The organism is Streptomyces sp. NPDC057702, assembly GCF_042799315.1.
Classification (GTDB): domain Bacteria; phylum Actinomycetota; class Actinomycetes; order Streptomycetales; family Streptomycetaceae; genus Streptomyces.
The window spans coordinates 1-115,343 of sequence record NZ_JBHVJC010000009.1 but is presented as its reverse complement, the minus strand read 5'-3'; the positions used below and the strand labels follow the sequence as shown (position 1 = coordinate 115,343).

General features: G+C 72.7%; 93 protein-coding genes (1 of these 93 running past the window's edge). 40 read left to right on the top strand and 53 right to left on the bottom strand.

What is annotated here, in order from left to right; all coding sequences use genetic code 11:
• On the top strand, positions 1-590 hold the 3' end of the coding sequence (locus ACFVFR_RS08950) for a hypothetical protein (protein WP_383699025.1). Its footprint begins 769 nt before the window's first position; only the last 590 of its 1,359 coding nucleotides appear in the window; its start codon lies beyond the left edge, outside the window; it ends in the stop codon at positions 588-590.
• A 256-nt stretch (positions 591-846) separates the two neighbouring features.
• Here ACFVFR_RS08950 and ACFVFR_RS08945 read toward each other — a convergent pair whose 3' ends face one another.
• A complete protein-coding gene (locus tag ACFVFR_RS08945; RefSeq protein WP_383699024.1) occupies positions 847-1,479 on the bottom strand; it encodes a TetR/AcrR family transcriptional regulator in 633 nt (210 codons plus the stop codon).
• Positions 1,480-1,792: 313 nt separating this feature from the next.
• Between ACFVFR_RS08945 and ACFVFR_RS08940 the strand changes: the two genes are divergently transcribed.
• From ACFVFR_RS08940 to ACFVFR_RS08930, 3 genes are all read left to right on the top strand, one after another.
• On the top strand, positions 1,793-3,190 hold the full coding sequence (locus tag ACFVFR_RS08940) for an MFS transporter (RefSeq protein WP_383699023.1): 1,398 nt from the start codon (positions 1,793-1,795) through the stop codon (positions 3,188-3,190).
• Entirely contained in the window at positions 3,187-4,407 is a 1,221-nt protein-coding gene (locus tag ACFVFR_RS08935) for an FAD-dependent monooxygenase (RefSeq protein WP_383699022.1), read from the top strand. Before ACFVFR_RS08940 ends, ACFVFR_RS08935 begins: the two co-directional genes overlap by 4 nt.
• A 278-nt stretch (positions 4,408-4,685) precedes the next feature.
• Positions 4,686-5,453, top strand: coding sequence for an SDR family oxidoreductase (locus ACFVFR_RS08930; RefSeq protein ID WP_383699021.1), 768 nt, complete (start codon positions 4,686-4,688; stop codon positions 5,451-5,453).
• An 86-nt stretch (positions 5,454-5,539) separates the two neighbouring features.
• Here the strand turns inward: ACFVFR_RS08930 and ACFVFR_RS08925 are convergent, their stop codons facing one another.
• Together ACFVFR_RS08925 and ACFVFR_RS08920 are read right to left on the bottom strand one after the other, a co-directional pair.
• Positions 5,540-6,463 carry a LysR family transcriptional regulator gene (locus ACFVFR_RS08925; RefSeq protein WP_383699020.1) on the bottom strand — a complete coding sequence of 308 codons (924 nt, stop codon included), beginning with the start codon at positions 6,461-6,463 and terminating at the stop codon, positions 5,540-5,542.
• Positions 6,464-6,633: 170 nt separating this feature from the next.
• Positions 6,634-7,188 carry a heme-binding protein gene (locus tag ACFVFR_RS08920; RefSeq protein ID WP_383699019.1) on the bottom strand — a complete coding sequence of 185 codons (555 nt, stop codon included), beginning with the start codon at positions 7,186-7,188 and terminating at the stop codon, positions 6,634-6,636.
• A gap of 279 nt (positions 7,189-7,467) precedes the next feature.
• Between ACFVFR_RS08920 and ACFVFR_RS08915 the strand changes: the two genes are divergently transcribed.
• Positions 7,468-8,700, top strand: a complete 1,233-nt coding sequence (locus ACFVFR_RS08915; RefSeq protein WP_383699018.1) for a sensor histidine kinase — start codon at positions 7,468-7,470, stop codon at positions 8,698-8,700.
• Positions 8,697-9,320, top strand: coding sequence for a response regulator (locus ACFVFR_RS08910; RefSeq protein ID WP_383699017.1), 624 nt, complete (start codon positions 8,697-8,699; stop codon positions 9,318-9,320). Before ACFVFR_RS08915 ends, ACFVFR_RS08910 begins: the two co-directional genes overlap by 4 nt.
• Positions 9,321-9,375: 55 nt before the next feature.
• On the opposite strand, the gene ACFVFR_RS08905 is transcribed toward ACFVFR_RS08910, so the two are convergent.
• Both ACFVFR_RS08905 and ACFVFR_RS08900 read right to left on the bottom strand, forming a co-directional pair.
• Positions 9,376-10,713: an amidohydrolase gene (locus ACFVFR_RS08905; RefSeq protein WP_383699016.1), complete on the bottom strand. Its 1,338-nt coding sequence runs from the start codon at positions 10,711-10,713 to the stop codon at positions 9,376-9,378.
• A gap of 443 nt (positions 10,714-11,156) precedes the next feature.
• Positions 11,157-12,587: an MFS transporter gene (locus tag ACFVFR_RS08900; protein ID WP_383699015.1), complete on the bottom strand. Its 1,431-nt coding sequence runs from the start codon at positions 12,585-12,587 to the stop codon at positions 11,157-11,159.
• Between the two features lie 341 nt (positions 12,588-12,928).
• On the opposite strand from ACFVFR_RS08900, the gene ACFVFR_RS08895 reads away from it, so the two are divergent.
• A complete protein-coding gene (locus tag ACFVFR_RS08895) occupies positions 12,929-13,372 on the top strand; it encodes a MarR family winged helix-turn-helix transcriptional regulator (RefSeq protein ID WP_383699014.1) in 444 nt (147 codons plus the stop codon).
• A gap of 300 nt (positions 13,373-13,672) precedes the next feature.
• Here the strand turns inward: ACFVFR_RS08895 and ACFVFR_RS08890 are convergent, their stop codons facing one another.
• Positions 13,673-14,359, bottom strand: coding sequence for a GntR family transcriptional regulator (locus tag ACFVFR_RS08890; protein WP_383699013.1), 687 nt, complete (start codon positions 14,357-14,359; stop codon positions 13,673-13,675).
• A gap of 656 nt (positions 14,360-15,015) precedes the next feature.
• Here ACFVFR_RS08890 and ACFVFR_RS08885 point away from each other — a divergent pair.
• From ACFVFR_RS08885 to ACFVFR_RS08860, 6 genes are all read left to right on the top strand, one after another.
• Positions 15,016-15,867 (top strand): siderophore-interacting protein, encoded by an 852-nt coding sequence (locus tag ACFVFR_RS08885; protein WP_383699012.1) that lies wholly within the window; start codon positions 15,016-15,018, stop codon positions 15,865-15,867.
• Between the two features lie 125 nt (positions 15,868-15,992).
• Positions 15,993-16,988, top strand: coding sequence for an ABC transporter substrate-binding protein (locus ACFVFR_RS08880; RefSeq protein ID WP_383699011.1), 996 nt, complete (start codon positions 15,993-15,995; stop codon positions 16,986-16,988).
• The gene (locus tag ACFVFR_RS08875; RefSeq protein WP_383699010.1) at positions 16,985-18,016 is read left to right on the top strand and encodes a FecCD family ABC transporter permease; all 1,032 of its coding nucleotides are present in this window, start codon (positions 16,985-16,987) and stop codon (positions 18,014-18,016) included. Before ACFVFR_RS08880 ends, ACFVFR_RS08875 begins: the two co-directional genes overlap by 4 nt.
• 89 nt (positions 18,017-18,105) lie before the next feature.
• Positions 18,106-19,047: a FecCD family ABC transporter permease gene (locus ACFVFR_RS08870; protein WP_383699078.1), complete on the top strand. Its 942-nt coding sequence runs from the start codon at positions 18,106-18,108 to the stop codon at positions 19,045-19,047.
• Positions 19,044-19,829 carry an ABC transporter ATP-binding protein gene (locus ACFVFR_RS08865; RefSeq protein ID WP_383699009.1) on the top strand — a complete coding sequence of 262 codons (786 nt, stop codon included), beginning with the start codon at positions 19,044-19,046 and terminating at the stop codon, positions 19,827-19,829. Before ACFVFR_RS08870 ends, ACFVFR_RS08865 begins: the two co-directional genes overlap by 4 nt.
• Positions 19,830-19,894: 65 nt before the next feature.
• Complete coding sequence (locus ACFVFR_RS08860; protein WP_383699008.1) at positions 19,895-21,304, top strand: MDR family MFS transporter; 1,410 nt, start codon at positions 19,895-19,897, stop codon at positions 21,302-21,304.
• A 39-nt stretch (positions 21,305-21,343) separates the two neighbouring features.
• Here the strand turns inward: ACFVFR_RS08860 and ACFVFR_RS08855 are convergent, their stop codons facing one another.
• Together ACFVFR_RS08855 and ACFVFR_RS08850 are read right to left on the bottom strand one after the other, a co-directional pair.
• The gene (locus ACFVFR_RS08855; protein ID WP_383699007.1) at positions 21,344-23,305 is read right to left on the bottom strand and encodes an SMI1/KNR4 family protein; all 1,962 of its coding nucleotides are present in this window, start codon (positions 23,303-23,305) and stop codon (positions 21,344-21,346) included.
• Between the two features lie 178 nt (positions 23,306-23,483).
• Complete coding sequence (locus tag ACFVFR_RS08850; protein ID WP_383699006.1) at positions 23,484-23,975, bottom strand: DinB family protein; 492 nt, start codon at positions 23,973-23,975, stop codon at positions 23,484-23,486.
• 2,905 nt (positions 23,976-26,880) lie between these two features.
• On the opposite strand from ACFVFR_RS08850, the gene ACFVFR_RS08845 reads away from it, so the two are divergent.
• Entirely contained in the window at positions 26,881-28,017 is a 1,137-nt protein-coding gene (locus ACFVFR_RS08845; protein ID WP_383699005.1) for an acyl-CoA dehydrogenase, read from the top strand.
• Between the two features lie 215 nt (positions 28,018-28,232).
• Here ACFVFR_RS08845 and ACFVFR_RS08840 read toward each other — a convergent pair whose 3' ends face one another.
• From ACFVFR_RS08840 to ACFVFR_RS08760, 17 genes are all read right to left on the bottom strand, one after another.
• Entirely contained in the window at positions 28,233-28,802 is a 570-nt protein-coding gene (locus tag ACFVFR_RS08840; RefSeq protein ID WP_383699004.1) for an NADase-type glycan-binding domain-containing protein, read from the bottom strand.
• Between the two features lie 776 nt (positions 28,803-29,578).
• The gene (locus ACFVFR_RS08835; protein WP_383699003.1) at positions 29,579-30,148 is read right to left on the bottom strand and encodes a phage tail protein; all 570 of its coding nucleotides are present in this window, start codon (positions 30,146-30,148) and stop codon (positions 29,579-29,581) included.
• Positions 30,145-32,106, bottom strand: a complete 1,962-nt coding sequence (locus tag ACFVFR_RS08830; RefSeq protein ID WP_383699002.1) for a putative baseplate assembly protein — start codon at positions 32,104-32,106, stop codon at positions 30,145-30,147. Before ACFVFR_RS08830 ends, ACFVFR_RS08835 begins: the two co-directional genes overlap by 4 nt.
• Positions 32,106-32,528 (bottom strand): GPW/gp25 family protein, encoded by a 423-nt coding sequence (locus tag ACFVFR_RS08825; protein ID WP_383699001.1) that lies wholly within the window; start codon positions 32,526-32,528, stop codon positions 32,106-32,108. Before ACFVFR_RS08825 ends, ACFVFR_RS08830 begins: the two co-directional genes overlap by 1 nt.
• The gene (locus ACFVFR_RS08820; RefSeq protein WP_383699000.1) at positions 32,525-32,845 is read right to left on the bottom strand and encodes a PAAR domain-containing protein; all 321 of its coding nucleotides are present in this window, start codon (positions 32,843-32,845) and stop codon (positions 32,525-32,527) included. Before ACFVFR_RS08820 ends, ACFVFR_RS08825 begins: the two co-directional genes overlap by 4 nt.
• Before the next feature lie 44 nt (positions 32,846-32,889).
• A complete protein-coding gene (locus tag ACFVFR_RS08815) occupies positions 32,890-34,713 on the bottom strand; it encodes a VgrG-related protein (protein WP_383698999.1) in 1,824 nt (607 codons plus the stop codon).
• The gene (locus tag ACFVFR_RS08810; protein WP_383698998.1) at positions 34,710-35,432 is read right to left on the bottom strand and encodes a peptidase M23; all 723 of its coding nucleotides are present in this window, start codon (positions 35,430-35,432) and stop codon (positions 34,710-34,712) included. The genes ACFVFR_RS08815 and ACFVFR_RS08810 overlap by 4 nt, the downstream gene beginning before the upstream one ends.
• Before the next feature lie 120 nt (positions 35,433-35,552).
• The gene (locus tag ACFVFR_RS08805) at positions 35,553-35,978 is read right to left on the bottom strand and encodes a phage tail protein (protein WP_383698997.1); all 426 of its coding nucleotides are present in this window, start codon (positions 35,976-35,978) and stop codon (positions 35,553-35,555) included.
• Between the two features lie 119 nt (positions 35,979-36,097).
• Positions 36,098-36,691: a hypothetical protein gene (locus ACFVFR_RS08800; protein WP_383698996.1), complete on the bottom strand. Its 594-nt coding sequence runs from the start codon at positions 36,689-36,691 to the stop codon at positions 36,098-36,100.
• Between the two features lie 2,938 nt (positions 36,692-39,629).
• A complete protein-coding gene (locus ACFVFR_RS08795; RefSeq protein WP_383698995.1) occupies positions 39,630-39,788 on the bottom strand; it encodes a DUF6760 family protein in 159 nt (52 codons plus the stop codon).
• Positions 39,785-40,285, bottom strand: coding sequence for a hypothetical protein (locus ACFVFR_RS08790; RefSeq protein ID WP_383698994.1), 501 nt, complete (start codon positions 40,283-40,285; stop codon positions 39,785-39,787). The genes ACFVFR_RS08795 and ACFVFR_RS08790 overlap by 4 nt, the downstream gene beginning before the upstream one ends.
• Positions 40,282-40,722 (bottom strand): phage tail protein, encoded by a 441-nt coding sequence (locus ACFVFR_RS08785; protein ID WP_383698993.1) that lies wholly within the window; start codon positions 40,720-40,722, stop codon positions 40,282-40,284. The genes ACFVFR_RS08790 and ACFVFR_RS08785 overlap by 4 nt, the downstream gene beginning before the upstream one ends.
• Positions 40,723-40,745: 23 nt before the next feature.
• Positions 40,746-42,305 (bottom strand): phage tail sheath family protein, encoded by a 1,560-nt coding sequence (locus ACFVFR_RS08780; protein WP_383698992.1) that lies wholly within the window; start codon positions 42,303-42,305, stop codon positions 40,746-40,748.
• Positions 42,306-42,466: 161 nt separating this feature from the next.
• Entirely contained in the window at positions 42,467-44,551 is a 2,085-nt protein-coding gene (locus tag ACFVFR_RS08775; RefSeq protein WP_383698991.1) for an AAA family ATPase, read from the bottom strand.
• Positions 44,548-45,261, bottom strand: a complete 714-nt coding sequence (locus ACFVFR_RS08770) for a DUF4255 domain-containing protein (RefSeq protein WP_383698990.1) — start codon at positions 45,259-45,261, stop codon at positions 44,548-44,550. The genes ACFVFR_RS08775 and ACFVFR_RS08770 overlap by 4 nt, the downstream gene beginning before the upstream one ends.
• Positions 45,258-48,506, bottom strand: a complete 3,249-nt coding sequence (locus ACFVFR_RS08765; protein WP_383698989.1) for a hypothetical protein — start codon at positions 48,504-48,506, stop codon at positions 45,258-45,260. Before ACFVFR_RS08765 ends, ACFVFR_RS08770 begins: the two co-directional genes overlap by 4 nt.
• Before the next feature lie 168 nt (positions 48,507-48,674).
• Complete coding sequence (locus ACFVFR_RS08760) at positions 48,675-49,409, bottom strand: LuxR C-terminal-related transcriptional regulator (RefSeq protein ID WP_383698988.1); 735 nt, start codon at positions 49,407-49,409, stop codon at positions 48,675-48,677.
• A gap of 232 nt (positions 49,410-49,641) precedes the next feature.
• On the opposite strand from ACFVFR_RS08760, the gene ACFVFR_RS08755 reads away from it, so the two are divergent.
• From ACFVFR_RS08755 to ACFVFR_RS08720, 8 genes are all read left to right on the top strand, one after another.
• A complete protein-coding gene (locus tag ACFVFR_RS08755; RefSeq protein WP_383698987.1) occupies positions 49,642-51,051 on the top strand; it encodes a hydrolytic protein in 1,410 nt (469 codons plus the stop codon).
• A 618-nt stretch (positions 51,052-51,669) separates the two neighbouring features.
• On the top strand, positions 51,670-52,002 hold the full coding sequence (locus tag ACFVFR_RS08750) for a hypothetical protein (RefSeq protein ID WP_383698986.1): 333 nt from the start codon (positions 51,670-51,672) through the stop codon (positions 52,000-52,002).
• Positions 51,999-53,003: a radical SAM protein gene (locus ACFVFR_RS08745; RefSeq protein ID WP_383698985.1), complete on the top strand. Its 1,005-nt coding sequence runs from the start codon at positions 51,999-52,001 to the stop codon at positions 53,001-53,003. The genes ACFVFR_RS08750 and ACFVFR_RS08745 overlap by 4 nt, the downstream gene beginning before the upstream one ends.
• Positions 53,004-53,184: 181 nt before the next feature.
• Positions 53,185-54,261, top strand: a complete 1,077-nt coding sequence (locus ACFVFR_RS08740; RefSeq protein WP_383698984.1) for a hypothetical protein — start codon at positions 53,185-53,187, stop codon at positions 54,259-54,261.
• Positions 54,262-54,738: 477 nt separating this feature from the next.
• Positions 54,739-56,208 carry an APC family permease gene (locus tag ACFVFR_RS08735; protein WP_383698983.1) on the top strand — a complete coding sequence of 490 codons (1,470 nt, stop codon included), beginning with the start codon at positions 54,739-54,741 and terminating at the stop codon, positions 56,206-56,208.
• A gap of 126 nt (positions 56,209-56,334) precedes the next feature.
• Positions 56,335-56,811, top strand: coding sequence for a macro domain-containing protein (locus ACFVFR_RS08730; protein ID WP_383698982.1), 477 nt, complete (start codon positions 56,335-56,337; stop codon positions 56,809-56,811).
• 139 nt (positions 56,812-56,950) lie between these two features.
• Positions 56,951-57,454: a GNAT family N-acetyltransferase gene (locus ACFVFR_RS08725; RefSeq protein ID WP_383698981.1), complete on the top strand. Its 504-nt coding sequence runs from the start codon at positions 56,951-56,953 to the stop codon at positions 57,452-57,454.
• A 139-nt stretch (positions 57,455-57,593) separates the two neighbouring features.
• Positions 57,594-58,058, top strand: coding sequence for a hypothetical protein (locus ACFVFR_RS08720; RefSeq protein WP_383698980.1), 465 nt, complete (start codon positions 57,594-57,596; stop codon positions 58,056-58,058).
• A gap of 79 nt (positions 58,059-58,137) precedes the next feature.
• Here ACFVFR_RS08720 and ACFVFR_RS08715 read toward each other — a convergent pair whose 3' ends face one another.
• Positions 58,138-59,298: an iron-containing alcohol dehydrogenase gene (locus ACFVFR_RS08715; protein WP_383698979.1), complete on the bottom strand. Its 1,161-nt coding sequence runs from the start codon at positions 59,296-59,298 to the stop codon at positions 58,138-58,140.
• Between the two features lie 787 nt (positions 59,299-60,085).
• Between ACFVFR_RS08715 and ACFVFR_RS08710 the strand changes: the two genes are divergently transcribed.
• The gene (locus tag ACFVFR_RS08710) at positions 60,086-62,683 is read left to right on the top strand and encodes an SdrD B-like domain-containing protein (protein WP_383698978.1); all 2,598 of its coding nucleotides are present in this window, start codon (positions 60,086-60,088) and stop codon (positions 62,681-62,683) included.
• 282 nt (positions 62,684-62,965) lie between these two features.
• Positions 62,966-63,682, top strand: a complete 717-nt coding sequence (locus ACFVFR_RS08705) for a hypothetical protein (RefSeq protein ID WP_383698977.1) — start codon at positions 62,966-62,968, stop codon at positions 63,680-63,682.
• A gap of 7 nt (positions 63,683-63,689) precedes the next feature.
• On the opposite strand, the gene ACFVFR_RS08700 is transcribed toward ACFVFR_RS08705, so the two are convergent.
• Positions 63,690-65,036, bottom strand: coding sequence for a nitrous oxide reductase family maturation protein NosD (locus ACFVFR_RS08700; RefSeq protein WP_383698976.1), 1,347 nt, complete (start codon positions 65,034-65,036; stop codon positions 63,690-63,692).
• Positions 65,037-65,123: 87 nt separating this feature from the next.
• On the opposite strand from ACFVFR_RS08700, the gene ACFVFR_RS08695 reads away from it, so the two are divergent.
• Complete coding sequence (locus tag ACFVFR_RS08695; protein WP_383698975.1) at positions 65,124-66,281, top strand: Dyp-type peroxidase; 1,158 nt, start codon at positions 65,124-65,126, stop codon at positions 66,279-66,281.
• 179 nt (positions 66,282-66,460) lie between these two features.
• Here ACFVFR_RS08695 and ACFVFR_RS08690 read toward each other — a convergent pair whose 3' ends face one another.
• From ACFVFR_RS08690 to ACFVFR_RS08660, 7 genes are all read right to left on the bottom strand, one after another.
• Positions 66,461-68,143 (bottom strand): ABC transporter family substrate-binding protein, encoded by a 1,683-nt coding sequence (locus ACFVFR_RS08690; protein WP_383698974.1) that lies wholly within the window; start codon positions 68,141-68,143, stop codon positions 66,461-66,463.
• 88 nt (positions 68,144-68,231) lie between these two features.
• Positions 68,232-70,361 carry a dipeptide ABC transporter ATP-binding protein gene (locus ACFVFR_RS08685; RefSeq protein WP_383698973.1) on the bottom strand — a complete coding sequence of 710 codons (2,130 nt, stop codon included), beginning with the start codon at positions 70,359-70,361 and terminating at the stop codon, positions 68,232-68,234.
• Positions 70,358-71,263 carry an ABC transporter permease gene (locus ACFVFR_RS08680; protein ID WP_383698972.1) on the bottom strand — a complete coding sequence of 302 codons (906 nt, stop codon included), beginning with the start codon at positions 71,261-71,263 and terminating at the stop codon, positions 70,358-70,360. The genes ACFVFR_RS08685 and ACFVFR_RS08680 overlap by 4 nt, the downstream gene beginning before the upstream one ends.
• A gap of 1 nt (position 71,264) precedes the next feature.
• Positions 71,265-72,245 (bottom strand): ABC transporter permease, encoded by a 981-nt coding sequence (locus ACFVFR_RS08675; RefSeq protein WP_383698971.1) that lies wholly within the window; start codon positions 72,243-72,245, stop codon positions 71,265-71,267.
• A gap of 387 nt (positions 72,246-72,632) precedes the next feature.
• On the bottom strand, positions 72,633-73,766 hold the full coding sequence (locus ACFVFR_RS08670) for a nucleotide disphospho-sugar-binding domain-containing protein (RefSeq protein ID WP_383698970.1): 1,134 nt from the start codon (positions 73,764-73,766) through the stop codon (positions 72,633-72,635).
• A gap of 50 nt (positions 73,767-73,816) precedes the next feature.
• Positions 73,817-74,524: a methyltransferase domain-containing protein gene (locus ACFVFR_RS08665; protein WP_383698969.1), complete on the bottom strand. Its 708-nt coding sequence runs from the start codon at positions 74,522-74,524 to the stop codon at positions 73,817-73,819.
• 273 nt (positions 74,525-74,797) lie between these two features.
• Entirely contained in the window at positions 74,798-76,477 is a 1,680-nt protein-coding gene (locus ACFVFR_RS08660; protein ID WP_383698968.1) for an MFS transporter, read from the bottom strand.
• A gap of 168 nt (positions 76,478-76,645) precedes the next feature.
• On the opposite strand from ACFVFR_RS08660, the gene ACFVFR_RS08655 reads away from it, so the two are divergent.
• Complete coding sequence (locus ACFVFR_RS08655; RefSeq protein ID WP_383698967.1) at positions 76,646-77,128, top strand: hypothetical protein; 483 nt, start codon at positions 76,646-76,648, stop codon at positions 77,126-77,128.
• Between the two features lie 511 nt (positions 77,129-77,639).
• Here ACFVFR_RS08655 and ACFVFR_RS08650 read toward each other — a convergent pair.
• A complete protein-coding gene (locus ACFVFR_RS08650) occupies positions 77,640-78,698 on the bottom strand; it encodes an ABC transporter permease (protein ID WP_383698966.1) in 1,059 nt (352 codons plus the stop codon).
• Between the two features lie 75 nt (positions 78,699-78,773).
• Between ACFVFR_RS08650 and ACFVFR_RS08645 the strand changes: the two genes are divergently transcribed.
• Positions 78,774-79,421, top strand: coding sequence for a TetR/AcrR family transcriptional regulator (locus ACFVFR_RS08645; protein ID WP_383698965.1), 648 nt, complete (start codon positions 78,774-78,776; stop codon positions 79,419-79,421).
• Positions 79,422-79,552: 131 nt separating this feature from the next.
• Positions 79,553-80,695, top strand: a complete 1,143-nt coding sequence (locus tag ACFVFR_RS08640) for an acyl-CoA dehydrogenase family protein (protein ID WP_383698964.1) — start codon at positions 79,553-79,555, stop codon at positions 80,693-80,695.
• A gap of 141 nt (positions 80,696-80,836) precedes the next feature.
• On the opposite strand, the gene ACFVFR_RS08635 is transcribed toward ACFVFR_RS08640, so the two are convergent.
• The 8 genes from ACFVFR_RS08635 to ACFVFR_RS08600 all read right to left on the bottom strand — a co-directional run bounded on the left by ACFVFR_RS08635 (position 80,837) and on the right by ACFVFR_RS08600 (position 87,936).
• Positions 80,837-81,283: a nuclear transport factor 2 family protein gene (locus ACFVFR_RS08635; RefSeq protein ID WP_383698963.1), complete on the bottom strand. Its 447-nt coding sequence runs from the start codon at positions 81,281-81,283 to the stop codon at positions 80,837-80,839.
• A 129-nt stretch (positions 81,284-81,412) separates the two neighbouring features.
• Positions 81,413-81,880, bottom strand: coding sequence for a nuclear transport factor 2 family protein (locus ACFVFR_RS08630; protein WP_383698962.1), 468 nt, complete (start codon positions 81,878-81,880; stop codon positions 81,413-81,415).
• 256 nt (positions 81,881-82,136) lie between these two features.
• On the bottom strand, positions 82,137-83,021 hold the full coding sequence (locus ACFVFR_RS08625; protein ID WP_383698961.1) for an MBL fold metallo-hydrolase: 885 nt from the start codon (positions 83,019-83,021) through the stop codon (positions 82,137-82,139).
• Positions 83,022-83,131: 110 nt separating this feature from the next.
• Complete coding sequence (locus ACFVFR_RS08620) at positions 83,132-84,124, bottom strand: aromatase/cyclase (protein ID WP_383698960.1); 993 nt, start codon at positions 84,122-84,124, stop codon at positions 83,132-83,134.
• Positions 84,124-84,951 carry a 3-oxoacyl-ACP reductase FabG gene (gene fabG, locus ACFVFR_RS08615; RefSeq protein WP_383698959.1) on the bottom strand — a complete coding sequence of 276 codons (828 nt, stop codon included), beginning with the start codon at positions 84,949-84,951 and terminating at the stop codon, positions 84,124-84,126. The genes ACFVFR_RS08620 and fabG overlap by 1 nt, the downstream gene beginning before the upstream one ends.
• A 30-nt stretch (positions 84,952-84,981) precedes the next feature.
• On the bottom strand, positions 84,982-85,239 hold the full coding sequence (locus ACFVFR_RS08610; protein ID WP_383698958.1) for an acyl carrier protein: 258 nt from the start codon (positions 85,237-85,239) through the stop codon (positions 84,982-84,984).
• A 121-nt stretch (positions 85,240-85,360) separates the two neighbouring features.
• The gene (locus tag ACFVFR_RS08605) at positions 85,361-86,674 is read right to left on the bottom strand and encodes a ketosynthase chain-length factor (protein WP_383698957.1); all 1,314 of its coding nucleotides are present in this window, start codon (positions 86,672-86,674) and stop codon (positions 85,361-85,363) included.
• Positions 86,671-87,936 (bottom strand): beta-ketoacyl-[acyl-carrier-protein] synthase family protein, encoded by a 1,266-nt coding sequence (locus ACFVFR_RS08600; protein WP_383698956.1) that lies wholly within the window; start codon positions 87,934-87,936, stop codon positions 86,671-86,673. Before ACFVFR_RS08600 ends, ACFVFR_RS08605 begins: the two co-directional genes overlap by 4 nt.
• A gap of 255 nt (positions 87,937-88,191) precedes the next feature.
• On the opposite strand from ACFVFR_RS08600, the gene ACFVFR_RS08595 reads away from it, so the two are divergent.
• A complete protein-coding gene (locus tag ACFVFR_RS08595) occupies positions 88,192-89,199 on the top strand; it encodes an acyltransferase domain-containing protein (protein WP_383698955.1) in 1,008 nt (335 codons plus the stop codon).
• Between the two features lie 119 nt (positions 89,200-89,318).
• On the opposite strand, the gene ACFVFR_RS08590 is transcribed toward ACFVFR_RS08595, so the two are convergent.
• Positions 89,319-89,570 carry an acyl carrier protein gene (locus ACFVFR_RS08590; RefSeq protein ID WP_383698954.1) on the bottom strand — a complete coding sequence of 84 codons (252 nt, stop codon included), beginning with the start codon at positions 89,568-89,570 and terminating at the stop codon, positions 89,319-89,321.
• 187 nt (positions 89,571-89,757) lie between these two features.
• Here ACFVFR_RS08590 and ACFVFR_RS08585 point away from each other — a divergent pair, with 187 nt between their 5' ends.
• Together ACFVFR_RS08585 and ACFVFR_RS08580 are read left to right on the top strand one after the other, a co-directional pair.
• Positions 89,758-90,756: a ketoacyl-ACP synthase III gene (locus ACFVFR_RS08585; RefSeq protein ID WP_383698953.1), complete on the top strand. Its 999-nt coding sequence runs from the start codon at positions 89,758-89,760 to the stop codon at positions 90,754-90,756.
• Positions 90,753-91,262 carry a flavin reductase family protein gene (locus ACFVFR_RS08580; protein WP_383698952.1) on the top strand — a complete coding sequence of 170 codons (510 nt, stop codon included), beginning with the start codon at positions 90,753-90,755 and terminating at the stop codon, positions 91,260-91,262. The genes ACFVFR_RS08585 and ACFVFR_RS08580 overlap by 4 nt, the downstream gene beginning before the upstream one ends.
• On the opposite strand, the gene ACFVFR_RS08575 is transcribed toward ACFVFR_RS08580, so the two are convergent.
• On the bottom strand, positions 91,213-92,133 hold the full coding sequence (locus ACFVFR_RS08575) for a BTAD domain-containing putative transcriptional regulator (protein WP_383698951.1): 921 nt from the start codon (positions 92,131-92,133) through the stop codon (positions 91,213-91,215). The genes ACFVFR_RS08580 and ACFVFR_RS08575 overlap by 50 nt on opposite strands.
• A gap of 233 nt (positions 92,134-92,366) precedes the next feature.
• On the opposite strand from ACFVFR_RS08575, the gene ACFVFR_RS08570 reads away from it, so the two are divergent.
• Together ACFVFR_RS08570 and ACFVFR_RS08565 are read left to right on the top strand one after the other, a co-directional pair.
• On the top strand, positions 92,367-92,636 hold the full coding sequence (locus ACFVFR_RS08570; RefSeq protein ID WP_383698950.1) for a hypothetical protein: 270 nt from the start codon (positions 92,367-92,369) through the stop codon (positions 92,634-92,636).
• A 409-nt stretch (positions 92,637-93,045) separates the two neighbouring features.
• Positions 93,046-94,161, top strand: a complete 1,116-nt coding sequence (locus ACFVFR_RS08565; RefSeq protein WP_383698949.1) for a sensor histidine kinase — start codon at positions 93,046-93,048, stop codon at positions 94,159-94,161.
• A 230-nt stretch (positions 94,162-94,391) separates the two neighbouring features.
• On the opposite strand, the gene ACFVFR_RS08560 is transcribed toward ACFVFR_RS08565, so the two are convergent.
• Entirely contained in the window at positions 94,392-95,000 is a 609-nt protein-coding gene (locus ACFVFR_RS08560) for a DNA-binding response regulator (RefSeq protein ID WP_383698948.1), read from the bottom strand.
• A 974-nt stretch (positions 95,001-95,974) separates the two neighbouring features.
• Between ACFVFR_RS08560 and ACFVFR_RS08555 the strand changes: the two genes are divergently transcribed.
• The 7 genes from ACFVFR_RS08555 (at position 95,975) to ACFVFR_RS08525 (ending at position 106,035) form a co-directional block, all read left to right on the top strand.
• Positions 95,975-96,751 (top strand): hypothetical protein, encoded by a 777-nt coding sequence (locus ACFVFR_RS08555; protein WP_383698947.1) that lies wholly within the window; start codon positions 95,975-95,977, stop codon positions 96,749-96,751.
• 325 nt (positions 96,752-97,076) lie between these two features.
• Complete coding sequence (locus tag ACFVFR_RS08550; protein ID WP_383698946.1) at positions 97,077-97,973, top strand: transporter; 897 nt, start codon at positions 97,077-97,079, stop codon at positions 97,971-97,973.
• Positions 97,974-98,573: 600 nt separating this feature from the next.
• Complete coding sequence (locus ACFVFR_RS08545) at positions 98,574-98,978, top strand: CU044_2847 family protein (RefSeq protein ID WP_383698945.1); 405 nt, start codon at positions 98,574-98,576, stop codon at positions 98,976-98,978.
• A gap of 306 nt (positions 98,979-99,284) precedes the next feature.
• On the top strand, positions 99,285-101,174 hold the full coding sequence (locus ACFVFR_RS08540) for a hypothetical protein (RefSeq protein WP_383698944.1): 1,890 nt from the start codon (positions 99,285-99,287) through the stop codon (positions 101,172-101,174).
• A gap of 49 nt (positions 101,175-101,223) precedes the next feature.
• Positions 101,224-102,261 (top strand): AAA family ATPase, encoded by a 1,038-nt coding sequence (locus ACFVFR_RS08535; protein WP_383698943.1) that lies wholly within the window; start codon positions 101,224-101,226, stop codon positions 102,259-102,261.
• On the top strand, positions 102,258-105,569 hold the full coding sequence (locus ACFVFR_RS08530) for an SAV_2336 N-terminal domain-related protein (RefSeq protein WP_383698942.1): 3,312 nt from the start codon (positions 102,258-102,260) through the stop codon (positions 105,567-105,569). Before ACFVFR_RS08535 ends, ACFVFR_RS08530 begins: the two co-directional genes overlap by 4 nt.
• A gap of 181 nt (positions 105,570-105,750) precedes the next feature.
• Positions 105,751-106,035, top strand: a complete 285-nt coding sequence (locus ACFVFR_RS08525) for an SDR family oxidoreductase (protein ID WP_383699077.1) — start codon at positions 105,751-105,753, stop codon at positions 106,033-106,035.
• A 548-nt stretch (positions 106,036-106,583) separates the two neighbouring features.
• Here ACFVFR_RS08525 and ACFVFR_RS08520 read toward each other — a convergent pair.
• The 7 genes from ACFVFR_RS08520 to ACFVFR_RS08490 all read right to left on the bottom strand — a co-directional run bounded on the left by ACFVFR_RS08520 (position 106,584) and on the right by ACFVFR_RS08490 (position 114,799).
• On the bottom strand, positions 106,584-107,447 hold the full coding sequence (locus ACFVFR_RS08520; RefSeq protein WP_383698941.1) for a hypothetical protein: 864 nt from the start codon (positions 107,445-107,447) through the stop codon (positions 106,584-106,586).
• Between the two features lie 52 nt (positions 107,448-107,499).
• The gene (locus ACFVFR_RS08515; RefSeq protein WP_383698940.1) at positions 107,500-108,627 is read right to left on the bottom strand and encodes a DnaB-like helicase N-terminal domain-containing protein; all 1,128 of its coding nucleotides are present in this window, start codon (positions 108,625-108,627) and stop codon (positions 107,500-107,502) included.
• Positions 108,627-109,712 (bottom strand): DNA cytosine methyltransferase, encoded by a 1,086-nt coding sequence (locus ACFVFR_RS08510; RefSeq protein ID WP_383698939.1) that lies wholly within the window; start codon positions 109,710-109,712, stop codon positions 108,627-108,629. Before ACFVFR_RS08510 ends, ACFVFR_RS08515 begins: the two co-directional genes overlap by 1 nt.
• A 674-nt stretch (positions 109,713-110,386) precedes the next feature.
• Positions 110,387-112,183 carry a type IV secretory system conjugative DNA transfer family protein gene (locus tag ACFVFR_RS08505; protein ID WP_383698938.1) on the bottom strand — a complete coding sequence of 599 codons (1,797 nt, stop codon included), beginning with the start codon at positions 112,181-112,183 and terminating at the stop codon, positions 110,387-110,389.
• 196 nt (positions 112,184-112,379) lie between these two features.
• Positions 112,380-113,186 (bottom strand): DUF317 domain-containing protein, encoded by an 807-nt coding sequence (locus ACFVFR_RS08500; protein ID WP_383698937.1) that lies wholly within the window; start codon positions 113,184-113,186, stop codon positions 112,380-112,382.
• Complete coding sequence (locus ACFVFR_RS08495) at positions 113,183-113,569, bottom strand: hypothetical protein (protein WP_383698936.1); 387 nt, start codon at positions 113,567-113,569, stop codon at positions 113,183-113,185. The genes ACFVFR_RS08500 and ACFVFR_RS08495 overlap by 4 nt, the downstream gene beginning before the upstream one ends.
• A 471-nt stretch (positions 113,570-114,040) precedes the next feature.
• Positions 114,041-114,799 carry a hypothetical protein gene (locus ACFVFR_RS08490; protein WP_383698935.1) on the bottom strand — a complete coding sequence of 253 codons (759 nt, stop codon included), beginning with the start codon at positions 114,797-114,799 and terminating at the stop codon, positions 114,041-114,043.
• Positions 114,800-115,343: the final 544 nt, after the last annotated feature.

Genomic DNA, 115,343 nt, shown 5'->3' with positions numbered 1-115,343 from the left:
CCCTGCCCGCCGTCCTCGACCAGCCGCCGCTGACGGCACCCCGCTACCTGCTGACCTGGCGCCCCGACCCGGCCGCGAGCACGCCCCGTACGTACGTCGCCGCGACGCGGGACTACTACGCCGCGCCCCGTACCCGGGTCGAGGACCTGTCGCCCGCCACCCCCACGCCGGGTGGACTCGTCGCCCGCACCGTGCCCGGCCCGGCCGCCGACGGGTCCCGCACCGCCGCCATCGAGGTCACTTACGAGGGCGTGAGCGCCCGCGTGGACCTCGGCCAGGCGCTGCGCGGCCACCGCTTCGCCCACCATCCGGACCCCGCCACCGAGGCCGGCCCCGAGGGCCCGTCCCGCCCGCCCCGCACCGCCGACCTGTGGGCGACACTGCGCGCGCCAGGGCTGGTGTGGACGGAGGCGGGCGAGGTCACCCTGGACGCCACCGGCCAGGACGACCTCGTCACCCTGGCCCTGCTCGGCCGGCTCTACCCGGAGAACGTCACCCTCCGCGCCGACCGTCCCGCCACCCGGCCGGCCACCCACGGCGGCGGCCCGAGCCGTCTGGTGACCCTCGTCGATCCGCCACGGGCCGACTGAGGAGACGCGCGCGGACGTGTGCCGCGACGCGGGGTTCGCGGGTCGGGGGGCTCGCGAACCGAGGGCCCCGAGCCAGCGGATTCCCGCCTGCCCGGGGCCCTCTCGTCGTGCTGCGCCGAGAGGGCGGGCGGCCGGCGGCGGCCGGTGGCGCGTGCGTCGGTCGCTGGCGTGGCGGCGGGCCGGTGGTGGCCGGCGTGGCGGGCGCGGTGGCGTGGGGGAGGGCGCGTTGGCGGCGCGCCGGGGGGCCGCCCCGGGGCTACCGGGGGCGGTAGGCCCGCAGGAAGGTGCGGACACCCTCGATGACGAGCGGTCGTACGCGGGTGTCCTCGGCAGCGTTCGCGGAGCCGAGCCGGTCCAGGGCGACACCGAAGGTCAGCGCGATGAACTGGTCGGCCGCCAGCCGGGGATCGGGGACGACGAGCGACCCGGCCGCGCCCAGGTCCGCCAGCCGCTCGGCCAGCGCCTCGTCGGGAGTGTCGGCCATGGAGCTGTAACGCCGGCCCGGCAGGTGGTCGGACTCCACCTGGACCAGTCGTTGCAGCGTCGCGTACTCCGCCGAGCCGAGCATGTCGGTCGCGATCCGCATCGCGAACGTGACCAGGGCGTCCTCGAGTTCGGTGGCCTCGGTGAGGTCGGTGAGGGTCTCGTCCAGGGTGTGCCGGATCGTGGCGACCAGCGACTGGCCGACGCTGTCGACCACGGCGCGCAACAGTGTCCGCTTGTCGCCGAAGTAGTCGTAGATCGTCCGCTTGGACACCTCGGCTCGGGCGGCGACCGCGTCGACGCTGGTCCGGTCGAAGCCGTCGGTGAGGAACAGTTCCCGGGCCGCCGAGAGGATCGCGGTCCGCTTTCGCGTGGACCCCTCGCGCAGCGTCTTCGTGGTCGGCATGCGGTCATCCTAACCTTTCTACACTGCACGGTGTAGTGTAGTTCGGGTCGTACGGCACACCTCACCTCCGCGCGTTCGCTCCGCTCACCGTCGGGGCGTACGCCCCCTGGGCACCCCCGCTCCGGGCGCGCTCCACCGCCCGGCCCCGAACCCCTCCACCCGGCACACCCCACAGCACGCCCCCGCGTGACCGGCCGTCGTCCGCGCGCTGACGGCCGTATCCGCGCCGGGCCCGGCCGTATCCGCGCCGGGCCCGGCCGACCCGGCGACCGTGCCTCGGCCGCCCCGTCCGGCATATGACGAAAGGACGACCATGACCACAACCCTGGCTCCCCCGGCGCGCGTCGGAAGAGCCGCTGTCGGGGCGCTCGGCGCGTTGGCAGTCGCCATCGGCGCCCTGGAGTCGGTGGTGACACCGACGCTCCCCCTCCTCCAGCGCGAACTGGACATGAGCCCCGCCGAAGGGGCCTTACTCAGCGTCGTGTTACTGGTCACCGGTGCGCTCGTGACCCCCCTCGCCGGCCGGTTCGGTGACCGTTACGGCGGGAAGCGGGTCCTGGTCCGGCTGATGGCGGTGGTCTGCGTCGGGGGCCTGGTGTCCGCCCTGGCGCCCAACCTGCCCGTGTTGTTACTCGGCCAGGTGCTCCAGGGGGCCATGGTGGGCGCGCTGCCCCTGTCGTTCGTCCTGGTGCGCGACCACCTCCCCGCCACGGCGTCGAAGATGGCCATCGGCGTGGTCAGCGGACTGTTCGTGGGTGGCGGGACGGCGGGGACGCTGTCGGCCGGCCCGGTGGCCGAAGGGCTGTCGCGGCACTGGATGTTCGCCCTGCCCACGATCGCGGTCACCCTCGCCACCGTGCTGGTGGGCAGGCTGCTGCCGCCCGATCCGCCGGACCGGTCGAATGTTGGCGCGGTGGATTGGCCCGGCCTGCTGTTGCTCAGCGGGGCGCTGGGCACACTCATGGTCATCCTCGCGAGGGCGCCCCAACTCCTCGCGCGGCCACTCCTGTTGGCTGTCCTCGTGCTGGCCCTGGTCGCCCTGGCGACCGGCTGGACGCTCGTGGAGCGCCGGGCGGCCTCGCCGCTGGTGGACCTGCGCCTGCTGGCCCGGCCCACGGTGTGGAAGTCGTGCGCGCTGACGTTCGTCGTGTGTGTCGGCACCTCGGTGGGCGTCTACCTCGTCCCCCAACTCCTCGCGACACCCGACGACGCGTACGGCTTCGGGGCCAGCGCCACCGAGATCGGCCTCCTGCTGCTGCCCGGCGTCGTGGCCGGGGCCCTGGCCGGGCCCATCAGCGGGATCGGGGCCCGGCGGCTGGGCTCGCGCGCCGTGGTCACCACCGGGATCGTTTTGCTGGCCGGCGCCCTGTTCACCCTGGCCGCCGCACACACCCAGATCTGGCACGTCGTCCTCGCCAAGGCGGCGATCGCGCTGGCCAACGGCCTGTGCGTGACGGCGGTGGTGACCGGCACCGCCACCTCCGTCGACCACGGTGACACCGGCATCGCCACCGGCCTGGTCCTGGTGACCCGCGTGGTCGGCTTCGCCGTGGGGGTTCAGGTCAGCGGCGCCATCCTCACCGCCCAGACGCCCGCCGGGGCGGACATCCCCGCCGAAGCGGGCTTCGTCACCGGCTTCGTCCTCGCCGGCGCCATCACGGCGCTCGCCCTGCTGGTCGCCCGCACCATGAACAAGGGAGTCGGGGAATGACCCGTACCGCTGCGTCCCAGCCCCTCTCCACCGCGTCCCGGCGCCGCGTCCTGATCTCCGGGGCCAGCGTCGCCGGGCCCACCCTCGCGTTCTGGCTGCACCGTTACGGATTCCGGGTCACGGTCGTCGAGAAGGCGTCAGCCGTGCGCGGCGGCGGCTACCCCGTCGACATCCGTGGCACCGCACACGAGGTCGTCCGGCGCATGGGACTCCTCCCGCGCCTGCGCGCGGCGCACATCGACCAGCGCCGGCTGACCTTCCTCGACGCGAACGGTGGCCAGGTGGCCTCGGTCCACCCACACACCCTGACCGGCGGCGTCGCCGGGCAGGACCTTGAGGTGCGGCGCGGAGACCTGGCCCGGGCGTTGTACGACGCCGTCCGTGACGACGTGGAGTTCCTCTTCCACGACTCCATCGACACCCTCGACCCGTCCGACCACGGCGTCGACGTCGCCTTTCGCGGCGGCGACCGGCGCACGTTCGACCTGGTCCTGGGCGCCGACGGCCTGCACTCCCACACCCGCGCGCGGGTCTTCGGCCCCGAGGAGCGGTTCCACCGCTACCTCGGCTACCGCTTCGCCGGGTTCACCCTGCCCAACACCTTCGGACTCGCCCACGAGACGGTGCTGTGGAACGACCCGGGCCGGGCCGCCGCGCTGTACGCCGTGGGGGAGGGGGACGCCGTACACGCCCTCCTGACCTTCGCCCACCCGCGACCGCCGCTCGGCGCGCTCCGGGACGCCGGGGCCCAACGGGACCTGGTCACCGAGGTCTTCGCCGACGCGGGCTGGCGCGTTCCGGACCTGCTGGCCGCCCTGCGCGAGGCGGACGACCTGTTCCTCGACGGGGCCAGCCAGATCCGCGTGCCCCACTGGTCCAGCGGCCGGGTCGCGCTGGTGGGCGACGCCGCGTACGCGCCCTCGTTCCTGACCGGGCAGGGATCGAGCCTCGCGCTCGTCGGCGCGTACATGCTCGCCGCCGCGCTGGCCGACCGGGGCCACGCCGCCGGTTTCGCCGCCTACGAACGAGACACCCGACCGTTCGTGACCCTCAACCAGGACCAGGTCGGCGAGGGCGACGCCACGCTCTTCCCGACCACCGCCGAGGCCCTGGAACGCCGCGACGCCATGCTGCGCACCCTCGGCGCCACGCCCCCCACCCGAGGGCGGCCGGCCCACTCGGCCCTCACCCTGCCCGACCACACCCCCACCGGGTGAGCCGCCCCGCCTCCCGTTGACACCGCGAGCCCCCGACACCGGAAGCCACCGGTGGCCGGGGCGCGGGCCACCAACGCGTCGCGGACCCGTCGCCGGGCCCATAGGAATCCCCTATGGGTGCCGCTGTTCTTTCGTCTTTGCCGGCCCTTTCGGTGCCGACGTACCGTCACAACAGTTCGACGGAGAGAGCATCGGGAATTCCTTTCGGCAGGGCGTACGCCGCATGCGGAATTGCCTTTCGTCGAACACACCATGACGTGAGGGAAAGGACCGGTGGCATGACCACGACTGACACGGGATCACCGACGGGAGAACTCGCGGGAACGCGGGCGTTGGTGACGGGAGGCTCGCGCGGCATCGGGGCGGCCGTCGTACGACAGTTGCTGGACGCGGGCGCCCAGGTGCTGACCACCGCCAGGTCGGCGACGGACACGGTGCCCATGGGAGCCACCTTCGTGGCGGCCGACGTGCGGACGCGGGCGGGGACCCGGGCGCTGGCGGACGCGGCGCTGGACACGTTCGGCGGGGTGGACATCCTGGTCCACAACGCGGGCGGGGCGCGGCCGCACCAGAGCGCCCTGACCATCCCCGACGAGGAGTGGCAGGACGCGCTGGACCTCAACTTCCTGGCCTCGGTACGGCTGGACGCGCTGCTGGTGCCGGGGATGCGGGAGCGGCGCGCGGGGAGCGTCGTGCACATATCCTCGGCGGCCGTACCCCTGGCGCCGGCGCCGTTCCTGCACTACACGACGGCCAAGGCGGCGCTGGAGAACTACAGCCGGGGGCTGGCCGCGGAGCTGGCCCCGGCCGGAGTCCGGGTCAACACCGTCACCCCGGGGCGGGTGGACACCCCCGGTGGCGTCCACACGCGCCAGCAGTGGGCACGGCTGGACGCCGGGCAGGGCACGGACGTCGCACGGGTGCCGCTGGGGCGTGAGGGCCAGCCCGACGACATCGCCCACGCGGTGCTCTTCCTCGTCTCCGCCCGGGCGGGCTGGCTGACCGGGAGCAATCTCACCGTGGACGGCGGGGAATTCCCCCGCTGACGGCGGTACGCACCGGAAATCCGCGACGGGGCGCCCGTCGTTCCTTTTCCGGGAAACGCGGTATTTCCCGGCCCGCCCCCACGGAATCAGGGTGTCGGCGCGAATTCCCCGTCCTCGGGGCGTCGCGTCGACATCGCGGAGCCGGACCAGGACTCCTGGCGGAGAAAGCCGAGCAGGGCCGATTCCGCCGGGCCCGGGTGGGAGCGGAGCACGGCGAGGACGGGGTGGGAGACGGCCGGGACCACGGGGCGTGCCAGGTGCTCGTGGCCGTGCGGTACGGCGGAGGCGGGGACGAGCGTCACGCCCAGGCCGTGGGCGGCCCAGCGGGCGGCCGTCGCGGTCTGGGAGACGCGGGCGACCGTGGTGGCGGTCAGCTCGTGCTCGCGGAGCACGTCGGCCAGGACGGCGTCGAGCGCGCTGTCCCGGTCGAACCGCACCCACGCCTCGCCGGCCAGGTCGCGCAGCGCCACCCGGTCCGTGGCGAGCAGAGGGTGACCGGTGCCCAGCACCACGACGAACTCCTCCTCGCCCAGGCGGTGGGCGTCGGCGGGGCTCTCCTCACAGGCCGCCATCAGGGCCAGGTCCAGCACGCCCCGCCGGCCCAGCCGCTCCAGCTCGGCCGAGCTGGGCTCCTCGAAGACGGTGACCTCAAGGCGCGGGTAGCGGCGGCGCAGCGCGCCGAGCGCGCGGGGCAGCTGGCGGGTGCCGAAGCCCATCTGGACCGAGACCACCAGCTCGCCGACCAGCTCGTCGGCGTCGGCGCGTGCGGTGGCGCGCGCCCGCCGCGACGCCTCCACCGCGGCGCGCGCCTCCCGGAGGAACGCGCGGCCGACCACGGTGGGCACCAGCCCGGTCGGGGTGCGGGCGAACAGCTCCACCCCCAGCTCCCGCTCCAGGCCACGGATCTGCTGGGACACCGAGGGCTGGGCGACGCGCAGCCGCTCGGCCGCCGCCGTCACCGAACCCTCCTCGGCCACGGCCAGGGCGTACTCGAACTGGCGAAGGCTCATCGGCTCCCGGCCCTCCTCGCGGGCGGGCCGCGACCCACCCTGTTGGCATCGATGTCAGCGTAAGGGAGGAGGCGGGGACGAACGCGGTGTGGCTGGGGGGCCGACGCGCGTCGTCGGCCCCCCGGCCACACCCGGTGCCGGGCCGGCGGCTGGCCGGCCCGGCGCGCTGGCTAGCGGCCCAGGGCGGCCACACCGGCCTGGGCGAACCTCTCGTCCAGGTCACCGCTGGGGGCGCCGGCCACACCGATGCCCGCGATCGGGGCGCCCTTGACGGCGACGGGGGCACCGCCGGCCAGGAACAGCGTGTGCGGGATGTCCTTCAGGTTCGGCGCGTCCTTGAGCCGGCCGGCCAGCTCGGAGGTGGGCGCGTTCCAGGAGACCGAGGTGTACGCCTTCTGCACGGCGGAGTCGTAGGACTGCGGGCCCGCGCCGTCCCCGCGCAGGGTCACCACGGTGTTGCCGTTGCGGTCCACGACGGCCACCGACACCCGCTGGTCGCTCTTCTTCGCCGCGTCCAGGGCGGCCTTGGCCGCCTTGGTGGCGGACTCGATGGTCAGGTGCGTGGACTGGGTGGTGTGGCCCTTCGCGGTGGCGGCCGGAGCCGCGGCCGGCGCGGCCTTCGGGGACGCGGCGTTGGCGGACAGCGCGCCGAAGGTGCCGGCGGCCAGGGTGGCGGCCACGGCGGTGCCGGTCAGGACGCGGGCACTGCGGGAAAACTTCTTCATCTCGGGCATCTCCTGCCGCTCGGTGGCTTGCTGTGCTTCCAGCCTGCGGCCGAGGACCGCCCCCGTGGCTCGGTGGATCGGCTGCGCCCCCGGCGCCGTACGGCGGAGTCCCGGGTCATCCGATCGGTTGACCCGCCGGTCGGCGCTTCGGCGGACAATGGGGGGATCCGCGCAGGTCCGGGCAGTGTCGAGGCATCCCGTGCGGCAGCACGGGCACGGATCGACAGCCGCGTCCACCCCCGGTGCGACGTGTGCGCGGGGGAGAGGGGAGCGTACGGGGTGGACCTCCGGGAACCGCGCGGAGCGCGGGCCACGGGCACGGCCGGCGGCGGCCCCGCCGAGCCCACCACCGCCAGCGAGCGGGACTCGCGCTGGCTCGCGGCGGTGATGCACGCGGCCTTCTTCCTGCTCCTGGCCGCCTCCCTCACCCGCTACCTCATCCGCCACCCGGGCTCACCGCACACAGGCTGGATCGTGGGGCTCAGCGTGGCGCTCGGCCTGCTCTACGTCCTGGGGCCCGCGATGGGCTCGCGGCCCACCGCGCGCAGGCTGGCCTGGCTCGGCGCCGAGGTCGCCGTCTGGGTCGTGCTCGTCGTCCTCGCGCCCAGCTTCGGATGGTGCGCGGTGCCGTTGTTCTACACCGGCCTGCGCACGCTGCCGCCCCGGGCCGCGCTCGGCCTGGCCGCGCTGCTGACCGCGTTCATGGTGGCCGCCCAGCAGCGCCTGGTCTCCGGCGTCGACCCCAACCTGCTGATCGCCCCGCCCGCCGTGGCCGCCCTGGCCATCGCGATCTTCGTCCACATGGACCGGCAGGCCGCCCGGCAGCGGGCCCTGATCCAGGACCTGGTCCGCACCCGCCGCGAACTGGCCGCCACCGAGCGGCGCGAGGGCATGCTCGCCGAGCGGCAGCGGCTGGCCATGGACATCCACGACACCCTCGCCCAGGGCCTGTCCAGCCAGCGCATGCTGTTCCAGGCGGCCGAACGGATCTGGGAGACCGAACCCGACACCGCCCGGGACCACCTGCGGGCGGCAGCCGCCATCGCGGAGCACAACCTCGCCGAGGCCCGCCGCTTCGTGCACGACCTGGCCCCCGCCGACCTCAGCGAGGGTGGCTCGCTGCCGGCGGCGCTGCGCCTGCTGGCCGAGCGTGAGTCCACCCCGGAACTGGCCGTACGCTGTCGGATCGAGGGGACCGAGAGCGAGCTTCCCGCGCGGGTGGAGTCGGCGCTACTGCGGATCGCGCAGGGCGCCCTGGCCAACGTCCGTGAGCACGCCGGCGCCCGCGCGGCCCAGTTGACCCTCACCCACCTCGGTGACCTGGTCGTTCTCGACATCGCCGACGACGGCCGGGGCTTCGACCCGGAGGCCGTGCCCGGCGCGGGCCTACGCGGTCACGGGCTGCCCGCGATCCGCGCCCGGGTCCGGCAGCTGGGTGGCACCCTGACCGTCGAGTCGGCGCCCGGCGAGGGCACCGTCCTGTCCGCCGCGATCCCCCTGGAGTGCCCATGACAGCCCCGGTCCGCCTGCTGGTCTGCGACGACCACCTCGTCGTCCGGGCGGGGCTGCTCGCCCTGCTCGGCAGCGCCCCCGACATCGAGGTCGTCGGCGAGGCGGGCAGTGGCGAGGAGGCGGTCGCGCTGGCCGCGAAGCTCACCCCGGACGTCGTCCTCATGGACCTCCAGTTGGGCCCCGGCATCGACGGCGTCGAGGCCACCCGGCGGATCTCCGCGACCGGCGGGCGGGTGCTCGTCCTCACGACGTACGACACCGACGCCGACATCACCCGCGCCATCGAGGCCGGCGCCACCGGCTACCTGCTCAAGGCGGAACGTCCCGAGGAACTCTTCGCCGCCATCCACGCGGCGGCGCAGGGCCGCACCGCGCTCTCCCCGCCGATCGCCAGCCGCGTCATGGCCCGTATGCGGGCGCCCGGCCCCACGCTGACCACCCGCGAGCTGGACATCCTGCGCCAGTTGGCGCGCGGGCTCGGCAACCGGGAGATCGCCCGCGCGCTGTTCATCTCCGAGGCCACCGTCAAGACCCACCTCGGCCGCATCTACGACAAGCTGGGCGTGGAGACCCGGGCGGGAGCGGTGGCCGTGGCCACCGACCAGCGACTGCTGTCCTGACGGGCGTCGCGGCGGGCCCGGCCCGACCCGGGCGGGGGGCCCGCCGCGCGGCGGTTCAGACCAGTTCGCCGTCGCGGGCGACGACCTGGCCGCCGTGGACGACCACGTCCCGCCGCGGCATGTCGACCACGACCTGCGGCACGCACTCGCCGCGCACCAGGTAGAAGTCCGCCGGGTCGCCCGGCTCGAACTCCACCCGGTCCAGGCCCAGTACGTCGGCCCCGCCGTCCGCCCCGGTGGTGTGGCAGCGCGTCAGGTCGGCGTCCAGGCGCACACCGGTGACCCAGCCCAGGATGTGGGCCCGGTGCAGCATGTCGGCGTTGCCGAACGGGCTCCAGGAGTCGCGTACGCCGTCCGACCCCAGGCCCACGCGCACCCGGTGCGCGCGCAGCGTCGCCAGCGGGAGGACCAGTTCGCGGCTCGGGGCCACGGTCGTGAGCGCGATGTCCTGCTCGGCCAGGTCCTCGGCCATGGACTCCAACTCCCCCTGCCCGAGGAACGGCAGGCAGAAGACGTGGCTGACGGTGACCTTGCCACGCAGCGACAGCGCCCTGGTGCGCTCGATGACGGCGCGCAGCACGCGCACGCCCTTCTCGTCCCGGTCGTGCAGGTGGATGTCCACGCCCACGCCGTGCCGGTCGGCGATGCCGAAGACGAGGTCGAGCTGCTCGACCAGGCCGTGGTCGAAGCTGATCGGGTCGATCCCGCCGACCTGGTCGACCAGGCCGCCGCGCGCCGCCTCCTCCAGCAGCTTGGACGTACCGGGGGCGCGCACCACGCCGTGCTGCGGGAAGCCCACGATCTGCACGTCGAGCGCGTGCGCGAGCCGCTCGCGGGCCTCGGCCACGCCTTCGAGCCCCTTGAGACCGTACGCCGGGGCCACGTCGACGTGCGCGCGCATCGCGCGGGTGCCCCGGGTGACGGCGTGGGCCATCAGCGCGTGGGCGCGCTCGCCCACCGAGCGGCGCTGGCGGCGGAACAACTCGGCGTCCTGCTCGCCGTACTCGGCGATGCCCGAGGCCGGCTCGCGCGAGATCCACTCGCCGCCCCACGTCGTCTTGTCCGGGTGGATGTGCGCGTCCACCAGGCCCGCCAGCGCGATGCGCCCGCCGCCGTCGACGACCCGCGCGTCGGCGGGCGCGGGCCGGTCCGTGAAGCGCCCGTCGACCACGGTCAGGTCCACGGGGGTGCTCGCCCCCTGGGGGCGTACGTTCCGGAAGACGACCGCCTTCTCGTGCCGCCCCCGGGGTCGGGTCCCGGCGTCCGTCGTCGGGCCGGCGGCGGGTGTGACCGGGGCGGACGCCTGCGCGGCGGACCCGGAGAGCGCGCTGCCGGCGCTCGCCAGGGCGGCGCCGGCCAGGGCGTGCCGGCGGGACAGGGAGGGGGTGGCCATGGCGTCTCCTTGCGGGTCGAGGGCGCGGCCCGGGGGCCGAGGTGAGCGGGCCGCGCGGACGCGCGTGCGACACCACGCGGAGCGCGGACCCCGCCTCCAGATTTTGTATACCAACCCTTTCCGGCTGGGCAAGGTCACGCCGGTGGGTGGTTCCCTGTGTCAGAGAATGCTCCTATTGGTCTGAGGGAGGGGTCGCTGGTTCGCGGCGGCCTCTGCCGGGGGTGCGGCGGGGGAGGGGGCGTGCGCTCGGCTCGGTATACAACTGCTCGGCGGTCGGCTCATCGGTCGGTCGGCCCACCGCCCGGGCCGGGTGGGCCCGTGGGCGCCGTGCTCGCAGGCGAGGAGGCGGGCGGCCCTGGCCACGGTCGTGGCCAGAGTCGTGGCCAAGGCCAAGGCCAAGGCCAAGGCCAAGGCCGGGGCCGGTGCCAGCGCCGACGTCGGGCTCATCCCGCTCGCGGGCGCTCGGCGGCGGGCAGTCGCTCCGCGGGCGTGGGCCCGACCGGCCGGGCGGGCAGGAACCAGGCGAGGGCGGCGGCGAGGACGCAGAAGCCGGCGGAGATCCACAGCACCGTGGTGTAGCCGCCCACCGTCGGTTGGCCGGTGACGCCGACCCGGGTCGCCAGGACGGTGGCCGCCAGCGCGCTGCCCAGGGAGAAGCCGGTGAAGCGGACCACCTGGTAGAAGCCCATGGCGCTGCCGGTCTCCCGGGCCGGGATGGCCCGCACGATCAGGCCGGGAATCGCGGCGAAGGTGGTGCCCAGCCCCACACCCAGGACGCCTGCCATGACGAAGGCCTGCCACAGGGCGCCATGGAAGACGGCGAAGAACCCGCAGCCCAGCCCGGCCACGAGGCAGCCCAGCGCGAGCACCGTCCGGATTCCTCCGCGCGCCACCAGGGCGGGCAGGGCACGGGAGCTGCCGAGCATGAGAAGGGACAGCGGGACCAGGACGAGACCGGCCGTCACCGCCGACGCGGAGAACCCGAATCCACCCGAGCGCGGGGACTGCGCGAACTCCGTCACCCCCGACAGTGCCATGTACATCGCGACGCCGAGCACCAGGGCGCAGGCGTCGGCCGACAGCACGGACGGGTGGCGCAGTAGGCGCAGTTGCACCAACGGGCTCCCAGCGCGTAGCTGCTGCACGGCCCACACCGCGAAGAGCGCCGCCCCGGCGGCCAGCAGGCCGACGATCGCCGGCGAACCCCAACCCCACCGCGTCCCCTCCGCGATCGCCACCAGCGTGGCGACCAGGGCCAGCGTCAGCAGTACGGCACCGACCCAGTCGAGCCCCTTGCGGGTGCCACGCCCCGCGCTCGACGGTATGACGGCGGCGACACAGACCAACGCGAGGCCGGAGACGGCCGCGCCGAACCAGTACGCGCCCGCCAACCCCCACGCCCCGGCGAGCAACCCGCTGATCGGGTAGCCGGCGCCAAGGCCGGCCCCCGCCGATACCGACAGCAGCGCGATCATCGGCGCGACCCTGGCCTCGGGCAGTTCGTCGCGGGCGGTGGTCATCGCCAACGGCGCCAGTCCGAGCCCGACGCCCTGCATGCCGCGACCGACGAGCAGCACCCCCAGGCCGCCGGCCAGCGCGGCCACGACGCCGCCCGCCGTGACCACGGCCAGGCCACCGACCAGCGTCACCCGCCGGCGCGGGCCGTCGCCGAGCCGGCCCAGGACCGGTGAACTCGCCGCGCCGACCAGCAGCGCCACGGTCAGCGACCACTGCGCCGTACTCAGCGAGGTGTGGAACTCGCGCGCGACGGTGGGGATCAGCGGCGCGCCGAACGAGCTGATGACACTGGAGACCAGGGTGGCCAGCACCAGCACCGGCCCGATCAGCGCGCCACGCCGCCGCCCGGTCAGCACCGCGCCCCCTCGGCCCGCCGCGTACCCGCCAGGTGCCCAACGCCCTGGCCCGCGCCGAGCGGCCAGTCGTCAGGGCCGGTGTCCGCGAGGCCGGGCGCCGCGCCCCGAAGGACCCACCTGGCTCGTCCGGCGCACTCCGCGCGACCGGTCACACCGTCGGTGACGCGGCCGTCGGGCGGGCCGACCTCGCACGCGAGGTCGGCGGTGGCGGTGCCCGGTTGACCGATGACCCGCCGGGTTGGCACGTGCCGTGTGAGCATGGGACCTCCCAGAAAAAGTGCGTGCGATTCGCACGCAATAAGCTACGCCCACTGCGTGCGTTTCGCACGTACTATCGCTGGATGACGCATACGGAGTTGGCACGGGACCTGGAACAGGCGCTGGGGCAGCTGTTGCTGCGGCGTAACCGGAGCGTGCTCTACAACGCGGCTCTCGAGTCGGCGCCGGCGGGTGTCGACCGTCAGACCTACCCGGTGCTCAGCGGGCTGGCCCGGCTCGGACCGCAGTCGGCGGCGCGGCTCGCCGACGAGGTCGGCATCGACCGGTCGGGCGCGAGCCGCTACGCCGACCGGCTCGAAAGCGCGGGTCTGCTGGAGCGCCGGCCCGATCCCCACGACGGCCGGGTCACCCTGCTGGCCCTGACGCCCCGGGGCCGCGACGCGGTCGCGAGGCTCCGCGACGGGCTGACCCGGCATCTCGCGGGCCGGATCGCGGACTGGCCCGACGGGCAGGCGCAGGCGCTGGTCGACGGCATCCGCCTGCTCGTCGACCCGCCCCAGGAGTGATGTCGGCGGCCGTCGGTACCGGCTGACACCCTCCCTGCCCGGGCGGGTCGTGCCGGCCGCGACCAGCCACCCGCCCTGCCGAACGACCCCGCGCCGCGACCCCCGCCCGCCGCGGCGGACCCGGCCCGCGCCCCGTCGGACTCCGCGCTGTCACCAGGCCGCTCCCGGCGGTCCCGGCGGGAGACCGGGCCGCGCGGCGGCGAGCCGCGTCCGGCGGTCATCCGCGCGGGTGCGTTTTGGGCGAACGTGACCCGGGCCGGGCCCGACCAGGTGCGGAGCGAGGGAGTGGCCGGCGACCGCCTAGGTGTCGCCGAAGAGCGAGCGCAGGGCCACCGCCCGACTGTCCCGTACGTGCAGCAGGGTGCTGGCCGCCGCCAACTCCTCGTCGCCCGCGGCGATGTGGCGGAACATCTCGGCGTGCTGCGCGCGCATCTGGGCGGGCTCCTCGCGCATTCCGAAGATCAACTGGAGCTGCCAGCCCAACCGCTCCATGGTGCGCGCCAGCAGGGGATTGCCGCCGAGCGCCACGATCTGTTCGTGGAAGGCCGTGTGCGCGACGACCTCCCGCCGCGCCTCGTCGGCCGCCGCCGCGCGCTCGGCCCGGTCCAGCAGGGCGCGCAGTGCGGCCAGGCCGGCCGGTTCGCTCGTCGTCGCCACGCGACGGGCCGCCAGCCGGGACGCCTGGACGGCCAGCGGCTCCCACACCTCGTACAGGTGGCCCACGTCCGCCCGCTCCAGCGTGCGCACCCGCACCCCGCTGTGCGGCAGCAGTTCGAGCAGCCCCTCGGCGACCAGGGCGCGCAACGCCTCGCGTACGGGCACGCGGGACATGCGCAGCTCCTCGGCGACCTCGCGCTCCACGAGCCGGGAGCCCATCGGGTAGCGACGGTCCACGATGCGCTGCCGGATGGCCTCGCGCGCCCGCGCGCCCAACGACATCCGGCTCTCCGGGGGTTCCGCCGCCACGCCCGTCCCGCTGCCCGCCATCCGCATCGTCCTTTGCGTTCCGTCTCCCCGGCGAGGATACGGCGCCGCCCGGCGTGCGGCCCCGCGCCCGCTTCGGGGTCGGCCGACAGGGGGCGGGCGGCAGAGCGCCGGGGTATGACACACGGTCACGAGTCGCGTCATGTCATGCGAGGTCAAGCGATAGGAGGGGTGGTTGCATTCACTCCGCGTAGCCGATTAGGTTAGCCTTGCCTATCTGATTGGGGGGTGCATGTCGGACTGGAACGCGGGAGCGGTGGCTTCGGCCTCGCCACGGCCGCGTCGGCGCGTGGCCGCGAACGGCCCCGCGCGAGCGGGCGCGGGCACACCGCCGGCCCGCCGCGCACGGCCCGCCTGGCCGCCGTGGCCGGTGGCCGCCACGACCGCCGACCCCTCCCGCGCACGCCTCGGCCGGGCAGGCACCCACGCCGCCCCACGCCGCGCCCTCCGGACCCGCACCACCGACGCGCCGACCGCGCCGTCGGCACCAACTCCCGCAGGAGCCCGCCGATGAACCAGCCCCCGCCGCCCGAGCCGATACCCGCCGACCTCGCCAGGCCCCTCGGTCACACCCCCGTGCGGCGCGCGTCCGCCGCCCTGGCCGCACGGCCCGAGCCGGCACTCCTGACGGGGGCTCGGGCGCTGACGGGCGGTCGGGCATGACGCGCGAGGACGACAGGGCCCGGCACCTGGAGCGGATCGCCGAGGTCAGGACGGGCCGCCAGGCCGAGAAGATCGCCTACCCGATCCGCGTGCGGCAGACCGAGGTCGTGCGCACCACCATGATCGGCACCGGACTGCTCCGGGTGACCCTGGGCGGCGCCGGCACCGAGGGGTTCGAGGCCCACTCGCCCGACGAACACGTCAAGCTGCTCTTCCCGGAGCCGGACGGCACGCTGCGCCTGCCCGAGCAGGAGGGCCTGGTGCTGCGCTGGCCCCGTCCCTCGCCCGTCTCGCGCGAGTACACCGTGCGCCGGTACGACCCCGGCACGGGCGAGATCGACCTCGACATCGCCCCGCACGAGGGCGGTCTCGCCTCGGACTGGGCCAGCGCCGTCCAACCGGGCGCCGTCGTGCACGTGGCGGGCCCGCCCGGCGGGCTGATCGTCCCGCACACCTACGACCGCTACCTCCTCGCGGGCGACATCACGGCGCTGCCCGCCATCGCCCGCTGGCTGGAGGAACTGCCCCGCACCGCACGCGGTTGGGCGTTCGTCGAGGTCGCCGACGCCACCGAGGAGATCGCGCTCTGCGCGCCCGAGGGCGTCGAGGTGCGCTGGCTGCACCGGGGCCAGCGCTCGCCGGGCACCACGGACGACCTCGCGCGGGCCGTGACCTCGGTGCCCGTGCCGGCGGGCGAGCGGCTGTACCTGTGGGCCGCGGGCGAGGCCGGGCAGCTCAAGCCGCTGCGCCGGTGGGCCCGCGACGTGCTGCGGCTGGACAAGGCCGACCACGACATCACGGGCTACTGGAAGCGCGGCGTCGCCGACTTCGACGAGGACGACCACTGACCCGGTGACCAGCCGTGGCGGGCGGGCACGACACCGCCGCCCGAGGGCCCCGCCGCCGGCGTCGCGGACCACCGCGACCCGGGCGGGCCCGCCCCCCTTTCATCCCAAGAGCAAGGAGCATCGCGATGTCCATACGCAGAACCTCGGGCCTGGTGGGCGCCGTGGCCCTGGCCCTGGTCCTGACCGGGTGCGGGTCCTCGGACGAGAAGTCGGACGAGGCCGGCAAGGGCAAGACGCGGGTGTTCACCGCCGACAACGGCAAGATCACCATCCCGGAGAACCCGAAGCGCGTGGTGGCCACCGGCTACGCCGTGCCCGCCCTCATCGAGGCCGACGCGCCGCTGGTCGGCATCTCGTCCTGGAAGCGCGGCGAGCCGATGATGAGCGAGGAGGACCTGGCCGCGTACAAGAAGCTCCCCAAGGTCGCCGGCGAGTTGGCGACCGAGACCAACTACGAGGCGATCGCCGAGGCCGAGCCCGACCTGATCGTCATCGGCGTCCCGGCGCCCGTCCTGGGTGACATCGACGTCAAGCGCCTGGAGTCCATCGCCCCGGTGGTGGCGATCGGCCCGACCGTGCCGAACATGTGGCGCGAGCAGTCCCACCAGCAGGCCGACGCCGCCGGCGCGCTCACCAAGTTCGACGCCACCAAGAAGACGTACGAGGACAAGGCCGCCGCGCTGGCCGCCAAGTACAAGACCGTCCTGCCGCAGCTCAAGGCGGGCCACGTCGGCTCGTACGGCGAGGCCGCCAAGGGCACCTTCCAGCGCGAGTTCAGCGGCTCGTGGGGCACCAACATCGCCGAGGACCTCGGCACCACGTACTACGGCCAGGTCAAGAAGAAGGGCCCCGGCTCGCAGTCGGTCAGCGAGTACCCCTCCATCGAGGAGCTCCCGGCCTCGCTGCGGGACGCCGACGTGATCACCTACTCCGTCAAGCCCGACGGCAGCCTTCCCGAGTCGGTCAAGTACGTCCTGGACTCCAAGCTGTGGAAGAACCTGCCGGCCGTCAAGGCGGGCAAGACCTTCCCGATCCGCTACTCGGAGGCCGCCACCTACGGGCAGGCCGTGCAGACGCTGGACGCGATCGACGCCTCGTTCGCGCCGCTGCTCAAGCGGTGACGCTCGCGGGCCCGGCCTCCGAGGAGCGGACGGGAACCGGGCGGGAGCGGACCGTGTCCCAGGTCGGCCTCCTCGTCGGCGCCCTGGTGCTGCTGGCGGTCGTCGCCGTCGTCAGCATCGGCATCGGCGCCCACTCGGTGCCACCCGCCGAGGTCGTCCGCGCCCTGTTCGACTACCAGGGCACCGACGACCACGTGATCGTGCGGGACGTGCGAGCCCCCCGCGCGCTGCTCGCCATCGCCGTGGGCGCCGCCCTCGCGGTGGCGGGCGCGCTCATCCAGACGACCGTCCGCAACCCGCTGGCCGAACCCGGCATCCTCGGTGTCACCGCCGGCGCCGGATTCGCCATCACCATCGGCTCCGGTCTCGGCCTGGCCGCCGGCCAGGCGGGCCAGTTGGGCTGGGCGGTCATCGGCTCGGTGATCGCCTCCCTGCTGGTGGCCGCGGTCGGCCGGGGCTCGCCGCTGCGCCTGGTGCTCACCGGCGTGGCCCTGACCGCCGTGCTCAACGGCGTCGGACTGGGCCTGCGACTGACCCACCCCGAGGTCTTCGACACCTACCGCTTCTGGTCGGTGGGCTCCCTGGCCGCCCGTGAACAGGCCCCGCTGGCCCTCCCGCTGACCGCGATCGGCCTGTGCCTGCTCGGCGCGCTGCTGCTCAGCTGCTCGCTCAACGCCCTGGCGCTGGGGGAGAACGTCGCCCAGACCCTCGGCGTCGGTGTGGGCCGGGTACGTGGCCTGGCGCTGGTGCTCATCACCGTCCTCAGCGGAGCCGCGACCGCGATCGCCGGGCCGATCCTGTTCGTCGGGCTGATCGTGCCGCACCTGGTCCGCAGGCCCGCCGCCGGCTCGGTGCCCTGGCTGATCCTCTACACCATGGTCCTCGGCCCGATCCTGCTGCTCGTCGCCGACATCGGCTCACGCGTGCTGCTGCCCACCGGCGAGGTGCCGGTGGCCGTCGTGACCGCCTTCCTCGGCGGCCCGATGCTGATCTGGGCCGTCCGCCGCTACGGAGCGGGGTCGCTGTGAACATCTCGGACATACCAGGAACGCCAGCCCGTGAACTGTCCGTACGGGCAGTGCGGGTCGGGCGCCGCACCCTGGCCCTGACCCTGGTGATGACCGCGCTCATGCTGGGCCTCGGCCTGCTCGGGCTGTGCTACGGCGCCTCGTGGTCCACCCCCGGTGAGGTGTTCGCCGCCCTGAGCGGGGCGGAGCGCTCCGTGGTCATCTCGGAGTGGCGGCTGCCACGGGTGCTGGCCGGACTGGTCTTCGGCGGCGCGCTCGGCGTGGCCGGAGCCGTCTTCCAGAACCTGACCCGCAACCCGATGGGCAGCCCCGACGTCATCGGCCTGGACGCCGGCGCCTACACCGGCGCCCTGGTCGCCCTCACCGTGCTCTCCGGCACCTCGGCGCAACTGGCCGTCGGCTCGGTCCTCGGCGGCCTGATCGTCGCGGCCGTGATCTACGCCCTCTCCTTCGACCGGGGCTTTTCCGGACTGCGCCTGGTGGTGATCGGCATCGCCCTCAACGCGATGATGACCGCCGTCAACTCCTGGATCGTGCTCCGCGCCGACCTGGAGGTGGCCATCGCCGCCGTCGGCTGGAGCGCCGGCTCCCTCAACGGTGTCGGCTGGGCCGACCTGAACATCCCCTTCACGGTGATCGCCGTCCTGCTGGCCCTGATGGCCACCCAGGCACACGCCATGCACCAGGCGGCGCTGGGCGACTCCGTCGCGGCCACCACCGGCGTCAACCTGGACCGGCTGCGCCTGCTGATGGTGCTCGTCGGCGTCGGCTGCACCGCCACCGTGACCGCCGTCGCCGGACCGATCGCCTTCATCGCGCTGGCCGCCCCGCAGATCGGCCGCCGCCTCGCCGGCGCCGCCGGAGTGCCGCTGCTGCCCGCCGCGCTGACCGGCGCCGTCCTGCTGCTGGGCGCCGACCTCATCGCCCAGATGCTGCTGGCCCCCGTCGCCCTGCCCGTCGGCGTGGTCAGCACCGCGATCGGCGGCTGCTACCTGATCTGGCTGCTGACCAAGGAGGTGAGGCGCGCGTGAGCGCACGCCTGACCGCGCGGGACATCACCCTGCGCTACGGAGACCGCGTGGTGTCCACCCGGCTGAGTCTCGACGTCCCCGACGGCGCGTTCACCGCCATCGTGGGCCCCAACGGCTGTGGGAAGTCCACCCTGTTGCGCGCGTTCGTACGCCTGCTGCGCCCCGACTCCGGGCGCGTGGAACTCGACGACCGCGAGGTCGGCGACTACCCGGCCAAGGCCCTGGCCAAGCAACTCGGCTTCCTGCCACAGGACCCCCAGGCCCCCGACGACATCAGGGTCAGACAGCTGGTGGGCCGGGGCCGGTTCCCGTACCAGTCGTTCCTGGCCCTGTGGACCAAGGAGGACGAGAGCGCCGTCACCACCGCGATGGCCGCCGCGGGGGTCGCCGACCTGGCGGACCGCCCCGTGCAGGAGCTGTCCGGCGGTCAGCGCCAACGGGTGTGGATGGCCATGGTGCTCGCCCAGGAGACGCCCTACCTGCTGCTCGACGAGCCGACGTCCTTCCTGGACATTACCCACCAGTACCAACTGCTCGACCTGCTGGCCAGGCTGCGCGACCGGGGCCGTACGGTCATCGCCGTCCTGCACGACATCAACCAGGCGTGCCGGTTCGCCGACCACCTGGTCGCGATGAAGGACGGCCGGGTCGCCGCCGAGGGCGACCCCACCGACATCGTGGACGCCGCGCTGATCGAGGACGTCTTCGAACTGCCCAGCGTCATCGTCCCCGACCCGGTGACGGGCACGCCCATGGTCGTCCCCACCCTGCGAGGAGACTGAGTTGAGCGCGACGAGCGTGCCCCCGGGCCGTCCGGCCGTGAACCCCCCGGCCCCCGGGACCTCTGGTGCCTGAGCGGAGCGAGCCGGGCGGGCCGGCGGCCACGCGGGTGGACGGGCCCCTGTTGCGGACGGCGTTCATCCTGGTACTCGGCACCTTCATGGCCACGGTGGACGCCACCATCGTCAGTGTCGGCATCGGCACCCTGACCCGGGAGTTCGACGCCTCCGTCACCGAGATCCAGTGGGTGTCCACCGCCTATCTGCTGGCCGTGGTCGCCGCCGTGCCCGCGTCCGGCTGGCTGGCCGACCGGTTCGGTGGCCGGCGGGTCTGGCTCACGGCCGTGGGTGTGTTCCTGCTGGGCTCGGCGCTGTGCGCGCTAGCCTGGTCGGCACCCAGCCTCATCGCCTTCCGCGTGGTCCAGGGCCTGGGCGGCGGGTTGCTGCCCGCCACCGGCCAGGCCCTGCTGGCCCGCGTCGCGGGCCCCGCCCGCACCGGACGGGTGATCAGCGTCGTCGCCGTCGTCCCGCTGCTCTCGCCCGTCCTCGGCCCGCTGGTCGGCGGCTCGATCCTCGGCGCGGCCTCCTGGCCGTGGCTGTTCCTGGTCAACCTGCCGATCGGCGCGGTCGCGATGGTGCTCGCCCGCCGGTACGTGCCCGAGGTGCCGGCCTCCCCCCAGCGCACGCCCTTCGACCTGCGCGGGGCGGCGCTGCTCTCACCCGGTCTGGCCGTGCTCGTCTTCGGGCTGACGGAGGTCGCCCACGGCCGCACCCTCCCGGCCACCGTCGGCGTCGTGGCCGGCCTGGCCATGCTGGTCGGGTTCACCACCCACGGGCTGCGTACCCGCCGCACCCCGCTGGTCGACCCCCGCCTCTTCACCCGACCGCCCTTCGGCGCCGCCGCCCTCGCCCTGCTCGTGCTGGGTGCCTCGGTGTTCGGCACGATGTTCCTGCTCCCGCTGTACTTCCAGACCGGGCGCGACCTCTCCGCCTGGGAGGCGGGCCTGCTGCTCGCGCCCCAGGGGCTCGGCGCGGCGGCTGGCTCGGTGGTGGTCAACCGCACCATCGACAAGGTCGCGCCCCGCACCCTGGTGGTCACCGGCATCGTGCTCATCGTGCTGGGCACGGCCCCCTTCACCCAACTCGGTCACCAGCCGTCCGACGTCGTGATCGCCTCGGCGCTCGCGCTGCGTGGCGTCGGGATGGCCATGGTCGGGGCGCCCGTGATGAACATCGTCTACAGCCGTATCGAACCCGCCCAGATCCCTCGCGCGGCCGGCGCGCTCAATCTGCTCAACACCGTGGGCGGTTCGGTCGGCACCGCGACGCTCGCCGTGGTCCTCCAGAGCCGGCTGGACGCCCGGGGCGAGGCCGTCTCCTGGGCGTTCGCCGACACCTTCTGGTGGGTGCTCGGCTTCTGTCTGCTGGCCGCCGCCGGCGCCACCAGACTGCCCCGAACCCAGGCCCGCAGGAGCTGAGGCCACGCGCTGGTCCGTCCCTGGGCCCACCTCCTGACATCAGCTCGGATCGTCGCCCACCGGGCGCCGGTCCGCCCGATCGTCGCCCGCCGGGCGGCGGTCCGCCCAGACGACGCGGGCCACCGCGTACGTCTCGCCGTCCCTGGGGGGTCGGGTCCAGGAGCGGGTGGTGAACGTGTGGAGCCGCCCGTGCAGGATCGCGTGGCGGGGCAGGGTGACACCGAACTCCTCGGCCACCGCCGCCAGGAGGGAGCGTTCCGTCCCGACGCCGTCGTCCCGGCCGCTGAGGAGTCGGCGCGGGTCCAGGGCCGGCGGTATCTGGCCGCTGGTGTGGAGGTCGCCCTCGGCGTACGTGAACGCGTACTCCTCGACGCCGTCGCGGGCCACCGACAGGTGGAAGAGCGGATGCTCGTGCCTGGCCCGCAGGTTGGCCCACACCACCACCGCGCGGGTGCCCGCGCTGGCGGCCGGGGCCGGGGAGACGAACCGCCGCCGGTCGAAGCGGGCGGGCTTGCCGTCGAAGGCGAAGCTCCAGCCGGAGCCGGCTCGGCCGACGGCCATCACGGCCCGGTCGTGGTAGGAGGAGGACTCCGTCCGCCCCGCGCGCGCCCACTCGTCCGCCTCCCACTGGGTCAGCGGCTCGACCAGCACGGCATCGCCCCCGTCGGCGAGCCGGGCGGGCAACTCCGCCGGCTCCACCGCCTCCACCAGGACCAGACGGTAGGACGTGGGCCCCCGGTCCGGCTCCGCGAGCCAGGCCAGGCCGTCCGGGTCGAGCCCGGCCGTCGGTGTCGGCGCCGCGCCCGACCGCCCACCCCGGGGCGTGGACAGCAACTCCAGTCCCCGCTCCGGCGTGAACAGCGGACCGAGCACGGGATCGGCCAGCCAACCCAGCGGCGCCAGGTGGTCCGGACCCAGCGGCTGCCACACGGGCAGCGCGTCCCGCAGCGTCCGCCACGCCCCGTCGGTGTCCGCCCACCGGGCCAGCTCCCGCGCCCGCTCGACCGCCTCCCCGAACGGGCCGCCCGGCGCGTACCGGTAGGTCCCACCGCGCACCTGCTCCAGCGTCGCGTACGCCAGGGACACCACGTCCTCGTCGGCGTCTCTCAGATGGAACTGGAAGGTGGAGTCGTCCCCGTCGGAGTACGTCGCGCGCTCGGCGTGCTCGGTGGCCAGCAGCGGCAGCAGGTCCGGCGCGTACCGTGGGTCGGTCAGCAGGTCGTTGAAGTACACCAGATAGGTCTCTCCGCGCAGACGGCGTATCTGGTCGCCCAGCCCGGACGCCCGTGGCCTGCCGTACTCCTTGGCCTCGTCCAGCAGACGCGCGGCCTCCTCCCAGTCGCCGCGCAGCGCCATCGGCCTGGCGCGCTCCAGCTGGGCGTCCAGCTCCCGCGTCGTGTCGTTGGCGAACACCGGCTCACCGCGGTGGGGCGCCGCGCGCAGACTGTGGAACTCCTGGTGCATCGCCCGCAGGAACGCCGGGAAGTGCGCGTACCGTTCGGGCGGCGCGGCCCGCCAACTCGACCACACGTACACGGCCCACTCCCCGTCCTCGTCCACGTCGTCGGGGTCCATCAGGACGTGGGTGGCGTCGGACTCGACGTCCAGTTGCAGCCCACGCCGCCAGAGGTCCGCCTCCCGCCACTCCTCGGGGTCGGAGTCCTCGTCCAGGTACTCCTCGAAGAGGTCCGCGAGTCCCGACGCGTCCTGGTGCCAGTGCGCGTCCGAGGTGCCCGCCAGCAGCCACACGAAGCCGCCCGCGTGCCGCCACCCGTCGCTGACCTTGAGGAACTCCCGGTACGACGGGGGCAGTCGCCGGCCAAGGCGTTCCTCCAGGGCGAGGATCCGCGCCTCGGACGCGGCCGGGAACCCCAGCCAGCGCGCCTGCCGCGCGGCCTCGTCGTCCGCGTCGCGCGCCTCGTCGGCCGACGTCGAATCCGCCCACTCCGCACTCCACTTGAGTAGGAAGGGCAGCCAGTCGAATGTCGTGGTCTCCGTCATACGCCCGATGCTGCCACCCACCACTGACAACGCCCCGTGCCGCCCGCGCCGGAGACGTGACCCCGCCTCCGCCCATCCGGTGCGGGGCCGCTCCGGGCACGGTGGGACTACGCGGACGCCGACCACGTCCCAGGCACGGTCTGCCCGCGCCGGCACGGGTTCGTTCCCGTAGGCCGCCTCACGCGCGGGGATCGGCGCCGACCTGTTCGCGCAGGATGTCGCAGTGGCCGGCGTGGCGGGCGAACTCCTGGATCATCAGCAGGTAGATCCAACGCAGGCTGACGGTGCCACAGGCGGGGTGCCGCCGGATCGCGTCGAGAGCGATGTCCGCGGTGATCGCCCGGGCCCGCTCGCTGGCGCGCTCGAACTCCTCGATCACGTCGGCGACCGATTCGTCGTCGCCGACCGTGAAGCTGTCCTCGCCGACCATCAGGCCGTCGCACTCCGACTCCGGCAGGCCGCCCACGATGTGTTGGAACCACTTCCGCTCGGCGAAGGCGGCGTGTTTGACCAACCCGATCGACGTCGTCCTGGACGGGACCAGGCGGCGGCGGGAGTCGGCTTCCGACAGGCCGCGCACGGTGCTGACCAGTTCGGCCCGAGTGTGGTCGAGCACGTAGTCCAGCATCTGACGCTCGGGGTGAGCGGTGAGGCGGTCGGGGAGGTTCATGGCGTCTCGCTCCTTGGCTGGGTGTGGCTGGGTGTGGGTGTGTGCGGACGCGCTCGACGGGCGGCCGACGCCGCCGATGGGCTGTGTCGCGATGTCGCCGCGTCGGCGCACGGCCGCACGTGGCGGGACGGTGACCTCGAGTACGCGGGGGTGAACCGGTGGGCGTGGGGCCCCGTCCGCTGACGGACGCATGGGCCGAGTCGCTCGGCGCGGTCTCGTGTGCGCCTCGGATGCCGCCCGGGAGGCCCGGTCGGCCGGGATGTCGTCGACGGCCGGGTCGCGCGCCGTCGAGACGACGGGACGGGCAACCCTCGGACGTCGTGTCCGGGCCGCCGCAGAGGCCCCGCCGCGCTCGACCCTACCGCGCCGGGGCGACGGTGGTGAAGGTCCGGCCCGCCCCACACCGCACCGTGCGGCGGGTGGGCCGGCGTACGAGGCCGCGCGGGATGTGCGCGGCGCGGGTGTCGGTCGCTCCGGTGTCGGTAGGGCTCCCCGCGACCGCTGACCCCGCCGCCACGGGGGCCCGGCACCCGGTCCTTTCGAGCCGGCGAGACGTCCGTACGGGAGCGGCCCGGGAAGTCGCGTCGCCTCTCGCGGCTGTCGTCCATTCGCACGGGTCGACGCAGGTCAGGGTGGCGTCGAAATTCCGAATGGCAGCAATCTGCCAAGATTAAACCCAGAAGTTTCGTGGTGATGGCAAAGAAAAAAGCCACGGCCGGGTAAATGAGTCAGGCTTCGAGGTAGGTGGTCATGGCCAGTTTCGTTCGCCGCGATGCCCGTGCCCGTCGGGAACCAGTCATCACAATGGCGCGGAACGGTCAGCGAACAGAGCGGTGATTTGCGCACCAGGGCGTGGTCGTTGACCGATACACACGGGCTGCGTGGGACAGCGGGGGCTGATTCACGCGACGCTCGAAGGTTCGCGGGACGAGGCGGTACGGGGCGCGGTGTTAGCGGAGCGCCGGGCGGATCGGAAAGGCCGGCCAACGAGAACTCTTTGTGAGTTGGGTACAGCGCGTGTAATTCCTTGGCACGATGTTGCGTCGGTCGCGAGAAGTCGGCGGAGGGACGCCTTCGATGTCGGGGGCGCGGCGGGATTCGCTGGTGGTTTGGCGCGCGTCGCCGTCGGGCCCGGCGCGCGCCAACGGGCCGGCCGGTACGCGGGGCCCGATCACCCCTGCCACCTGCGCCGCGGTGCAACGGCTCCCGCTGGTCCCGGTGAGCGACGGAGCAGTCCGACCAGGCGCCGCCTGACCGCGCACGGCCACTCGCGCGCGGCGCCCCGGACCTGCGCCGGGCGCGTCACACACCCGTCCGGGCCCCGTCCCGAGCCGACCCCCGGGACGGTTCCCGGACGGCCGCTCCGTAGTCCTGACCGGATAACAAACACCCCAGCAATACGAAGTAGAGGCATCCAGACGCCTCCTGAACACGCGCCCCTCCAGTCAAGATCTGCACGTCACTGCTGCGGCGACTAAACCCCTGCCGAACGCAAACGGAATGCGGCGCACGAGGGGCGCGTCACGTGTTTTCGGTCAACATGTGCCGTTGGCAGGTGCTGTTGGTCGTCGACGGACCACTGGCGCGGCATTAACGGATAACCTGATCGGGGCGCGGACGCCCTCGCTCAGGGGTGTGTCAGGTGTTAACCGGGCTTTGTTTCGCGGCAACTGATAAGCGGTCAACGACACGCATCGAAATACGGAGGCATACGGGCTGGAGAAGCCCCGACATTCGAAGTACGCAGCTCAACGGCTACGTCAGGTGTGTGAACCTCGGAAGAACAGGGGCGCGGCATGGAATCATCCACCGGAATCCGATCGGACCAGGCGAGGGTCAGTCCTTCGGCTCCGGGCGGAATGGTCCCGACGTACGCCGCCCCCGTGGATGGCCGTGCCCTCGTGTCGGACGCGCGTGCGCACGCCGGGACCACGTCCGCGTTCCCGGCGGGCGTCGCCGACCGTCCCCGGCCCAAGCGGAGGCCGCAACCGGGCACGGCCGCCGGGTCGGTGGCGGTCGGTGTCGCAGGGCGGACGTGGTGGGCGGCCGGTCGCGATGGCCGCCGCGGCGTGCCCCGACACGCGAGGGAAGGCGCCCTGGCGGGCACTCACCGCGACGCGAACGGGCCACCGAAGCCCCGCTCGGCGCCGCACCACCGCTGGCCGGCAGCACCGACACACCCCGTGTGCCGCGCGGCGCGCCATCCGAGGTGAACCACGCGCGAAGGAGCGGACCCACCGGGCACCGGGCGGGGCCCAAGCGCCGCCGGTCACCCCCGGGGTGCTCCACGCCCGTCCGGGCCCTCGCGCCACCGTCACCCACGGGGCACGCCGACGGCCCGGCGGCGGCGCCCTGAGCACCGAGCCGTACCCCAAGCCCACAGCGTGGTGGGTCAGGAGGCCCCCGCTGACCGCCCGAGACACCGAGGCGGCACGGGAGGGGACTCTCCGCCACCGCCACCGCCACCGCCACCACCGCCACCACCGCCAGCCGTGCTGGCGCGGCCGACCGGGACGAGGAGCCGCTCGCCCCGCTGACCACCGCGCCCACACACCCTGACGGGCCGACACGCCCCCCGCCGAGCGGGGGCGAGGCCGTCATCGACGTGCCCGCACCTCCGGTGCCCAACGACGGGCCCCGGCAAGGCCAACCACCCACCCCCCGGCCCTCTCCGCCTGTCCGCCGACGCGCGGGGCGGCCACCCAGATTCGGTGGGGGCATTCGGCGAGGCCGACCGCCCGATGCTCCCCACCACCCCGGCCCGGAGCGCCCGCTCCCGAGGAGCTCCGCCCCGTGCGGCGGCGCCAGGCGCCCGTGCCGAATCCCCGGGGACGACCCGCTGAGCGGTGCCGACCCCACGACCACCGCGGACGAGACGCCCGCGGCCACTACACGAGGAGCGACCATGCAGTTCATGCAAGCTGACCGTGACACCTGCGACACCCTGCTGCCGGGGCTGCGCGCCGCGCTGTCCGAGGTGCCGCTGGCGACACTGGAGGCCGAGGGCAGCCCGGCGATCGAGCTGTTCCGCTCCCACAACGGCTCCAACCTGGTGGTGCCGAAGTCCTTCGGCGGCATCGGCGCCAGCGCCCTCGACACGGTCCGGGTGACCCGCGTGCTGGGCTCGCTCTCCCCCTCGCTGGCCGTGGCGACGACCATGCACCACTTCTCCATCGGCACGCTCGTCGGTGTCGCGGCGTCCCTCGGCGAGGGCACCGAGTTGGAGACCTCGTTGAAGCGGGTCGCGGAGGAGAAGCTGCTGCTCGCGTCCGGCTTCGCCGAGGGCCGCAGTGGCGAGGGCATCCTCAGCCCCACGATGGAGGCCCGGCCCGTCGAGGGCGGCTACCTGCTGCGCGGTTCCAAGAAGCCGTGCAGCATGGCGAAGTCCATGGGGCTGCTCACCGCGAGTGTGGCCATGCGCCGGCCCGACGGCTCCGCCGACATGGGCTTCCTGATGCTCCCCGCCGACAGCCCGGGGATCACCGTTCGCCCGTTCTGGTCGAACTTCGCGCTGGCCGGCGCCGAGAGCCACGAGGTGGTCCTGGAGGACGCGTTCGCCACCGAAGGCCAGATCCTGCACGCGCCGGACGAGATCCTGGAAGGTCTCAACGAACTCCAGGAAATCGGCCTGATCTGGTTCCAGATGATCGTCAGCGCCGGATACACCGGGCTGGCCAGCTCGCTGGTGGAACGGCTGCTGGAGAAGGGCCGGGGCAGCGCCTCCGACCGCGCCTCGATCGCCTCGCGGGTGGAGTCCGCCGCGCTGCTCACCGAGGGCCTGGCCCGACGGGTGATGGACGGTGAGACGGGCAACGACACGCTGGCCGCCGCGCTGGTGAGCCGCTTCGCCGTGCAGGACACCCTTGCCGGAGTCATCCGGGACGTGGTCGAACTGCTGGGTGGCATCGCGTACGTGACCTCTTCGGACACCGCCTACCTGGCGGCGGCCTCGCACGCCCTGGCCTTCCACCCGCCGTCCCGCACGGGCACGGTGGACGCTCTGCTCGACTACTACGCCGGCAAGCCGCTCATCGTGAAGTAACCCCGCGTAAAGCGGAATGCGATGACCACCACCCCTGCTGACTGACACGGACCGGTACGCGCGACCAGGTGGCTGACCCCGCCGGCCGCGCCCACCACCATCGAGCACCCCCCGCTCCCGGAGCGGGGGGTGCTCGCCTCGGTACGCCCGACCGTCCAGTCTCTCCTGACGCACCCGGTCGCGGGCCAGGCCGGGCCAGGCGCGGCGCGGGCGGGTCACCTGCGTTGGAAGAACTCGACCTCCGCCAAGGCCAGATGGCGGCCCCCGGTCAGCCCGGCCGGGGACGCCAGGGTGAGTCGGACGGTCGTCACCTCGCTGATGCGCAGGCCCTGGGGCTGGGGGCCGGGCTTGTCGTCGAGGGTGAGAGTCCGGCGGACGACATGGCCGTCCTCGGTCGTCGCCGCCAGGTCGATACGCAGCGCGCGCCCCTGACGGGCGTACTCCTGAGGGGAGTTCGAGGCGCCGTTGGTGATGATCAGGTCGTAGAGTCGGAACGGCTTGGCGAAGGTGTACGTCACGGTGGCGCCGGGCCCCGGGACGCCCCAGTAGCGGTTGCGGAGTCTGTCGGTGGTGTTGCCCACGGGATGGCCCGGTAGCTGTGCGGTCGCCGAGGTCCGCCGTGGGTTGACCGGCTTGGACTTGCGCAGCTTGTCCCGCGTGTCCTCGACGAGGTGCTGTCCGGCCGGCAGCAGCAGATACCCCCCCACGCCCAGCGCCGCGACCACCCCCAGGATCACCGTCAGCCGTACGAGGCGGCCCGACCGCGCCCGCCCGCGCCGCCGCACCGGCCACACCGTGCGCCACCACGGGAGCCGGGCCCGGGGGGCGGCCGGGGCCAGGGGGGCCGCGCAGCGGCGACAGAACCGGCGGTGGGGCGGGTTGGGTGTGCCGCACGCCGGGCAGGGGTCGCCGCTCTCGTGCTCGTCGGCCGGAACCGGTCGCACGGTGGGACGCGGCGCGACCGCCTTCGCGGGCTTGACCGGTCGCGGGGCGTCGCCCACCGGCGTCGCGGGCCGTACCGCCGGCGGCGACGCCGGCGCGGGCGCCCCCGCCGTCGGAGGCGAGGAGGGGGGCGGGGGTGTCTTTGGCGTGGCGGGCCCGGGTGTGGCCGATGGCGCTGGTGGCGGCCCCGGGTGGGCCCTCGCCGTGACGGGGTGAGCCGGTGGCGGAGGGTGGTTCCCCGACGGAACCGGCGGAGCTGGCGGTGTCACCGGGCTTGCGCCCGCCGTGTCCGAGGATGTCCCGGCCGGGTCCGGCGAGGCGTTCGGCGGACCCGTGCGCGCGGCCCCGGGGTCGCGGTCCGAGGCCGCCCGGTGGGTGGTTGGCGGGCCCTGATGGTCGGCGGGCGCGGTGACGCTCGGCGACGGGGCGTCCGCGTCGCCGGCCGCGCCCGTCGGGGTGGTGTCGGCTGGGGCGTCGCCCGGGTGGGTCGTCGTGGGGTGCGGCGTACGAGCTGGGTCCGTCGTCGGGGTGGTGGTCGACCAGCCCAGGTAGCCGCCGCAGTTGCCGCAGAAGTCGTCGCTCTCCTCGTTGGAGGCCCCGCAGGCCGGGCACGCGCGCCTCATGCCGGTCCTCCCCGGTCCGCGGGCGGCCCGGCCAGCACGCGCACCTGGCACCGGGTGTGCACCGGGCACAGGGCCCGTACGAGTTCCTCGACCCGCTCCGGGTCGACGTCCGTCGCCTGTTCCGGCCACACCCGGACCACGAGGTCGGCGGCCGGCGGGGGCGGCAGCGCCGAGAGCGCCGTCCGTGACCAGACCGCCGTGCCGTCGCCCACCACGTCCGAACCGACGCCCAGGAGCAGGCGCAGGGCCTCGGTCAGCCCGCGCCGGGTGCCCCGAGCGCGGTGCAGCTCCAGGGCCCGCAGGATCGCCTCGCGCCGCAGGTCTGGCGGCCAGCGCGGGTCGTCCACGGCGCCGATCCAGGACGCGAGCCAGCCCAGGAAGTCGGCCGGGGTCACCCGGGGGTCGAAGTAGGCGGACAGGTTGTCGAGCGTGGCGAACACGGGGGCCAGGACGGTGTCCAGGCCGGCGGTGAACCGCTGGGCCAGGTCGTCCTCGGCGTACAGGGCGGGCAGGTGGGCCCCGATGGGGTGCCGGCTGCGCAGGCCGGGCACGGCGGCGCGGGTCACGGCCGCTCCCGTGGTGGCGCGGCGCTCACGACCACCTGGTGCCGGTAGGAGAAGACGAGGGCGCCCGTCCCGATGTCGACGCGCTCGACGGGGGAGCCGCGCCGCCCCGTGATCGGATCGGCGGCGAACATCCGGACCTCCTCCACCAGCGCGTCCCCCACGGCGCGTTGGACGACGCCGAACACCTCGCCGTACTGCACCGCCCGCCCGAACGGCCAGCCGGTGCCGGTCGGGCCGCCGTGCAGCGGGTTGAGGTAGCGGAACAGGGCGTCCCGCGCGGCGTCGCGCACCCGCTCGGGTACCTCGCCGGCCGGCACCGACAGTCGCGCCACCACCGTGACGCCCTGGTAGACGGGGGGTTCGACGACCAGGCGGGTGCCGATCAGACGCCGCTCGTCCAGCGCCCCGGTCACCGTCTCCAACACCTGGTCGCTCGGTACGAGCTGCTCGAAGCGGAGCTGGTCCCCCTCGTCGGCGACCGCGTCGGGCACCACCAGGACCCGGACCGTGCCCGGGGAGTCGGCGGCGGACAGGCACCGCACACGCCGCAGGGACGGCGCCGCCTGGCGGGCGATGATCTCGTGGTCCTCGGCGGTCACCGCGCGCCCCTGCGTCCGCAGCGCCCGTGGGGCGCGCAGCCGGGCGTTGGCGACGCTCTCGCCGGCGACCCCGCCCCGGGCCGCCTCGCGGTTGCCGACCTCGGCGACGTAGGGCACGGAACTGCGCAGGACGTTGATGGCGCCCCGGGCGACGTTGCCCTCCGGGCCGCCGCCGGTGCGGTAGCGGGCCACGCGGATGTGCGCCCCCTTGGGCGGCACGGCACCGCACGCGCGCAGGGTGCCGTCGGCCTCGCGCAACGCGGGGGCGAAGGTGAACCTGCCGGTGGTGGCGTCCACCTGGACGTGCGGGTCCCGGGGCCCGGAGCGGCCGAAGTCGTCGACGACCTCCCAGCGCTGCCAGCCGTCGGCCGATGACACCTCCACCACGGGCGGCGGCCCGTCCAGCAGCACGGGCGGGCGGTCCAGTTGGAAGCTCTGCCCCGCGACGCCTTCCGAGATACCCAGGGGCGCGTCGGTCACCGTCTCGGCGTGCTCCACGGTCATGGTGCCCCCGACGGTGAAGACGGCCGCCTCGCGTACCGTGGGGGAGACCGAGTAGAAGGGCTGGCCCGGCTCCGGCGCCACGACCCGACAGCGCAGCCAGCCGCCTCGCGTACCGCCGACCACCGACGCCGTGTGGCCGGCCGGGACGTACACGATGACCTCACCGGGCCGGTTCAGGCCACCCGTGGTGTCCGCGCCGGTCTCGCACCGCTGCCAGCTCCCGCCGTCCCACGCCTCCCACACCAGCGGCGGCTGGCGCGGGTCCACCCCCACGCCCTCGACGCGGCTGTCCAGGCGTACCGCGAGCACGCACCGGGGTGCGGCGGTCGGCAGGCCGAACAGCAGCGCGTCGCCGGGCTCGGGCGCCGCCTGGAAACAGGGCACGTCCGCGGCCTCGGCCAGCATGGCGGTCCGGTCGGTCCGCTCGCCCGCGCGGTCCACGGTCAGCAGGCGGACCAGCTCGCTGGGCACGATGGGAAGCCGCTCGGTGGTCGCGAAGACCACGGCCTCCTCCGTCTCGCCGGCGGCCGTGGTCACCTCGGTGCCGGCGGCCAGCACCACCGTCTCGGCCTGGGGCGCCGAGAGCCAGAAGTCCACCTCGGCGCTGGCGGCCCCGGGCGGGAACAGCCGGATGTCCAACAGGTCGAGGAAGGCCAGGTAGTTCTTCTCCGGCACCCGGTTGAGCCGGTACAGGAGCTGGTCCACGAGATAGGCGAAGGTCTCGATCAGGGTGACGCCGGGGTCGGAGACGTTGTGGTCGGTCCACTCGGGCGCGCGCTGCCGCACGTACCGCTTGGCCTCGTCGACGAGCTGCTGGAAGCGCCGGTCGTCCAGGTTGGGGGAAGGCAGGGCCATCAGTTCGCGACCGTTTCCTCGGCCCCCTCCTCGGAGGGGATGGTGTAGAAGGGGAAGACCAGGTTGCGCCGGTCGTTGGTGGTACGCACCGTGTAGCGCACGTCGATGTAGAGGGTGCCGGCCTGGACCGCGTCGAAGGCCACGAGCACGTCGGACACGGCGATCCGTGGCTCCCACCGCTCCAGCGCCTCGCGCACCTGTTGGGCGATCCGGCCGGCGGTGGCGCCGTCGCCGGGCGCGAAGACGTAGTCGTGGATGCCACAGCCGAACTCGGGCCGCATCGGCCGCTCGCCCGGCGCCGTGCCGAGCACGAGCCGGATGGCCTCCTCGATCTCCCGCCCCCGCTCGACCATCGCGATGCCCCCGGTGGGGCCGACCCGCAGCGGGAACGCCCAGCCACGGCCGATGAACGCCTGACTCACAGCGCCCCTCCGATCCGCACGTTCACCGCGCCCATCAGGATCTGCGCGCCACACGCGGTCCTGTCGCCCGTCCGCGCGGCGGGCAGTCCGCCGATGAGGACCAGGCCGCTGGTGGCGCCGGCCGGGGAGGGCAGGACGACGTTGGCCGGCCCCAGCGCCGCGTGCGGCAGGGTCGGGCACACGTGCAGGCTGCCGACGACCGCGGCCGGCTGTCCGCCGATCAGGACGCGGGCCACCGTCGCGGCGGCCGAGGGCGGTGGGGTGGTGATCCGACCGCCGTGGTTGGTGGGATCACCGGTGCGGGCTGCGGCGGGCATCTGGGGCTCCTTGGGTGAGAGAGGGGGCGCGGGCGCGGGGTGTCTCAGTTGATCCTGACGAGCTTCGCCTTGAGGACGCCGAGCAGTCCGCCGTCGATGGAGACCTGGGTCCTGGCGGACACACCGACCCGGGCGCCGTCGATGGAGACGCCCGCCGTGCCGTTGATGTCCACCGTGCGACCCCTGACGGTCACCGTCCCCTGTCCGGCGTCCAGCGTGATGCCGCGACGGTCCAGGACGACGGAGGTCGCGACCCGCTTGCGCCCCGCGTACACCGTGACCTCGATCCGGTCACGACGGTCGTCCATGCGGACCTCCAGCCGTTCGTCGCCGGTCACCAGGCGCAGCCCCGAGGGGCCGGGCGCCGAGGCGTCCAACAGCTCCACCCGGTGGCCCGAACGCGAGGCCACGGAGCGGCGGTTGACCTTCCCGCTGGTGCGGTCGACGAGCGGGATGCCGTGCGGCGAGGGCTTGTCCACGCCGTTGTAGAGCCCGCCGAGGACGTACGGGCTGTCCAGCAGCCCCTGTTCGAAGCCCACCAGCACCTCGTCGTTGACCTCGGGGCTGATCACGCCGCCCCCGCCCTTGCCGCCCCACTGGACGGTGCGGACCCAGTCCGAGACGTACGTGCCGTCCAACCAGGGGAACTTCAGGCGCACCGCGCCCCGTTGGGACCCGTTCGGCTCGCGGACGTCGGTGACCACGCCGATGGCCAGGCCCGGGATGCGCGGCCCGCGATCGGGTGCGTTGGCGCCGGTGACCAGGCCGGTCAGGGAACGGTCCGGGCTGGGGCTGACCCACAGGGTGGTCCGGTAGCCGCCGTGCGGCTCCAGGACGTGCTGCACCGCCGTGGCCGTGTAGCGGCCGGAGAACGCCCGGCCCACGTTGCCCAACGCGACGGGCTTGCCCGCCCGCAGCACCGGGTTGCCCACCACCACCGCCTCCAACTCGGCGAACCCCGCGCCGATCCGCTCCGCCGTGGCCCGCGCGAGTGCCGTCGTCTCCGCCTGCGTGCGGTACGGCGTGTCGGTGACGGTCACCTGGGTGGCCCTGCCGAACCGGGCGACGCTCGCCGGCCCCAGGCCGGGTGCCACCGCGTCGCTGACCACCGACGCCTGCTCGGCGACCAACGGCCGCTTGGTGGTGGTGTTCCAGCCGCGCACCTGCACCTTCGAGGCCGCATCGGCCATCGAGAGCCCGGCGCGCAACGCCAGCAGGTTGTCGCCGAACTGGAGGACCAGCGGGCTGGTCGCGGCCGACGTCGACGGCGCGGGCGCGCCGGACGCCTTCAGCGGGCGGGTGAACTGGAGCAGCCCCTTGGCGTCGACGCGTACCTGGGCGCCGCTCTCGCTCGCCAGGTACTGGAGGAAGTCCCAGTCGGAGACGTTGGCCTGGGACAGCTGCTGGTGGGTGATGGCCGGCGCCTGCACGGTGCCGCAGGCCAGACCGGCTCCGGCGGCGACCTTGCGGACGATCGCCGCGGTCGTCATGTTCCGGTAGGCGACCACCTTGCGGCCCCGCTGGAGCCGGTGGGCCTTGGAGTAGGCGCGCAGGACGGTGAAGGCGCCGGTGGCGTCCTGGTCCAGCTCCAGGGCCGTGACCTCGCCGCTGAACAGCGGCTCGCGCGCCTGGTTCCTGGCGGTCACCACCGAGACGCGAAGCGGCGTACCGATGGTGATGTTGGTCGCGGCCAGGAACTCGTGGCCCTCGTCGCGGTAGGTGAGCGTGGCCGTGTCGGGCAGGCCGACGCTCTCGTCGACGACGCAGCTCACCAGGCGCTCGGCCCAGCCCTTCGGCACCTCGGCGGGCGCCTCCACGATGGGGTCGGCCGTGAACGACCGGCCGCCGTGTGCCTCGTTCGAGCTCACGACGCCTCCTCACCGGAGGTGGTCCGCGCGGCGGGCACCACGACCTGGGAGCCGGGGACGAGCGCGATCGGGTCGTCGATGTCGTTGGCCTCCGCGATGATCCGCCACACCGTCGCGTCGCCGTACTCGCGCCAGGCCAGCATCGCCAGACTGTCGCCGGCCACCACCGTGTGTGTGGTGCGCGCGGTGCGCGCGCCCGAGGTGGGGTTCTGCCCCGGCGGGTCGGTGCTCGCCTCCTCGATGGAGAGCGAACAAGTGGCGCGCAGCGGCGTGCCGTCCACGTCGAAGAGCGTGTAGGAGACCGACAGATTCGACAGCACCCCGTCGAAGGAGGTGGTGCGCGCGGTGCCCCACTCGAAGCGCACCCAGGGGCTGGCCGGCTTCTTGCGCGCCAGGCTCCTGGGCGTGGGCACACACGCCTTCATCAACGTCTCCACGGCCCGCTCCACCGACTTGTCATGCTTGGCCGTGGCGTCCAGGAACACGTCCAGGCTCAGCGTGCGCGGCCCGCTGCCGACGAACTCGGGCATGGCCGACTGGCCCGCCATCCGCGAGGGGGAGCGCCGCCACTCCGTGCTCTTGCCCAGTTGCAGGGTGGCGGGGTTGAACTGGAGGTCGAGTCGCGCGATCACGCCGCCGGGCCTGGCCCCGACGGCGGTCGGCGGCTCCTTGAGCGTGAGCTGGGCTCTGGCCCGGCTGGCACGGACCGCTGGGGACATGCTGTGCCTTCCTGTCGCGCGGCGGGTGTGTCCGCCGGTCGGGTGGGGTGGGCTCGTGGGTGGTCGCGGTCGAAGCCGCCTCGCGCGAGGTGCCGGGCGGGCGCGCGGAAGGCGTCGGGCTCAGGTCGGGGACAGGCCCTGGTGGGCGATCTCCAGCGTCTCGACGGCCGGCTGTGAACTGCCCGGGTCGAACGACGGGCCCTGCCACCGCACGGGGACGATGCCGAACACCTGCCAGCTGATGATCTTGCTCAGGTCGGGCCGCAACGCCACGATCTCGCCGTCCTTGGCCTCGACCCGGCGCAGCGTCTCGTCCAACCAGCGGCCGATCTTCGCCGTGTCGGCGGTGACCGGCCGGGTGAGGGTGATGTTGGACCAGCTCACCCGGCCGGGCAGGTTCCAGGTGAAGCCGTTGTTGCCGCCCTCGGTGTAGCGCTCCATCTCGACCTCGGCGCCCATGCCCGAGCAGGTGTGGAAGGCGCCCAGGTCGCTGCCGCCGATGGCCAGGCGGAAGAACACGCTCGTCGCGAAGATGTTGTCGGTCATAGTGCCGTCGGGTCCCGTCGTCCGTTCCGCTTCCGTCCGTTGGTGTCCGCTTCCCTCCCGCGCGCGTAGGCCCCCGGCTACGAGGCGCCGCGCGACCGGGTTCCGATCCGGTCACCCCCTCAGCGCCGCCCGTCGAAGGGCCGGCCCGCCCGTTCCCGGCCTCGCCGCAACTCGGTACGCAGCAGCCGCGAGAGCGGGTCCACCAGGCGTCGGGCCAGGTCGTCCAGGTCGGTTCCGGGAGGTTGGGCCGGCTTCTCCCGCGCGGCGGCGCCCCGTTCCGAGGTCGCCTCCCAGCCGACCGCCGGCGGCCCGACCGGACCGGGACCGCTCGTCGGGCCGTCGGGCGCGGTGTCCGGGGTGACGCCCGGCGCGCCGTCCGGGGCGCGTTGGACGACCGGGGCGGCGCGCGGTGGCGGCCCGGCGACGGGCACCGCCGGCGGCGCCGGGCGTCGGGCGAGCACGCCAGGCCCGCCCGCGGCGCGTGGCGCGGCGCTCGCCGGCGTGGCCGGCGCGCCTCCGGGGCCGACGGGCTCGATACGGGGTGCCGCCACCGGGAGCGGTCTCCACGCCGTAGGGGCGTCGGCCGCCAGCGGCGACGCGGGCCGGATCGCGGGGGTGTGGGGGCGGACGATCCGGTCGGCGTCGGACACGACGTTCGACAAGGAGCGGGGCGGGGCGTTGGGGGTGCCGGTGCCGGGTGGGGCGGCGGGCACGCGCTGGAGGGTGCCCCCTGCCGGAGTGGCGCCCCCTGCCGGAGTGGCGGACGCTCCGTACGGTCCGATGTGCGGGGGCGAACCCGCGCCCGGCTCGCGTGCCGCCCCGGGTGTGGCGGGGCGCGGCCAACGGGGCCGCACCACGGGGCGGGTGGCGCGGGGGGGCGGGCTGGTCGCGGGGGGCGTGGGGCGGATGCCGGGCACCAGCGGGCGGGCGCTCAGCAGCGGGACGCCACGCGGTGCCGGGCGGCCGGCCGCGTCCCGTCCCGCCCGGACACCGCCGTCCACCGACCGCGCCACGACCAGCGGCACGCGGTCGCCACCGCGCGCGTCCGGTGACGGCACGGCACGCACCCGGTCGCCCCGTGGCGCGCCGTCCCCCGTGGGCGCGTCGGCTCCGGCCCCCGACAGCCGGCTGGACGGCGCCGGGGACGCTGGCGCCACGACGCGTTGAACGGGCGTGGGGGAGAAGGTCGCCCTCCGGGCCTCCGAGACGTCGGGCGAGGCCGCGCGCGCACCGCGTGCCCCCGCCGCTCCCAGCGGCGGCGCGGGCCCCGACGCGACGCCCGATGCCCCCGGGCGCGGGGCGCCGACCGACGACGTGGGATGTGGTGGGTGTGTTGGCGAAGGCGACGTACCCGTAAGGGAGGTGGGTGTGCCTTCGCGTGTGGCGCCGCGCGTCGGCGGCAGCCACGCGGCGCTGGCCGGCATGGCGGTCAGCGGCGCGCCCAGTCCGGTGCGCGGGTGGGGGGCCTCGGGTGCGCGCGGGGGCCCGGGGTCGGCTCCTGGGGTGGGGGGAGTGGGTGTCCCGACGCCGGAGGCGCGGGTGTTCCCCGGGCCCGGCCCAGGCGACTCGGCCCGGTCGGACGTCGGGCCGGCGCCGGCCTCCGTGGAGGGTGACCGCATCACCGGCCGCGTGGCCTCCGGGACGGCTGCCGGGTGGGAGGGTGAGACCGGCGGTGCGGCGCCTGTCTGCCGGGGTCGCACCACGGGCGGGGCGCCGGGCGACGGCGAGTGGGTGTGCGTGTGGGGGGCGTCCCTGCCCAGCGGGACCGCCGTGGGGGGCAGACCGGCCAGCGGGGCGCCGATTGGTGCGCGGGCGGCCGACAGCGGAACCTCCCGACCCGGTTCGCCGAGCCCCGGGGCGGTTCCCGAGGGGCTGTCCGGCCCGCCGGGAGGGTCTGGCCGGGTGGCCTGGCGTCGCGGCGCGGCCGGGTCCGGCGGGACGGTGGGCCGTACGGGGTGTAGGCGCCACCTCGTACGCGTCGGTGTCCGGGCGACGATCAGCGGGCGACCCAGCGGGCGCGCGCGCACCGTCGGTCGCGCGGCGTCGGAGGCGCCCCCCGTGGGGTGCGCGCCGCGCGCACCGGCCCGGCCCGGGTCCGGGGCGGTCGGCGCCACGTCGGGGTCGCCGGCCGACCGCGCCCCGGCGCGGCGGGGCCCGGTGGCGCTGGGCCCGGCGGTGGCGGTGGGCCCGGCCGGGGTGGGCCCGATGGCGGCGGGCCTGGCCGAGGTGGGTTCGGCGGCCTCGGTTCCGGGGCGTCCGGTGGCGGCGGTGGGCCTCGCCGTGTGCGCGTCGGGCCCCGCGCCGCGAGCGGCCCGGGGCGCGGAGTCCGCCACCACGGCGATGCGCCGGACCAGCGGCAGGCGCGGGAGAGCGGGTCGGGCGGCGGGCCCGGTGGGCGGGGGCGACGCGGCGTCGAGCGCGGCCCGTTGGACGAGGCCCGGCGTGAACGGGGTGCGCGTGGGCGCGGGCCGCTCGGAGACCAGGCCACGCTCCGGCGACGTACCGACCGGCCCGACCGGCTCGCCACGACCACCGGCCGACTCGCTGCCGGTGGATACCGAACTCCCGCTCCGCGTCACGGGGCTCGAAGGGGCCGGACGCGTGGGCCGGGGTGTGTCGGCGGTGGCCGGGTGTGGGGGTGCGGACCGGGTGGTCTCCGCGTTCGGTGCGGGCGGGGGCGTGCGGGGAGTGTCCGCGAGGTCCGGGTGTGAGGGGACGGACCGGGTGGCCTCGGTCGTCGGTGCCTCGGCCGGGCGCTGGGGTGGTCCGGTGCGCGGCCCGGCCGGTCCGACGGCCGCGGGGGAACCCGTGCCGGCGCCGCCGTCGCGTGCCGTCGCGCGCGACACGACCGGACCGACCCCCCGCGAGCGGGGCACGTCCCGTGCGCGCGGGCCGTCAGCCGACACGACGGGCGTGATCGCGCCTCCCGACGCCCCTTGCGCTGAGCCGGCGCCGGGGCCGGAGCCCGGGCCTGGGCCAGGGTTGGAGCCGGAGCGGCCGCCGGTGCCGGAGTGGGGTGGGGCGGCGTCGGGCGTGCTCGGGTGAGGTAGGCGGTCGGCGGGGGCCGGGCGGCGTGGGGCGGCACGCGCGGTGCCGGGTGCGGTGGCGTTCGGCGCGCTGGTGGTCCGCGTGGTGCGCGGGGTCCGGCCGCCACCCGACTCGGGTCGGCCGCCTGGCGCGCCGCGCCGGCGGACCGTGGGCGGCACCGACGGGCCACGGTCGTCCGCGTCCTCGGTGGGCCCGCCCTGGGCGGCCTCGTGGAGTGGCGGTGTGACCCGCAGCAGCAGCGGGCCGCCTGCGCTGGTGGCGGGCGGTGTCGTGGTCGGGCGGATGACGCCGCGCACGAGGCCTGCCGGTGCCAGGGGGGTGAGGGTGTGGGCGAGGCCCGTGTCGAACAGCGGGTTGCGCCACGCCGCCAGCCGCGAGCGGAAGACGAGGCCGTCGCTGACGGCCAACGGGGCGCGGGCGAGGGTGAGCGGCGGCGGTGCCGTGCGCCGCCACCCGCCGTCCCAGCGGTCGGGTACGCCGAACGCCGGCGCCGGGGGGACCTCGCGCTCCACGGTGGCCGCCCGGCCCGCCCGCGTGGCCCGGCCGAGGCGACCACCTGACCCGGCCGCGCGCCGCCGCCATCTGTCCCGCCATGCCATGCGCTCAACCACCTTCGTTCGCACGGGTGTTGATATGGGCGATCTCGGCCACCCACTGCTGTCGCTCGCCGTGGGGCAGGTCGAGGATCTCCGCGCGCGGCCAGTGGAAGTGGTAGGCGATGTACGCGATCTCCTCCCGCAGCCGGGGGAGGGCGTACGTCACGATTCCCCCAGGCGCCCACCCGAGAGATCGACCTCGAAGCCGCCTTCGCAGTGGGGGCAGGTGACCGCCGCCCGGGTGTGTCCCTCGCTGTTGACGCGCCGGTAGAAGTCCTGGAGGAACGCGATGTCGGTGGCGTACATCCGCTCCACGATCCCGGCGTGGACGTCGGTGATCGAACCGATCCGCGTGATCACCTGGCTGAGCAGCACCACGCTCAGATACGCCGGGTTCTCCTTGACCCGCAGGTCGATCTGTGGCCGGAGCTCGTCGCGGGCCGTGGCCAGCCGCATCGCCCCGTGCCGGTGCAGCGTCCCCGCCTCGTCCACGTAGCCGCGCGGCAGCTCGAACGCGAACTCCGGGTGCGGCCAAGGGCCCTGGCCGGCGGTCGGGTCGGTGGCGGTCGGAGGCTGCGGTGTGGCCTCACCCGGGTGCGTCGCGGGCGCCGTGGCCTGGAGGATCTCCTCCAGGTTGCCCGCCGTGACCGTACGGCGCCTCATTCGACGACGATCTCCTCGAACACGATGGTCACCGTCTCCGTGGCCGCGGAGGACTCGCCCGCCTTCAGCGAGGGGCCCTCCCACTTGGACGCCCAGCCCTGCATGAGCTGGATGCGTCGCACGGTCTCGCCGGTGGAGTCCTTGATCTCGATGGTCAGGTTCTGCCGCGCGGTGTCGACGGCCCCGTTGTTCAGGGTCTCCTTGATCCACGTGGTGAACTCGCTGCTCTTGTCGAGCCCCCGGGTGATGGTGATCTCCCCGGCCTGGCGGGCGCCCGGCTGCTTGCGGATGATCTGTTTGCCCTCGGCGCTGACCTGCCGGACCTCGACGACCTCCTCCTCGACGGACAGCCCGCTGATCTCCTGGATCGATTCGACCAGGTATCCGCCGAGCTGCACGCCGAAGACATGGGTGGAAAGCGCGTCGCCCTCTGCCATGACCGTGTGTCACCTCTTCCTGTTCACTCGTCGACGAGGCTGGTGCTGTCGGAGAACTGGGCCAGCCGGAAGACCACGAACTCGGCCGGCTTGACCGGGGACACGCCGATCTCGCAGACCACGCGCCCCTGGTCGATGGACTCCCGTGGGTTGTTGTCACGGTCGCACTTGACGTAGAAGGCCTCCGCGGCCGTACGCCCGAACAGCGCGCCCCGGCGCCACTCCTCGGTGAGGAAGGCGGTGATGTTACGGCGGATGCTCGACCACAGTCGGTCGTCGTTGGGCTCGAAGACCACCCACTGGGTGCCCAACAGGATCGACTCCTCCAGGTAGTTGAAGAGGCGGCGCACGTTCAGATAGCGCCAGGCCGGGTCGGAGGAGAGGGTGCGGGCGCCCCAGACGCGGATGCCACGCCCGGGGAAGGCGCGCAGGCAGTTCACGCCGATCGGGTTGAGCAGGTCCTGCTCGCCCTTGCTCAGCCGTAACTCCAGGTCCACCACGCCCCGCAGCACCTCGTTGGCCGGGGCCTTGTGCACCCCGCGCTCGACGTCGCTACGGGCCCACAGGCCGGCGACGTGACCGCTGGGTGGGATGGTGGCGTTGTGCCCGGCGGCCGGGTCGAAGACCCGCACCCACGGGTAGTAGAGCGTCGCGTACCGGGAGTCGTACCCCGCCTCGTCGTTGCGCCAGGCGCGCACCCGCTGGGCGGACAGGCCGGGCGGCGCGTCGAGGACGGCCACCCGGTCGCCCATCTGCTCGCAGTGCGCGATGACGGCGAGCTGGACCGTGCGTACTCCCTCGGCGTCGATGTCACCCCGCTGGAAGGCGCTCATCAGGTCCGGCACCGCGACCATGGTGATCTCGTCGACGGACTCCAACCCGGCGAACCCGGTCCGCGCCTGGGAGTCACCCACGTACTCACCCGCGTCCAGCCGCGCCACCCCGCCGCCCGGCGCGGCGGGCGAGGCCACCGCCGGCGCGTCCGGGACCGTCACCGTCTGGGAGGCCGGCCGGCTCTGGCTGGCCCCGGGCCGTTCGGTGACCTCGATCAGCTGCGAGGCGCGGGTCTGGTTGAGGAGGTAGCCCTTGACGTTGCGGCGGGTGGACGCGTCGTACGTCTCGACCACCTGGTCACCCTGGTGGACCAGCACCCGGAAGCGGTCCTCGGGCCGGTTCTCCCCCTCCGGGTCGGCGATCTCGACGGACACGCCGCTCACCCCGGGCCGGGCCGCCACCAGGAACCCGCCGACCTCCACCGACGCCGGCTCCCCGGCCGGCCGCGCGGCCCCGGGCCCGGCCGCCGTCGTCGGCTCCGCGTCGGAACCGCCGACCCGCACGACGTAGGCGGCGCCACCACCGTTGGCGAAGTAGCCGTACACCGCGTGCGGCAGATAGGCGCCACGGGTGAAGCCACCGAAGCGCTGGCTGTACTGCTCCCAGCTGGTGACCAGCGTCGGCGCGTGGAAGGGGCCCTTCTCGGCGAAGCCGACGAACGCGGCGACGGCGGTGCCCACCCCCTCGATCGGGCGAGCTCCGGACTGCACCTCCTCCACGTACACACCCGGGGTGAGGTACGTCGCCATACTCGCTCCTTCGCGCTCGGCGGTCCTGGGTCGCGGACCCAGCCTTGACGCCGACGCCACCGATGACAGGGGACCTGGGTCCCTGCCCGGGGGCAGACACCCTGCCCGCGCGGTCGCCGCCCCCCGTGCGCCGCGTGCAGCCCACGGCCACGCCCGGTGGCTCAGCCGTGCCGGACCTGTGCCAGATACGGGCCGAACTCGCCCTCCAGCACCAGTCGGCCCAGCTTGCGGTACTCCCGGGCGACGGCCGTCATCACCTGACGCATCGTCAGCGCGGTGCCGGCCTCGGCGGACAGGTACGCGGCGGTCACCGCGCAGGCCCGGATCGACCCGCCGGACAGCTCGAAGCGCTCCGCGCAGAAGGTCAGGTCCAGATCGCCCCCGCGCGGCAGCCGCCCACCCAGGCACCGCTCCCACAGGTCCAGGCGCTGTGCCGTGGTGGGCACCGGGAACTCCGCCACGATGTCCAGCCGCCGGGTGAACGCCTCGTCCACGCCCGCGCGCAGGTTGGTCGTCAGCACGGCGATGCCGTCGAAGGACTCCATGCGCTGGAGCAGGTACGCCGACTCGATGTTCGCGTGCCGGTCGTGCGCCCCGCGCACCTCCGAACGCTTGCCGAAGATCGCGTCGGCCTCGTCGAAGAGCAGCACGGCGTTGACCACCGACGCCTCGGTGAAGATCCGCTCCAGGTTCTTCTCGGTCTCCCCGACGTACTTGTCGACCACCGTGGACAGGTCCACCACGTACAGGTCCATGCCCAGATCGGCGGCCACCACCTCGGCGGACATCGTCTTGCCGGTGCCCGACGGGCCCGCGAACAGCGCGATCACACCGTGCCCCCGGCCACCGCCCGGCCGCATGCCCCACTGCCCGAGCACCCGGTCGCGGTGGCGGGCGCGCACCGCCAGCTCGCGCAACGCGTGGTGGGTACGCGCGGGCAACACCAGGTCGTCCCAGCCCACGGCGGGCACCACCCGGCGTGCCAGCCGGGCCAACCCCGCCCCGTTCTGGGCGCGCACGGCCCCGCGTAGATCGTCGGGGCGCACCGGCCGCCCGGCCAGCGCGGCGGTGCGCACGGCCGCGCCGGCGGCCCGGCGGAGCTGCCGCGCGTCCAACCGGTGCGCGGCCACCGAGCGGGCCAGCCCCTCCGCGTCCGCCACCGCGGAGCCCTGGGCCCGCTCCAACGCCTGCCGCCAGCGCGCCGTCCGCTGCTCGGGGGAGGCGGCCGGCACGGTCAGGGTCACCGGCGTGTCCGCCGCCCAGGTCGGGTCCCAGTCCCGCGAACCGTAGGTGAACAGCGGGACGCCCCGGGCGGCGGCACACAGGGTCCGCAGCGCGTGGGCCCGCTCGGCCGGCCGGCCCGGCAGCGCCTCCAGCGGCCCCACCACCAGCCCGGCAGCGGTCAACCGGGCCTCACGGGTCGCGATCGCCGCCAGCGCGGGCACCTCGTCGGGACGCTGGGCCAGCGCCGCCGCGTCCAGCACCAGCGCGCCGCGCCCGGCCGTGCGCAGCGCCGCGCCCGCCAGGCCCTCGGGGGCACCGCCCAGGGCCCGCAAGTGCACGTGCCCGGACCCGGTGCCGGCCGCCGAGGCGGCCTGCCGCACCAGCGCCTCGTCGGCCGCACGGTCGGTGACGTCCTCGCCGAGGACGGGCACCAGAGCGGGGTCCGGCGCGTGGTGCCCGAGCAGATGCGCCGTGACCCGGTCGGGCACGGTCACGAGTCGCGACAGCGGTGGCCGTTCCCGCTCGCCGACCTCCAGCAGGCCACCGGCGAGCAGGGGCGCGCCGGGGGTGAGCCGGAAGCGGCCGGTGGACATCCCGCCGTGCCCGCACAGTTCGAGCGCGAGACCGACGGTAGGCCGGCGGCGCGTGAGGTCGTCGTTGAGGTAGCCGTAGAGCCGCTCGAAGCGGGCGTCCAGGTCCGGCGCCACGGCGACGAGCAGCAGGTCCACGTCCAACGGCGCCAGGTCGAAGTCCCGGGCCAGCCGACCCAGCACCGAGTCGGGCGGCGGGGCGGGCACGGGCGGCTCCGGCAGGCCGAACCGGTCCGCCGGCTCGTCGAGCACCCGGACGACGGCCTCCGGCGCGAGGTACTGGCCCCGGTAGGGGTCGTCCGGATCGGGGTCCGCCGCGCGCCGGTTGGCCACGGCCAGGCGCACCCGTTCCTCCACCAGCCGCAGCCGCCGCCACAGGTAGGACCCGCTGCCCCCGGCGGGCGGGGACGTCGGTTCCACGGTGTACGTCACGGCTGGCGGCCCCCTCGCCGTCGGCGGCGACGCTCGGGAGCGGGCCGCCGCTCCCGTGGCGCGCCGAACCCCTCCGCCGCAGCGTCGTCGACCCCGGTGTAACGCAGCCGGCGAGCGCCCTCCGCTCCCGCTTCCGCCTCGGGCTCCGGCGCGGGGCGTACCACGAGGCCCGCGGTGACCGGCGGCGCGGCGGCCCGCCGGGCGCCGGCCAGCGGCGCCAGCACCCGCACCTCGAGAGAGGGGCGCAGCTCCCCGCCCAGGGCGGACCACACGTCGGAGGCGGCCGGCGTGTCGGAGCCGGTCCCGGCCAGGCCGAGGTCCACGGCGAGCCCCAGCGTGGCCAGCGAACCGGTCAGCAGGCTCGGCGGCAGCGCGTCCGTGGCCACCAGGGTCTCCAACACCTGCGCGAGCAGCCGGTGTTCGTCCTGTGAGCGGCTGGCCCAGGCCGTGACCAGGTAGGTCAGCTCGAACCAGCGCGCGGGCGCGCGGTGCGCGAGGACCAACCCGTCCGCGTCGTACTCCTCGCCGCCACCGCTGCTGCGGCGCGCGCCGTCCTCGCGGATGTCGTAGAGGAACACGCAGACGGTCGGGGCGCTGCGGCGCGCCGCCCAGTCACGGGTGGGAGCGTCGAAGACGACCTCGACGCCCGACGCCGCGAGCCCGGACTCGTCGAGCAGCCGGCGCAGCGCCTCGTCGACCTCGTGGATCACCGGCGGATCACCTCGTCGCGGGGCTGGATGGAGCCGCTGACCACCAGGAAGTCGGTCCTGACCGGGGAGAAGCCGGGGCCGCTGGCGGTGATGGTGCGCGGGCCCGTCTGGTCCTTGTGGAGGATCAGGAGCTGGCCGATGAACGTGCCGTCGGCCTTGGGGACGGTGGGGGCCGCCGCCGCGGTGATGCCCGGCCGCCAGCGGAAGCGCACCGGCACACCCGGGGGGAAGTCCCTGCCGCGTACCGAGGTCACGAAGCCGGGTTTGCCGATGGGCGGTACGGCGACGATGCGCGGCTGGAGGACGCGCAGGGGCCGCCGGGCCCGGTTGTCGTCGGGGTCGGCGTCGGTGCCGCTGGTCGTCAGCACCCCGGTGACCTGGGTGGTGAGCGCCTCGCGCGGGCTGAGGACGACCTGGAGGACGGTGCGCGCGCCGGGCGCCAGGTCGGGCAGGGAACACCGCCAGGTGGCGTCACAGCCGGCGGGCGGCCCGTTGTTCGGCACCCCCCTGGGCAGGCCGAGGCGCAGGCGCAGCCCGGTGGCCAGGGCCTGGCGGCCGTTGCGGACGGTGTAGGTGACGACGACGCGACCGCCGACGTACCCCGGGTGGGGTTGGACCGCGACGCTGACACCGGGGCCGGCCCGGGGCGCGGGCGGCTCGGCCGGTGGCGGCGGTGGTGGTGGCGACGGCTTGGGCGGTGGCGGTGTGGTGGGTGGCTGTGGGGTGGGTGGGTTCGTGGTGGGTGGGCCCGTCGTCGGGGAGGGCGCGGTCGGGGTCGGGGCGGTGGGCGTGGGTGTGGGCGGCGTGGGCGTGGGGGGGAGCGGGGCCTCGCGTACCGGTACGAGGGTGCGGTCGGCGTTGTCGGTCGGGTGGGGGTCGACGACGGCGCCGGTCACCGACCAGTCGACGGGGTGCGTGCCGGGGGTGACCCCGGTCAGGGTGACGGTCACCGGCACGGTGGCGCCGGCCGGCACCCCACCCAGATCACAGGTCAGGCTCGCGGCCTGACAGGCACGGCCGGGTGCGGACAGGCCCGTGACGCGCACCCCGTCAGGCGGTGCGAGGGTCAGCCGGGTGCCGGGCGAGGCGGCCGGCCCGTGGTTCAGGACCTGGACCACGACCGTGCCGGAGCGGCCGACGACGATCTCCGGGGCCGTGTCGGGCGCGCGGACCGCCAGGTCCACCGACTGCCGTACGGTCGGCTCCTTCTGGCGCCCGGGCAGGCCGTCGGTGAGCGGGGTCACCGCGCCCGTGTCCAGGTTGACCACGCGCAGCTTCTCCGGGCTGTTGGGTGGCAGCGCGGCGCGCGAGCTGAACACCAGGTGCGCGCCGTCGGCCGTCCACGCGGCGTCCCGGGGCTGGAAGGGGCCGGTGTCCCGGGTGTCAGGCAGCTCCCGGCCGCAGGCGCCGGGCAGGTCACGCGCGCTCGCGGGCAGCAGCACACGGCAGTCCCCGCCCGAGGCGGCGGCGAGCAGCAGGCCGTTGCGCTCCTCGGGCTGGTCGCCGCCGTGCTTCCGGTTGAAGGCGATCGTCGCCCCGTCCGGGGAGAACGCGGGGCTGTCGTCGATGACCCGGCAGGGCTCGGGACAGGCGGTGGCGCTCAGGTCGCGCTGCCGGTCCAGGCTGTTCACCGGCACCGTCCACACGTGTTTGCCGCCCTCCGCGCCGTAGCCGGCGTGGTCGCGGGTGAAGGCCAGCGTGCCGCCGTCGGGGGACCAGGCGGGCTGGGCGTCTCCCAGGGTCTGCCCGGCGGGCGGGATGATCCGGTCGCGGATCTCGCCGGTCGCCGCGTCCGCGACCAGGACCCGCCCCCGGGCCGCGCCACCCACCTCGCCCGGGGACGTACGGGTGAAGGCCAGGTACCTGCCGTCCGGTGAGAACGTCGGATCGGTGTCCCAGTCGCGGGGCCCGCGCCCCGCCAGCGGCACCAGCCGCTCGCCGGTGCCGTCGGCCTCGGCGATCCAGATCCGCTGGTACCGCTCCTTGACCGGGCCCTCGAACCGGGTGAACGCGATGCGACGGCCGTCGGGTGTGTAGGTCTGCCGTTCGGTCCACGGGTCGTAGCCCTCCCCGGGTTGGAACAGCGGGTCCCGCCCTGGCCTGGTCTCGGTGTCCGCCGTCGGGTCCTCCCAGAGGAGGGTGTGGCCCAGATGGCGTGGGTCGGCGCCGTCCAGGCGGATGTCCTGGAGCGTCGCCCGGTTCCGCCGGTCCGCCGAGGTGCGGTCCACCACGGCGCCCCCGTCCTCCTGGGGGCCGAGCCAGGTGGCCGATCCGACCTCGCGGTCCTCGCTGAGGACCAGCGCGGGCGTCGCGGCGGAATGCTCGGTCACCCGGTAGACGTGGTCCCAGTCACCCTCGCAGTCGCAGGTGTGTGTGGTGCTGAGGAACAGCAGGTCGTTCCCGTCGGGCAACCACGCTGCCCCGTGGGTCGGCCAGTCCTTCTGCTTGCCGGCCAGCAGCGGCCCGCCCCCGCCGCCGTTCCCGTGGGTCCAGCGCAACCGGGGGCCCTGCGGGCCGGTCGCCGTGTAGGCGATGACCTCCCGGTTCGCGGCGTCGTCCACCGGATTCCAGACGGGCTCGCTCGCCGTGCCGTCGGCCGGGTCGGTGACGCGCCGGGCCGGGCCACCCGCCAACGGCCGTACGTGGACCTGCCGCCCCGCGAGCGGGTCCCCGTCACCGGTGTACGCCAGCCGCCGCCCGTCCGGCGACAGGGTCGGCCACTCCTCGTTCGCCGGGGTGTCGGTGAGCCGCGTCAGCGCGCTCCCGTCGACACCCACCCGCCACAGGTCACGCTGGGTCGCGCCGCCGGGCCGTCCGGGCTCGGCCGAGTCGAAGACGACGGCCTGCCCGTCCGGTGTCAGCCGTGGATGCGCGGCGTCCCGCCCGCTGGTCAGCCGGCGCACCGACCCGTCCGGCGAGCGGAGGTAGACCTGGGGCCGCCGCTCGTCCCGCCGGCTGACGAAGACCAAGCGGTCACCCAGGGCGGCGGGGTCGACGTCGAAGTGCGTCGGTCCCGGCCCGAACAGCGCGGGACTCGACGTGCCGGACGCGACCCGACCCAGGCTGCGGTGCCGGGTCCCGGCGTACGCGACCCGGGTCTCCGCCGAGGCGGCGCGCACCACGGTCTCCTCGGCGGCCGGACGGGCCGCCGTCGTCACCCCGAGCAGGGGCGCCAGCAGCGACAGCACCAGGACGATCCGCCCCCGGCGCCACCACCGACCGCCCCCGTCACCCGTGCCCCTCACAGCCCACCTCACAGTCCCCGTGCGGCATCGCGCGGACGCTCACCAGCCTGTGCCCCACCCCGCGCGCCGGGGCAGGGCGCCGGGGACGCGGTCGGGGGAAGAGGTCGGTGTGTGCGAGGGCAGCGCGCGGCGTGCCGGCCGCTCGCCGGGAGGCACGGGCCCGGCCGGTCAGATCAGCCCCCGGCGGAGCGCGTAACCCACCGCGTGAGCCCGGTTGCGCAGCTGGAGGCGCGTGATGACCTCGTGCAGCACGTTCTTGACGGTCCGTTCGGAGTACGCGGTCTTGCGGGCGATCTCCGTGGTGTCCAACCCCTCGGAGACCAGGCGCAGCATCTCCGCCTCGCGGGCGGTCAGGGTCGACAGGGACACGGCCCGGGGGTCGAGCGAGGAGCGCTGGAGGCCGCCCACGTGGGTGAGGAGCTTGGCCAGCAGGTCGCCGGGGAGTACGCCCTCGCCGTTGGCTATCGCCAGGACCAGGCCCAACAGCCTGTCCTGGTCGGCTTCGGCCCGCCGCAGGACCGCCGCGACCCCGGAGTCCAGCGTGCGCTGGAGGGCGTCTCCCGACTCGAAGGTGCCCACGACGATTCCGGTACGGGTGGCGGGGTTGTGTCGCAACCTGTTGAGCAGGGCGGACGCCTCGTCGTCCACCGTGTCCACCACCACCAGGGACACGCGCGCGCTGTCGACGTCGGCGTCGGCGACCAGGTCGACCTCCGGGCGCTGCCGCAACTGCTGCACCGTTCCCCCGTACAGGATCGGATCGGGTGCGTAGACGGCCACGCTGACGCGCTCCGCGCTGGTCGTGGGGGCCGGCCAGCGGGCGGAGGGCGAGAGCGCCCGACCGGGCTCTGGGCGCGGGAGGACGGGTGTGGGGGCGGGGCTGGCGATCCGGGTCGAGGACATGGCGGCAGTACCTCTTCCATGATGCGTACGGTACGGGTGGGGGTCGGGGCCGGGCGGCGCGGAGCCGGAGCCGTGGGGGTGCCCGGTCGGGCCGTTCTCGGGGGCGGTGGTCGGGCGGTGGGACACGGTGGGGGAAGGGGAGCCGGGGAGGGCTCCGGGAGGCACCGCCACTGTCCGGCGACGTGCCCCCGGGTCCCTCGAAGCCGCCGGGACGTCGTCATAGCGTCGCCGTGTGACGTCTCCAACAGCCTCCCCCAGCCCAGGTGTTCCGGGCACCGACATCCCCGAGGTGTCGGTGACGCCCGGCGGCACCGCGTCCACCACGCTGACCGTCCGCAACGACAGCGACATCGTCGAGGCGTACTCCCTGGAGGTCGTGGGGGAGTGTGCGACCTGGGCCACCGTGGAGCCGGCGCGCGTCTCGCTCTACCCGGGCACCTCCGAAACGGTGACGATCCGGCTGAGCCCGCCGCGCTCGCCCGAGGTGCGGGCCGGCGCGTACCCGCTGGCCGTGCGCGTGCTGCCCACCGAACACCCCGAGGCGGTACGGGTTCCCGAGACCACCGTGCGCCTCGCGCCCTTCCGGAGCACCCGCACCGAACTGGTCCCGCGCCGCCGCCGGGGCTGGCTGCGCGGGCGCTACCAGCTGGCCGTGCGCAACGAGGGCAACACCCCGGTACGGCTGGGCTTCACCCCCGGCCAGCCGGGGGAGGAGCTGGGTTTCACCTTCCGGCCGGCGGCACGGAGGCTGTCCCCCGGCGAGTCCGCGCAGGTGGGCTTGCTGGTCCGGACGGGCAAGCCGATCTGGTTCGGCGACCCCACGGTCTGGCCGTTCACGGTGGACGTCACCGAGACCGCCGAGACCGCCGAGGGTGACGACCGGCGCGACCCGGCGGACCCCGTGGACCCGGCCGCCCCGCGCCCGGTCCTGGACGTGGAGTTCGTCCAGATCCCCGTCTTCCCCAAGTGGCTGCTCGCCGTGCTGGCCGCACTGCTGGCCCTGATCCTGGCCTGGTTCGCCCTCGTGCGCCCCACGGTACGTAGCGCGGCCCAGGACGCGGCGAACGAGGTGGTGCGCCCGAGGCCGACTCCCGGCGGCGGCACCCCCGGCCAGGAACAACCGGGGGCCGGTGGCGGCACGGACCAGCCCCCCGGTGCGGACCAGCGCCCCGGAGCGGGCGGCGCCGACACCCGGCCCGGCGCCGGTGGCGCGGACACCCAGCCCGGCCGCGAGAAGGGCACCGACACCGGAGGCGGGAGCGGTGGCGGCGGCCGGGCCAGCGGCGAGCAGCAGTACTCGATCACGCTCGACCCACGGACCCCGGCGGGCGCGACCACGACCGGCACGCGCCAGCTGAAGAAGGGGGAGGTGTTCGAGATCACCGACATCGTCATCGCCAACTTCCAGGGCGACGAAGGGGTGTTGACGATCAACTTCGGTCAGCGCAAGATCACGACGATCGCCCTGGAGACCTTCCGCAACCACGATCTGCACTGGGTCACTCCCATTCGGATCACCGAGAACGCCACCGTGACGGCCCAGGTGACCTGTGAGCGGCCGGGCACGCCGGCGACAGGCAGGCGCGCGCGGGAGTGCCACGAGGTCCTGAACGTGAGCGGAGTCCTCAGTCGCACCAGGTGAGTTGGGCGTCCCCGCCCATGGTCGAGGAGCGCGGGCGGCTTGCAAAGACCGTGACACCCCGGCACGGGGGGAAGTGAGTGTCCGCGGCACGCGTACCACCCTCCCGTCCCACGCCGCGTGTTCCCCCACCGGGGCCGCCCCGCCGCCGGCCGAAATCCGGGACGCGGCCCGCGACGGCGTACCGGAACCGGCTGGACAGACCTGGTTCCGGCGGCGCTCGCGCATGCCAGCGTGATATGCGTGTGCTGTCCCGGGGCCGCTGTGGGGTGCCGCCCCGCGGCCTCCCGGTCCGGGGTCGGCGGGCGGCGGGCCGTGGCAACAACCTGCGGGATCGCCGTGCGGGGCCCGCCGCCTCTTGACGCGCGCGTCACGAGGCCGGGACAGCGCCGGGTGGCCGGGGACGCCAGCGTCCTCCCATCGGCTCACGCCACGCGCCACCGCGCCTCGGGCGCGCCGGCCGCGCGGGGCGGACCGGGGCGGCCCGACCCGGTGCCGGCGCACGATCACTCCGATGGTTGCTTGATCACGGAACGCCCGGCCGCCAAGGATGACCTGGTACCCGTCCCTTCGTGCTCGTCGCCCGCCCGGCGCGAGCCGTACACACGGTGGAGGTCGACCATGGGTGGTCAGAACCGGGGGTCCGAGACGTTGATCGATGCCTGGGGCAACGGCGGCGTGGGGGTGACCGAGGAGTTCGTCCGGCGGCTGTCGGAGGTGCCGGGACTCAAGCCGTCCAGCGTCCTGGTGAAGGGCCAGCCCCGCCCGGACCTGTTCCAGGCCGTCTTCCAGGCGGACGGCGACCCGGAACGGTGCGGCAACGCGCTGCGCACCATCCTCGACCTGATCCAGGGAGCCGGCGCCGTCGGCCTGCCCCGCATCGGCGTCTTCCCGCGCGGCCTGACCGCCATCGACCACCACGTCGTCGAGGTGTCCGTCGGGCGCGTCCTGTGACACCGGGCCTCACCGGCCCCCGCTCCGTCCTCCAGGTGCACCCCACCCGGCGCTGCAACCTCTCCTGCCGGCACTGCTACTCCTCCTCCGGCCCCCGGGTCGACCAGTGGCTGCCCCTGCCACCGCTGCGGGCGGCCGTCGCCGACGCCGCCCGCCTGGGTTACGGGGTGCTCGGCGTCTCCGGCGGCGAGCCGCTGCTCTACCCGCCGCTGGCCGCCCTGCTCGCCACGGCCCGCGAGCACGGCATGGGCACGACGGTGACCACGAACGGCATGCTGCTCACCGAACGCCGGCTGGCCGAGCTGGCCGGCCTGGTTGACGTGCTCGCCATCTCGCTCGACGGGACGCCGGAGAGCCACGCGCGGATACGGCGGGACGCCCGGAGCTTCACCCGGATGGAGAGCAGGCTGCGCGGGCTGCGGAAGTCGGGAATGGCGTTCGGGTTCGTCTTCACGCTGACCCAGTTCAACGTGCACGAACTCGACTGGGTCGCCCGGTTCGCCACGGACGCCGGAGCAAGCCTGCTCCAGGTACATCCGCTGGAGCCCGAAGGGCAGGCGGCCGAGGGCCTGACCGGCGCGGTGCCGGACTCCACGGAGCTGGCCTTCGCCCTGCTGGAAGCGGTCCGGGTGCGTTCCGCCGGCGCCCTGGCCGTACAGGTGGACGTCACCACCCGGGGAGAGCTGCGGCAACGGCCGCAGGTGTTCGTCCCCGCCCGGAGCCACCTCGCGGGGCCGCTCGGTAGCTGGCTGACCCCCCTGGTCATCGAGACCGACGGGACGGTGACGCCCCTGACGTACGGCTTTCCCCGCCGCTACGCGCTGGGCACCGTGCGCGACCACACCCTGGCCGACCTGGCACGCGACTGGGACGCCGAACCGTTTCGGGCGCTGTGCGCCGACGTCCACGAACGCCTGGCGAGCGAGAGCGGACCGCCGTTCGCCAACTGGTACGAGGAGGTCACCCGCGCGGCGCGGGCGCTCACCCCCCTGGCGCGCTGACCCGGCCCGCGCGGTCGCCGCCCCCCGGCACCGCCAGCCGCACGCCACGGCGACCACGCCCACCCAGCCGGGCGGGGCGGGACCCGGCCCGGGCGGGGCGGGCCTCGACGCGAGGGGTGGTCTCGGCGGGGCTAGCCTGGGAGGGGGGTCGCCGACGACGAGCGACCGAGGCGGTGGCGCCATGGCGGAGAACTTCACCTGTGACCTGGTCGACGACGGCGGTGGCCTGGTCGGGAACACCTGTCTGGACCTGGACCCGGCCGGCGTCCCGCAGATCGCCTACATCGCCCAGCGGCCCGTGGGGACCATCATGCTGGCGCGCCGGGAACCCACCGGCTGGACGGTGACGGACACGGGCGCCGTCAGCCCAACCGAGTGGAACCGCGTGCCGTTCGGGGTGGACTCGCTGGGCAACGCCCACATCGCCTACCGTGACCCCGCCACCGGCCACCTGGGGTACAGCGTGCGGTCCGCCGAAGGGTGGAACCGCGAATACGTGCCCACCTCGGGCGGCCTCTTCCCGCAGTCGGTGGCGGACATCTCGATGCGGCTGCACCCCGGGAAACACGACCCGAGCCTGCGGGACACACCGCACATCGCCTTCCGGGACACCTACTCCACCCACGCCCTGTGCTATGCCACCAAGGTGGACGGCACCTGGCGGGGCCATGTGACGGTGGTCGACGACCTGCCGATCCGCACCACCGGGTTGCACAACTCGCTGGCGTTCAGCAGCGGTGAGGGCCTGCGCATCGCCTACTTCGACGAACTGGAGACCAGCGAGGACCTGGGGCGACGACAGCTCAAACTGGCCGAGAGGTTCGATGGCGAGTGGACCCACGGCGTCATCGACGACGCCGGCCGAGCCGGACAGCACGCCTGCCTGGCCGGCCGGGGCGACGGTGACATCTGTGTCGTGTACGGCGACGGCGACAGCGCGGAGCTCAAGGCGTGGCTGCGGCCCTTCGCCTCTCCCGTCGTCCGGGAGGTGGTGGCCACCGGGCTCCCGTCCCACGTCTCCCCGTCCGCCGAGCTGAACTGGCGCTCGGAGCTGTACGTCGCCTACGGCGACGGGCAGTTGAGGCTGGCCAGCCGCGCGCTGCACGGCGACGCGGCCGGCACCTGGCGCACCCGGACGGTCGACGCCGAGGGCGGCGCCTGGCCCTCCCTGGTCTGCGAGAAGGACAACATCCACCTGGCCTACCTGAAGAACGGTCGACTCTGGTACGCGCTCGGCGTCCGCGACGACACACCCTGACCCGCCACCCGAGGCTGCCAATTCGCCGTGTCGCGAGGGATATTGGGTTCGTAGCGGCAGGGCCCCGACGCCCGGTGGCCCGGCGTCGGGTCACCCCGCGGGCCGGGCGGGCCGGCGTGCCGACAGCCACCCCGGAGGCCCCCGGGCGACACAGTCGTCGGCCCGCGTGCCGCGACCCGATCCCGCACAACGGCCCCGCGCCCGCGGCCTCGTGACCGCTCCGGAGGCCGACGCCACTCGCCCCGCCTGACGCCGTCCCCCGTACTCGACGGCGTTCCCTCGCCGTGTTCCCGGCGTCCCACGGCGCCGTCCCGTCGCCCGCACGGCCGGGGGTCCACAGGGGCGCGTGTGCTCGCTCCCCGCGAGCGGCCTCGGATTTCCGCGCCCACCCCCTTGTCAAATGGATAGTTGGCCCGCACGATGAGGCATCTTGTTTGGCCTCAAACGAACTTCTCGAGTCTCTGGGAGGTGATGCGTGTGGACAGTCAGACGGTCGCCGCTTCCGTCGAGCGGACCGCACCACGGGAGCCCCACACCGCGACCACACTCAAGCCCAACGCCCTGGGCGTCCTCAGCATCCTCTTCTTCGTCCTGTCCGCCCAGGCGCCTCTCACCGGCGTCGCGGGCGCGGCCCCCCTCTCGGTCGCGATCGGCAACGGCTCCGGCACGCCGGCCGCCTACGTGCTGGCCGGCGCCGTGATCCTGCTCTTCTCCGTCGGGTTCGTCGCCATGGGGCGGCACGTCGTGGACGCCGGCGCCTTCTCCGTCTACATCGGCGCGGGCCTCGGCCGAACCGTCGCGGGGGGCAGCGCGGCCGTCGCCCTGTTCGCCTACTGCGTCCTCCAGGCGGCCATGTACGGGCTGTACGGCTCCATCGTCGGCGCGTTCGTCACCCAGCACACCGCGCTCGACCTGCCGTGGTGGGCGTACACGCTGGCCACCATGGCGCTCGTACGGGTGCTGGGTGCCGCCGGCATCGAGACGGGGGCCCGCGTCCTGGCGGTGCTGGTCATCGCCGAGTTCGGCGTCCTGCTGGTCTTCGGGCTGGTCACCCTGTTCAAGGGCGGCGGCCCGGAGGGGCTGGGGGTGGCCGACAGCTTCTCCGTCTCGGCGGCCCTCCAGGGCGCGCCCGGGGTCTCCGTCATGTTCGCCTTGGCGTCCATGCTCGGCTTCGAGGCCACCGCGATCTACGGCGAGGAAGCCAGGGAGCCGGCGAAGACGGTACCCCGGGCCACCTACCTCGCGGTGGTCGTCGTCACCGTCTTCTTCGCGCTGGTCTCGTGGATGCTCGTCTCCTCCTACGGCGCGTCGCAGGCGTCCGACGCGGCGGGCGAGGCCCTGGCCGCCGGAGACTCGGACGGGTTCGTCTTCGTGCCCATCGCCGCCCAGTTCGGCGGCTGGGTGAGCGACGTGCTGCCCGTCCTCCTGGCCACCTCGCTGTTCGCGGGCATCCTCACGTTCCACAACTCGGCCAACCGCTACCTGTACTCCCTGGGCCGCGACGGGCAGCTCCCCCGCTCCCTGGCCCGCCTCAACGGCCGGCGCGCCCCGTCGATCGCCGGCCGCGCGCAGACGCTCATCGCCCTGGCGCTGCTCACGCCGTTCGTGGTGGCCGCCACGGACCCGGTGCTCACCCTCTTCTCCTGGTTCAGCGGGCTCGCGGTCCTGGCGATGATGCTCCTGTACCTGTTGACCTCGGTGTCCGTCGTGGTCTTCTTCCGCCGCCGACGCGTGGACCACCGCAGGTGGAACACCCTGATCGCCCCCGTGCTGGGCGCGCTCGGCATCGCGGGCGCCGTCTGGCTCATCCTGGCCAACTTCACCACCCTCATCGGCGGCGAGGTCGGCACGGCCGTGTGGCTCGGCCTCACGGTGCCCCTGGTCATGGCCCTCGGAGCGGCCAACGCGCGCCTGCGGCACCGCCGCCCCACCCCGCCCGCCGGTTGACCCCTCCCGGCCGTCCGCCCCGCACCACCCGGGGGCGGCCGGCCGGCGCCCGCGCCGCGCCGTGGCCCGGGCACCGGCCGGCGGAAAGATGTTGCCCCGCGCCGCCGATCGGGCGATCATGACGCGGTGAAACCGTTGAGGATCGTCCCGGGTGACGCGACCAACCCGCAGGCCAAGGGCCCGAAGATCATCGCCCATATCTGCAACGACCTCGGCGGCTGGGGCCGGGGCTTCGTCCTGGCGATCTCCCGCCACTGGCCCGAACCGGAGCGCGAGTACCGCCGCTGGCACCGCGAGCGGGCGAGCAACGACTTCGCGCTCGGAGCGGTGCGGCTGGTCCGCGTCCGCCCCGACCTCCAGGTCGCGAACATGGTCGCGCAGCACGGCATGAGGAGGGGGAGCGGCGGCCCGCCCATCCGCTACGACGCCGTCGCCTCCTGCCTGCACGCCGTCGCCGAGCACGCCGTCGCCCACGAGGCCTCCGTTCACATGCCCCGTATCGGCTGCGGCCTGGCCGGCGGCACGTGGGACCGCGTCGAGCCGATCATCAACGAGACCCTGAGCGCTCGCGACATCGCCGTCACCGTCTACGACCACGCCTGAGTCCGCCCGCCCAGCGGCTCGCGGGGGCGGCGGCGGGAGCCCCTGATGCCGACAGGTGACCCTCGCCCCCCCGCGCGCACGTGCGGAACCCGGACCCCAGGTGGTGGCTCGTGCCGACCCGTGCGGGAGGGTGGGGCGCATGTCGACGTACGAGACGATGTCGTTCCACCTGGAGACCGATCGGCTGACCCTGCGGCCCTGGGTCGAGTCGGACGCGGCCGAGTTCTGCGCCCTGCTGGCCGAACGCGGCGACGGCACGCCTCCGGTCGAGCGCATCCGCACCGCCATCGCGGGCTTCCTCACCACGACGGCGACCACGGGAATCGCCCTGCTGCCCGTCCGCCGCCGCGCCGAGGGTGACTTCATCGGCTACTGCGGGTTGATCACCGGCCGCACCACCGTGGAGGAACCGGAGATCGCGTACGAGCTGCTCCGCCGCACGCACGGGCACGGCTACGCCACCGAGGCGGCCCGCGCGGTGCTCGCCGCCGCCGCCGAGACCGGACGCGAACGGCTCTGGGCGACCGTCGGCACCTGGAACACGCCCTCACTCCGCGTCCTGGACAAGCTCGGCTTCGAGCGGGATCACGTGTCGATGGAGGCCAACGGCGAAGTGGCCTGGCTGACACGCTCGTTGCCCTGACCACCGACCGCCCGGGCCGCCGCGCCGGAGCGGACCGGCCGGCCTGTCACCCGTCGGGTCTCCCGCCGCGCACCGTGGCCGCCGGCCGGCTGACCCGCCACGACAGCCCGTTGTCAGAGGGGGCGGATACGGTCCGACCATGCGCGTTCCCGAGGTCATTCCCATCAGCCACGAGCCCGACCACCGCACGAGCACCATCGGGCGGTGGCGCGACGGCCAGTTCCTCGCCTCGGTCACCGCGGCCTTCCCCGAGGGGTGGCGTGGCGAGGACTGGCGGGCCGCGAAGCGCTGGTTCGCCGTGCTGCACCGCTTCGACACGGCCGGCCGGCACCTGGACTCGCGTATCGCGTGCACCGGCGGCACGGCGGACGGCGAGCGCGCGGCGATCGCCGAGGCCGAGCGGGTGGTGGCCCACTGGCTGGAGGCCCTGCCCGGCCGGCGGTACGCGGACATCGCCATAGCCCCCTTCGCGCTCCGGCGCGAGGGTGTGCTCTTCGGCCTGGTGGTGGAGGGCGGAGCGGACGGGGACACCGGCGTCCGCGCGGAGCTCTACCCGGACGGCCTGGGCTTCTTCCCGCCCTGGGACGGCTCCTACGACACCTGAGCCGGACCCACCCCGGGCCGACACCCGCGCGGGGCGGATGCCGCACCCCGAGGCGCGCGACGGGTGGGGCGAGGGCGGATCAGGCGTAGATCCGCGCGTACAGGTCCTGGATCTCCTCGGCGGTGGGCACGGCGGGGTTGTTGTGGGGGGAGCCGGAGGCAAGGGCCTGCTCGGCCATGAGAGGAGTCAGGCCAGCCCAGGTCTCCCGGTCGATGCCGTAGCCGTGGGGCGTGGGCACGTCCAGGTCGCGGCAGAGTGCCCGCAGGGCCTCGACGAGCCTGTCGGCGGCCAACGCGTCGCCGTCGGTCTCGCTCGCGGAGCCCAACGCGCGGGCACAGTCGGCGTACCGGCCCGGCGCCGCGTGCACGGAGAAGGCGGTCACCGCGGGAAAGAGCATGGCGTTGGAGAGGCCGTGGGCGACGTGGAAGTGCGCGCCGATCGGACGGCTCATGCCGTGCACCAGTGCCACGCTGGAGTTCGAGAACGCGATGCCCGCCTGGGTGGCGGCGAGCATCATGGCCTCGCGGGCCTCGATGTCGCCCCCGTCCGCGTAGACCCGACGAAGATGGCGGCCGATGGTCGCGATCGCGGTGAGCGCGAGGCCGTCGGAGAAGGGGTTGGCCTTGCGGCTCACGTACGCCTCGACCGCGTGCGTGAGAGCGTCGATGCCGGTGTCGGCGGTCAGCCGGGGCGGCATCGACACGGTCAACTCCACGTCGACGACGGCCGCCAGCGGCAGGAACGCCGGCCCCATACAGAGCATCTTCTCGTCGGTGGCGCTGTCGGTGATGATCGTGAACTGGGTCGCCTCCGACCCGCTGCCCGCCGTGGTGGGTACCGCGATCACCGGCAGGGCCGGCCCGTGGTTGACCCTCGGGGCCTTGTAGTCGCGCATCGCGCCACCGCGCACGCCCAGCAGGGCCAGGGCCTTGGCGGTGTCCATCGGGCTGCCACCACCGAACCCGATCACCGCGTCCGCCCGGTGGCCGTGCAACGCCTCCAGGCCGGGAGCCAGGGAGTCGGTCGTGGGGTCGGGCACCGTGTCGGCGAACACGGCCGGGTGCAGCCCCGCCGCGGTGAGCGTCGCCGCCAGGCGCTCGGCCGCACCCGTCCCGGCCAGGAACCCGTCCGTCACGACAAGCGGGCGCTGGAGCCCCAGCCCGGTGATGACCTCACCCAACTCCTCGGCGGCACCGGGGCCGACACGCATGATCCGTGGCAGGGACAGGCTGGCAGTCATGGAGAACCTCTCGACAGGTCAGGCGGACGGGCTCCGGGCTCTGTGCTGGGTCCGACTGTGCCGCCAAGGGTCGTACGAGGACAACAGGTCGCACCACGAACCCGTCAACGCGCCGGCGGGGGACTCGGCGGCGACGGAGCGCGAGGTGGCGGAGCCGGACCGGTGGCACGGGCGACCGACCTGGCCGGGGCGACCAGGTGTGGCGACTCCTGGCGCGTCGATCCGCATACCAGTTGTCGTGCCCCGCTATTCGGGCAGCGCGCGCATCGGAGCGATCTCGACGACCTACCGCCCCATGGGGCGATCACGCCTCTGACGCGCCATCTTGGCGGTACGGGGTCGACGGGGGGATTCGGCCGGCGCCGCGCCCTCGCACATTCTTCCGAGCGCTATTCTCCGCGTCCTCGGGCGCTTTCGCGGATCCCGATGAATGCGAGGGGATTCGCTGGTGACGGCGAGACTTCAGCCGCTAGGATATCGCGCGCCGCCCGCGATGGCGGCCAGTGGGCCGGGGGTGGGGGCGCCGTGACTGAGCTGCCAGGACACGCGATCCAGGGCGATCCTGCCCGAGGTCGCGCACGTGCGTTTGCTTTTCCCGACCCACGGCCATTACATATCACCCGCAATACCCTCATGCGATCATCACGAAGTGGTCCCCGCGGCGTCGGTGGGCCCTTTTTTCTTCGGTGACGTTCGCGACCACCGTCCGCCCGAGGTCACGAAGTGGACGTGTGGCGAGAAGTGGGTGCCTCGTTTTCACGACAAGAGAAGTGTGGAGTGTGATGCCATGAACCGAGTCGGCAGAGACTCGCGCCGGTTAACCCGGAGACTTACGGAGTCGTCGGCGCGCATCGGGTTGTCTGTTCTTCTACTGGCAGGCGGCGCCGTAGGGGCGACGGTCGGATCGGCCGCCGCCTCCACCACTGACGGCACACTGACGGTTGAGGTGCTGCGCGACTTCTTCGGCACCGGCGTGATCAACGCGACGATGGACGTGCCGCAGCGGGGTATCAAGGTGGAGGTCTCCGACTCCGCCGGGCACAAGGTCACCGGCGTCACGGACGCCACGGGCAAGGTCGTGGTGTCGGGGTCCACGGAGCTGAAGGGCGGCCGGTACCGCGTCGACGTCAGCGTGCCGGCGCCCTACAACGGCTACCTGCGGGCGGCGCCCGCCTCGACGGCGGAGAACCACTTCGACAGCTTCACGTCGTTCGTGGACCTGTCGGAGGGCAAGGACGCCTCGGTGGTGACGGGCGTGTGGGACCCCGCCGACTACGCCCTGCCGGACTCGCGGTACTTCGTGCCGGTCCACAACGGTGCCAACGGGGGCGACCAACGGGCACTGGTGGCGTTCGGGACGAAGGACCGCGGCACGTGCCCCACCAACGTGGCGTGCCCAACCACCCTGGCCACCCAGGACCAGGTGGGCACGACGTTCGGGCTGGCGTACGACACGCGCCAAAGCCGGCTGTTCCAGAGCGCGTTCGCCCGCCGCTACGCCGCGTACGGGCCGCAGGGCGGTGGCGCGATCTACACGGTGCCGGTCAACGGCTCGGGTGCGCCGAAGCTCTTCGCGCAGGTGCCCAACGCCGCGGTGACACGGCACGACAGCGCCAACATGATCAAGGACGCCGGGTTCACCGAGGCACCGGGCAAGGAGAGCGTCGGCGGTCTGGCCCTGTCGGCCGACGGCTCCACGCTGTACGCCGTGAACCTGCGGACCCGCGACCTGGTGAGCTTCGACGCCACGGGGGCCACCGCCACCAAGCCCAAGGCGACGGTCCCGATCCCGGATCCGGGGTGCGCCAGCCGCGACGACTGGCGGCCGTTCGGTCTCCAGACGCACAACAACACGCTGTACGTCGGCGGCGTGTGCAGCGCGGAGAGCACGGGGAAGCGCGCGGACCTGAAGGCCGTCGTCTCCACCTATGACGGCAAGCGGTTCACCAAGGTGCTGAGCCACCCGCTCACCGCCGAGCGCGGCAGCGTCTTCGGTACCGGGGACAGGGCCACCCACTGGAACCCGTGGAACACCAGCCTGGACACGTGGGACGACCGGAAGTCGGGCAACGTCTTCATCGACCCGCAGCCGGAGCTGTCCTCCCTCGCGTTCACCCGCGAGGGCTCGATCATTCTGGGCTTCCGCGACCGGTTCATGGACGTGCTCGGCTGGGGAGGGCTGGACCCGCGACCGGGCAACGACACGCCGGAGAACGGCATGTCCGGCGGCGACATCACCATGGTCTGCGTTACCCCCACCGGTGAGTACCAGTGGGAGGGCACCGGCAGCTGCCCCAACCACGCCACCCCCGCCAACAGCGGCGGCCAACCCGCCGGTGTCGTCGAGTACTTCCCGGGTGACTTCTACGCCACCGCGCACCAGGAGACCGCCCTGGGAGCGGTGGCCTACATCCCGCAGCAACAGTGGGTCGCCAGCACGGAGTTCGACCCGGTCCGCGAGGTCGCGACCTCGGGCACCGGCTACTTCGACATCACGACCGGTCAGGGGCCGGGCAACAGCCCCGACACCAACGGGTTCCAGTTCGTCAGCGGGACCCAGGGTGGCTTCGGCAAGGCCGGCGGCCTCGGTGACATCGCGTACGCGGCGGCGAACGCGCCGATCCAGATCGGCAACGTCGTGTGGTTCGACGGTGACCACAACGGCATCCAGGACGCGGGCCACGTCCTGCTGCCGGAGGCGACGATCGACCTGCTGGACGCGGACGGCAAACAGGTCGCCACGACCAAGACCGACGCGGCCGGCGAGTACTACTTCGGAGGTGTCGGCGCCGAGTACGAGCTCACGCCGGGTGCGAAGTACACGGTGCGCTTCAACGTGTGTACCGCGGACACCAGCCAGGTGCCCGAGCAACCCAGCGCGGACAAGCTGCGGTTCACGCTCCCACGGGCCGGCGCCAACCGTGCGCACGACTCCAATGTGACCCCGCCGAAGACCGGGCCGTTGTGCGACGGGATCGCGCCCGTCACCGCACCGGACAAGCCGGGCGGGGTGGACCACACCATCGACGCCGGTGTGTACATCCCGAAGGACAAGCCGTCCCCGACCCCGACAGCCACCACGACTGCCACACCCACACCCACCGCTACGTCGACTCCCGCGCCGACACCCACCGCGACCGCGACGTCGGCGCCCGCTCCGGCTCCGACCCCGCCGGCGGGTTCCGTGCCACCCGCGCCGCCCGGCAACAACCCGGGTCCGGACGGTGGAGGCAACCAGCCCGCCCCGGACGGTGACGGCGGGGGCTCGCTGGCGAACACCGGCGCGGCCGGAATGGCGGCGCTGATCGGCGCCGTAGGCCTGCTGGTGGGATCGGGCATGGTCATCGCGTTCGTGACCCGCAACCGTCGGGCCCGACAGCACTGAACGCACGTGTCACGGTGATCGGCCCGGCCGCGGTCCGAACGACGCGGACGGGGCCGATCACGCCTCGGCCGGCCCACCCCGGGCCGGCCGAGGCGTCGTCTGTCAGTGGACCGTCGAGCGCCGCCGCGACCCCCGTGGCGGCCGGACGATGTGGTGAGTGAGAGGAAGAACCGCCAAGTGTCAGCGTCGAATCGCGTGCGCGGCGTGCGAACCCGACAGGTCCCACCGGGTCGCCGGGCCGGCCGCCGTCGATGGCCACGGTCGCGCCGGGCCGCCATCGTCATGGCGACCGTCGGAGTGGCCGTCCTGGCCACGGCGGCCACCGTGCTCCTGGTCACCGACGGCGATTCCGACACCGACGGGCCGCGCTCGCTGACATCGGAGGAGGCGAGCCGGCTCGCGATCACGCGCTTTCGCAACTTCCAGGCGCGGGGCCGCGCGGTCACGATCGCCGTGCCGGGTGCCCACGGCGGACTGACCGTCACCGGCTCCGTCGACTACCGGCGCAAGGTCGGCTACGGCGTGGTGCACGGCACCGGGCGCGACACGTCCAGCGACGGGCTGATCCAGTGGACACCCACGTCGGTGCGCGTCCACCCGATGGCGGACGCCCCGACGCACGCGCCCGCCTCACCACCCGCTTCGGGCTGGTCGGACCGGCCGCTGCTGGCGGCGGGCAGCGCGCTGGACACTTCCCTGTCCATCGCGCTCGGCCTCGGCGGAGACCGGCCGGACAACGCCGAACTGCTGCCCCAGAACGGTGCCGCCTGGCACGGGCGGGACCGGGTGGACGGGCGACGGGTGGACGTCATGACCGGACCGGCCGCCCCCGACCGCTCCGGGACGGCGGGCACCGTGCGCTACTGGATCGGCTCCGACGGCACCATGTACCGGGTCCGCGTCAGCGTGGGCTCCCAGCCGGAACCGGTGGTCCTCGACTTCGACACCCACACCTACGTGCCGCTCAGGCCGGCTCCCGCGACAGCCCCGCCCCGGTAGCCGCCGCTCACGGCACCCGCACCCGCGCGTGCGCGGCGAGCAGGGACACCGGCGGCAGCCGCACGTCCGCCGTCCTCGGCAGGGCCGGGACCGGCGGAACGACGGTGGCGCCCGTGGTGGTGGCGTCGGGGAACCCAGGCTGCGGCGCGGGCGTCGCCACCTCGTTGAACGGGATGCCGCCGGGCGCCGTCGGCGCCGCCCAGGTGCCCTCCGGCGACGCGGTCCCGGCCGGCACCGGGCAGGCCGAGGTGGTCGCGAGCCGGGCGGGCACGGTGCTGCGCAGGTCGTTGCCGCGCAGGCAGTTGCCCCGGCGCGGTGTGGTGGTGGGGAACGTCCAGCCGACGTCGATGCCGTTGCCGGTGAACGTGTTGTCCACGATCTGGTTGCCGAGCACGGGGATGTCGGCGGTCGCGGTGAGCACCAGACCGGCGTTGCGGTGGCCCGCGACGCGGTTGCGGACGAACCGGTTGTCGCTGCCGCCGTCGATGCCGATGCCGATGCCCCATCCGCCGTCGGCCTGTTGCGGGGTGGCCGCCTGCTGGTTGGCGGCGATCAGGTTGCCCGCGATGACGGAACCCCGCTGGGGGAGCAGCTTCTCCTGGTGGTTGGAGTTGGTGGTCAGGCCGACCCGGTTGCCGACCAGGCGGTTGCGGACCACGTACATGTTCTCGCTGGCGTTGGTGCCCTCGAAGCCGACGGCGTTGAGCTCGGCGACGTTGTCCCGCACCACGATGTTGCAGGGCTTGCACTGGCCGACGTAGATCCCCGAGTCGGCGCCCCCCGACGCGTAGCTGTGCGCGATGACACCGTTCTGGGCGGAGAAGGCGTAGATGCCGTACAGGCCGTTGCGGGTCGCGGTCACGTGGGAGACCAGGAACGACTTCAGGAACGTGACGGGCTCGTCGCCGGTGTCGTAGCCGCCCTCGGCCCCGGGCAGTCCGGCGGCGGCCTTCGCCGAACCGGTGACCAGGACCCCGTTCTGCGTGTTGTTCCGCACGGTCAGGTTCTCCACGGCCACCCCGGGCGCCGAGACGACGACGCCGTTGGACTGTCGCAACCGCCCGTCGATCACCACCCCGTCCCGCGAGGCACCGCGCAGGGTGAGACGGGCCGTGTCGATCCGCACCGACTCGTGGTAGGTCCCCGGTGCGACCAGCACCAGGTCACCGGGGTGGGCCAGGGACACCGCGGACGTGATCGTCGGGGCGTCGGTGGGCACCCGGATGGTCACCCGCGCACCGGCCGGTCGTCGGCCGTCATCCGACGCGCCGTCGCCGTCACCGCCGCCGCAGCCGGCCACGAGTGTCAGCGCGCCCACTGCCGCCGCCACCACACGAAAAGCTGATCGAGGCATGATCCCAGTCTGGCACGGTGCCCAATTCCACGCCAGAATCACCAAGTTGATCCACGCGGGTCGTGCGGGTGTGGCACTCTGCACGCCATGCGCCGAGCCGACCGTCCCCCCTCACGCCGTACGTTCCTGGACGTCACCGGCGCCATGATGGCCGCCGGCCTGACCGCCGGGTGCACGTCGGACCCCGACCGGTCCGATCGCCCCGCCGCCACGTCGCCGGCCCCGCCGGCGCCGGTGTCCGCGACGGGCCGCCACCAGGCGGGCATCACGCTTCCCCAGCCGGCCCAGCCCCACCTGCTCGCCGTGGTGGCCGACCTCGGCGCCACCGTGGCTCCCGGTCCGCTGCTGGCCGACCTCGGCCAGGCCGTCCGCACCCTCACGGCGGGCACCGACCCGCGACTGCTGGGCCTGGTGCCGGGCGACCTCACCGTGACCGTGGGGGTGGGTCCCCGACTGGTACGCGCGGCCGACGCCGCACTGCCCGGCGCGACCGGGCTCCCGCGCTTCTCCCACGAGCGCATCGCCCCACAGGCCAGCGGTGGCGACCTGCTGCTCCAGATCTGTGCCAGCGACGCGCTGCTGCTGCCGGTCGTCGCCGCCGCGCTCCTGGACCAGGCGGGTGACCGCCTCCGCGAACGCTGGCGCCAGTCCGCGCGACGCGGCGCGAACGTGCCCGTCGGCGACGGTCTCACCGCGCCACGCAACCCGCTCGGCTTCATCGACGGCATCGTCGGTCCGCACACACCCGCCGAACAACGACGCGACCTGTGGCTGGCGGGGCCCGCCGGGGTCGCCGGTGGCACCCTGGCCGTCGTACGACGCATGGAACTCGACCTGCCCCGGTTCGCCGCCCTGACCGTGGCCGAGCAGGAGGCGGTCTTCGGGCGCCGCCGGGCCAGCGGCGCCCCCCTCTCCGGCGGCACGCCCGCCGCGGGCCCCAGGCTCGGTGCCAAGACACCCGACGGGCGCTACCTCGTCCCCGCGAACGCCCACGCGCGCAGGGCCCACGCCACCGTGGTCGGCGTCGGACTCATGCTCCGCCGCTCCTACAGCACCGACCAGCCCGCCCCCGGCCTGCTCTTCATCAGCTTCCAGAACGACCTGCGGACCTTCACCGCCACCCTCACCCACATGGACACCTCCGACGCCCTGCTGCCCTTCACCACCACCACCGCCAGCGCGAGCTTCCTAATCCTCCCCGGCTTCGACCACCAACACCCGCTCGGCTCGCGGCTGTTCGGCTGACCGCGACCAACCCGAGGGCGGAGCGGTGGGGGCGGTGGGGGCACACCCGGCGCCGGTGGCGCCGGGTGCCGCGACACCCGGTGGTGGTGACCGCCGAGGACCCGGCGGACACCACCACCTCGACGCGCGCGAGCGCGCCGGCGCCCCGCTCGTCGGCTGGGACGGTAGGGCCGGGCGGGCTACTTCTCCCAGCCCACGGTCTCCGGCAGCGGGTTGTGGAAGATGGTCGCGCCCACGTTGGCCAGGCCCTTCTTGACGCTGTACGTGGAGGGGCCGCTGAAGAGGGGGAGCTGGGCGTACTCCTGGAGTGCCTTCTGCTCGACCTTGTTCACCTGCGCCGTCTGCTGGTCCAGGTCGGCGATGTCGGCCGCGGCGCGGATCTCCTTGTCCAGCTGTGGCGACCCGGCCCCGGTGAGGTTGGACTCACGGTCCGAGCAGTAGGTGTCGCACAGGTACCGGATTCCGAAGGGGTCCATGGAGCGGTTGCCCGAGAGGATCAGATCGAACTTGCGCTCGTTGAGGACGCTGGCGAAGTCCGCCTGGGCGGCCTTCTCGATCCTCAGGCGCACGCCGATCGGCTTGAGCATCGCGGTCAGCGCGCCGGCGGTCGCCTTGTCCAGCGGACCACTGCCCAGCAGCGTGTACCCGACTTCGAGCTTCTTGCCGTCCTTCTCGCGAACCCCGTCGCCCCCGGGCTTCCAGCCCGCCGCGTCGAGGTCCTTCTTCGCCTGGTCGGGCCCGTACTTCAACACGGCTGAGACGTTGTCCTGGTAGCCCTTCTGGAAGCTGTAGAGCACGGCGGAGCCGGGCAGCGGCTCCTTGTAGTCCAGGCCCTGGAACTGGATCTTGGCGATCTGGGTGCGGTCGATGCTCTCCTGGATCGCCTTGCGCACCACCTTGTCACCCAGGACCGGCGACTTGGTGTTGAAGTGGAGCGAGTACTCGAACGGGCTGCCGCCGCTGCGGATCTCGGTGCCGTCCAGCCCCTTGACCTGCTTCAGGCTCTCGGCGGTGACCGCGGAGACGTAGTCGAGCTGGCCGTTCTTGAAGGCGTTGATGCCCGCGTCCGACTCCAGGTTCACGTACACACGCTTGTCGAGCTTGCCCTTCTTGCCCCACCACTTCGCGTTGCGGACGAAGGTGATGTTGCCCGAGTGGGTGTCCCACTTGCCTACCGTGTACGGGCCCGCGCCCCACTCCGGGTGCGCCTTCTTCACGTACGCGTTGTTGAAGTTGTCGACCGTCGCGGCCTTCGGGTGCAGGAACGTGGAGAAGAGGGTCGTCCAGAAGGGGTAGCTCTTCTTGAAGGTGATGACGGCCTGCTTGTCGTCCTCGCCCCGCGCGACGTCGGTGATCTGGTCGTAGCCGTCGGTCGACGAGGCCGCGAAGTCCTTGTTGGAGCCGTTGTTGGCCTGCCAGGTGGCCTGGATCGTCTTCCAGTCGATCGGCGTTCCGTCGTTGAAGGTGGCCTTCTCGTTGATGGTCAGGACGACCTTCTGCTTGCCACCCTCGACGGAGACCTTGACGTCGCTGTAGTAGTCGGGGTTGTACCGCACCTCACCGGTGGGGGAGTAGGTGATCGCGTTCGCGTTGTACCAGGCCCACACCCGGGAGGCGGTCAGGGTGCCGTTGACGTTGAACGGGTTGCCCTGGTCGTCGAAGGTCCCCACCGTCGTGTACGTCCCGCCGTCCCTGAGCTTCTCGTACGGTGTCGGGTTGTAGTCGGCGGCCCCCGAGGCGACGGACGGGGTGTCCTTCCCGTTCGAGCCCGAGCCGCCGTCACCGGACGAGGACTGGCACGCGGTGGCGGTGACGGAGATGGCTGCGATGAGGGCGACGGGCAGGGCCAGTCTTGCGCGCATGGGAAAGCGTCCTTGTGTTGGGTGACGAGGGTGAACGGGGTGTTGGTTGGTTGTCGTGTGTCGTGTGTCGCGGGGCCCGAGGCCCCGCTCACGCCGCGTGACAGGCGTACGCGTGACCCGGGGCTCCCGTGGCCGGCCCGAGCGAGGGGTGCTCGGTGCGGCAGCGCTCGCGGACGTCCTCGTCGGCGAGGCGGTACAACGGGCAGCGGTCGATGAACACGCAGCCGCGCGGCAGGTTCGTGGCGCTCGGCTGCTCGCCCCGCAGGACGATCCGCTCGCGGGTGCGTTCGCGTTCCGGGTCGGGAATCGGGATCGCCGACAGCAGCGCCCGGGTGTAGGGGTGCTTCGGGTCGGCGAAGAGGGTCTCCGTGTCGCCGGTCTCGACGACGTGCCCCAGGTACATCACCGCGATGCGGTCGCAGATGTAGCGGACCACGGCCAGATCGTGGGCGACCATGAGGTAGGCGAGTCCCAGCTCGCGCTTGAGCCGGCCCAGCAGGTTGATCACCCCGGCCTGTACGGACACGTCCAGGGCGGAGAGCGGTTCGTCGAGGGCGAGCAGCTTCGGGTCCGTGGCCAGGGCGCGGGCGATGCCGACGCGTTGGCGTTGGCCTCCCGAGAGCGCGGCGGGGAAGCGGTCGCTCACCGCGGGGTCGAGGCCGACGAGCGTGAGGAGTTCGTCCACGCGGGAGCGGATCGCGTCGCGATCACGGCCGACGGCCCGCAGGGGTTCGGCGAGCAGGTGGTAGACGGGCAGGCGGGGGTCCAGGGCGCCCAGCGGGTCCTGCATGACGATCTGCACGTCGTGCCGCAGAGTACGCGCCCGGTCGCGGGAGCCGGAGGTGGTGGTGTCGACCGTGACACCGGCGTCCTTGCCGGTCGCCGTCCCGACCTCGTGCCCCGCGATCTCGATCCGGCCGCCCTCGGGCCGCTGGAGCCGCAGGATCTCCATCAGCGTCGTCGTCTTCCCACTGCCCGACTCGCCGACCAGGCCCAGTGTCTCGCCGGCCCGCAGCTCGAAACTGACCTTGTTGACCGCGTGCAGCGTGCCCACCCGGCGCTTGATGAACGCGCCCTTGGTCACGGGGAAGGTCTTGACGAGGTCCTCGACGCGGAGCACCACGTCGCCGCTCGTGGCATGGCTCGCGCCCGCCTCCCGGCCGTCGGGCGCCACCTCCCCGGCGGGGTCGAGCGTGCCGTCGGCGATCTCGGCCGCGCGCAGGCAGGCCACGTCCCCGTGCCCGGTGATCTGGCGTAGCTCCGGTTCCTCGGCGCGGCAGGCGTCGAGCGCGACGGCGCACCGGCTCGCGAAGGGGCAGCCGGCCGGCAGGTCGGACAGCGCGGGTGGCTCCCCGCCGATCGGCACGAGGGGGCGACGGACCCCGCCGTCCACGGTCGGCACCGCGGCCAGGAGCCGAGCGGTGTAGGGCATCGTCGGCCGCCGGAACAGCTCGCGCACGTCCGTCTTCTCCACCAGGCGACCCGCGTACATCACGGCGACATCGTCCGCGTGGCCGGCCACCACCCCGAGGTCGTGGGTGATCAGGACGAGCCCGGCGCCGGTCTCCCGCTGCGCCAGGCGGAGCACGTCGAGGATCTGCGCCTGCACGGTGACGTCGAGCGCGGTGGTGGGTTCGTCGGCCACCAGCACGCTGGGCCGGTTGGCGATCGCCATGGCGATGACCACGCGCTGGCGCATGCCGCCGGAGAACTCGTGGGGGAAGGCCGAGGCGCGGTTGCGCGGGTCGGGGATGCCGACGAGGTCGAGCAGTTCGACGGCCTGTTCCCAGGCGGCCTTCCTGGACAGGTCCTGGTGGACCCGTAGCGCGTCGGTGAGCAGTCTGCCCACGGAGAAGATGGGGGTGAGCGCGGACAGCGGGTCCTGGAAGACCATGCCGATGGACTTGCCCCGCACCCGCGACAGCGCCCGGTCGTCGAGGCCGACCAGGTCCTGGCCGCCGAGCAGGACCTGCCCGCGCAGCTCGGCGCTGGGTGGCAGCAGGCCCATGACGCCCATCGCGGTGGCCGACTTGCCCGAACCGGACTCGCCGACGATGCCCAGGGTGCGGCCCGGCAGCAGGTCGAAGCTGACGCCGCGTACCGCTTCGACGGGTCCGGCCTCGGAGGGGAAGGAGATCCGCAGGTCCCGTACGGAGAGGACCGGGGTGGCGTCGGTGGGGGAGAGCGGGGCGTCTTGTAGGGGGCTGGTGAGGGTCATCGTCGGCCTCCCGCCGCGCCGGTCACTGAGGTGGGGTCGAGGGCGTCGCGCAGGCCGTCGCCGATGAAGGTCATCGAGAGGGTGAGCAGGACGACCAGGCCCGCGGGGAAGGCGAAGAGCCAGGGGGCGCTGGTGACGGTGGTCGCCCCGTCGGCGAGCATCGTGCCCAGGGAGACGTCCGGGGTCTGGACGCCGAACCCGAGGAACGACAGCGCGGTCTCGCTGAGGACGGTCGCGACGACGCCGAGCGTCAGGTTGACGATGAGCAGGGAGCCGAGGTTGGGAATGATGTGGCGCACGATGATGCGCGACGGGCTGACTCCCATGAACTCCGCCGCCGTCACGTAGTCCCGTTCGCGCAGCGAGGTCGAGACGGACCACACGATCCGGGCAGTGGACATCCAGCCGAACACGGTCAGCACGAGGATCAGGACGCGCCAGTCGCCGGCCACCCGGTTGGAGACCAGGGCCAGGATGAGGAACGAGGGGACGATCAGCAGGAAGTGGATGACGGCGAGCGTCAGCCGCTCCACCCGGCCGCCGAAGTAGGCGGCGCTGGAGCCGATGACCGCGGCGACGACGATGGTCAGGACGGACACGCTCACGGCGATCACCAACGAGCGCCGCAGGCCGTGGACCGCACTGGCGTAGATGTCGTTGCCGCCCTGGTTGGTGCCGAACCAGTGCACGTCGCTGGGTGGCTGGGTGAGCGCGGCGAAGTCGGCGTCGGTGTGGGCGTAGGGCGTGAAGAGGTCGCCGAGGAGACTGAACAGCACGAGCAGTACGAAGATCACGACCCCGCCGACCGCGGGGCGGTTGCGGAGGAAGCGGCGCAGGTAGAGCCGGCCGCGGCCGAGCTGCGCGCGTGCGGTCGGGGCGACGGTGTCGGTTGCTGTCGCCATGTCAGTTCACCCGCACTCTCGGGTCGAGGAAGACCGTGGCGATGTCCGCGAGGATCGCGCCGATCGCGGTGAGCACCGCGGCGAACGCGGCGACCGCGACCGTGCCGTGCACGTCGTTCTTGCTGATGGTCTGGATGACGTAGCGGCCCATGCCGTTCCAGCCGAAGATCGTCTCGGTGATGATGGCGCCGGTGAAGATGGCGGGCACGCTGAACGCCACGGAGGCCGCCGTCGGGATCAGCGAGGCCCGCAGGGCGTGCCTGCGGACGGCCTGGGCACGGGTGAGGCCGGTGGCCTGGGCCGTGCGCACGAAGTCGGCGTTGATCGTGTCGAGCAGCAGCGAGCGCTGCGTCAGGTGGTAGCCCACGTAGCCCATCAGCGTCAGCGTCAGCGTCGGCAGGATCAGATGGAGGAGGCGGTCACCGATCGTGGGGAGCAGCCCCTCGACGTTGGGTGAGTTCTCCCCGGCGACGTAGAGGAAGTCGAACCCGGCGTGCTGGTTGAGCCAGATGGCGACGAAGACCACGGCGAGCGCGGCCACCGACGTCGGTATGTTGAACACCGCGATGGACACGGCCTGGGAGACGCGGTCGGCCAGGCCGTACTGGCGCGTGGCGGTGTAGACGGCGAGCGCGACACCGATCACCACCGACAGGACGGTCGCCGCGAGGACCAGTTCGGCGCTGACGAGGGCGCGGTAGCCCACCTCGCCGTTGACGGAGACTCCGGTGGGGGACGTGCCCCAGTCGAAGTCGAGGGTCACCGAGGTGAGCCAGTTCCACCACCGCTGTACCAGCGGCACTCCGGGGTCGAGGTTGTACGGGGCGAGGGCCCGGCCGATCTGCTCCTCGCTGCGGGCGGGCCGCAGCTCCTGGTAGTTCGAGCGCGGGTCCAGGAACCAGCTCGCCAGGAAGTACGTCGCGTTGGTCGCGACGGCGATCATCAGGAGCCAGCCGCCCGCCTTGCGCATCACGTAGCGCATGGTGCGGACCGCCCCCTCACCACACACGTGGGACGCACCGGGACGGTGCCGGAGGAACAGGTCGAGTACATGTGTGGTGGTGCTTTCTGCGGGCGAACGGGTACGGAACGGTGCCTCGAACGGGGCGAGTGCCAGTGTGATCCGTACTAGATGGCCATACCAAGCATTGTTCGGCTTTCGCCATGAGGCCGAAATGTTGCTGTAGCGATCGCGGCGTCGCCGTAGGGGGGAGGGCTCCGACGCGGCGCGCGGAGGCAGCCGACGACACCGCCGTCGTCCCGCCCGAAGCGGGCGGCGCGCGGGCCGGCCGGGCCGGGGCCGGCCGGCGGCGGTCCCGCGTCGACGGGAGGGAACGGGCGTGTGGGGTGGTCGGTCCGGCGCCGCCGCTCAGGCCACCAGCTGTTCGAGGGCGGGTATCAGCGCGGGCGGCGGGGTGAGCGAGGCGATCTCCGCGGCGAGGGCCGCTGCCCGCTGGCGATAGCGCGGCCGGCCGAGGAGGTCCCCGCACGCCTCCTGGACGACCTCGGCCGTGGCACCCGCGCGCGGGGTGTTCACCGCCGCCCCGAAGTCGGCGACGCGCTGACCCAGCTCGAACGTGGCGTCCTCCTCCGGCAGGATCAGCTGGGGCACCGCCGCGTCGAGCGCGGTCAGCGACGTCATCCCGCCCGCGTGGTGCACGATCGCGTCACAGGTGGGAGCCACCACGTCCAACGGCACCCACCCGACGTGCGCACGGGGGAAGTCCGCGCGCAGGGCCGGGGCCATCGCGTCCGGCACCGCGAGGACGAGTTCGACGTCCAGGGCGCTGACCGCCCGGGCCAGGAAGCGCACGTACTCCAGATGGCTCTCGGGGGTCGCCCGGCTCCCCGGGGTGACGCAGATCCGGGGGCGCGGCCCCTTGGTGTACATCCAGCGCCGCACCTCGCGCTGGCCGCCGCCGGGCCGCCACCGCATGAGCGTCGCGGGTGTGGCCCGGCGGGGGCGCAGGCTCGGCGGGTACACCTCGATGGCCAGGTCGGGTACGGGCAGCCCGGCGAGCCCGACCTCCTTCAGCTCGGCCGCCAGCTCGACGGCCGCGCCCTCGTCCACCTCGCTCCACTCGCCCATGTCCACGGCCTGGCGTACGAAGGGGACACCGAGGTGGGCCGCGAGGATCGGAGCCGCGTAGTCGAGCCGGCCTCCCACCACGAGGTCGGGACGCCAGTCGCCGGCCACCTCCCGGAGCCCGTCGAGACCGGAGGCGGCGAGTCTGCCGTACCAGCCGCCGGCGAACAGCCGCTGCGCGCGGGCGCCCTCGGCGGGGAACGTCAGCGGAGCGCCGTCGCGGTCGTGCGCGCCGAAGTGGTCCTCGGTGTAGGGGGAGACGGCGACGCCCGGCAGACCGACGGACGCGACGACCGGTGCCATGCTCCTGGTCGAGGTCATCAGGACCTGGTGACCCGCGTTGCGGGCGGAGGTCGCCAACGGGACGAGACCGAAGATGGAAGCCGGGTTGCCCCGGGCGATGAACAGGATGCGCACGTGTCCTCCTCGTTCGGGCGCCGGCCTCCGACGCCACGGCCTGGCCCCGGTCACCGCGTCTTCGGCAGGATCTCCAGGAGTCGGAAGGTGACGTCGTTGCCCACCAGGTGACGGGTGGCGTGGCCGAGCTCCCTGAGGGAGGTGCCCGCCTGGTCGGCCACCTCGCGCAGGCGGTCCGCGTCGCCGAGGCTGTTGAAGGTGACCAGCGCCTGGCCGCCCGGGTTCAGCCGGGAACGCACCTGACTCAGGTAGCGGCCGAGAGCCAGGTAGCCACGGTCGAAGATGGCCCAGTCGACGTCGCGGGTGAACTCGAACTCCTGGGGCGCCTCCAGGACGCTGCAGTTCCAGAAGACGGTGTCGAACCGCGCGCTCTCGTCGAGCCCGGAGAACACGTCGCCGCGCAGCACCCGCACGCGGTCGCCCACCCCGTGCCGGGCGACGTTGCGCACCGTGGTGGCCACCGCCGACTCGGTGATGTCCGTCGCGGTGACGTGCGCGCACCCGTGCCGGGCGGCCCAGACGGCGGTGACCCCCGCCCCGCAGCCGACCTCCAGGAAGTTGCCGCCTGGCGGGTAGGGGATGGCGCTGGTATACCACTCCGTCCCGGTGCCCTGGCGTGGGGCGTACGCGCCGGGCAGGAGCTCCCACTCCATGCCGAGGAGCTCGAACGTGGACGGTTCTCCGGTGGCGCCTAGCTGGTCGGCGAGCTGCCGGCCGAGCCGGTACCGCTCTGCCGCGGCGGCGAAGTCGTGCACCATGGACACCTCTCACGGGTCGTCGACGAGCGCGGGTCGTCGCTGGTGCGGCCCCGGCGCCCGGGAACGGGCCGGGAGCGGTGCCGGGGGAGGGGGCGCACAGCTGGCACGGGAGCCTGGCATCCGGCCAGGAGGGCGTCAACGCGTCGCGGGGTGACGGGCGCCAACCCCGGTCCACGGCTGCGGGTTCCGCGCTTACGACCCCCAGCCGGCTTCCCGGAGCGGACACGACGACGGGCCCGACCGCCGGGTGGCGGCCGGGCCCGCGTGGGGGTGTCAGTTCGCGGCGGACGCGCCCCGGGTGTCGTCCGGCGCTCTCCCGGCCTCCCCGGGCAGCGCGGTCTCCTCGACCCGCCGCGCGGTCTCCGTCTCCCGTGCGGCCTCCGTCTCCCGTGCGCTCCCGCGCGGCTCCTCGCGCCCCTCCTCGGCGGGGAGGTCCCCGGTGGCGGGCATGTCCCGCAGGAACAGCCCCGCCAGCAGCGCGGCCAACGTCAGACCCACGGCGCTGAGTACGGCGGCGAGCTGGAGCCCCCCGGCGAACGCGTGCCGCGCGGCCTCCCGCAGGGCCGTGCCCAGTTCGCCCGGCAGCCGTTCGACCACGGCCAGGGCGCCACCCACCGTCTCGTGCGCCTCGTCGCGCGCGCTGGTGGTGAGCCCGTCGGGCATGTCCTCCGCGAGCCGGTCCTGGTAGACCACCATGGCCACGGTGCCGAAGAACGCCATCCCCCCGGCCAGGCCCAGCTCGGCGCCGCTCTGCGAGATCCCGGAGGCCAGCCCCGCTCGCTCGGGGGGCGCCGATCCCACGATCGCCTCGGTGGTCAGGGCCAACGTCGGGGTCACGCCCGTGTACAGGACCGTGAAGCTGACCACCGTCCAGGCCAGGCTCTCCCGCGTGACGGTCGAGGCGATCAGCACGGCTCCCACGGCCGCCATGCCCAGGCCCGCGCTGATCACCAGGGCCGGGCGGACCCGGCGTACCAGGCGTGGGGCCAGGAGGGTGGCGCCGATCCCGCACAGCACCGAGGGGACCGTCCACAGCCCGGCGGCCAACGGCGAGAGCCCGAGCACCGCCTGGAGGTACTGGATGACCAGGAGCTGCGAGCCGGCCATCGCGGCGACGGCGAGGGTCTGCGTGGCCAGGCCCGCGCTGAACGCGCGCCGCCGGAACAACCCGAGGTCCACCAACGGCTGCTCTGCCCGGCGCTGTTGGCGCAGGAACACCGCGCCCACCGCGAGCCCGCCGACGATCCAGGCCGTCGCCGGCAGGCTCGGCCCCGAGGCCGCCGTTCGCTTCGCGCCGTAGACCACGGACAACACGGCCGTCAGCGAGAGCAGGGCGCCGACCACGTCGAAGCGCCCGGTGCTCTCCTCCCGCTGCTCGGGCAGCAGCAGCGGACCGGTGACCAGCAGGAGCACCATCACGGGCACGCCGATCAGGAACACCGACCCCCACCAGAAGTGCTGGAGCAGGGCCCCGCCCACCAGCGGGCCGATGGCCTCGCCCGCGGTGAAGCAGGTCATCCAGAACGCGAAGGTGAAGGTGCGCTGAGTCGGGTCACGGAACATGCCGGCCAGCAGCGCCAGAGTCGAGGGCATCACCGTGGACCCGGCGACACCCAGCAACACGCGGGCCAGGATGAGCAGTTCGGCGCTGGGGGCGAACGCCGCCACCGCCGAGGCGACGGCGAAGGCCGCCGCGCCCAGGAGCAGCAGCCTGCGCCGGCCGATGCGGTCGCCCAACGTGCCCATGGTCATGAGGAACCCCGCGACGAGGAACCCGTAGACGTCCAGAATCCACAGCAACTGCCCGCCACTGGGAGCGAGATCGGCGCTCAGGCTGGGCGCCGCCAGGTGCAGTACGGACAGGTCCATCGACAACACCATGGTCGGCAGGGCCAGCACCCCGAGCCCGATCCACTCGCGTCGTCCGGCCCGGGCCGGCGCCTCTCTGGACACGTGCGTTCCTCCCTGAGCAGTCCGGATGTGAGCGGCGTGCGGGTGCGCCCGCGCGGCGGGAGATCCACACCGCCGCCCCGCGTGACGAGACAGCACGCGGCCGCCTGGTCCTGGACGCTGTTCGTGTGAGGTACTACTCCTGTTCCGAGCAGGCTTGAGGAGTCGTCCATGTCCGTGCCCACCGTGAAGCTCAGCGAGTTCGCGCGTACCCAGTTCGGGATGGCCGAGGTCACCGCGACGGCACTTCGGCGCTACGGCCAGGCGTTGTTGGTCATCGCGGGTTCCGACGGCGAGGTGTCGCCGTCGGAACTCCGGTGGCTGATCGACCATCAGCGTCGGTTCGGCGTACCGGAGGCCATCGTCGAGGAGTACCGCGTCTTCGACTACCACGCTCCGGTCGATCTCGGCGCCCTCGCGGCCTCGATCCAGGTCGACTACGCGTGGGTGGCCGGGCCGACGCTCGTCTACCACGCGATCCAGATGTCCTCGGCCGACGGCGAGTACGCGGCCGGGGAGCGCGCCCGGGTCGCGGAAGCGGCCGCGGCGGTGGGCGTCAGCAGCGACCTCCTCGCGCAACTGGAGGCACTGGTGGCCCTGGAGACGTCCACCGCGACGCTGCGCCGCACCCTGCTGGGACTGGAGAACATCTAGCGGCGTTCCCGGCAGGTCAAGCCCGTACATGCTCAATCCGGTGAGGTCGGACCGCGCCGGGACGAACCAAGAGGCGTCGCGCGCGGTGGGCTCCTGCGCGAGGGGGCGAAGGAAGGGGCCTGGCGGGTAGACGACCCGCTCAGGCCCCTTCTCGTGGGCTCCTAGAAGAACCCCTGCGCCTTCGGCGAGTACGACACCAACAGGTTCTTGGTCTGCTGGTGGTACAGGGGTCGCGCCCGTCCTGACCAGGAGAAACGGGCGTCGAGTTATAAGCGGCGTCGAGACTGGCCCGTGAATGGCCCGGATCTTGGTCGTCGTAGCCGCCTGAGGCGGGCTCGGTAGGGGCACCAGCCGGTCGTGAAGCTACTGAAGTCGCCGGCGCTTTGCTGGCCTACTCGAAACCTGTGCGGGATCGCCGCCGGTCCGGCGGCGTACGCGTGAGGTGATCTTCCACCTGCCCGTCGGGGCGGGCCCGGCCGCCGCGCGGGGCCCCCGGCGCGGCGGCGTGGGCTCAGGCCTGGGCCGCCCGACGGCGGCGTTCGAGTAGCCACTTGGTGAGGACTAGCAGGGCCGCGCCCAGGATCCAGGTCAGCAGCACCGCGAGGTGGCCGCCGGCTCCGTTGCCGTCGAAGAAGGCCGTGGAGCGCAGCAGGTTGCCCGCCGCTCCCGGCGGCAGATACTGGCCGAGCGTGCCCCAGGGCTGCGGCAGCATCTCCGGCGCCGAGGTGATGCCGGACAGGGGGTTGCCCACCAGGAACATCAGCAGGGCTCCGACTCCTATGCCCGCCTTGCCGAACACCGAGGTCAGTCCGACCACGGTCCAGCTGATGGCCAGCATCATGAGCCCGGCGACGCCCGCGTTGGTGAGGTAGGGCCCGTCGAGGGCGCCCACCCAACCCTGGAGGAGGCCGGTGGAGGCGAGCCCGCCGACGATGGAGAACGCGGCGGCGCCCATGACGCGCCACCGCAGCCGGCGCACCACCAGTGACAGCACGATGCCGCAGGCCATGGGCGTCAGGATGAGGGGAAGCATGCCGGTGCCAAGACCGGTTCCCCGGGGGTCGCCTGAGGGAGCAGCCACCACGTCGTTCACGGGGACCGGGCGGCCCTCGTTCGCCGCCGCGCCCACCTGGGGCAGCAGCTGGGCGACCGGTGTGCTGGCCGCCGAGGCAGTCAGCACGAACGGACCGTCGGGGCCGAGGATGACGGCACCGTAGTCGTCGCGATTGCGGACGCGCTCCCGGGCGGCCTGCGCGTCGGCGACGCGATGCAGGGTGAAGGCGCCGGGCCGGGAGCGTTCGAGTTCCCGCTCGAAGCGTTCGACCGCCTGCGGCGGGCCCGCGACTGCGATGGGCAGGTCACGCGGCGCGAGCCGGGCGTTGGGCCACGAGAACAGGACGAGCATCAGGGCCTGAAGGCACGCGATGCCGACGACCACGAGCGCGACGAGCGGTAGCCCGCTCGTGAGGGGGCTCGTCGGCCCCGCGGGCGCGTTGCCGGATCGGGACGCCCCATGCCGGGGACCGTCCGAGGCGCGGATGTGGGACATGCTTCCCTCCAGTCGAGCCATGTCCCCAGCGTGCACTCGCTCGCTGGAGCATTGCAAGAAGAACGTTCGTTTTTTTTGGTCTCGTAGGATGGTCCCATGCCGAAAGTCCGCCAGGAACACCTCGACGCACGGCGCCAACAGATCATCGACGCCGCGCGGAACTGCTTCGCCCGCAACGGGTTCCACCAGACGTCCATGCAGAACGTCTTCGCCGAGTCCGGTCTGTCAGCAGGCGCCGTCTACCGGTACTTCAAGAGCAAGGACGAACTCATCGCCACCATCGCGACCGACGCCACCGCGCAGGTCCGCGGGCTGGTGAACGCGGTGCTCCAGGAGGACCCGCCGCCGCCGCCGACGGCGGTGTTCGCGACCCTGGTGCACGGCCTGGAGCCGCTGCGCGCGCCCGGCGGCGTCGGCCGCATAATGATCCAGGTTTGGGGCGAGGCGCTGCGCGACCCGGCACTGCGCACCGTCGTCGCGAAGCTGAACGAGAGCATGCTCGCCGACTTCGCGGGGCTCGCGCGGCGCTTCAGTGAGGCGGGGCATCTGCCACCAGACGCCGACGCCGAGGCGGTAAGCCATCTGTTGTTGTCGCTGGTCCAGGGTTACGTGGTGCAGAACCTCATCGTCGGCCCGCTGCCCGCGGAACGGTATTTGCGCGGCCTCGACGACATGCTCTGGCGGGCCGCCGCGCCGTACCGGTCCCCACCGGGCGCACCGGGCCGCCGGGACGAGGACGCCTGACCCTGGCCGAACGGGTCGATCGCCGACCGAGCCTGCCTCGAGTGGGGGAGCCCATGCTGGCGCCAGTTCCCAGACCCTGCTGGCCCGGCGCCAGGCGCCAGGGTCCCCACTAACCTGAGGAGGTGGCCCCGGTGCCCACCGTGACAGGTCTACTGCCGGCCGCACAGAAGGCGGGGGCGATCGCCGCCCGGTACGCGGCCGACGGCGATGCCGAACGACAGGTGCGCGCGAGTGTTGTCGAGGCGCTGCTCGAAGCGGGCTTCGCCCGCTACCTCGTGCCCGAACGCTGGGGCGGTGGCGCCGCGTCCTTCACCGAACTGACCCGCGCGGTGGCCGCGGTGGGGGAGGGTTGCGCCTCCGCCGCGTGGGTCGGGTCCCTGCTCGCCTACACAGCGCGCTTCGCGGCCGGCCTTCCCGAGGAGGGGCAGGCGGAGGTGTGGGCGAAAGGGCCAGACACCCGCGTGGTCAGCGCGTTGGCACCGATGGGCGCGGCGGAGCCGGTGAACGGCGGCTGGCGTCTCGGCGGCCGGTGGCCGTACACCAGTGGCGTCCAGTACGCCGACTGGGCGCTCGTCCTGGGCCTCGCTCAGGACGGTGGCGCGCCGGGTGACGGCCGGCGGTTGCCGCTGTTCTTCGCGCTGCCCCGGGACGCGTTCACCATCGAGGACACCTGGAACCCGGTCGGCATGCGGGGTACCGGCAGCAACACTCTGGTCGTGGACGACGTGTTCGTTCCCGCGCACCGTTCGTTCCGCAGGAGCGACATGCTGCAAGGCCGCGCCGTCGGCACCACGACCACCTGGCACACCGCCCCGTTGCTCGCCGTCAACGGCCTGACGTTCACCGCACCGCTGCTCGGGGCTGTGGCGGGAGCCCTGCGGGCGTCGGCGGACTGGCTGCCGGCGAAGAAGGACGCGCGGGGCGAGGCGGTGGTGCACAGCTCCGCGCTCCAGGTCTCCCTGGCGCGCGCGGACGGGGAGATCGACTGCGCGCGTCTGCTGGTGGAGCGGTCGGCAGCGGCGGCCGACGCGGGGCCGTTGACTGGGGAGCAGATCGCGCGCAACGGCCGTGACACGGCTCTGGCCGTAGAACTGCTGACCACAGCCGTGGATCGGCTGTTCCGGGCGTGCGGCACCAAGGGGCAGGCGCAGACGCACTTCATGCAGCGCGTCTGGCGCGACGTGCACGCCGGGGCGAGCCATGTCGCGCTGCGCTTCGAACCGTTGGCCGTGGCGTACACCGAGACGTTGCTGCGGTCGCCCGCCCGGGGGTGACCCCGGGCCCGGGCGGGTCCCTGCGCAAGAGAGTCCCGCGCACGACGGCGCCGGTTCCAGCGATCCGTTCGCTGGAACCGGCGCCGTCGCCGTGGCCGGAGCCCGTCAGTTCGCGCGGGCGCGCGGGCGCTTAGGGGCCGCTTACCTGGTGGCGCGGTGGTCGTCGCGGCGGATATCCCGCGACTGGTTCAGCAGCAGGCCCCCGTCGCGAACGAGAACGTCCTTGCCGACACAACTGGGCTCCAGCACGGTGCTGCCGTCGGCGTGGGTCACGCTCACCACGGCGTAGTACGAGGTGTGCAGCGCGCCATCGCCGGCCACGTCGACCAACAGCATGTCGAACCAGTGGCGGGACTGACCGCCCCCGAAGCGCGCCGCCGCGCCACCGGCCGCCGCGGCGATGGCCTCCGGGCCGACAAGGGGGGCGCCGCCACCGGCGGGCCGAAAGACGCCGCCTTCGGTGAAGGTACGGCCGAACCCGGCGAAGTCGCCGCCGTCCAGAAGTCGCATCTGCCGGGCGTAGAAGGTCCGCACCTCCGCGTAGAGGTCGCCGGGTGCCTGGGTGGTGTGTGCGGTGGCGTGGGTCATAGGTGAAGCCTTTCTCCGAGAGTGGGGCGATGGTGCGCCGAGGGCGCTGGGTGAACGCGGGGCCTGGCTCGCGGGAGGTGGGAACGCGGCACGGGCCGGCGCGAGCGTGACACCGGCCGGGGTGGCTCGCTACGTGGTGACGCCGTCGCCGGAGACCTGGCGGGCAAGAATCAGCCACAGCCCGTCCTCGCTCCGTACGAGCACGTCATCCCACGTGCCGCTGCGGTGGACGGCGGGCTGCTGCCCCGGGAGCACGTGGAGCACCAGCATGCTGGCGCGGGTGCGGACCTGGTCCATGTCGCCGTCGGGCTCGGGGTGCACGGTCAGCATGCTCATCATGTGGCGGCGCTTGACGCCCCGGGCGGCGAGTTCGGCCTGTGCGCGTCGCAGCCTGGGAACGACGTTTGCCTTGCCGGTCAGGGGCGCGGGAAGCACGTCGGTGGTGAAGACGACCTCCTCGGCGAAGCCCGCCTTCCAGCGTGGCTCGTCGCCGTCGTCCACCGCCTGCATGTGATCGGCGTAGAACTGGGTGACCTCCAGGTAGAGGTCGCTCGATACGGGGCGCTGGCGCTCGTCCATGCGCTGGAACTGGGACACGATCGCTCCTTCGATGGGGCCTTCGGGACACCGGCGGCGTCCCGTGCACTGTGCCGCTCCTCCCTCAAAGCACGCCGGAGCGCTGGTTGAGGTCAGGTCCGGGCCCGGGTGGGCGGACAGCGTCGGGTGGACAGGTGCTGGTGGTGAACGGGGAAGCGGGGCGGGCCGGGTGTCGGGCCCGGCACCCGGCCCACCCGCAAAGGGGCCGGCGAGCCACGTCCCGGGCGGTTACCTGCGGGGCTCACGACACGGGGGGTCAGGCGTAACAGGCGGGAAGCCGGCCTCCGTTGAACTCCACCAACTCCGCGAAGACGGCGATGACGTCGAGCCGCGCACCCTCCGGTTCGCCGCGTAGTTCGGAATAAGCCCGATGCAGGTTGCCGACGACGCGCTCCGGGTCGAGCCACCCCTCGTACGGCCCGGGGCCCGCCTCGCGTGCGAGTTCTAGGGGCGTGAGCCCGGCGTCTCGGCCCTGCTGAGCGACGGACAGCAGCCAGCGGAAGTACTCCTCGGTCTCGTCGAGTACGCCGGGGCCCGATACGGGCCCGTGCCCCCCCACCACGGTGCGCGGACCCAGGGAGCGCAGGTGGTCGATGGCTCGCAGCGAGCCGGCGACGGAACCCATCAGCACGAAGGGCGTGCAGCCGGGGAGCAGCACGTCCCCGGCGAACAACACGCGTTCCTCCGGCAGCCACACCACGGTGTCGTTGGTGGTGTGCGCGGGCCCCGGGTGGATGAGCTCGACCCGCCGCTCCCCGAGGTGCAGGGTGAGGCGGTCGCGGTAGGTGAGGTGCGGGAGGGTGACCTCGATCGCGCCCCACTCGACGTCGGGCCACAGTCCCGCCAGTCCGAGCCCGGCGCCCGCCATCTCCACCCTAGTCTGTTCGTGCGCCACGATGAGGGCGTCCCCGCCCGCCACGACGCCGTTGCCGAAGGTGTGGTCACCGTGGAAGTGGGTGTTGATCACCAGATGCGGCGGCAGGTCCGACAGGCTCGCCGCCGCCGCCCGCAGGGCACGGGCCCGTCGCTCGGTGGCGACGGTGTCGATCAGCGCCAGCCGGCCTCCGCCCACCAGCACCCCGGCGTTGTTCACGCACCAGCCGCCCTCGGGCTGCACGTACGCGTACGTCCCGTCGGCCACCTCCTCCAGCCGTGGTGACCCGGTCCCGGCCTCGCGGCGGGGACCAGGGGGCCGGGCCCCGGCGCTCCGGAGGCCCTCCGCGGCCTCGCCCACGACGCGCCCCGCGCCCCTCACGCGGCGCTCACCCCGTCCTCGACGTGCTGCCGCGCCCGCTCCAGGGTCCGCAGGCTGTTGCCGCCCAGTGCCGCCCGCACCCTGCGCCGGGCCTCCACCAGCGTGACGTCGGGGCCGAAGTGGTCTGCCACGGCGAGTGGATCGAGGACGACGCTGTGCCGGGCGGTGACCTCGGTGCCGCCGGGAACCGCTGACACCCGCCACTCACCGCAGTGGGCGAGCAGCGGACGGGGCACGGCGGTCTGCTTGTAGGTGATGCGCTCGCCCGCGAAGCACAGCCGCACGGAGCGCGTGGTGTGCGTGGACCGCCCTCGCGTCCGCGTGTCCATCTCGATGGTCTGCACCTCGGCGCCCGCGGTCGTCTCCGAGGCGGGCTCGCTGGTCAGCTCCAACCGCTCGACGTGCGGCAGCCGTTCGGGCCACAGGTCGGCGCGGTGCAGGTACGCGTAGACCGCCGCCGGCGGACCGTTGACGCTCATCCGGTCGGTGAAGGAGAACACCAGCTCGGCAGGCGTCCGCGCGCGCTCGGACCAGTCCCTGACGGAGGCGATCTCCGCCTCGCTGTTGCGGTCCACGGCCTCCGCTATCCACCGCTGGGTCTCGGGGGAGGAGTCCGTCGCCGTCCACTCGTGACCGAGGACCAGCCGCGCCGGGCCGCCCGCGAGGGCCGGCGGCTCCAGCTGCCAGTATCCGGCCATCGAGGCGATGGGCGGAGCGCTGTGCTCGGTACGGAAGCCGACGCGCAGGGAGTCCTCGGCCAGCTCGCGCCGCGAGGTCCAACTGCGCACCCCACCGCCCGCGAGCGCCCACAGCCGAATCCGCTCGCCGCCCGGATGGCTGTCGATGACCCGCGCGTCGACGCACGGCGCGAACAGCAGCGGCCAGCGCGTCACGTCGGCCACCAGGGCGTACGCGCGCTCGACCGGGGCGCGCAACGTCGTGCTGTGCTCCGCGAACCGGACGGGAGGCGTGGTGATGCTCTCGGTCATCAGTAGTTCCCCAGTCCGCCGCACACGTTGAGCGCCTGGGCGGTGATCGCGGCGGCGGCCTCGCTGACGAGATAGCCCACCAGGCCCGCGACCTCGGCGGGTTCGGTGTAACGGCCCAGCGGGATCTTCTTCTGGAACCGTTCGAGCACGGCCTCCTCGCTGATGTCCCAGATGTGGGCGTAGTGCTGGCGCACGTCACTGGCCATCGGCGTCTCCACGTAACCGGGGCAGACCGCGTTGACCGTGATGCCGGTCGGCGCCAGCTCCAGCCCCAGCGCCTTGGTCAGGCCCACCACGCCGTGCTTGGACGCCGAGTAGGGGGCGCCGAGAACGACACCCTGCTTGCCGCCGGTGGACGCGATGTTGACGATCCGGCCGGTGGCGCGCTCCCGCATGCGCCCGGTGGTCAGGACCTCCCTGGTCAGCGTGAACACGCTGGTGAGGTTGGTGTCCATGACGTCTTGCCACAGCGTGTCGGGGATCTCCGCGGTGACGCCGCCGCCGCTGCGGCCCGCGTTGTTCACCAGGACCTCCACCGGGCCGAAGCGCTCCACCGCCGACCGTACGAAGTGCTCCACCTCGGCGCGCGCGGTGACATCACATGTCACCCCGTCGGCCGTGAGGCCGTCCGCGCGCAGCTCACTCACCGTCGCCCGCAGCGCCTCCTCGCTGCGCCCGCACAGGAAGACGGGATACCCCTGGGTCGCCAGGGTCCTGGCGATCGCGTGGCCGATGCCCCGGGTGGCGCCGGTGATCAGGGCAGGGCCGCGTGCGTCGGCGCCGCCGCCGGTGGGCCGGTCAGCCACCGTGCTCTGTGGTGTGGTCATCTCGTGCTCCTCTCGTCCGTCGCCGTGGGCTCAGGCCCTGAGTGACGCGGACTGGTTGATCTTGTCCAGGAACTCGCGGGGGGTGTGCAGAGCCGTGACGGTGTCGTCGTCCAGCGAGACGCCGTACCGCCGGCTCACGTGCGCCGCCGTCTCCAGCAGCGCGAGGGAGTCGTAGCCCAGGTCGGCGAACGGGGTGTCGACGAAGTCGTCACCGCGTCCGTCCTGGTGGTCCTCGCCCGCGCAGTCGGCCAGGATCGCGCGCAGGTCGTCGATGCCGATGCCGCTCATGTCGGCCTCCTCGAAGTGGTTGGTCCGTTGACAGGCCGCCCGGGTCCGGGCCGGACGGTCGGATGGGGTGGTACGCGTGGCGCCGGCAGGGGTGGTCGCGGCGGGCGCGCCGGGCCGCCGCTCAGGACGTCGCCGCGAGCGCGCGGACCACGAGGGCGGCGTTGAAGCCACCGCGTCCGCGCGCCAGCACCAGGGCGCTACGGACCGCTCCCGCGCGCGCCTGGCCGCCCACGAGGTCGAGGCGGTGCCGCGGGTCGGGCTGGTCGACGCCCACCGTCGGCGGGATGACCTGGTCCCGGATCGCCAGCAACGCCGCGGCGACGTCCAGCGGGGGCCCGCCCCCGTACAGCCGCCCCGTCATCGTCTTCGGGGCCGTCACGGGAACGCCGTAGGGCCCGAAGACCTCCCGCACGGCCGCGGCCTCGGCGTCGTCCAGCGCGGGCACCCCGGCCGCGTCGGCGAACACCACGTCCACCTCCTCGGGGGCGAGCCGGGCCTCGGCCAGCGCGACCCGCGCCGCCCGCGCCAACCCGGGCGGGCGCGGGGAGCCGGGCCGTGGGTCGAAGGTGGCGCCGTATCCGGCGATCTCGCCGTACACCCGCGCCGCGCCGCGCCGGGCCGCCGCCGACGCGGACTCCACGACGAGGATGGCGCCGCCCTCGCCCGGCAGATAGCCGGTGGCCCGGCTGTCGAAGGGCAGATAGGCGCGCGAGGCGTCGGGTACCGGAGACAGCCTGCCGGTGGAGAGGTGCGCGACCAGCCCCCACGGGTCAAGCGAGGACTCCACTCCGCCGCTGACCACCAGATCGCCGCCGCCGCGCAGGCCGCGGCGGGCCTGCCCCAGGGCGTCGAGCCCACCGGCCTGCTCGGACACGATGACACCGCTCGGGCCGCGCATGCCGTTCCTGATGGAGATCTGGCCGGTGTTGACCGCGTAGAACCAGGCGAACGACTCGTAGACGCTGACGTGTTCGGGCCCCCGCGTCCACAGCTTCCGAATCTCGCGGTGGGTGAACTCGAAGCCACCCGAGGCGTTGGAGGTCACCACGCCCATCCCGTACTCCGGTTGCCGCGCCGGGTCGACGCCGGCGTCGGCGAGCGCCCAGTCGGCGGCGACCAGGGCGAGCCGGGTGACACGGTCGGTCTGCGGCAGCAGCCGGTTCGGCAGGTGCGCGGCGGCGTCGAAGTCCGGGATGCGCCCGACGAGCCTGGTCGGGTACGCGGCGGCGTCGTAGTCGGAGATCTCGCGGATGCCGCTCTCCCCGCGCAGGGTCGCCGCCCACCACTCCTCGGTGCCCAGGCCGTTGGGCGCGACCACCCCGATGCCGGTGATCAGGGCGCTGTCCGCGCCAGTGCCCTGGTCCGCGCCCGTACGCGGGGCCGTGCCCGGGTCCGTCCGGGTGGGCCCGGCCGGTGGAGAGGTCCGCGCGCTCATGCCGCCTCCGCCCGGGTGAGCACCATGGCGCTCTGGAAGCCGCCGAAGCCGCTGCCGACACTGAGGACGGTGTCCACGGTGCGCTCGCGCGCCTCGTTCGGCACGTAGTCGAGATCGCACTCGGGGTCGGGCTCGTGCAGGTTGGCCGTGGGCGGCACGGCGCCGTGCTCCATGGCCAGGGCGCAGGCCGCGATCTCGATGGAGCCGATCGCGCCGAGCGAGTGCCCGATCATGGACTTGATGGAACTGACGGGCACCTGGTACGCGTGGTGGCCGAGCGCGGTCTTGAACGCGGCGGTCTCGTGCCGGTCGTTCTGCTTGGTACCGGAGCCGTGCGCGTTGACGTAGTCGACCGACGCCGGGTCGGTGCGGGACGCGCCCAGCGCGTGACGGATCGCCTCGGCCATCTCCCGGCCGTCGGGCTTGAGACCGGTCATGTGATAGGCGTTGCAGCGCGTGGCGTACCCGGAGATGACCCCGTAGACGTGGGCGCCCCGGGCGCGGGCGTGCCCCAGCTCCTCCAGGACGAACATCGCCGCGCCCTCCGCCAGGACGAACCCGTTGCGGCTCCGGTCGAACGGTCGCGAGGCGTGCTCGGGGTCGTCGTTGCGCGGCGAGGTGGCCTTGATGGCGTCGAAGCAGGAGACGGCGATGGGGGAGATCGGGGCGTCGGCCGCGCCGGCGACCACCACGTCCGCGCTGCCCTCGAGGATCAGGTCGCGGGCGTGGCCGACGGAGTCGAGCCCGGAGGTGCACCCGGTGGAGACCACCGACGCCGGCCCCTCCGCGCCCACCGTCCAGGCCACCTCCATCGCCAGCGAACTGGGAACGAAGGCGTCGAAGAGATGCGGCGAGAGGTAGTCCGCGTCCACCGTCCACTGCCGCCCGCTGTCGCTGAGTACCAGGTACTCCCGTTCCAGGCTCGTCGTGCCGCCCACCGCGCTGCCCACGGTCACACCGACCCGGGACGGGTCCAGGGAGGCGAACTCCAGCCCGCTGTCCGCCAGGCACTCCCGGGCAGCGGCCACGGCGAGCTGCGCGGCCCGGTCCATGCGCCGGACCTCCCGCGCGGTGAACCCGTGTTCCTCGGGGACGAAGGCGCATTCGGCGGCCATCTGCGATCGAAAGGGTGAGGGGTCGAAGAAGGAGATCTTCCTGGTGGCCGTCCGGCCGGAGGTCAGCAGGTCCCAGAACGCCTTCCGGCCCACACCCCCTGGGGCCATGACACCGATTCCGGTGATGGCGACACGTCGCTGTTCCACTGTGGGCAACTCCCTCGCGGTGACTGGATGAGCCGGCGCGAGCAGTGCGCCGCCCCGGCTGGTGCTGACTGTGGTCGGCGGCTCTCAAACCCGACTCGAGGAACACTGGCGCGCCGCGCCGGGGAGTCGAGCCGGCCTCCACCCGGTGCCAAGGCCGCGCCGGCAACGTCATCGCGACCGCACCGGCGCACGCACCGCGTCGAGGTACCGGCATGCCGACGAACCGACATGCCGACCAACCGAAGGGAGAGGACCGTGGAGACACCACAGGCGGTACTGCTGCTGCCAGGCCAGGGCGCGCAGCGAGAACGCATGGCGGCGGGCCTGTACGGCCAGGACACGGAGTTCACCCGCCACCTGGACCTGTTCCTCGCCGGGTACGGGAAGGCCGGCGAGGCACTGCGCGAACAGTGGCTGCGCCCGGGGCCCAACCCGGAACTGGACCTGGCCCGCCACGCCCAGCCGCTGCTGTTCGCCGTGGGCCACGCCCTCGGCCGTACGGTCGCGCGCTGGTCGAACGGCCCGCGGACGTTTCTCGGTCACAGCGTCGGCGAGTTGGCGGCCGCGTGTCTGGCGGGGGTGTTCACGCCCGAGGACGCGCCCGCTCTCATGGCCGCGCGGGCCAGGGCGCTGCGGGGGGCCGAGGGCGGCGGCATGCTCGCGGTCGCCGCGAGCACGGCCGAACTCGCCCCGCTGACCGGCGCGGACGTGACCGTCGCCGCGGTCAACGGGCCCCGGCAGACGGTCGTCGCCGGGCCCGGCCCCGCACTGGCCGCCACGGCCGACCGGCTGCGCGGGGCGGGCTTCACCGTACGGGCGACGCGGTCGGACGTGGCGTTCCACACTCCGGCGCTCGGCCCGCACGCCGACCGCTTCACGCGGCTCATCGACGTGGGCCGGCTACGCCCGCCCACGCACGAACTGATCTCGACGCGCACCGCGCGGACCGTCACTCCCCGCGAGGCCGTCTCGGGGGAGTTCTGGGCCGGCCAGCTGGTCACGCCGGTGCGGTACGGGGAGGCGCTGTCCGCGCTGCTCGACGCGCGGGGCACCGCCCCCGGGCTCTTCCTGCTGGACGCGAGCGCGGACGGCGGACTGTCGGCGGCGGCTCGCCGCCACCCCGCCGTGCGGTCCGGGGCGAGCGAGGTCCTGCCGCTCCTGCCGCCGCTGACGGGAGGCAGTCGGGACCTTACGGTGTTGGCCGCCGCCCGGGAACGGCTGGCCGGGGCGGCCCGGGCGGCCGGCCCCGCCAGCCGGCCCTGACCGACTCCGCCAGCGGCTTCGCGCCGACCGGCCTCCTCCTGACCGGCGGGGCACCGGGCGCCCTCGCCCTGACCGGCGACCGCGAGGCGCGGGGTGGCACCGCCCCGGGCGACCGGGTGTCAGACCCCGGTCAGTCGGCTGCTGACGTGGTCGAGCAGGTCGCGCGGCGTCTTCAGCCCGTCCAGATCGTCGTCGGAGACGGCGACACCGAAACCGTCCTGGACGCGCGTGGCGATCTCGTAGACGGTCAACGAGTCGTAGCCGAGGTCGGCGAAGGTGGTGTCCAGAGCGCCGTCGAGGGCGTCGGCCTGCTCGTCGTCGAGGCACGCCGTCACGATCCGCTTCAGCTCGGTGAGGGTGAACGTGGCCATGGTGGTCCCCCTGTGCGGGTGAGTGGTGTGGGTGTGGAACCCGGTCACGGTGACCGCGCGGACTCGAGCGCCACTCGACACCCGCTTGACGCCCCAGCCCCAGCCCTGCTCGATCCGCGTTCGAGGGACGTCGCCCAGACTGAGTCGCGTCTTGGAGTAACAAGCTTGCCTAACAAGGGAGTTGACGATGCGCATCGCGACAGGGCGGGGCGGCCACAGCACCATCCTCGGAGCCGGTGGGTACCGGCCGCGCACAAGCGTCAGCAACGCCGAGATCTGCGCGCGGATCGACTCCACGCCGGAGTGGATCGAGTCCCGTACCGGCATCCGCGCGCGGCGGTTCGCGGAAGGGGACGAGACGCTCCCGGCCATGGCGGTCAGCGCGGCCGGCAAGGCGCTGGCCCAAGCCGGAGTGGACCCGGGCGACGTCGACCTGGTCCTGGTGGCCAGCATGTCGAACCTGGTGCAGACGCCGCCCCTGGCCGTGCGGGTCGCCTACGAGCTGGGTGCCCGCTCCGCCGCCGGAGTGGACGTCTCGGCGGCGTGCGCGGGCTTCTGCCACGCACTGGCCCTGGCGTCCGACGCCGTGCGGGCGGGCAGCGCCCGGCGGGTGCTGGTGATCGGCGCGGAGCGGATGACCGACATCGTCGAACCACAGGACCGGTCCATCTCCTTCCTGTTCGCGGACGGGGCGGGCGCCGTCGTGGTGGGGCCCTCCGCCCAGCCCGGCATCGGGCCGGTCGTCCGCGAGGCCCACGGCCGGTATGCGGACGCGCTCGCCATGACCGGGCCCTGGGGCACCTTCGCCGCCGATCCGGGCGGCGTGGGCCGACCGTGGATGCGGATGGACGGCCGGCGCGTCTTCCGTTGGGCCCTGGAAGAGGTCGCCCCTGCCGCTCGCGGGGCGCTGGAAGCGGCCGGCGTCACCCCGAACGACCTGGACGCCTTCGTACCGCACCAGGCCAACCTGCGGATGATCGAGCTGATGACGGAACGGCTCGGACTCGGTCCGCGTACCGTGGTCGCCAGGGACGTGGTGCGGATGGGGAACACCGGCGCGGCCTCCATACCGCTGGCCATCGAGGCCCTGTTGGCCGAGGGAACGGTCGGCAAGGGCGACCGCGCGCTGTTGCTGGGGTTCGGCGCGGGCCTGAACTACGCGGGACAGGTCGTGGTGCTGCCGTGATCGACGGGACCCGGGCCGCCGACGCGGCGGCTTTCAGGGAAGCCATGTCGCTCTTCCCGTCCGGCGTCGTGATCGTCACCACGCGTGGCCCGAACGGGCTTCCGCGCGGCTTCACCGCCAGCTCCTTCTGCTCCGTGTCCACGGATCCGCCGCTGGTCCTGGTCTGCCTCGCCAACTCGGCAGAGTCCCACGAGGCGTTCAGCCACTGCGCGGAGTTCGCCGTCAGCGTGCTCGGCCCCCAGCACCAAGCGGTGGCCGAACGCTTCGCCACTCGGGGCGCGGACAAGTTCCGCGGAGACGACCTGACTCTCACCCCCGACCGTTTGCACACGGTCACCGGTGCGCTGAGCGTCCTACGCTGCCGGGCATACGACCGGCACCTCGCCGGGGACCACACGATCCTGGTCGGCCGGGTGACCCAGGTGGACCTCGGGCGGGGAACGCCCCTGGTCTACGTCAGGCGGAGCTTCCACTCCCTGGCCGACACGCCGGCTCCGGGGCGCTGACCCGGTGGCCCGCGCGACCTGGCCCCCGGGGGCCGCGACGCGGGGCGGGGGCGCTCACCGGTGGGACGCTCGGGTCCGACTCGTCGAAGCCGTGCAGGGCGTCCAACCGCGGTGAGTTGTTGAGGATCGCACGCTGGAGCTGCCGCAGGGCCCGGGAGGGCTCGATGCCCAGCTCATGGTCGAGGGTGTCACGCAGTTGGCGATAGACCTCAAGTGCCCGCCAGGCGTTGCCACAGCGGTAGTGCGCCAGCATGAGCTGGGCGTGGAACCTCTCGTGCATGGGATGCCGGGAGGCCAGCATCCGCAGCTCCCCGACCAGGTCGGCGTGGCGCCCGAGCCGCAGATCAGCCTCGATGCGCAGTTCGCTGACGCGCGAGTGACCCTCCACGACACCCAACACCTCCAGCGCCAGCACCCGGCCCGCCGGTACGTCGACGAGGACGGGTCCGCGCCAGAGCCGCATCGCCCGGCCGAGCAACTGGGAGGCGATGAGCGCGTCACCGGCCTCCAACGCGGTGGCCCCCTGCGCCGATAACTGCTCGAAGTGCCGCACATCGTGGTAGCCGTCCCGTGGCTGGAGCAGGTAGCCGCCGAAGCGGGTAGCCAGGATGTCCTTGGCGGCGGCGCCGGGACGGCCGTCGAGAGCCGCTTCGATCCTGCGGCGCAGTTGCAGGATGTACGTCTGCAGGGTGGTGGCGGCGCTGCGGGGAATGTCGTCTCCCCACAGCTCCTCCATCAACGTCTCGGCGGGTACCGCCTGTCCGGCCCGCAGCGCGAGCAGAGCCAGGATCTGCCGTGGCTTTCCCGCGCTCGGCACGACGGACGTACCTTGTTCGCTCACTTCCAGCGGTCCCAGCAGTTCGATGTCCATGGCGAATCCCCGTGATGGTGATGTGGCGGTGAACCCCGTGATCCTCACCGCCCCTGAGAATGTGCCGATCGAGAGGCGCACGGCCAGTGCGGTGAGCACGATCTGCCCCGTGAATAACTCATGTCTGGGCAGGCCGAGATGATTTCTCCACGCGGAGACGAGGTGAGTTCTTCACGCGGAGAAGGTGAGGGGCGAACTGCTCATTACGGACGGGAGTGACGACAATCGCCATCATGGACCCGACAGTGGTTGACGAAGTAGCGACGTTTCCCCTTCTCGACGGCGGTTGGAACGCTACGCGGTTCGTGCTGCGGCTGTGGACCCAGCCGCAGGTGCTCCGCGCCTTCCGGGACCGACCCTCTCCAATTCCCGCCCCCGTGGCCCGCTTCGCCCCGGAAGTCGTCCGCGCCGACTCCGCGCCCGACCCCACCGCTCAGGCCGTGCCCCCGTCCCCGGTGCGCGCATCCTCGGTGGTCAACCGCGGCGCTCATCAGGAGCATTGACGGACCTCGCGCTGTCCGGGGACGCACGCAACGGCCACCGCCCGCTGATGACCAGCCTCCCCAACGCCCGATGAAACGCCAGCTCACGGGCGCCCTCTGAAAGTGCTTGACCCGTTCACCAGTCGGGGTTGACTATCACCACACAAGATTAAAAGAATAATCGTTCTCTTTGCGGGGAGTCGACGAACAGCGCGTACCGTGTGATCCGTTGGCGCGGTGCGAGACGACCCGAGAGCACACCGCGCGACCTTCCGTGGGCCGTCCGGCACGGTCGACCGCCGTTCCGGGGAGCAGAGCCACGCGGCACGAGGTCGCGCGCTACCGCAGACCAGAGGGGGCTGGCATGTGGGGTTCCAACGATCGACCCGGGGGGGAAGACGGCGCACGGGCGTGGTGGGCGCGGAAGCGCGTGACGACGCGCGAACTCGTCACCACGGCCGAAAGCGGCGTGGGAATGCTGCTGGTGCTCAACGCGCTGGCGGCCCCGGTGGGCGCGCACACGCCCGCCCGAATGGTCATCCAGTGCGTGGCCATCGTCGTCACCCACCTGGCGTACTGTCTGATGCGAAACGGCCGCGTTCCAGGCGTTCGTCGAGGCTGGCTGGTTGGTGCCCAGGCCGCGTGTGCCTTCGTCCCCCTAGCGACCCTGGGGTTGGCCTGGGGCGGCATGGCCGGGCATCTCGCCGCAGCCCTTCTGTTGTTCTTCCACCGCTCGTGGAGATGGGCGCTGTTCGCGCTCACACCACTCACCCTGTTCGCGTGGTGCGCCGCCACCGGCATCGCGACCGGTCCCGCCGTACGTGTGAGTGGCTCCACCGCGCTGCTCGGCCTCGTCATGTACGGCCTCACGCGGCTGGCGGACACGTGCACGCGGACAGAGCGCTCGTGCCAAGAACTGGTCGGACGTGCGGTCGCGGCCGAGCAGAGCCGCTTCTCTCGTGACATGCACGACGTCCTGGGCAGCAGTCTGACGGTGATCACGCTACGGGGAGAACTCGCGCTGAGCCTGCTCGGCAGCAGACCGGACCAGGCAAGGAACGAACTGAGCGCGATCGTCGACATGGCCCGACGGGCCACGTCCGACGCACGGGTCGTCGCGGGCGGTGCCCGCACCCACGCCCGTGCTCTCTCCCGTGAACTGGACTCGGTGGTGGACGTCATGCGATCCATGGGCGTCAAGACGACCATCGAGGCGTCCCACGCCGCTTTGCCGCTGCGGATCGACCGCTTGCTGGCGGTGGTCCTCCGGGAGTGCGCCGCCAACATTCTCAAGCACAGTACGGCCCGGCGTTGCCGGATCAGCGTGGCCAGCCGTGGGGGCGTCGTGCGCGTCAGTGTCGCCAATGACGGGGTGTCACCGGGTGACGCATGCCCCCATCACCGGGGTGCCGGGCTGGGCAACATCGGCGCCCGGCTGGCCGAGGCCGGAGGCTGGACGCGCGCGGGCCTCCGGAAGGACGGCTGGTTCCTCGTGGAGGTCGAGGTGCCGGTCCCGGTGGAGGCCCCCATGGAGTGCGCCGCGTGAGACGTCGGGACGCGACGCCGCTCACGCGCCCCACCCGGCCGCCACCGGTGCTTCGCCGACTCCCTGCGGTGACCTGTCTCTTCCCGCTCCTCCCGTCGCTGGGTAGGGCGCCTACCCGATCGGCTCGGCGCCCTGCCCAGCGACGGGGCTCGACGACCGGCGCGATGACCGCCTCGGCGACTCGGCACGGCGCGCGCCCTGGTCGCCGGGCGCGCGCCACCGGCAGGGCGTCAGACCAGCCAACCGGAGTCCTCCGCGATCCGGATGGCGTCCACCCGGTTCCGCCCGTTGGTCTTGGAGACGATGCTGGCCAGGTAATTGCGCACGGTGCCGACGGAGAGGCTGAGCAGGGAGGCGATCTCGGCCGCCGGCGCGCCCTGCGCGGCGAGCTGGAGAACCTCCGCCTCCCGGGTGGTGAACGGGCTCTCCGGCCCCTCCCAGGCCATCATCGCCAGGTGCGGATCAATCGCCCGCTGACCAGCGTGCACTTTCCGTACCGCCTGGGCCAGATCGCGTGGCGGGGAGTCCTTCAACAGGTACCCGGACACCCGGGCTGACAGCGCCCGCCGCAGGGTGCCGGGTTGGCCATGACCGGAAACGATCAGTACCTGACATTCCGGCTGCTGTTGCCGTACCAGTGCCGCCGCGGAAATCCCGTCGAGGCCCGGCAGGTCGATGTCGATGAGGGCCACATCGGGCCTGTGCCGCGCGACCGCATCCACGATCAGGTCGCCGCGCTCCACCTCTGCCACGACACTCAGATCGTCTTCCTGGTTCAGCAAGGCGACCAACGCCCCTCGAATGAGATGCATATCCTCGGCGATAAGTAACTTGATCACTGTCCACCCCCGTGGTTCGTGACAATGCCCCTGAGCACACGAAGCGCGTTGAGCGCCGCGCGGCCCACGGTACGCGACAAACGATTCGCGGCCACAACCCCGACTCACCTGCCGGATCGGCTGGTCTGGGAAAGGAATGAGAAAGAGGTGCCCCGAGAGGGCCTCGCGGATCAGGCCAGTTGACGCGGTTGCGTCGCGACAGGAAATGCCCGAAAAAGCTCGCCTCTACGATGCGTGACTTGCGGTTACCCATGTTAACCATCCCGTGCGGGCTCGGGAGGGGGCGACGAGAGGAGGCTTTCCTGGGGGAGGCCGCGGCCTGGATCGGGCGACCCATGCCCGCGCGGCCGGCGCGCGCGAGTCCCTGAGGTTACCCGCGCCGCGACCAGAACGTCCTCCCCGGCGGCATGGCCAGGGTGGGTGTCGGCCGCCACCCGTCGCCCGACGAGTCGCGCACTGCTCATCCCTGGCGGGGTCAGGTTGACGAGTTGGTGCGCGCGAGAAGCGGAATGAAATCTCGCAGCGCGTGCGAAGCCGCTTGTCGGGTCGTGACGCTGCCCTGAAAGCGAAAGTCACCTGTCGTCCCCACGGATTAGTGGCAATGCCAGTTGGCGCTACGTCAGTGAGGCCGTCATTCGGTCAGTACTCGGGCAGGGGCAGCGATAGGTCAGCGAGTGGTCAGGGCTCAGACCCACCCGACGCTCTCTGGCGGCGCCAGTACGCCGACTCCCCGATCACCGGCGCGGTACTCACATACGAAGGAGGGGGACGACCTCGGCGATCGGGAACTCACCGAGTCCGAACAAGTCGACCGCTTCCTGTACGCGGTCGGCACGGGTGTGGAGGCAGCGCGCGAAGGCCGAACGGGACCTACTCGCCTGGCCCTCTCACAGGTCTCCAGGCACACGGTGCCCGACGTCTCGCGCCGTATGTCCACATTGATGGCGGCTATGTGGCAGGGGAGTGGCCGCTCCTTGTCGGAGTTCCCGGCCAGTGTGCCCCACCTGGCGTCTCTCGACGAGACCTCGCTGAACTTGCTGCTGACCTCTCCGGAGATCAGGGATGCGGGATTCTGGCGACGTATCCGACCGCTCGTGGACGCCAAGACTCTCCTGCGGACAGACATCACGGACACCCCCAACCTTCAGCAGTTGATGCGCAGCGCGGTGCAAACGTGGAAGGCGCACGTCTGCATGGTGGTGGTACCGGACTCACCGAGCACCGATGACGCGTGGCGCTGGGTCATCAAGGATGGGCATCTTGGCCTTCACGGCCCTGGATTCATCGCCTACGTGACTTCCAGTCGTAAGGATCTCCACGCTCCCGAAGAATTTGACGCACCCCTACTGGCGGAGGTCCGGGAACGCGCCGCCGCTTTTTCTATCCCGTTGACATCCATCCGCGTGCTGATGACAAACCGCAGTATCGGCCATGACGCGCCGGGTGAAGACGTTACTCATGACCCGCAACTGGACGGCATCAGCGCCGCGCTGGGGCGGGAAGAGGGCGTAATTGAAGCGCGGGCTCTGACATCCACCCAAGTTCCCCTGCGACGTGATTTCATCAGCAGGATCGCCAGCCCGCCGGGAGCAAGAGCGCTTGTTCCCTTCGTTGAATTGCTGGGAACCGCGCTTTGGTTGTTCCTAGGGCTGTCCACCAAGGAAGCAGAGCAGCTTGGGAATCTGCTCGACTCAGGCGAGCCGACGTCGCCCGTTGGGAGCAAGCCGATCTATTCGACGACTGATTCCTGAGTTCCGCTTCCACGCATCCATACATTTTTGGACAGCGTGCCGAAGCCGAAGGGGCACTGCAGGGTGCGCTTCGTGATAGAGCAGGCGCTTAGAAGGCGCCTGCGCCATCCCCTGAGCCCTGGCGTCTGACCTGTGAAAACATAGCTCCTCGGGCGCCCGTCCCGCAAACCTGTGGGACGTATGTGGGACCTGACAAGCCTTGTGAGGTGTGGGACGCAGGTGTTCGGTGACGATGCCTCACGCCGCACTCTTCTCGCCGAGGTCTCTCGCGGAAATAATCCTGCCCCGGAGCGGTGTTGACGGACTCCTAGCCGAGGAGGGGGAGGTGTCGGGCCTGAAGATGTTCCGCACGGACACGGTGAATAGCAGTGTGGTTGAGGTCATGCCGCGTCTGGCGGAGGCCGAGGCAGATGTGCAGTACCTCGTCGAGGGGCACATGGAGACGCTGTTGGGCGTCCGGTTCCTGGCGAGCGAGTACGGCACGGGGCCGGTGCACGCTGGCAGGATCGACTCGCTCGGGCTGGACGAGAACGGCTCGCCTGTAATCGTCGAGTACAAGCGCGGCACGGATGCCGGCGTGATCAACCAGGGCCTGTTCTACCTGGCCTGGCTGATGGACCACCGTGCCGAATTCGAGCACCTGGTCCGCGCTCGGCTTGGGGACAGGGCCGCGGCCCAGGTGTTGTGGAGTAGCCCGCGCCTGATTTGTGTTGCCGCTGACTTCACCCGTTACGACGTACATGCCGTACGTGAGCACAGGCGTTCGATCGACTTGGTCCGCTACCGCTTCTTCGGAAGCGACCTGTTCGGGCTGGAGGCCGTGGCTTCCGTGAGCGGTGGCACGCAGGTGGTCCGCTCGGCGCGCCGACGGGCGGTCGCTCAAGTAACGGCCGATGCGCAGAGCGCGTCGATGGTGGAGCTGGCGAGCACGGTCGACGAGGTGCTGGTCGGGCTGGGGCATGGCGTGCACCGTGTTGAGCGCAAGCCCCATCGCGCCTATCAGCGCCTGCGTAACTTCGCGTGCCTGTGTCCGCCGCAGCGCAGCAAGCTGCTGGTCTACCTAAAAGTCGACCCGAAGGACGTTGATCTCGTTCCGGGGTTCACCCGCGACGTGTCTGGTCTCGGGCATCACGGAACGGGTGATCTGGAGGTGCGGTTGCGCACGCCGCAGGATGTGGACCGGGCGCACGATCTGTTTCGGGCCAGCTACGCGACGGCGTAACCGGACTGCTGGCCTTTGGGGCGCGCTCATTGTGGGGCTGCTGTGGTCGTAGGGCGGCGCCTTTCGACGTGCGGGTTGGCGTGGCGGTGGTGTTTCTATGGTGCGCGGGATCGCTGGTTTGGTGAGCCGGCGACCCCGCTCTATGTTGCCCCGCTCCTGATCAGCGTGATCAGCGGTTGGTGAGTGGGCCGGCCGTGGCCGGCGAAGTGGGAGCCAGACTCGTTTGGTGTTCGGTGCGTGCGGTGTGCTGGTTGGTGCGTGTCGTGCGGGTACCGATGCCGTGGGCGAGGGTCTCGACCAGGCGTGTAAGGAATGAGGCTGGGGTGTAAGCGGTGGCCTGGAGGGCTCAGGTTGGCTGTTCTGCAACGGTTAACGCCACAAGCGATCGTCGCCCGTCGAGCAGGAGGCGTCGCTCACCGAGTAGGAGTCACAGAAGTACCGTGCTCCATGAGTGCGGTGGAAGGTGGCCGGCACGCGATCGGGATGTTGGCGTGCGGCCCCGCCCGAGCCCTCGGTGGAGCCGAATTCTGAGCGGCTCGAACTCGACGTAGGCGAAGAGCCGTCCCGGCTGTGCCGCGCCGCTCGTGCACAATGTGGCGCATGCCCGAACACCTCGAACTGGAACTCGCCGGTGCCGCGATCCGCGTGGAACTCGCCGACGTCGGAGAACCGGCCCACGCACTCGTCCCCGCCACTCCCTCGGAAGATGCCGCCGACCTGCCGGAGGGCTTCGGCGCCGTCATCCCGGTCGCCCGCGGTCGGCGGGCCGCCGTGCTCGCCCAGGACGTGCTCCGGTCCGCCCTACGGCCACTGGGCCCGCTGCTCGAAGAGGTGCACACCGCGGTCACCGCTACCGCGCGCCCGCCCCAGGAGCTGACGGTTGAGTTCGGCATCCAGATCGGTCAGGATCTCAAGCTCGGGATCGTCGGCGCCAATGGCCAGGCGACCATGACCGTCAGCGCCACCTGGCAGAACCAGGGCACCAGCGACGCCTCCTCGGCTTAGCCGATGGGCTGGTTTAGCCGGCCGGCGACGCCGGTCTCCTATGCCGCGCTGATGCGTGAGAGCGGCGGAAAGGCGGTGGGCGCCGCCGCGCTCCTTTCGCCGAACCACCTGCTGACGTGCGCACACGTAGTCAACGACGCGGTGGGGCGGGACCTGCTCTGTGCCGAACCCCCTACCGACGAGAAGTTGTTGAGAGTCGCCTTTCACGGCTCCGGCAAGGCCTCTCAGTGCGGCTGGGCCCGACTGTCGGTCTGGGTGGCACCCGAGCCACGGTCGAACGACATCGTGTGGGACGGCGATCTGGCGGTGCTTGAGTTAGAGGAGCCGGCCCCCGAGTGGGCCACCCCCGTGGTCTGGCGGGACATGACCGAGGGGTTGGAACTCCGCGCCTGGCACGGCGGCAGTGTCGGCGTTACCTATGCCGACACCGTGGCCGGCTTCCGGGACGGCCCTGGCTTCTACCTCGACGGGTTCCTGACTGGTGCCGCCATCGGCCCCGGCTACAGCGGCGGCCCCCTGCGGGTAAAGTCCGACCACACTGTCGCCGGTCTTGTCATCGCTCAGGTGATATCCGGCCAGGCCCCCTTGCGGGCGCAGGAGACCGTCCGACGCAGTTGGGCCGTGCCCTGGCAGACCGTGCGGGAACGCCTGACCCTCGCGGGTGCACACGATGTCCTCGCCGGATGCGAGGTCATCGCACCGAAGCACCTCGTCTGTGCGGGACCGAGCGGGGATTCCGTACGTCAGATGGTCCCGCTGCTGCGGGCTCTGCTGGACGACACGGCGCGCCGTGCCGACCACTGCAGGCACCTCGCCGCCGGCCTCGGCTTGGAGGTGCCCTTGGGCAGCGAGCAGTCGGCACCCACCCTGGATGAGCTGGCCGCCCTGCTGCTCACCGAGGAACGGGCACTGGCCACACTGACGGAGTCGCTGGCACCCGTGGTCGGCGACCGCGCAACGCTAAACGGTCTGCTGGCACTCGGCCGCGCCGAGTCCGCCGTCAGGCTACTCTCTGTCAGGGAACACGAGCAGCTATACACCGCCCTGCTCAGCGTCGCCGCGGAAGAGCCAGAGCTGATCCCGCGCGCGGCGCAGGAGGCCCTGCGTCTCCTGGAGCTTCCGGAAGCACTCACGCGCTCCCCCCGCCTTTCGGGGGAGGCCGTTGGTACCGTCGTTCAGGCGCTAGAGGAGTACCCGGACGGGCGCGGCGCCACGACCGATTCCCTGCCCGTACCCGCGATGCTCCGGCTTGCGGAGTTCGTGGCTGCCGCCGTCGCCGACCCGGCCCGACAGCGATCGCTGCGCGCCTGGTGCGAACGCGTTGCCAAACGGCTGGGCATCAGCTTCGCCGCGCTCATGGAACGCCGCGCGGACGCCAAAGCATGGGCCGCTCGCGTCCCCGCACCCGTCACGCAAGTCATCGTGCGGCTCCATCGGGCGAGCGCCGGCGATCCGGATCGCTTCCTGTGCGAGATCTGGCTCGGCCACAAGGGCGGCGGGCGCACAACGGTGGCCACCCCGGAGAGCCCCTTGGAGCCGGTACAGATCGCACGGCTTATACGCCAGACGGCGGATGCCAGTGAGGCGACCAGTGGTCACGCTCCGACGCGCGTCGACGTGGTGGTAGAGGCCGACGGGCTGGGCATCCCCATCGACGAGTGGGACGCGGGCAGCGGTCTGGGGGACATCTTCCCTGCCCTCGCCGAACTGAGCATCCCGCTGGGTGGCTGCTACCAGGTCGCGCTGCGCTGCCCCGACCTGTCCGCCAACGTCACCACGGCGGCGAGCGAGAGGCAAAGACGCTGGGCAGTCGGGGGCGACGGGACGCTCGTCGTCGACGAGTCGTGCCACGACATCATGAGTCTGCACAAACTTCTGGACGAGCCCTACCGTGACACCGCGCGGGTCGTCCTCCACGGGCCGCCGGAGCGACGGCAGCAGTTCCTCCACATGTGCCTGGCCATGGGAGTGCCGGTCGTGCTGTGGGATCGAGACGCCAGGTCGCACGAGGACGCGCAGCGGATGGACACCCTCGACCCCACCGGTCCCCTAGACAAGCTCCCTCGACGGCTTCAAGAGTTCCGAAAGTCGCAGTACGCCGCCTCGGCCTCGTGCGGGGCGGCACGACCGGCCCTCATCTGGGAGGAAGGCGAACTAGCACTGCCAGGTCCGCTGCAGCTGGCCGACCCGACATGACGCACCACACCCACCGAACGCCCGCACCATAGAGAAGGACGGACACGCGATGGCGGCCCATGAACCCCACAGGCAGCAAGACACGGCCGACAACGAACAGGAGGCTGACTGGCGGCTGTTCAAGGGCGACGGCCGCGCCAGGACTATCACCTTCCCTGAGGCCCCGCCCTGGCGGCGGTTCGGCGGCCACGCGGACGGGGAAACGGACATCGCCTATCGCAATCGGCCCTATCTAATCGGCCCCCAGGAAGCGGACGTCGTTAACGCAGCACTACTACTCCGCCGACCGCTCCTCGTCACCGGACACCCCGGGACGGGCAAGTCCTCCCTGGCGTACGCCGTGGCCCACGAGCTGTCCCTCGGTCCCGTCCTGCACTGGCCGGTCAACAGCCGCACCACACTCCAAGACGCGTTGTACCGCTACGACGCCATCGGCAGGCTCCGCGAGACCAATATGAGCCGTGAACCCCACGACGGGGACGGCTCCACACCACTGAGCCTGGGCATCGGCTCGTACTTGCGGCTCGGCCCCCTTGGCACCGCCCTAGTTCCATCAGAGTCGCCACGTGTGCTCCTCGTCGACGAACTCGACAAGGGCGACGTCGATCTACCGAACGACCTCCTGAACGTCTTCGAGGAAGGCGAGTTCGAGATCCCCGAGCTCGCCCGGCTCCGTGAGGAACAGTCCTCGGTGCGCGTGATGACCGCAGATTCCGGCAAATGGACCGAAGTCGTCCGTGGCCGTGTCCGCTGTTCCGAGTTCCCCGTCGTCATCATCACCAGCAACGGCGAACGAGACTTCCCGCCAGCCTTCCTGCGCCGCTGCGTCCGCCTCGACCTCCCGGAACCGGACGAGAACCGACTACGCGCCATCGTCTCCGCTCACCTCGACCCGAAGGACGGCTCCGAAGCCTACGACACGCCTGAGATCGACGACCTCATGCGCGCCTTCCTCGCCCGCAGGGCGCGCGGCGAACTCGCAACGGACCAGCTCCTCAACGCCGTGTTCCTCCGGCGTGGCGGCGTCGAACTCGACGCTGACGGACTGCTGAACGCCGTCCTGCACCATCTCGCACGCGCCCTGTGAACGAGCCCATGCTGCACCGGGTACGCAACGCGCTATCCGGCGACGGCAAACGTCTCGACCCCGAAGAACTCCGCGACACGCTGTGGCTTGCGGCCCGGTTGCCCCCAGCGGCGGCCACGGCGATGGCACGGCTGGCTCAGGCCGCAGAGGCCGCCGCCGAGACAGCGGCCCTGGCCCCGGTCGAGTCCGCCGCCACGCCACCCTTCAACGGCAGGGAAGAGTACCGGAACCCGCCCCCGAACGACCGCCGCAACGGAGCGTCATTCGCCACCACATCGCCCGGTGGCGGAGCGCCAGCCGCGCAAGGGGACGGACTGCACGCAGCCCCCGTGCCGCCGAGTCAGGCCGCTTCCTTCGACCGGTCCGCGATGGCCGTACGCGCCCCGGAAATGAAGGCGCTAGACGGTACGGAGCTCCAAATCGGGCGCGCCCTGCGTCCACTGCGCCAGCTCCGTCCCGACCCGTTGCGCACCGAACTCGACATCGACGCGACAGTCTCTGCAATGGCCGAGACTGGCCTCCCCGACGCCGTGCTCCGCCCCGCGCAGACCCGCTGGCTCGACCTGGTAATCCTTGTTGACGACGGCGTCTCGATGATCCTATGGCAGCGACTCACGGGCGAGATTCGTGTCTTGATGGAGCGATGCGGGGCTTTCCGGGACGTACGCCTCCACGGCCTCGACAGCCGCACCCCGGGCAGTCCCCGGCTGACCGGCCGCCCATACGACGGGCGCGACCGGGCGCGACCGATATCCACAGTCCTCGACCCCTCTGGCAACACTCTGCTCTTGGTCGTGAGCGACGGCATCGGACGGGCCTGGCGGGATGGATCGATGCACCGAGAGCTCGACCGCGCTGCGTCGATGGGCCCCGTGGCCGCCCTCCATGCGCTTCCGCCGAGGCTGTGGGCAGGTTCCGGCATCGACGCTCGGCCTTGGCGCGTGACGACCCGTCGCAGGGGAGCGGCCAACCGGTCCTGGCGCGTCGAAGACCCCGTCCTGCCACCGGAACTGGCCCCCTACGATGGCGTACCGGTTCCGGTGCTCTCCGCGGCGGGAAGCGGCATCGACAACTGGGCCCGGCTCATCGGCTCCCCCGGAGAGACCGTAGTGCTCCCGCTCTTGACCGGGCCGGACATGCCTGTACCCGACGTCGGCGCACAGGCACTCGCCGGGACCGCTGGGTCCGTCGCGGCGGAGGAGGCGGTGCTGCGGTTCAAGACCTCGGCGTCCCCGGAGGCGTACTGCCTCGCGGCACACCTGGCGGCTGTGGCACCACTCCCCGTCCCGGTTATGCGGCTCATCCAGCACGCTTTGCAGCCGTCCGTCGACACGGCCCACTTGGCGGAAGTCTTCCTCGGCGGCCTCATGCATAGCGTCGACGGTTCCGCCGGCCTCCCGCATCAGAAGACCTTCGACTTCACCGAGGACATTCGTACGGTTCTGCTGGGCACGGTGCCGCCCTCCGAGCTGTTCAGGACGGCACGGGAGGTCACGACCCATCTCGGCGGGCTCCCGCACACCCCCACGGGATTCCCTGCCTGGCTTCCCCATTCCGAGGGCCCGGAACGGGTCAGGACGGGCAGTCATAAGCCTTTCGGTTGGGCCGACGAGACCCTTCGGCGCAGGCTCGGCATCGCCCCGCCCGCCTCGCCGGAACCGGCATCAACACCCGCCCCCCTCAGCCCGCACGTCGATCTCCGAGAGCTCCCGGACGGCTTCGTCCTCGCCGATGATCTGACGGGATGGCGCCGGCTGCCCGTCGCCGACCGCCGCTTCGAAGGCCCCAACGGCGTGCCGTACGAGGTGTTCGCCGAGTGCACAGAGGGCTGGTCGGACGTCAGGCTGCTGTTGGCCCACGACGGCGAGGGCCGCGTGCTCGTCATACGCATGCCCGAGGAGCACAACCCTCGGCATGCCGTCGACCTTGTGACGACTGAGGTGACGGCGCTGAAGCGGCTGGACGGCTTCTTGGTGCCGCGACTCCTGGCCTGGGATGTCCACCGCCGCCTTCCTTGGCTCGCCGTCGAATGCGCGCTGGACGGCGCCTCGGGGCCGGCGCCGAACCTTCATGACTTCGTACAGTTGCAGGTCGTGCTGCACCAGGCGACCCTGCTGGAGATCGCCCGCCAACTCGCGGCAAGCCTCGTCAACGCCCATGGAAGGGGCCTTGTCCACGGCTCGCTCACCCCCCGTCGCGTGCTGATAGCGGGGCGGAAGGTTCAGATCACCGGCTGGATGACTGCTTCCGTGGACGGCAGGACCGCTCCGCACTGGGACACGTACGCACCGCCCCCCCGGTACCGTGCCCCAGAGTTGATCATGCCCGGCGATGAACCGACTCCTGAGTCAGACATCTACGCGCTCGGTGTCACCCTCATGGACATGGCAATGGGCGAGAGACAGAGGAAGTCTTTCTCCGAAGCCACGCTGGCACTGTCCCACGGCCGGCTCTCCCCCACTTGGACCGCCATTTTGGAGGCATGCACGCGGAGAGACCCCGCGCACCGGCCCTCTGCTACCAGGCTGCGGCGTGCCCTCGATTCCCTCGCGTTCCAGCGGCCCGGGGGCGGCCAATCTATGTGGGTCTCCCTCGGGCTTGATGCCGACCTGGGCCCGGTGGGACTGGACCTGGAGAGCGAGGACCGCGGCGGCCAAGGCCCCCATCTTCTGCTGCGTGGGCTCCCGGCCACCATCCGCAGGAGCCTCCTGCGTCGCGTGCTGGACCAGCTAACGCGGCAGAACCCGACTGGTTTCGAACTGGTCCGCGCTGACTACGACGGACGCAGCTGGGGCGCCAGCTTCGAGGACATCGTGCGTGGTGCCGCGTTCCTCGGCCTGAGCCGCCACCCGACGCACGTCCTCTCGTTCTGCCAAAAGCTCCAGCAGGAAGTCGCGAAGCGCTGGAACATGCTCGGGAGGAGCATCGACGACTCAGACTTTGGGTCGCTCGCACACGACGCGGCCAAGTACGGCATCCCACATGCGCTGCGGCGCCTCGTCGTCGTTGTGGAGGACTTCCAGAAGGTGCTGCTTCTGGCGCCGGAGGTCGTCACGGCGCTAAGACAGGTCGTGGTGGAAGGGCCACGGCTCGGGATGCATCTCATCGTCAGCACTGACGACACGAACGAAGCCACGCTCGTGCGGCTCTTTGTGGGAGGGAAGCCGGCGGGCATCGAACTATTAGGCCAGCAAGAGCGGGCCGATGACCTGACGGTGGAAGCGATCTTGCATGTCCCGTCGTTGGACGGATCGGTGTCCTTCTCCGCGGGAGTGGAGGGCATCCTCGAACCCGTGCCGGAGGAATGATGCCGAACGTGAAATGATCGATCAACGCGCTATCCGAGGGTCCCTCGTGCGGCAGCCAGTCACCACCGTCACGGGCAGCAGCAAAGGCATCGGTGCCGCGGCCTGAGCATGTCTCGCATCCGACGACCACGACATTCTCGTAGGCTATCGCTGGCATGACGCGGCCGCAGAGTAGCTCGCAATCGCTGTCCTCGCCGCCGGGCGCAGACGCATGCCCGCCCATGTGAACGCCGCGGGCGAGAACGATGTCGACCAGTGCTTCGACATAGCGGGGCAGGCTCTCGGTTCCGTTACGAACCTAGTCCACAACGCTGAGATCAGCGGCCCTAATGGGTGGTTGGCCAAGGCGGACACCGAAGTCATACGCCAGGCTCGGGATGGCAAGGTGCTCGGCTACTTCTCGGGCGCGCACCGCGCGGTTCGTGACATGGCTCAGTGTGGCAGCGGCGCCATCGTCAACCCGTAGACAACTCCCGAGGCAGACCCTGCTCGCCCTCGTTCACCGATCAGCGTGATCGGCGACTGGTGGTTGGGGCAGCCGTGGCCTGCGAGGCGAGGCTCGACCTGTGTCGGGGGCGTGCGGTGTGCTGGTTAGTTGATGTGGTGCGGGTGCCGATGCCGTGGGCCAGGGTCTCGTTCAGGAGTGTGAGGAGTGCGGTGGGAGTGAAGGCGGAGGCGTGGAGGGTCCAGGTGGAGTGTTCGGGGTTCTTGCCTGCCCAGAGTGTCCAGGTGTCGAGGTAGCTGTGTGCAGGGTGCGCTGAGAGGGCGTTGAACTGGACGCCGACGGTGGACTCCTGTCCGCCGGAGTGGGGTGCTTTCCAGGTGATTGTGGGTCCGTTGATGGCGGGTTGCCACCCCTTGCCACCCCGCGTCGCTCAGGGGGCGTGTGGCGTGGGTGACGGTCCTATCGGTTACCGGGCTTCCGAGTGCGAGGTCCCATGGGTCGGCTTCGGCGAGTGTGTCGAGCAGGGTCTCTAGGACGGGGGCCGGGGTGATGGCGGTCAGGGTGATGCGCTATGTGCGTTCGGAGACTGGCGATTCGTAGGCGGCGATGGTCCAGGTGGCCTCACCGGCCTCTGGATCGTGAACGAGTTTGACGCGCAGGGTTTGTGTTTCGTCGATGGCGAGGGTGGTCTCGTCCGACCACACGCGATGCTTGTGCCAGTTGGCGTGCTGGTTGAGGAACTGGTCGAGTACGGCTTCGTGATCGGCGGGGTCGGCGGCGTGAGCCGGGACGGTCTCGCGTCGCGATGGCCCCTCTGGTTCCCGGCCGTTGCGGAGGTTGGTGAGGGCTTCGATCACCTGGCGCTCGGTGTGGGTCAGGGGTGCGGGTCCTGGGCGTACGGCGTCACGGTGCAGGTGTTGGAAGGCGCTGATCGCCTGGACGGGTGAGGGGAAGGTGTCGGTCACCGTGCGGAGGTGGTCCTCACCGTGGAGGCGGACGCTTGGTCCGTCGTGGTAGGTGCCCACCGCGACGGTTGAGGGGCCGTCGTAGGCGTGCGCGTGGATAGTGAGGCGGCCGTGACGCAGGTGGTTGGGGATCTGCTGGGCCTCGACCGATGCCCTGTTGCGCGTGTCGCGCCCCGCGGCAGACGCCGAGTGCTGGCCCTGGGACGTGTGGCTGTCGATGATCTTGCGCAGTTCAGGTGCGATCTGGAACGCGATGCCCCTATCGGCCATGGACTGGGCGGTGAGGTTGGCCCAGCAGGGCTCGTGGTGGTCAATGCGGGCCAGGACCCAGGTGCGCTCGATGACGGGCTCGAAGCCGTGGCCGGCCAGGAGTGCGTTGGCGGTCAGGTGCAGGTCGCTGGATACCGTGGCGATGACCGCGGTGGCGTGGGTGGGGTGGACTGCGAAGTGAACGTCGGCGTTGGACATGGAGTGCTCGATTCGTGCCGCGCGCGGTACAGGCTCTGCGGCGCAGTGGTGATCACCTCGTGCGAGAGCGTGGCGGGGCGGTAGGTGCTGGTCGGGGTGGGCCGGCTCGGGGTGAGGCGGACGGGGTGGTCGGTGCGCGAGCTCCACGCTGGGGCGTTGGGCAGGTGGCCTGGCCCCAGCGGGTGCGCAGGGCTTGGACGTTGCCGATGGCGCGGCGACTGCTGAAGACGAGCTGGTGGGTTCCGGTCGCGGGGTCGTCGGTCAGGGCCTGGATGTGGTGTCCGATGCGGGATGCCGTGGTGAGCAGGGCGCGTTGCAGGATGCGCTGGCCCCAGTGGTGGGCGGAGCCGGCTGGTGTCGCCAGGAGGGCCAGAACGTCTCCGGGCTCCACGGGCTCACGGGCGAGCAGGCCCTGCTGGTGGGCTTCACACAAGATGGTCACCGGGTCGATGGGCTCGCCGCGACGGAGCAAGATGGTGAGGCTGTGCCAGAGGCCGGCGTGCAGCGGGTGGGTGAAGTCGCAGGGCATCATCCAGCGCATCGCCGCGGCGTCACCGGGCCGAGCGGCGGCGCTCGCCAGGAGCAGCCGCTCCTCCTCCAGCGCCGCTGGGTCGTCGTCAGCCACTACCGGGGTGAGCGGTGGCGCCCCGTGGCGTAGTGGGCCGGAGGGGGTGGGGAGCTGCGTGGAGAGGTCGTCGAGGAACAGAGCGAGGGCGTCGACCTGAGCGAGGGTGACGGTCACAGGGCGCGGCAAGGTGGCGTCGGTAGCGGTTTGAGCCAGGCGTTGAGCGTGCTCGCGCAGGGTGCGTCGGGCGTGGTCTGCTTGCACGATCCGCGCGTACGCGGCGGCGTGCGCCGTTCGCGGGCACAGCGCGATGAGCGTGTGCAGGTAGGAGGCGTCCAAGCCTTGGGTGTGTCGACGAGCCGCGGTGAGGACTTGGTTCAGCCAGATGGGGGCGCTGGCGTGCTGGGCTGGGGCGGGAGGTGACAGGTCGCGTATCGCGGTGAACAGCACGCTGTGTGCGTGGTGGTCGAATGAGTCTGGTTCGATGGTCCTCTCGACCTGCGCGAGACGGTCAGGGCGCAGAAGGAGGGCTCCCAGGAGTGCTTGCTCGGCGTAGCGCACCGGGTGAGGGGGTGGCAGCTCCCCTTCTTCATGGGAAACATCGCGGTGGGCCATCACGCCGCCAGGACGAAGTCGTCGGGGTCGAAGGTGACCTCGAGGTGCGGAGCCAGTAGATGGGCGGCGAACTGGGGTGGCACGGCGTTGCCGATCTGGGCGAACTGCTCCCCCTTGTTCCCGGCCCAGGGGTAGTTGGCGGGGAAGGTCTGCAAGATGCCGGCCTCGCGGGCGGTGATCTGGATCGGCTTGGGCAGTGCTGGCTCGTTGGTGCCCGTGGTGTTGGCCGAGCGGGGTGTGGCGACCCAGGTGCACTGGTTCGCGCGGTGTCCGAAGAACAGCGTGCCCGCCGGCTCCTGGACGGGTCGGATGGTGGCGTGGCACTGGTTGTTGCTGCGCAGGGACCAAGTCCACCGGTGCGCCTCGGCAGGGAGGGCCGACGCTGGGGCCCCGGGGTGGGACTGGTCACTCGGATCCCACTTCAGGGCCTGGGCCATGCTGACCCAGCGGTCGCGGCCCGGCCCGAACAGAGGGGTGGGTTCGGCAACTTGCGCGTGTGTGGGCGTGGGTGGCTGCGCCGGTCGGAGCCGGGAGGCCAGGAGGATGGCCCGCCTCCGTGTTTGGGGAACGCCGAAGTCGGCGGCGGTCAGGAGGCCGCACCAGGCCGAGAACCCCCAGGTGCGCAAGATGGCCGCGTACTGCTTCCACAGTGGAAGGACGGCCGGCACCTCTTCCAGGGCGACCCACTCGGGCTCGCCGGCCGTGTTCAGGGCGTGCAGGTAGCGCATCGGCTCGGCCGCTAGGAGGGAACGGTGGTCGCGGCAGGCCGCGAGGAGGCGCTCACGGGTGTCGCGTCCGGCTGCGAGGTCCTCGACCGCCGCGTGCACCAGCGGCTGGTCCACGAGCCCCAGGCGTCTGCCAGCCATGCTCCACGCCTGGCACGGCGGGGAGGCGATTAGCCCACGGGTGCGCCCCACGAAGGGTCGCGTGGGGTACATCGCCACGTCGGTGCGAACAGTCAGGTGCGCTGCGGCGACGCGGGTCTTGCAGGCCGCCTCATCCCACTCCAAACCCACATCTCGCGATCCGAGAACTCTCAGGGCGTGGCTCCAGCCACCCGCCCCCGCGAAGAGGTCGAGTATCAACAGGCCAGCCCGAAGTCGTCCTGTGTCGGCTCGTCCGCATCGCTGCGGCGCGCCCAGGGCGAGCAGCCGTCCAGCGCACCGTTGTCCGGGGCGTCCGCGCTGGCCTTCTCGTCTTGGTGGACAGTTCGCTCGGCAGCGGCGACGTGGTCGATGAGGGGTAGGTCAGTGTGGCATTCGGGGATAGCGAGCCTCCCGTTCGGCGAAAGTGCAACGGAGCGTCAGGGTCAGGGTGATTGCCACAGCGTGCGGGCGATCCGCGCGGCGCCTTGGTCGGTCCGCGGGCGAGAGGGGCGGTCCCCACCCGGCCGCGGAGGCCGGTGGTCCAGGACGCGCCAACCAGCGCCGCGCAGCGAGGCGCCGCTCTCACCGGCCTACGTGTAGGTGATCAACTGGCGTATCCGAGCGCCTGGTCTCTCGCCAGGCGGCGCCGTAAAGCCGGGAGTTGGCGTTGGGCGTGCCGTCGCTGGCGTCCGGGTGACTTCGAGGGTGGTGCCGTCGTCCAGTGCCGTGCGACGGGGCGGCCGACCACGGCCACAGCCCGCAAGGTGCTGCCTCGTCGGCGGCGTCGACGGAGAATATCTGTCCGACCGGTGGCCGGTGGTGGCGGTGCCACAGGCGCACGAAGTCCTTGGCCTCGCGGGAGCGGACGGGCATCAGGTACCGGCGGGCCCTGCTCATGCCGCCGTCCCGAAGTCAGCCTGGGTGGGCGTGTGCTTGGCCACAGCGCGGGTGGTGATCGCTTTGGACGCGCGCGCGGAGGCCGCCGACAGTTCCCCTGCGCCGGGCTCTCGGTACCAGGGGCGCAGGTCCAGCATGGCGGCGCGCAGGCCGGTGGCGAAGCAGAGCGCGGTGCCCTTGGGGAGGGCGCGGATCGCGTCGGCGGGCAGAATCCGCTCTTGCCGCATGCTGATCGAGGTGGACTTCCCGGACTCCGAGTGCGAGGTCGAGACGGTCTCGGTGTCGTGGTCGCCGATCAACCGGGAGAGCTTGTCCGCGAAGTCAGGGTCGTCGATGCCGCTGCCGATGACCTTGATCGTCGAGGCGGACCACAGGGCGTCCATCCCGGCGTCCCCCCAGACCTTCTGACCTTGGCGGTAGGACTGCAGAATCGTGATGGGAATGATTCCGCGCGAGCCGAGGTGCGAATACAGGTCCGGCAGATCGCTGATCTTGCACACGTTGGCGGCCTCATCCAAGATCGCCAGCATCGGCGGGTCCAGCCGCCCGCCGGCGCGCTCGGCCTGGGCTGTGGCGGCGCGCATCACCGCATCCGCGCACGCCGCGATCAAGGCGGAGGCGCCACCGCCTCCGTCTTTGCTGAGCAGGAAGAGCGTGTCGGTGGAGGTGACGAACTGCTCCGGCCGGAACTCGGGGACCGCCTTGCCGGGGGTGACCCAGGCTGCGATCTCGGCGTTGAGTAGGGCGGCGGCGTACTGGCGGGCGGTTTCGTAGATGCCATCGCGTGTTTCGGGCGGCCCCTCGACAGTACCCTTGAGCTGAGCGGCCACGGCGGCGAAGTCGTGATCACGCAGGATGTCGAGCGGGGCACGGTCGGCCGGGAAGGCCAGCCACTGCATGACGTCGGTGATGGGACGCTCGTCCAGGGCAGCGGCCAGGAACAACTGGCTGAGAATGTTGGAGCCAGCCTTGGACCAAAAGTCACCCTGCTGGGAAGCATCGACGCTGGCAGCGAGGAAGTGGCCGGCCAACCGGCTGGCGCCATCCAAGGTCTTCGCGCTGGCCAGCGGGTTCCACCACATCTCGCGGTCGGCATGAGCGATCTGCTGGGGATCCATGCTCCACACCCGTCCCGCTCTTGCCCGCACTTCGTAGGTGGCGGTGAAGGCGTCACCGGCGGCCTTGTTGCTGGTGAGCAACACCGGACCGGGGGCGTTCAACACGGAGGGGATCGCTAGGGAGGTGGTCTTGCCGGACCGCGGCGCCATGATCGCCACGGCGACATCCTCGAACCCCATCCGCACCTCGTGCCTGGTGCCCTGCAGGTTACCGAGGAGAACGCCGGTGTCCTTCGCGTCAAGGTGCTTGACGTCCTTCAGACTCGGTCGCAGCGACCGGGCCTTGTCGGTGATCGCCTTGGCCATCAGGGGCTCGATTTCTCGGGCCTTGGCCATGCCGGTGATCTTCTTCTTCCGACCGCCGCCGCGGTTGTTGTGACGGGTCCAGATGGCGCCTGCCGCCGCCCCGAGCGTCAGGAGCACAAGTACGGGCACGATGCGCGCGCCGATCAGCAGGAAGGTTTCTCCCATTTCGGGCCAGACCTGCGCGGGGTGAAGCAGAGCGGTGGTCGGTTGATACGGAGCCCAGTTGATCCCGGCGAGGTGGGCGGTGATGTTGCCCGAGAGCCAGGCGAGGTGGGCCAGGGGGACGACGATCGCGAGCACACCCAGCAGGAGACGTAGGAGGAGGTCGTACCCGTCGGTGGAACCGTTCGGCGAGGAGGGAGGGGACAAAGGGTTACGTTCTTCCGGGCGGGGACGAGGGGCAGCGGCTGCGACCGCGCTGGGCTGATGGTTTCCGCGAGGGCATCGGACTGGTCGGCCGGATGGCTTGGCGAGCAGCGAGGGCGTGAACGCGTTCGTCCAACACCTCGGCTACCACGCAGGGAGTCCGGAGTGAGGTCGAGCAACAGATACTCCTCAGCATGAGTCAACGGTGGGTCCGTAGACCGCTGCGGGGGACGTGGGGGCGGGCGGTGGTGCGTGGCCGGGCGTGTCGAGCGCTGTTGCGAGCCCAGGTGGCAGCGCGGGCTGCCGTGATCCGGGCTTGCCGCCAGGCGCTGAGTTGGGAAGGCGTGACGGAGACCGACCAGGTACGAATGTGTGCACTGCGTGGAACGCGGTCACGCGGGCGCATGAGTGGTTCGGGGTGCGCGAGTGCGGCTGCGAAAGCTTGTACCACGTGCAGGGGCGTGTGGGGTGAGAGGTGGGCTGTCCAGCCGTTGCCCTGCTGGTCCTTCGCCCCAGCCCACCACATCGCTCCGCCGTTGCCACCGCGGTGGTACTGCACCCACGCGGTGCCATCGGCACTGGTCGCCGTGTAGTGCTCACCCACGAAACGCGTGCGCCAACCCTGCCCCTCCAACGGCGCCCAGACGTTGGGAGCATGAGCGGGGCGGGGGCGGGTGAGAGCGTCGGTCAAGCCGGCGACAATCTCCACCGGGGTCTGCTGGCCCAGGTGCGCCCACCACTGCCCACCGGGGCCCTGTGTGCGGCCGTGGAGGGTCCACCCGCCAGGCGGGCTGGAGGGGTCGTAGCCAACACGGACGGTGCGGTCCGGGCTCTCCATGAGCAAAAGACCACCACCCGCCCTGGCCTTGTCTCGCCAGCCCGAGGCACGCAGGAACTCCGACACGTGCCGCATATCACCGCCGCCGGCCAGGGCGCGGGGTTGGATGAGGTAGTGCTGCTCGGCCTGCTCCCCTGGCCCCCAGCCCTGCCTCTTCGCGTTCTTCACCGGCGCCGCCGCACGACAAGCAGCGCGGGCTCCGCCGGTGGCTTCATCGAGGCGGCAGCGGGCCGGGAGCCAAGGCGCTGGAGGGCGCCCCGGTGTTCATCCAGGTCCACGGCGATGTCGTGCAGCTCGTTCGCACCGCGGCCCAGAGCCAGGCATACCTCTGCCGGCAGGGCCCCTCCCTCAGCCTGGCCTTTGGCGAACACGCTACCGGCGACCAGGGGATGGAGGACGTCACCGAAGGCTCCGGTGTCCGCGTCGAGAACGCGGGCGGTCACCTGGGCTGCCTGGCCCGGGGGGAGCTGCGCGAGTTGGTTGGCGAGTTGGCCGCATCGTCGGGTGATCGCGTCGGCCAGTCGCATCGGGGGCGGGACAGGCTGGGACATACTCCTCCGAGTCGGTGCATGGTCAGTGAGGGTGGCCAGCGCGCGGCGCCTTCCCCAGGACGGTCTCCGGGTGTGCGCCGGCCAGTGGGCTGGGGCGGTCGAGACCGGTGGGGATACAGGCGCGCAGGTAGCCACGGAACAGAGCCGTCGCGAGGCGAGGCGTGAGCCGGTGGCTGATCGGTGAGAGTGTGCGGGGTGTGATGGGCTTCTCCGAGGTGTGAGCCGTGCGGTGGGCAGCCCGTAGCGCCGGGGCCGGACGGGTTGCCCACGAGAGAGATGTGGGGAAAGAGGGTGGCCGGTGTGTCCCGCGCGTTCAGATGAGGGCGCGGTGAAGTCTGTGACCCGCGACGATGAGGTACCGATCGAGACGGTGGTCGTCAGGCACTGCTGCTCGACGGCCCACCGGTCTCCGGTGGTAGGCCCGGCGCGGCCTGGGGATACCGAGGAAGGCGTCGGGCCACTGTTTTTGCCTCATCGCGCCCTGGTGGCCGGTGTGCGGGGGCCGGCCGGGGCTGGTGACATGGAGGCAGGGGCGGCGGCGGGGGCGGCCCGTCCCACCGCGTGTTGGAGGGCGATGTCGATGCCCAGTGCGTCGAGCTGCGGGCCGAGCGTGCGCAGCACGTGTGCCTGCGCCCTGGTGTCGTCGCCGCTGAGGCGGAAGATGCCTGTGTGCGGGTCGTGCACGAAGCCGTTGGCCACCAGCACGGCATGGGCGCGGTCATCGAGCGGTGCGGTGGCGAAGGTGCCGTCCGGCTGCCAGGTCAGGACCACCCGGTCCGACTGCGAGGGCTCGATGTCGCCCAGGGCATTGTGGCGGACCTGGGCGAGCGCGCTGTCGTAACGCACGAGCAGGTCACCGGCGACCAACTTGGCGCTCCGGAACGGGTCATCACCCTCCAGGGCGATGCCGTTGGGCTCAGGAACGGCGCGATAGGCGTGGGCGGGCAGGGCGCGGGGGGCGACGGCAGCGATGAGGAATCCCTCGCGTTCGTCGTGACGGTCAAGGATGGCGAGTTGGGCGCCGTCCGGGCGGCTGAGGACCGCGGCCTGATGGAGCCGGTGCTCGGCAAGGGAGGCGGCGATCAGGTCCAGGTCCCAGATGCGGTCAGCCAACTCGGCAAGGTCGACCTTGGCATCGGGCGAGAGGAGGACACCGGTCCAGGCGCCGGGAAGTTCGCCGGCGAGGATATCGGCGTACGAGGCCAGACGCTCGGTTTCGTGGTCGTGCATGAAGTCCTTGGGCAAGGTAGGAGGCAGCGGCCCAGCCCGGCGACGCCCATCGGAGAGGTGGCCGAGAGCGTGCGCGGCAGAGCGGATCGGTGCGCACGGCGAAGTGGCCACGGCCGGTGGCCGGCATCTCTTCGGTGCAAGTGCTGCGGCCGGGATGCGGGACGTGCCGGTCGGCGAGGCTGCTGCGGATGTAGGTGAGGTTGGTGCGGATGATGTGCAGGTGCTCGCCGGCCAGATAACGAAGGCGCCAGCAGTGGCAGTGAGCACCGCCTCCAACGTGGCGAGGAGGCCGCCTGTGGGGGGCGGTCAGCTCGGTCAGAGCGTCAGCAGCTTCGTGCGGTGGTGGCTTTGCGAAGACGCTCGGCGAGGCGGGCGGGCTACGGACGAGTCCACCGACAGGCTCCTAGCGGGGCGGGTGCCGGTGTCGAAGCCCTTCGCGGTCGACTCGTCTAGGGCCTGTCCGGCGGATCACGGTCGGAGCCATAGGTGGATCGCCGCGACCGTGACGGTGCCGTGGAAGACGTAGGCCCTCTTGTCGTAGCGG

What these genes read in the sequence shown, in the direction of transcription:
- ACFVFR_RS08740 (WP_383698984.1), top strand. Translation starts at nt 53,185, where the DNA reads ATGGCGGAGAACTTCACCTGTGACCTGGTCGACGACGGCGGTGGCCTG.
- ACFVFR_RS08890 (WP_383699013.1), bottom strand. Translation starts at nt 14,359, where the DNA reads ATGGCGGGCAGCGGGACGGGCGTGGCGGCGGAACCCCCGGAGAGCCGG.
- ACFVFR_RS08645 (WP_383698965.1), top strand. Translation starts at nt 78,774, where the DNA reads ATGCCGAAAGTCCGCCAGGAACACCTCGACGCACGGCGCCAACAGATC.
- ACFVFR_RS08830 (WP_383699002.1), bottom strand. Translation starts at nt 32,106, where the DNA reads ATGGCCCTGCCTTCCCCCAACCTGGACGACCGGCGCTTCCAGCAGCTC.
- ACFVFR_RS08495 (WP_383698936.1), bottom strand. Translation starts at nt 113,569, where the DNA reads ATGTCCCAGCCTGTCCCGCCCCCGATGCGACTGGCCGACGCGATCACC.
- ACFVFR_RS08780 (WP_383698992.1), bottom strand. Translation starts at nt 42,305, where the DNA reads ATGGCGACGTACCTCACCCCGGGTGTGTACGTGGAGGAGGTGCAGTCC.
- ACFVFR_RS08570 (WP_383698950.1), top strand. Translation starts at nt 92,367, where the DNA reads ATGGACCCGACAGTGGTTGACGAAGTAGCGACGTTTCCCCTTCTCGAC.
- ACFVFR_RS08705 (WP_383698977.1), top strand. Translation starts at nt 62,966, where the DNA reads ATGGCGACCGTCGGAGTGGCCGTCCTGGCCACGGCGGCCACCGTGCTC.
- ACFVFR_RS08545 (WP_383698945.1), top strand. Translation starts at nt 98,574, where the DNA reads ATGCCCGAACACCTCGAACTGGAACTCGCCGGTGCCGCGATCCGCGTG.
- ACFVFR_RS08610 (WP_383698958.1), bottom strand. Translation starts at nt 85,239, where the DNA reads ATGAGCGGCATCGGCATCGACGACCTGCGCGCGATCCTGGCCGACTGC.
- ACFVFR_RS08700 (WP_383698976.1), bottom strand. Translation starts at nt 65,036, where the DNA reads ATGCCTCGATCAGCTTTTCGTGTGGTGGCGGCGGCAGTGGGCGCGCTG.
- ACFVFR_RS08760 (WP_383698988.1), bottom strand. Translation starts at nt 49,409, where the DNA reads ATGTCCTCGACCCGGATCGCCAGCCCCGCCCCCACACCCGTCCTCCCG.
- ACFVFR_RS08885 (WP_383699012.1), top strand. Translation starts at nt 15,016, where the DNA reads ATGACGCGCGAGGACGACAGGGCCCGGCACCTGGAGCGGATCGCCGAG.
- ACFVFR_RS08675 (WP_383698971.1), bottom strand. Translation starts at nt 72,245, where the DNA reads ATGCGCTACGTGATGCGCAAGGCGGGCGGCTGGCTCCTGATGATCGCC.
- ACFVFR_RS08490 (WP_383698935.1), bottom strand. Translation starts at nt 114,799, where the DNA reads ATGCACGACCACGAAACCGAGCGTCTGGCCTCGTACGCCGATATCCTC.
- ACFVFR_RS08715 (WP_383698979.1), bottom strand. Translation starts at nt 59,298, where the DNA reads ATGACTGCCAGCCTGTCCCTGCCACGGATCATGCGTGTCGGCCCCGGT.
- ACFVFR_RS08790 (WP_383698994.1), bottom strand. Translation starts at nt 40,285, where the DNA reads ATGAGGCGCCGTACGGTCACGGCGGGCAACCTGGAGGAGATCCTCCAG.
- ACFVFR_RS08820 (WP_383699000.1), bottom strand. Translation starts at nt 32,845, where the DNA reads ATGCCCGCCGCAGCCCGCACCGGTGATCCCACCAACCACGGCGGTCGG.
- ACFVFR_RS08785 (WP_383698993.1), bottom strand. Translation starts at nt 40,722, where the DNA reads ATGGCAGAGGGCGACGCGCTTTCCACCCATGTCTTCGGCGTGCAGCTC.
- ACFVFR_RS08845 (WP_383699005.1), top strand. Translation starts at nt 26,881, where the DNA reads ATGCAGTTCATGCAAGCTGACCGTGACACCTGCGACACCCTGCTGCCG.
- ACFVFR_RS08895 (WP_383699014.1), top strand. Translation starts at nt 12,929, where the DNA reads ATGACGCATACGGAGTTGGCACGGGACCTGGAACAGGCGCTGGGGCAG.
- ACFVFR_RS08710 (WP_383698978.1), top strand. Translation starts at nt 60,086, where the DNA reads ATGAACCGAGTCGGCAGAGACTCGCGCCGGTTAACCCGGAGACTTACG.
- ACFVFR_RS08855 (WP_383699007.1), bottom strand. Translation starts at nt 23,305, where the DNA reads ATGACGGAGACCACGACATTCGACTGGCTGCCCTTCCTACTCAAGTGG.
- ACFVFR_RS08685 (WP_383698973.1), bottom strand. Translation starts at nt 70,361, where the DNA reads ATGACCCTCACCAGCCCCCTACAAGACGCCCCGCTCTCCCCCACCGAC.
- ACFVFR_RS08905 (WP_383699016.1), bottom strand. Translation starts at nt 10,713, where the DNA reads ATGGCCACCCCCTCCCTGTCCCGCCGGCACGCCCTGGCCGGCGCCGCC.
- ACFVFR_RS08515 (WP_383698940.1), bottom strand. Translation starts at nt 108,627, where the DNA reads ATGGCCCACCGCGATGTTTCCCATGAAGAAGGGGAGCTGCCACCCCCT.
- ACFVFR_RS08805 (WP_383698997.1), bottom strand. Translation starts at nt 35,978, where the DNA reads ATGACCGACAACATCTTCGCGACGAGCGTGTTCTTCCGCCTGGCCATC.
- ACFVFR_RS08535 (WP_383698943.1), top strand. Translation starts at nt 101,224, where the DNA reads ATGGCGGCCCATGAACCCCACAGGCAGCAAGACACGGCCGACAACGAA.
- ACFVFR_RS08585 (WP_383698953.1), top strand. Translation starts at nt 89,758, where the DNA reads ATGCGCATCGCGACAGGGCGGGGCGGCCACAGCACCATCCTCGGAGCC.
- fabG (WP_383698959.1), bottom strand. Translation starts at nt 84,951, where the DNA reads ATGACCACACCACAGAGCACGGTGGCTGACCGGCCCACCGGCGGCGGC.
- ACFVFR_RS08925 (WP_383699020.1), bottom strand. Translation starts at nt 6,463, where the DNA reads ATGAGCCTTCGCCAGTTCGAGTACGCCCTGGCCGTGGCCGAGGAGGGT.
- ACFVFR_RS08650 (WP_383698966.1), bottom strand. Translation starts at nt 78,698, where the DNA reads ATGGCTCGACTGGAGGGAAGCATGTCCCACATCCGCGCCTCGGACGGT.
- ACFVFR_RS08945 (WP_383699024.1), bottom strand. Translation starts at nt 1,479, where the DNA reads ATGCCGACCACGAAGACGCTGCGCGAGGGGTCCACGCGAAAGCGGACC.
- ACFVFR_RS08680 (WP_383698972.1), bottom strand. Translation starts at nt 71,263, where the DNA reads ATGGCGACAGCAACCGACACCGTCGCCCCGACCGCACGCGCGCAGCTC.
- ACFVFR_RS08575 (WP_383698951.1), bottom strand. Translation starts at nt 92,133, where the DNA reads ATGGACATCGAACTGCTGGGACCGCTGGAAGTGAGCGAACAAGGTACG.
- ACFVFR_RS08720 (WP_383698980.1), top strand. Translation starts at nt 57,594, where the DNA reads ATGCGCGTTCCCGAGGTCATTCCCATCAGCCACGAGCCCGACCACCGC.
- ACFVFR_RS08695 (WP_383698975.1), top strand. Translation starts at nt 65,124, where the DNA reads ATGCGCCGAGCCGACCGTCCCCCCTCACGCCGTACGTTCCTGGACGTC.
- ACFVFR_RS08590 (WP_383698954.1), bottom strand. Translation starts at nt 89,570, where the DNA reads ATGGCCACGTTCACCCTCACCGAGCTGAAGCGGATCGTGACGGCGTGC.
- ACFVFR_RS08910 (WP_383699017.1), top strand. Translation starts at nt 8,697, where the DNA reads ATGACAGCCCCGGTCCGCCTGCTGGTCTGCGACGACCACCTCGTCGTC.
- ACFVFR_RS08850 (WP_383699006.1), bottom strand. Translation starts at nt 23,975, where the DNA reads ATGAACCTCCCCGACCGCCTCACCGCTCACCCCGAGCGTCAGATGCTG.
- ACFVFR_RS08870 (WP_383699078.1), top strand. Translation starts at nt 18,106, where the DNA reads ATGACCGCGCTCATGCTGGGCCTCGGCCTGCTCGGGCTGTGCTACGGC.
- ACFVFR_RS08750 (WP_383698986.1), top strand. Translation starts at nt 51,670, where the DNA reads ATGGGTGGTCAGAACCGGGGGTCCGAGACGTTGATCGATGCCTGGGGC.
- ACFVFR_RS08665 (WP_383698969.1), bottom strand. Translation starts at nt 74,524, where the DNA reads ATGGTGCACGACTTCGCCGCCGCGGCAGAGCGGTACCGGCTCGGCCGG.
- ACFVFR_RS08880 (WP_383699011.1), top strand. Translation starts at nt 15,993, where the DNA reads ATGTCCATACGCAGAACCTCGGGCCTGGTGGGCGCCGTGGCCCTGGCC.
- ACFVFR_RS08810 (WP_383698998.1), bottom strand. Translation starts at nt 35,432, where the DNA reads ATGTCCCCAGCGGTCCGTGCCAGCCGGGCCAGAGCCCAGCTCACGCTC.
- ACFVFR_RS08920 (WP_383699019.1), bottom strand. Translation starts at nt 7,188, where the DNA reads ATGAAGAAGTTTTCCCGCAGTGCCCGCGTCCTGACCGGCACCGCCGTG.
- ACFVFR_RS08605 (WP_383698957.1), bottom strand. Translation starts at nt 86,674, where the DNA reads ATGAGCGCGCGGACCTCTCCACCGGCCGGGCCCACCCGGACGGACCCG.
- ACFVFR_RS08520 (WP_383698941.1), bottom strand. Translation starts at nt 107,447, where the DNA reads ATGTCCAACGCCGACGTTCACTTCGCAGTCCACCCCACCCACGCCACC.
- ACFVFR_RS08935 (WP_383699022.1), top strand. Translation starts at nt 3,187, where the DNA reads ATGACCCGTACCGCTGCGTCCCAGCCCCTCTCCACCGCGTCCCGGCGC.
- ACFVFR_RS08725 (WP_383698981.1), top strand. Translation starts at nt 56,951, where the DNA reads ATGTCGACGTACGAGACGATGTCGTTCCACCTGGAGACCGATCGGCTG.
- ACFVFR_RS08655 (WP_383698967.1), top strand. Translation starts at nt 76,646, where the DNA reads ATGTCCGTGCCCACCGTGAAGCTCAGCGAGTTCGCGCGTACCCAGTTC.
- ACFVFR_RS08930 (WP_383699021.1), top strand. Translation starts at nt 4,686, where the DNA reads ATGACCACGACTGACACGGGATCACCGACGGGAGAACTCGCGGGAACG.
- ACFVFR_RS08620 (WP_383698960.1), bottom strand. Translation starts at nt 84,124, where the DNA reads ATGACCGAGAGCATCACCACGCCTCCCGTCCGGTTCGCGGAGCACAGC.
- ACFVFR_RS08940 (WP_383699023.1), top strand. Translation starts at nt 1,793, where the DNA reads ATGACCACAACCCTGGCTCCCCCGGCGCGCGTCGGAAGAGCCGCTGTC.
- ACFVFR_RS08690 (WP_383698974.1), bottom strand. Translation starts at nt 68,143, where the DNA reads ATGCGCGCAAGACTGGCCCTGCCCGTCGCCCTCATCGCAGCCATCTCC.
- ACFVFR_RS08635 (WP_383698963.1), bottom strand. Translation starts at nt 81,283, where the DNA reads ATGACCCACGCCACCGCACACACCACCCAGGCACCCGGCGACCTCTAC.